91 protein-coding genes (2 of these 91 cut by a window edge) are annotated in these 115,343 nt (G+C 36.3%); 37 read left to right on the forward strand and 54 right to left on the reverse strand.

Translation table 11 applies throughout. From position 1 onward, the window contains the following. The 11 genes from VUJ46_RS22020 to tsaE all read right to left on the reverse strand — a co-directional run. Window positions 1-982, reverse strand: the 5' portion of a protein-coding gene (locus VUJ46_RS22020; RefSeq protein WP_326982799.1) for a serine hydrolase domain-containing protein. Its footprint begins 662 nt before the window's first position; the window shows 982 of its 1,644 coding nt (coding positions 1-982); the start codon lies at window positions 980-982; the stop codon falls past the left edge of the window. A 14-nt stretch (window positions 983-996) separates the two neighbouring features. Continuing rightward, window positions 997-1,569 carry a YIP1 family protein gene (locus tag VUJ46_RS22025; RefSeq protein WP_326982800.1) on the reverse strand — a complete coding sequence of 191 codons (573 nt, stop codon included), beginning with the start codon at window positions 1,567-1,569 and terminating at the stop codon, window positions 997-999. A 4-nt stretch (window positions 1,570-1,573) separates the two neighbouring features. After that, entirely contained in the window at window positions 1,574-1,840 is a 267-nt protein-coding gene (locus VUJ46_RS22030) for a DUF2089 family protein (protein WP_326982801.1), read from the reverse strand. Window positions 1,841-1,969: 129 nt separating this feature from the next. Next, the gene (locus VUJ46_RS22035) at window positions 1,970-2,815 is read right to left on the reverse strand and encodes a prephenate dehydrogenase (RefSeq protein ID WP_326982802.1); all 846 of its coding nucleotides are present in this window, start codon (window positions 2,813-2,815) and stop codon (window positions 1,970-1,972) included. A 252-nt stretch (window positions 2,816-3,067) separates the two neighbouring features. Further along, window positions 3,068-5,359, reverse strand: a complete 2,292-nt coding sequence (locus VUJ46_RS22040; protein WP_326982803.1) for a cation:proton antiporter — start codon at window positions 5,357-5,359, stop codon at window positions 3,068-3,070. A gap of 100 nt (window positions 5,360-5,459) precedes the next feature. Further along, complete coding sequence (locus VUJ46_RS22045; RefSeq protein WP_326982804.1) at window positions 5,460-5,849, reverse strand: hypothetical protein; 390 nt, start codon at window positions 5,847-5,849, stop codon at window positions 5,460-5,462. A 109-nt stretch (window positions 5,850-5,958) separates the two neighbouring features. Continuing rightward, entirely contained in the window at window positions 5,959-6,669 is a 711-nt protein-coding gene (locus tag VUJ46_RS22050; RefSeq protein ID WP_326982805.1) for a LytR/AlgR family response regulator transcription factor, read from the reverse strand. After that, window positions 6,647-7,417, reverse strand: a complete 771-nt coding sequence (locus VUJ46_RS22055) for a sensor histidine kinase (RefSeq protein WP_326982806.1) — start codon at window positions 7,415-7,417, stop codon at window positions 6,647-6,649. Before VUJ46_RS22055 ends, VUJ46_RS22050 begins: the two co-directional genes overlap by 23 nt. A gap of 91 nt (window positions 7,418-7,508) precedes the next feature. Continuing rightward, a complete protein-coding gene (locus VUJ46_RS22060; protein WP_326982807.1) occupies window positions 7,509-7,880 on the reverse strand; it encodes a hypothetical protein in 372 nt (123 codons plus the stop codon). After that, window positions 7,880-9,073: an alanine dehydrogenase gene (locus VUJ46_RS22065; protein ID WP_326982808.1), complete on the reverse strand. Its 1,194-nt coding sequence runs from the start codon at window positions 9,071-9,073 to the stop codon at window positions 7,880-7,882. The genes VUJ46_RS22060 and VUJ46_RS22065 overlap by 1 nt, the downstream gene beginning before the upstream one ends. Before the next feature lie 70 nt (window positions 9,074-9,143). Then, window positions 9,144-9,551: a tRNA (adenosine(37)-N6)-threonylcarbamoyltransferase complex ATPase subunit type 1 TsaE gene (gene tsaE, locus VUJ46_RS22070; RefSeq protein WP_326982809.1), complete on the reverse strand. Its 408-nt coding sequence runs from the start codon at window positions 9,549-9,551 to the stop codon at window positions 9,144-9,146. A 100-nt stretch (window positions 9,552-9,651) separates the two neighbouring features. Here tsaE and dnaG point away from each other — a divergent pair, with 100 nt between their 5' ends. The 7 genes from dnaG (at window position 9,652) to VUJ46_RS22105 (ending at window position 18,910) form a co-directional block, all read left to right on the forward strand. Next, window positions 9,652-11,631 carry a DNA primase gene (dnaG, locus tag VUJ46_RS22075; protein ID WP_326982810.1) on the forward strand — a complete coding sequence of 660 codons (1,980 nt, stop codon included), beginning with the start codon at window positions 9,652-9,654 and terminating at the stop codon, window positions 11,629-11,631. 120 nt (window positions 11,632-11,751) lie between these two features. Further along, a complete protein-coding gene (gene clpP / locus VUJ46_RS22080) occupies window positions 11,752-12,435 on the forward strand; it encodes an ATP-dependent Clp endopeptidase proteolytic subunit ClpP (RefSeq protein ID WP_267406381.1) in 684 nt (227 codons plus the stop codon). 312 nt (window positions 12,436-12,747) lie between these two features. After that, the gene (locus tag VUJ46_RS22085) at window positions 12,748-14,007 is read left to right on the forward strand and encodes an esterase-like activity of phytase family protein (RefSeq protein ID WP_326982811.1); all 1,260 of its coding nucleotides are present in this window, start codon (window positions 12,748-12,750) and stop codon (window positions 14,005-14,007) included. 256 nt (window positions 14,008-14,263) lie between these two features. Continuing rightward, complete coding sequence (gene egtD, locus VUJ46_RS22090) at window positions 14,264-15,232, forward strand: L-histidine N(alpha)-methyltransferase (RefSeq protein ID WP_326982812.1); 969 nt, start codon at window positions 14,264-14,266, stop codon at window positions 15,230-15,232. Window positions 15,233-15,248: 16 nt separating this feature from the next. After that, window positions 15,249-16,424 (forward strand): ergothioneine biosynthesis protein EgtB, encoded by a 1,176-nt coding sequence (egtB, locus tag VUJ46_RS22095; protein WP_326982813.1) that lies wholly within the window; start codon window positions 15,249-15,251, stop codon window positions 16,422-16,424. A gap of 6 nt (window positions 16,425-16,430) precedes the next feature. Then, on the forward strand, window positions 16,431-17,348 hold the full coding sequence (locus VUJ46_RS22100; protein ID WP_326982814.1) for an ATP-binding cassette domain-containing protein: 918 nt from the start codon (window positions 16,431-16,433) through the stop codon (window positions 17,346-17,348). Next, window positions 17,345-18,910 (forward strand): ABC transporter permease/substrate-binding protein, encoded by a 1,566-nt coding sequence (locus tag VUJ46_RS22105; protein WP_326982815.1) that lies wholly within the window; start codon window positions 17,345-17,347, stop codon window positions 18,908-18,910. Before VUJ46_RS22100 ends, VUJ46_RS22105 begins: the two co-directional genes overlap by 4 nt. A gap of 189 nt (window positions 18,911-19,099) precedes the next feature. Here VUJ46_RS22105 and tpiA read toward each other — a convergent pair whose 3' ends face one another. The 6 genes from tpiA to VUJ46_RS22135 form a co-directional block, all read right to left on the reverse strand. Continuing rightward, window positions 19,100-19,858: a triose-phosphate isomerase gene (tpiA, locus tag VUJ46_RS22110; protein WP_326982816.1), complete on the reverse strand. Its 759-nt coding sequence runs from the start codon at window positions 19,856-19,858 to the stop codon at window positions 19,100-19,102. Between the two features lie 71 nt (window positions 19,859-19,929). After that, window positions 19,930-20,307 (reverse strand): GxxExxY protein, encoded by a 378-nt coding sequence (locus VUJ46_RS22115; protein WP_326982817.1) that lies wholly within the window; start codon window positions 20,305-20,307, stop codon window positions 19,930-19,932. A 39-nt stretch (window positions 20,308-20,346) separates the two neighbouring features. Next, window positions 20,347-22,473 (reverse strand): S9 family peptidase, encoded by a 2,127-nt coding sequence (locus VUJ46_RS22120; protein ID WP_326982818.1) that lies wholly within the window; start codon window positions 22,471-22,473, stop codon window positions 20,347-20,349. A gap of 18 nt (window positions 22,474-22,491) precedes the next feature. Further along, window positions 22,492-22,842, reverse strand: coding sequence for a tellurite resistance TerB family protein (locus tag VUJ46_RS22125; protein ID WP_267406372.1), 351 nt, complete (start codon window positions 22,840-22,842; stop codon window positions 22,492-22,494). 83 nt (window positions 22,843-22,925) lie between these two features. Beyond that, a complete protein-coding gene (locus VUJ46_RS22130; protein WP_326982819.1) occupies window positions 22,926-24,038 on the reverse strand; it encodes a BT_3928 family protein in 1,113 nt (370 codons plus the stop codon). Between the two features lies 1 nt (window position 24,039). Beyond that, on the reverse strand, window positions 24,040-24,606 hold the full coding sequence (locus VUJ46_RS22135) for a DUF1599 domain-containing protein (protein ID WP_326982820.1): 567 nt from the start codon (window positions 24,604-24,606) through the stop codon (window positions 24,040-24,042). A 365-nt stretch (window positions 24,607-24,971) separates the two neighbouring features. On the opposite strand from VUJ46_RS22135, the gene folP reads away from it, so the two are divergent. Continuing rightward, window positions 24,972-25,742 carry a dihydropteroate synthase gene (gene folP / locus VUJ46_RS22140; RefSeq protein ID WP_326985119.1) on the forward strand — a complete coding sequence of 257 codons (771 nt, stop codon included), beginning with the start codon at window positions 24,972-24,974 and terminating at the stop codon, window positions 25,740-25,742. Between the two features lie 10 nt (window positions 25,743-25,752). After that, a complete protein-coding gene (locus VUJ46_RS22145; RefSeq protein WP_326982821.1) occupies window positions 25,753-26,154 on the forward strand; it encodes an ACT domain-containing protein in 402 nt (133 codons plus the stop codon). Window positions 26,155-26,362: 208 nt separating this feature from the next. Here VUJ46_RS22145 and VUJ46_RS22150 read toward each other — a convergent pair whose 3' ends face one another. The 6 genes from VUJ46_RS22150 to alaS form a co-directional block, all read right to left on the reverse strand. After that, entirely contained in the window at window positions 26,363-27,832 is a 1,470-nt protein-coding gene (locus VUJ46_RS22150) for a M20/M25/M40 family metallo-hydrolase (RefSeq protein WP_326982822.1), read from the reverse strand. A gap of 11 nt (window positions 27,833-27,843) precedes the next feature. After that, a complete protein-coding gene (locus tag VUJ46_RS22155) occupies window positions 27,844-28,080 on the reverse strand; it encodes a hypothetical protein (protein ID WP_326982823.1) in 237 nt (78 codons plus the stop codon). 2 nt (window positions 28,081-28,082) lie between these two features. Then, entirely contained in the window at window positions 28,083-30,278 is a 2,196-nt protein-coding gene (locus VUJ46_RS22160; protein WP_326982824.1) for a hypothetical protein, read from the reverse strand. 247 nt (window positions 30,279-30,525) lie between these two features. Next, window positions 30,526-33,006, reverse strand: coding sequence for a DUF5686 family protein (locus VUJ46_RS22165; protein ID WP_326982825.1), 2,481 nt, complete (start codon window positions 33,004-33,006; stop codon window positions 30,526-30,528). Window positions 33,007-33,174: 168 nt separating this feature from the next. Beyond that, the gene (locus tag VUJ46_RS22170; RefSeq protein WP_326982826.1) at window positions 33,175-34,212 is read right to left on the reverse strand and encodes an outer membrane protein assembly factor BamB family protein; all 1,038 of its coding nucleotides are present in this window, start codon (window positions 34,210-34,212) and stop codon (window positions 33,175-33,177) included. A gap of 100 nt (window positions 34,213-34,312) precedes the next feature. After that, window positions 34,313-36,916 (reverse strand): alanine--tRNA ligase, encoded by a 2,604-nt coding sequence (gene alaS, locus VUJ46_RS22175; RefSeq protein ID WP_326982827.1) that lies wholly within the window; start codon window positions 36,914-36,916, stop codon window positions 34,313-34,315. Window positions 36,917-37,553: 637 nt separating this feature from the next. On the opposite strand from alaS, the gene VUJ46_RS22180 reads away from it, so the two are divergent. The 4 genes from VUJ46_RS22180 (at window position 37,554) to msrB (ending at window position 40,048) form a co-directional block, all read left to right on the forward strand. After that, on the forward strand, window positions 37,554-38,108 hold the full coding sequence (locus VUJ46_RS22180) for a sigma-70 family RNA polymerase sigma factor (RefSeq protein ID WP_326982828.1): 555 nt from the start codon (window positions 37,554-37,556) through the stop codon (window positions 38,106-38,108). 12 nt (window positions 38,109-38,120) lie between these two features. Then, entirely contained in the window at window positions 38,121-38,393 is a 273-nt protein-coding gene (locus VUJ46_RS22185; protein ID WP_326982829.1) for a hypothetical protein, read from the forward strand. Window positions 38,394-38,472: 79 nt separating this feature from the next. Next, window positions 38,473-38,931, forward strand: coding sequence for a DUF417 family protein (locus VUJ46_RS22190; RefSeq protein WP_326982830.1), 459 nt, complete (start codon window positions 38,473-38,475; stop codon window positions 38,929-38,931). A 13-nt stretch (window positions 38,932-38,944) separates the two neighbouring features. Next, entirely contained in the window at window positions 38,945-40,048 is a 1,104-nt protein-coding gene (msrB, locus tag VUJ46_RS22195; RefSeq protein ID WP_326982831.1) for a peptide-methionine (R)-S-oxide reductase MsrB, read from the forward strand. Between the two features lie 94 nt (window positions 40,049-40,142). On the opposite strand, the gene VUJ46_RS22200 is transcribed toward msrB, so the two are convergent. The 3 genes from VUJ46_RS22200 to VUJ46_RS22210 all read right to left on the reverse strand — a co-directional run bounded on the left by VUJ46_RS22200 (window position 40,143) and on the right by VUJ46_RS22210 (window position 42,747). Then, entirely contained in the window at window positions 40,143-40,829 is a 687-nt protein-coding gene (locus tag VUJ46_RS22200) for a hypothetical protein (protein WP_326982832.1), read from the reverse strand. Between the two features lie 167 nt (window positions 40,830-40,996). Then, on the reverse strand, window positions 40,997-41,842 hold the full coding sequence (locus VUJ46_RS22205) for an ABC transporter permease (protein ID WP_326982833.1): 846 nt from the start codon (window positions 41,840-41,842) through the stop codon (window positions 40,997-40,999). Window positions 41,843-41,844: 2 nt separating this feature from the next. Beyond that, window positions 41,845-42,747 (reverse strand): ABC transporter ATP-binding protein, encoded by a 903-nt coding sequence (locus VUJ46_RS22210; RefSeq protein ID WP_326982834.1) that lies wholly within the window; start codon window positions 42,745-42,747, stop codon window positions 41,845-41,847. A 172-nt stretch (window positions 42,748-42,919) separates the two neighbouring features. On the opposite strand from VUJ46_RS22210, the gene VUJ46_RS22215 reads away from it, so the two are divergent. From VUJ46_RS22215 to VUJ46_RS22240, 6 genes are all read left to right on the forward strand, one after another. Beyond that, complete coding sequence (locus VUJ46_RS22215) at window positions 42,920-44,275, forward strand: AAA family ATPase (protein ID WP_326982835.1); 1,356 nt, start codon at window positions 42,920-42,922, stop codon at window positions 44,273-44,275. A 69-nt stretch (window positions 44,276-44,344) separates the two neighbouring features. Continuing rightward, on the forward strand, window positions 44,345-46,705 hold the full coding sequence (locus tag VUJ46_RS22220) for a fibronectin type III domain-containing protein (protein ID WP_326982836.1): 2,361 nt from the start codon (window positions 44,345-44,347) through the stop codon (window positions 46,703-46,705). Window positions 46,706-47,016: 311 nt separating this feature from the next. Further along, window positions 47,017-47,160, forward strand: coding sequence for a hypothetical protein (locus VUJ46_RS22225; protein WP_326982837.1), 144 nt, complete (start codon window positions 47,017-47,019; stop codon window positions 47,158-47,160). After that, window positions 47,157-47,975, forward strand: coding sequence for a T9SS type A sorting domain-containing protein (locus VUJ46_RS22230; RefSeq protein WP_326982838.1), 819 nt, complete (start codon window positions 47,157-47,159; stop codon window positions 47,973-47,975). Before VUJ46_RS22225 ends, VUJ46_RS22230 begins: the two co-directional genes overlap by 4 nt. 315 nt (window positions 47,976-48,290) lie before the next feature. Continuing rightward, the gene (gene prfB, locus VUJ46_RS22235; protein WP_326982839.1) at window positions 48,291-49,403 is read left to right on the forward strand and encodes a peptide chain release factor 2; all 1,113 of its coding nucleotides are present in this window, start codon (window positions 48,291-48,293) and stop codon (window positions 49,401-49,403) included. Between the two features lie 85 nt (window positions 49,404-49,488). Beyond that, window positions 49,489-50,199, forward strand: a complete 711-nt coding sequence (locus VUJ46_RS22240) for a DedA family protein (RefSeq protein ID WP_326982840.1) — start codon at window positions 49,489-49,491, stop codon at window positions 50,197-50,199. A gap of 585 nt (window positions 50,200-50,784) precedes the next feature. Here the strand turns inward: VUJ46_RS22240 and VUJ46_RS22245 are convergent. Beyond that, on the reverse strand, window positions 50,785-51,657 hold the full coding sequence (locus VUJ46_RS22245; RefSeq protein ID WP_326982841.1) for an alpha/beta hydrolase: 873 nt from the start codon (window positions 51,655-51,657) through the stop codon (window positions 50,785-50,787). A 157-nt stretch (window positions 51,658-51,814) separates the two neighbouring features. On the opposite strand from VUJ46_RS22245, the gene VUJ46_RS22250 reads away from it, so the two are divergent. Both VUJ46_RS22250 and VUJ46_RS22255 read left to right on the forward strand, forming a co-directional pair. After that, the gene (locus tag VUJ46_RS22250; RefSeq protein WP_326982842.1) at window positions 51,815-52,699 is read left to right on the forward strand and encodes a DUF808 family protein; all 885 of its coding nucleotides are present in this window, start codon (window positions 51,815-51,817) and stop codon (window positions 52,697-52,699) included. 68 nt (window positions 52,700-52,767) lie between these two features. Further along, window positions 52,768-53,697 carry an acyltransferase family protein gene (locus tag VUJ46_RS22255; RefSeq protein ID WP_326982843.1) on the forward strand — a complete coding sequence of 310 codons (930 nt, stop codon included), beginning with the start codon at window positions 52,768-52,770 and terminating at the stop codon, window positions 53,695-53,697. 117 nt (window positions 53,698-53,814) lie between these two features. Here VUJ46_RS22255 and VUJ46_RS22260 read toward each other — a convergent pair whose 3' ends face one another. The 8 genes from VUJ46_RS22260 to proS all read right to left on the reverse strand — a co-directional run bounded on the left by VUJ46_RS22260 (window position 53,815) and on the right by proS (window position 64,801). Then, the gene (locus VUJ46_RS22260) at window positions 53,815-54,825 is read right to left on the reverse strand and encodes a YncE family protein (RefSeq protein ID WP_326982844.1); all 1,011 of its coding nucleotides are present in this window, start codon (window positions 54,823-54,825) and stop codon (window positions 53,815-53,817) included. A gap of 1,420 nt (window positions 54,826-56,245) precedes the next feature. Beyond that, on the reverse strand, window positions 56,246-57,262 hold the full coding sequence (locus VUJ46_RS22265) for a glycoside hydrolase family 43 protein (protein WP_326982845.1): 1,017 nt from the start codon (window positions 57,260-57,262) through the stop codon (window positions 56,246-56,248). 30 nt (window positions 57,263-57,292) lie between these two features. Then, window positions 57,293-57,976 carry a hypothetical protein gene (locus VUJ46_RS22270; RefSeq protein ID WP_326982846.1) on the reverse strand — a complete coding sequence of 228 codons (684 nt, stop codon included), beginning with the start codon at window positions 57,974-57,976 and terminating at the stop codon, window positions 57,293-57,295. A 272-nt stretch (window positions 57,977-58,248) separates the two neighbouring features. Next, window positions 58,249-59,367: a molecular chaperone DnaJ gene (dnaJ, locus tag VUJ46_RS22275; RefSeq protein ID WP_326982847.1), complete on the reverse strand. Its 1,119-nt coding sequence runs from the start codon at window positions 59,365-59,367 to the stop codon at window positions 58,249-58,251. Between the two features lie 77 nt (window positions 59,368-59,444). Beyond that, a complete protein-coding gene (locus VUJ46_RS22280; RefSeq protein WP_442784937.1) occupies window positions 59,445-59,981 on the reverse strand; it encodes a nucleotide exchange factor GrpE in 537 nt (178 codons plus the stop codon). 460 nt (window positions 59,982-60,441) lie between these two features. Further along, window positions 60,442-61,776, reverse strand: coding sequence for an Nramp family divalent metal transporter (locus tag VUJ46_RS22285; RefSeq protein WP_326982848.1), 1,335 nt, complete (start codon window positions 61,774-61,776; stop codon window positions 60,442-60,444). A gap of 117 nt (window positions 61,777-61,893) precedes the next feature. Then, window positions 61,894-63,198, reverse strand: coding sequence for an OmpA family protein (locus tag VUJ46_RS22290; RefSeq protein WP_326982849.1), 1,305 nt, complete (start codon window positions 63,196-63,198; stop codon window positions 61,894-61,896). Between the two features lie 127 nt (window positions 63,199-63,325). Further along, window positions 63,326-64,801 carry a proline--tRNA ligase gene (gene proS, locus VUJ46_RS22295; RefSeq protein ID WP_326982850.1) on the reverse strand — a complete coding sequence of 492 codons (1,476 nt, stop codon included), beginning with the start codon at window positions 64,799-64,801 and terminating at the stop codon, window positions 63,326-63,328. Window positions 64,802-64,945: 144 nt separating this feature from the next. Between proS and VUJ46_RS22300 the strand changes: the two genes are divergently transcribed. Next, window positions 64,946-66,043 (forward strand): prolyl-tRNA synthetase, encoded by a 1,098-nt coding sequence (locus tag VUJ46_RS22300; protein ID WP_326982851.1) that lies wholly within the window; start codon window positions 64,946-64,948, stop codon window positions 66,041-66,043. A 40-nt stretch (window positions 66,044-66,083) separates the two neighbouring features. Then, on the forward strand, window positions 66,084-67,496 hold the full coding sequence (locus VUJ46_RS22305; RefSeq protein ID WP_326982852.1) for an OmpP1/FadL family transporter: 1,413 nt from the start codon (window positions 66,084-66,086) through the stop codon (window positions 67,494-67,496). Between the two features lie 58 nt (window positions 67,497-67,554). Here the strand turns inward: VUJ46_RS22305 and VUJ46_RS22310 are convergent, their stop codons facing one another. The 4 genes from VUJ46_RS22310 to VUJ46_RS22325 form a co-directional block, all read right to left on the reverse strand. Next, on the reverse strand, window positions 67,555-69,207 hold the full coding sequence (locus VUJ46_RS22310; protein ID WP_326982853.1) for a RagB/SusD family nutrient uptake outer membrane protein: 1,653 nt from the start codon (window positions 69,205-69,207) through the stop codon (window positions 67,555-67,557). A gap of 12 nt (window positions 69,208-69,219) precedes the next feature. Beyond that, window positions 69,220-71,955 (reverse strand): SusC/RagA family TonB-linked outer membrane protein, encoded by a 2,736-nt coding sequence (locus VUJ46_RS22315; RefSeq protein WP_326982854.1) that lies wholly within the window; start codon window positions 71,953-71,955, stop codon window positions 69,220-69,222. A 313-nt stretch (window positions 71,956-72,268) separates the two neighbouring features. Further along, the gene (locus tag VUJ46_RS22320; protein ID WP_326985121.1) at window positions 72,269-72,991 is read right to left on the reverse strand and encodes a ZIP family metal transporter; all 723 of its coding nucleotides are present in this window, start codon (window positions 72,989-72,991) and stop codon (window positions 72,269-72,271) included. A 2-nt stretch (window positions 72,992-72,993) separates the two neighbouring features. Then, a complete protein-coding gene (locus VUJ46_RS22325; protein ID WP_326982855.1) occupies window positions 72,994-73,719 on the reverse strand; it encodes a class I SAM-dependent DNA methyltransferase in 726 nt (241 codons plus the stop codon). 124 nt (window positions 73,720-73,843) lie between these two features. On the opposite strand from VUJ46_RS22325, the gene VUJ46_RS22330 reads away from it, so the two are divergent. Beyond that, window positions 73,844-75,004: a THUMP domain-containing class I SAM-dependent RNA methyltransferase gene (locus VUJ46_RS22330; RefSeq protein WP_326982856.1), complete on the forward strand. Its 1,161-nt coding sequence runs from the start codon at window positions 73,844-73,846 to the stop codon at window positions 75,002-75,004. Window positions 75,005-75,571: 567 nt separating this feature from the next. On the opposite strand, the gene VUJ46_RS22335 is transcribed toward VUJ46_RS22330, so the two are convergent. Together VUJ46_RS22335 and VUJ46_RS22340 are read right to left on the reverse strand one after the other, a co-directional pair. Further along, window positions 75,572-75,895 (reverse strand): hypothetical protein, encoded by a 324-nt coding sequence (locus VUJ46_RS22335; RefSeq protein ID WP_326982857.1) that lies wholly within the window; start codon window positions 75,893-75,895, stop codon window positions 75,572-75,574. Then, a complete protein-coding gene (locus tag VUJ46_RS22340) occupies window positions 75,864-76,358 on the reverse strand; it encodes a hypothetical protein (RefSeq protein ID WP_326982858.1) in 495 nt (164 codons plus the stop codon). Before VUJ46_RS22340 ends, VUJ46_RS22335 begins: the two co-directional genes overlap by 32 nt. 487 nt (window positions 76,359-76,845) lie before the next feature. On the opposite strand from VUJ46_RS22340, the gene VUJ46_RS22345 reads away from it, so the two are divergent. Further along, window positions 76,846-77,850, forward strand: a complete 1,005-nt coding sequence (locus VUJ46_RS22345) for a glycosyltransferase (RefSeq protein WP_326982859.1) — start codon at window positions 76,846-76,848, stop codon at window positions 77,848-77,850. Between the two features lie 45 nt (window positions 77,851-77,895). Here VUJ46_RS22345 and VUJ46_RS22350 read toward each other — a convergent pair whose 3' ends face one another. Further along, window positions 77,896-79,122, reverse strand: a complete 1,227-nt coding sequence (locus VUJ46_RS22350; RefSeq protein ID WP_326982860.1) for an aminotransferase class I/II-fold pyridoxal phosphate-dependent enzyme — start codon at window positions 79,120-79,122, stop codon at window positions 77,896-77,898. 147 nt (window positions 79,123-79,269) lie between these two features. On the opposite strand from VUJ46_RS22350, the gene VUJ46_RS22355 reads away from it, so the two are divergent. Further along, entirely contained in the window at window positions 79,270-79,728 is a 459-nt protein-coding gene (locus tag VUJ46_RS22355) for an Lrp/AsnC family transcriptional regulator (protein WP_326982861.1), read from the forward strand. 6 nt (window positions 79,729-79,734) lie between these two features. On the opposite strand, the gene VUJ46_RS22360 is transcribed toward VUJ46_RS22355, so the two are convergent. The 4 genes from VUJ46_RS22360 to VUJ46_RS22375 all read right to left on the reverse strand — a co-directional run bounded on the left by VUJ46_RS22360 (window position 79,735) and on the right by VUJ46_RS22375 (window position 85,889). Then, window positions 79,735-80,766 (reverse strand): bestrophin family protein, encoded by a 1,032-nt coding sequence (locus VUJ46_RS22360; RefSeq protein ID WP_326982862.1) that lies wholly within the window; start codon window positions 80,764-80,766, stop codon window positions 79,735-79,737. A 190-nt stretch (window positions 80,767-80,956) separates the two neighbouring features. After that, window positions 80,957-81,355 (reverse strand): hypothetical protein, encoded by a 399-nt coding sequence (locus VUJ46_RS22365; RefSeq protein ID WP_326982863.1) that lies wholly within the window; start codon window positions 81,353-81,355, stop codon window positions 80,957-80,959. A gap of 241 nt (window positions 81,356-81,596) precedes the next feature. Beyond that, complete coding sequence (locus VUJ46_RS22370) at window positions 81,597-83,669, reverse strand: alpha-ketoacid dehydrogenase subunit alpha/beta (protein ID WP_326982864.1); 2,073 nt, start codon at window positions 83,667-83,669, stop codon at window positions 81,597-81,599. A gap of 84 nt (window positions 83,670-83,753) precedes the next feature. Then, window positions 83,754-85,889 (reverse strand): S8 family peptidase, encoded by a 2,136-nt coding sequence (locus VUJ46_RS22375; protein ID WP_326982865.1) that lies wholly within the window; start codon window positions 85,887-85,889, stop codon window positions 83,754-83,756. A gap of 265 nt (window positions 85,890-86,154) precedes the next feature. Here VUJ46_RS22375 and dnaE point away from each other — a divergent pair, with 265 nt between their 5' ends. From dnaE to VUJ46_RS22395, 4 genes are all read left to right on the forward strand, one after another. Further along, entirely contained in the window at window positions 86,155-90,828 is a 4,674-nt protein-coding gene (gene dnaE, locus VUJ46_RS22380; RefSeq protein WP_326982866.1) for a DNA polymerase III subunit alpha, read from the forward strand. Between the two features lie 172 nt (window positions 90,829-91,000). Next, window positions 91,001-92,488, forward strand: a complete 1,488-nt coding sequence (locus VUJ46_RS22385) for a T9SS-dependent choice-of-anchor J family protein (RefSeq protein WP_326982867.1) — start codon at window positions 91,001-91,003, stop codon at window positions 92,486-92,488. A 525-nt stretch (window positions 92,489-93,013) separates the two neighbouring features. Beyond that, window positions 93,014-95,449 (forward strand): hypothetical protein, encoded by a 2,436-nt coding sequence (locus VUJ46_RS22390; RefSeq protein WP_326982868.1) that lies wholly within the window; start codon window positions 93,014-93,016, stop codon window positions 95,447-95,449. Between the two features lie 500 nt (window positions 95,450-95,949). Continuing rightward, a complete protein-coding gene (locus VUJ46_RS22395) occupies window positions 95,950-97,398 on the forward strand; it encodes an IS1182 family transposase (RefSeq protein WP_326980898.1) in 1,449 nt (482 codons plus the stop codon). A gap of 409 nt (window positions 97,399-97,807) precedes the next feature. Here VUJ46_RS22395 and VUJ46_RS22400 read toward each other — a convergent pair whose 3' ends face one another. Further along, on the reverse strand, window positions 97,808-98,635 hold the full coding sequence (locus VUJ46_RS22400; RefSeq protein WP_326982869.1) for an ion transporter: 828 nt from the start codon (window positions 98,633-98,635) through the stop codon (window positions 97,808-97,810). 61 nt (window positions 98,636-98,696) lie between these two features. Between VUJ46_RS22400 and VUJ46_RS22405 the strand changes: the two genes are divergently transcribed. After that, window positions 98,697-99,794, forward strand: coding sequence for a Nif3-like dinuclear metal center hexameric protein (locus VUJ46_RS22405; protein ID WP_326985122.1), 1,098 nt, complete (start codon window positions 98,697-98,699; stop codon window positions 99,792-99,794). 2 nt (window positions 99,795-99,796) lie between these two features. Beyond that, the gene (locus VUJ46_RS22410) at window positions 99,797-100,573 is read left to right on the forward strand and encodes a zinc ribbon domain-containing protein (protein ID WP_326982870.1); all 777 of its coding nucleotides are present in this window, start codon (window positions 99,797-99,799) and stop codon (window positions 100,571-100,573) included. Window positions 100,574-100,742: 169 nt separating this feature from the next. On the opposite strand, the gene VUJ46_RS22415 is transcribed toward VUJ46_RS22410, so the two are convergent. Next, a complete protein-coding gene (locus tag VUJ46_RS22415; RefSeq protein WP_326982871.1) occupies window positions 100,743-102,521 on the reverse strand; it encodes an AMP-dependent synthetase/ligase in 1,779 nt (592 codons plus the stop codon). Window positions 102,522-102,800: 279 nt separating this feature from the next. On the opposite strand from VUJ46_RS22415, the gene VUJ46_RS22420 reads away from it, so the two are divergent. Then, on the forward strand, window positions 102,801-103,940 hold the full coding sequence (locus tag VUJ46_RS22420) for an acyl-CoA dehydrogenase family protein (RefSeq protein WP_326982872.1): 1,140 nt from the start codon (window positions 102,801-102,803) through the stop codon (window positions 103,938-103,940). Window positions 103,941-103,970: 30 nt separating this feature from the next. Further along, entirely contained in the window at window positions 103,971-104,339 is a 369-nt protein-coding gene (locus tag VUJ46_RS22425) for a hypothetical protein (RefSeq protein WP_326982873.1), read from the forward strand. 214 nt (window positions 104,340-104,553) lie between these two features. Here VUJ46_RS22425 and VUJ46_RS22430 read toward each other — a convergent pair whose 3' ends face one another. Then, window positions 104,554-105,510, reverse strand: a complete 957-nt coding sequence (locus VUJ46_RS22430; protein ID WP_326982874.1) for a DUF4349 domain-containing protein — start codon at window positions 105,508-105,510, stop codon at window positions 104,554-104,556. Window positions 105,511-106,075: 565 nt separating this feature from the next. Here VUJ46_RS22430 and VUJ46_RS22435 point away from each other — a divergent pair. Both VUJ46_RS22435 and VUJ46_RS22440 read left to right on the forward strand, forming a co-directional pair. Next, window positions 106,076-106,438, forward strand: a complete 363-nt coding sequence (locus VUJ46_RS22435) for a hypothetical protein (RefSeq protein ID WP_326982875.1) — start codon at window positions 106,076-106,078, stop codon at window positions 106,436-106,438. 3 nt (window positions 106,439-106,441) lie between these two features. Continuing rightward, the gene (locus VUJ46_RS22440) at window positions 106,442-108,706 is read left to right on the forward strand and encodes a reprolysin-like metallopeptidase (RefSeq protein WP_326982876.1); all 2,265 of its coding nucleotides are present in this window, start codon (window positions 106,442-106,444) and stop codon (window positions 108,704-108,706) included. A 55-nt stretch (window positions 108,707-108,761) separates the two neighbouring features. Here VUJ46_RS22440 and VUJ46_RS22445 read toward each other — a convergent pair whose 3' ends face one another. The 5 genes from VUJ46_RS22445 to VUJ46_RS22465 form a co-directional block, all read right to left on the reverse strand. Continuing rightward, on the reverse strand, window positions 108,762-109,580 hold the full coding sequence (locus VUJ46_RS22445) for a methyltransferase domain-containing protein (protein ID WP_326982877.1): 819 nt from the start codon (window positions 109,578-109,580) through the stop codon (window positions 108,762-108,764). A gap of 169 nt (window positions 109,581-109,749) precedes the next feature. Continuing rightward, entirely contained in the window at window positions 109,750-111,345 is a 1,596-nt protein-coding gene (locus VUJ46_RS22450; protein ID WP_326982878.1) for a peptide chain release factor 3, read from the reverse strand. 317 nt (window positions 111,346-111,662) lie between these two features. Continuing rightward, window positions 111,663-112,850, reverse strand: coding sequence for an MFS transporter (locus tag VUJ46_RS22455; RefSeq protein ID WP_326982879.1), 1,188 nt, complete (start codon window positions 112,848-112,850; stop codon window positions 111,663-111,665). A 367-nt stretch (window positions 112,851-113,217) separates the two neighbouring features. Next, the gene (locus VUJ46_RS22460; protein ID WP_326982880.1) at window positions 113,218-113,958 is read right to left on the reverse strand and encodes a hypothetical protein; all 741 of its coding nucleotides are present in this window, start codon (window positions 113,956-113,958) and stop codon (window positions 113,218-113,220) included. Between the two features lie 3 nt (window positions 113,959-113,961). Further along, window positions 113,962-114,648, reverse strand: coding sequence for a hypothetical protein (locus VUJ46_RS22465; protein ID WP_326982881.1), 687 nt, complete (start codon window positions 114,646-114,648; stop codon window positions 113,962-113,964). 113 nt (window positions 114,649-114,761) lie between these two features. Here VUJ46_RS22465 and VUJ46_RS22470 point away from each other — a divergent pair, with 113 nt between their 5' ends. Continuing rightward, window positions 114,762-115,343 carry the 5' portion of a CPBP family intramembrane glutamic endopeptidase gene (locus tag VUJ46_RS22470; protein WP_326982882.1) on the forward strand. Its footprint extends 249 nt past the window's final position, so 582 of the gene's 831 nt are visible here — the first part of the coding sequence; it begins with the start codon at window positions 114,762-114,764; its stop codon lies off the right edge, out of view.

A 115,343-nucleotide genomic window follows, 5' to 3' on the forward strand; every position in this document is an offset into this window, starting at 1 on the left:
CTGCAACCTGTTTAGGTTTTTCACCGGCTGTATAAAAGTCCTTTAACTGTAAAGGATTAATGATTCTTTCCCTAAGGTTTTCCTGATAAGTTTTTTTAGTAATTTTCTCTAAAATTTTTGTCAGAAGGTAATAGGCGGAATTAGAATATTGTACTTTTTCGCCGGGTTTAAATAAACTTCCCTGTTCTTTAATTTTGTCTAAAATTTGTTTTTCTGTCTTTGGTTCTTGCAGCCATCTTTCATCACCTTGTGGCCCCATAGCATAATCGCCAAGTCCTGAAGTATGATTCAGCATTTGTGAAATAGTGATAATTTGTGCATTGGGAATTTCAGGAAAATACTGAGCTAGCTTGTCATTCAGACTCAGTTGCTTTTTCTCGATCAATTGAAAAAGCATAATGGCAGTCATTGTTTTTGTAATCGAGCCTATTTGTAAAATTTGAGGATTCTGATCTTTTTGAGGAAGATTTTCTTGTCCAAATTTTCTTTGATACACCTCCCTGCCATTTTTAAAAATAGAAATAGCCCCACCTTCATAATTTTTATTTTCTAAGTAATCCAGAAATAGATTTATTTTCTTTACACTTTCATCGAGATTTTGAGAAAATTTATAATTCTCGATGTTAGTATTTTGGCTATCTTCTGAAGTTAGAGCTAAAGGTAATTCTAATCCGTTTTGAGTAAATTTTCCGGAAATTTTTTCATCCTTCAGTGTTCCTTGATATTTTGCATTAAGAGCTTTTATCTCTAAACTAAGATTATTGTTCCCAAAAGTAGTAATGTCTACAGGTATTCCAATCGATTTTTGTAACGGACTGTCTAGAGTAGATTGGTACCCGTCTTTTGCTTTTGTTATATGGAAAATTAAAGGAAGTTTATTTCCCTGAATATTTAATTCGCCTTTCCAAGAACCTGAAATTTCCTGTCCGAAAATAAATTGGAAAATACTAAATAGTAGAAGGAAGGTGAGTTTTGTTTTCATAGTGTAAGAAATATTTAATTAGTGAGTTGGCTGATAATACAAAGGGTGAGAACTACGAAGGCAAAAATTACAATTTGTTTCCAGTTCTTCATGTTGGTAGAGGTCCTAAAACCATTGTAAATAAGTGTTATGCCGTAAGCGATAAGCAGTAAAACAACGAAGCTGAAAATACACATAATAGCCAATGGAAAAGCTGGGAGGTTTTGAGGATCCTTATCAACGATTTCACGAATGGTATTCACACTGGTTTTTACAATTGGCAATTCGCTTAATAAAATAGTAATGATTCCAGGAGTTTGAGAAATAATAACAGTATTGATGATATCAACTATTCTGGTCTTTTTATTGTAAATTTTTCCTAAAATAAGCAATACAATCATTCCTGCAGAATAGCTTATAATACTTTTACCAATGCCTAACAGAGCAGAATCATTTTCTTTAAGATAAGAATAATGGAATATCGCATCCATATACATTCCGAAGAATTGGCATAAGGCTACTGTTACAATAAGGGAGATTAATCCAATGATTAAAAGCTGCCTCTCATTGTATCTTAAAAATGGATTAAAGATCGTTTTCCAAACCATCGTTTTAGTTTTTTAATTGATTGATTTTCTGAATAAGATCATCCATTTTATTACGCATGGTAGGATAGGACAGCTCTGCCTGTTTAGCCATTTCCTTAATGCTTCCACTGGACAGAAAAAAGTTGAGGATAAAATCCTGCTCGTCACGGTTCAGCTTCAAAATGACTGGCAGTTCGTAATCTCCGGAAACTTCAGTGCTGCAATGAGGACATTTCATTTGGCTGACATGTAACGTGTGGTCACAGCTGGGACAAATTATAGGTAGTTTCATTGGTTTTGTTTTTACAAAAGTAATTTAAATTTTAATAAAGTTAAAGTATTTTTTAATAAAATTAAATTTATTTAGTTTTTAAGATGAAAAAAGCTTTCTCACCGGAGAAAGCCTTGTGGTTAAAACTCTTTATTTGTCGAGGATTCCGCGTATCTTATTCGCATTCGAAATCAATTCTCCCAAATATTCAAAATTTTCTTTTTCTAAAGCAGATTTGAATTTTCTTAATTGTGAAATATGCTCATTTAAAACATCCAACACATTTTCTTTATTCTGTTTAAAAATGGGAACCCACATTTCGGGATGAGATTTTGCCAGACGAACCGTGCTTGAAAAACCGGAACTTGCCAACTGGAAAATGGTTTCTTCTTCTCGCTCTTTTTCAAGGACGGTATTCGCCAAAGCGTAAGAGGTAATATGTGAAATATGTGAGATATAAGCGGTGTGCACATCGTGATCGTCGGCATTCATGTAAATTAAATGCATATCAAGACTTTCTACAATTCTTTCTACCAATTCCAAGGCATCTTCTGCTGATTCTTCTTTATTGCAAATGACTCCAGCCTTTCCTGAAAAACTCTCTGAAACTGCAGATTTAGGACCATTATTTTCCGTTCCCCACATCGGATGAAAAGCCACAAATCGAGAACGTTTCGGATGATCTTTTACACCATTTACAATTCCTGCTTTGGTGGAGCCGGCATCCATCACGGTTTGATTTTCGGAAATCAGATCTAAAACATTAGGTAATAATTTCCTTGCAGAATCTACCGGAATTGCTAAAATAATAAGGTCTGAATTCTTTACGCCATATTCCAGATCCACTTTCGCATCAATTATTTTTAATTCTAAAGCTTCGTTCAGATGTTCGTTGCTGTTATCGATCCCGTAAATGAAATCGCTAATGCCTTTTTCTCTTAATTTTAATGCGATCGAGCCGCCGATCAATCCTACACCGATAATACTTATTTTCATCTCTTTAATTTATTAAAACAAAAAACCCCGTCCGTGGACGAGGTTTTAATTTATATACATAAGAATCCTTATCCCAAATTTGAGTTAGAAATTCCGTAATAATATGTTCTGTTGTTTAAAATCACAAAGCGAAGGTATAAAATATTTTTCAATTGAGAATAATTGAGGTCGTAAAATTTAATAAAATAAAAAGGTCAACATTGCTGCTGACCTCTTATACCCAAATAATAGGTATCTATACGATAAACAAATTTATGGATTGCTGATGATCAAAGTTGACGGAATATCAGATAACCAAATGCTTTTCGTGTCAATAAGGCCTTTCCAGCTTTTTTTACTGATCAACATCAGGTCCTGTGAATTCAGAAATTCCTTTTCAATCTTTTTCTCATTATATAAAGTGATATGATTGGGTGCTACCTGCTCTATGCTTCGGATTAATTCTTTCACCTCAATATTGCTTCTAATCTGTCCTGCGACATCCAGAATAATAATTTGAGAATTGTTGTTGTTTATTAATCGTTTAGCATATTCTAATAAATAAAAATCGCTTAAATTGAATATCGGAACAAAAACTTTATCCGCAGATGTAAATTCTTTTTCCACTAAAATTCCCACCGGAATTGTCGCTTTATCCAATACCTGAAGCGTAAGATCGTCAAAAGGAGAGGTGTTGAAAATATTTCCTTTTCCTTTTACGGTATTTAATAATTTTTCAGGATTAATGATTTTTGTAGTAAATCCTAAAAGTCTTCCCAATAAACTTCCTTCATACATTGATTTTCCAAGCATGATTAAAAGAAGGTCATAATTTCCTTTATTGGTAATATTGGTGAGATCATTTTCAACATCGGTTGATGCTTTGAAAAGGGTAGTAACTTCTAACTTCAAATCGTGTGAAGCCTCAATTACATTTTTAAACTGATCTTTTTCAAAATCATTAATATCAAAAGCGTGAAGTTCATCTACCGGAGCAATATTCATTGCGGTGATGCTTTTATTTCCATTCATTTTATGAGTGAAATTATCAGCAAGTTTTAGCAATGTGCTTCCTGATTCCGGAGTTTCAAAAGATAAGAGAACTCTGTATTTAGGATCATTTTCGCCTTCATCAAATTCCTCTTCCAAAGATGATTTTTTTCCTTTAAATAAATAATTGATAAGGTCAAGGCAAGGTCCCGTCATGAAAGTGGTAAACAACGCCATGATCACCAACATCGCGAACAATTCAGGTCCTAAAACTCCAAGATCATAACCGATATTCAGCACGATAAGTTCAGTTAAACCTCTGGTATTCATTAGAGCACCAATCGTGAGACTGTCTTTCCAGTTGATGTTGAGGAATTTTGCCGTTAATGCACTTCCTACGAATTTTCCGATAACAGCTGTTAAGATGATAAACCCACCGATTTTCCAAAGATGCGGATCATTCAATAACCCGATTTGCGTTCTTAAACCTGTAAATACAAAGAATAACGGAAGTAATAAAACTAAAGCTACATCTTCTACTTTTTCTACAAACAGACTTCTGAATTTCACGTTTTCAGGCATAATTGCTCCGGCCATAAATGCTCCGAAAAGTGCGTGAATTCCGATAACTTCTGTGGCGTATGATGAGATAATCAATATCAAAAAGAAAACGGCTACCAACGCTTTGCTGATGAAACCTTTTCCTTTTTGAGATTCTGCAATTCTGTTTAGGAACGGTCTTACCGCTTTGATCATGATGAAAACATACAAAATGGCCATCAAAATCACGAAAACCGAACCTGAGAAAGAACCCGCTTTTACAATCGCGATTACGGCTGCCAAAATACACCACGCGGTAATATCATCAGCGGCGGCGCAGGTAATAACAACGGTTCCTATTTTTGTTTTATGTAAATTTCTTTCCTGAACAATTCTTGCCAATACCGGAAACGCGGTAATACTCATCGCAATGGCTATAAACAAAGCAAATGAACTGAACTGAATTCCATCCGGCGCAAACTCTTTATATAAAAAATAAGAAAGCCCAACCCCCAAAGCAAAAGGAATAATAATACTTGCGTGACTGATAACAACGGCATCGTGTGCTTTTTTTCTTAAAACGCTCAAATCAAGCTCCATTCCGACGATATACATGAAAAGGATCAAACCGATCTGGCTTAAAAACTGTAAATTTCCTAATGATTCTTTCGGAAAGATAAATGCTGAAAGTTCAGGGAAATACAATCCGAAAAGTGATGGTCCTAATACGATACCGGCAATCATTTCACCGATTACGGAAGGTTGTTTCAGTTTAATGCAAATCCATCCGAATAGCTTGGCAACCATAATAATCGTCACGATCTGAGCCAGTAAAAGTGCTAATGGATGATGAAGATTAGTTAAAAATGAATCTGTGAAATTCTCCCACATCGTAGATCCCGTCGCTTTGCTTGGAGGAATATTTTCTCCAATTTCCAGCGTTTTTCCTTCTACGAAAAACCAATACATCAGACATGAAAAAAATGCGATGGTACAGACGTAAAAAATAATATTTTTATATTTCCCCAAATTCATAACTCCTATATTTTAGTGTGCAAATTTCTTTATAATAAATGGTTAATAAGTGTTAATATTCTTAAAATGTAATCAATCCCATGAATAATGTAATGAAACTCTATTTGAAAGAATATCCCAATCCGACTCCTATTTTCCAGGCTCCGTTTTGGGTTGAAGTTTTAGTATTGTAATACACTGGAACCTGAAGTGCAATTTTCTTATAAACTGCGGTTAATCCGGCTCCCAAAGTTGGCATAATCGGGCTGTTTTTCGTGCCTTCAGATTGGTCTTCTTTGATTCTGAGTGAAGGCAGCATTCCTAAAATCAGTTTTAAATCTTTGTTTTTGTAACTTACATTGGGTCCTGTAAAATTGAGGAAAGCCCCATGATCTACATATCCGGCAACTGCGATTCCGTCGAAGAAAGATGCTTTAATTTTAGAATCTGTTTCCTGAGAAAAGCAAAGACCGGATATGAGAATTCCGCCAGCATAGAAAAGTTTTTTCATTGATATAATTATTTAATCAGACGCAAAATTACGTTGACTAAACTGCTTAAAATGGCAGATGTAATGAAAGGTTTAAATTATGCAGTAAAAAGTAAATTATATGAAAAATCTACTTTCCAAACATTTCCATTAATGAATTTTTATAAGCTTCTCCGATTTGTAGCTTTAAAAAATTTTCTCCTTCAGCAGAAATGGTGGTAATAATTTCGTTGGTTGAAAATACTTTAATGGAAGACAGAGCGATAATTTCTTTCTTGTTCACCTGTGCAAAATCTTTTGAAGGAAGCATTTCCAGAAGGCTTTTAAAGCTGAGATTTTTTAAGACAATTGCAGTGCCGTCATTCAGGATAATATCTTTGTCGCGGCTGTCGATCTCAGACGTTTTAATATAAGCGATCTGCTCCGTGAAAATCACGGTTTTGCCAATGTTGGTATTCCACTCGATGAATTCTTTTTTATTTGATTTCTGAAGAAGTTCCGTTGCTTTTTCGAAAGCTTGTGTTAATCTTTCTTTCTTGATCGGCTTTCGTACATAATCCACAACATTAAGGTCAAATGCTTCGGCTGCATATTCTTTATAAGCGGTTGTGAAAATGATTTTTTTAGAACCAGAAATTAATTCTGCTACCTGCAAACCATTCATTCCCGGCATTTCGATATCTAAAATACAAACGTTACAATCAATATTTTCGATTTCGTTTAAAAAAACTTTAGGATCATTGAATGCTTTTACGGCTTCTACATTATCGATTTGCTCGCAAAGAAGTTTTAAATAGCTGATAGCCAGTAATTCATCGTCAAGAATAACGCATTTTATCATAGAATTCTCCTAAATTGATTGTTAATTCTGCTGTGAAGATACCGTTTTTTGAATTTTTATGAAGTGAATAATAGTCGTTGTAGATCATTTTCAGTCGTTGATCCAGCGATTGGCTTCCAAAACCGCTTTTTTCTTTTTCCAGCATATTTTTTAACGAAGCTTTGTTGCTGACTTTCATGGTGAAAATGCCACCTTCAAGCTCCATATGAATAGATATGAATGAATCCTGCGCCAGAAAATCGGTATGTTTAAAAGCGTTTTCGATAAGATCCACCGAAATCAAAGGAGCAAAAACCTTTTCTTCATACACTTCATCGGATTTATTGATTCTTGATTTGATTCTAAAATCAAATAACGGATTTACCTTTATTTTATTAATTTCAATAAGACTTAAAGCAAAATTTAATTCTTCTTTTGGGCTTACAAATTTATTGTTGCTCTCGTATAAAATATAATCTAAAACATTTGCCAGCTTATCCAACGACATATACGTCTGATAGGCATGCGACTGAACAGAATTCAGAATGTTTTTGAATAAATGAGGATTCAGTTTGGTGCCGATATGCTCAAGCTGAACTTCATTCAGGCGTTGTTGAATGATTTTATTCGCTTCAGAAATTTTGGCATTTCTGATTTTTAATTTCTGATTTTGACTGAACAAATAGATACCAATAGTTAAAAAAAAGAAAATAGCAAATACTCCGATGAATATCAGATAATCATGAATCATGTAGTAGTTGCCATCCATTAATTTAAATCAGTTTTTGACTTTTTTCAATTTGGTATTAACGCTGTCATGCTGAGCCTGTCGAAGCATTTCAATAAGCTTTAAAACAAAATTATTTCAATTTTTTCAAAGAATTCAACGTCACATTTTCCTCACACTTCTCAAACGTAATTTCATACGTCGGATTGTTCTCAGGATACATTAAAACATAATCAGGACAAGGTTTTTTCTGAGCGTGGCTTCTGTCGAAATCTACTTTTCCTTTCGTAATAATGCTGTCTTTCAGGAATTTTTCATTCACTTTCAAAGTATTCATTTCTGTTGTGAAGGCTTCAGAATATTTAAAATCTTTAGACAATGTTTCTGCAATAACACGGCTGTTTGGAAGATAACCGCTGCAGCTTGCGCCTTTTTTGTTCAATATAAAAAATACAATAATAAGTCCCGGAATAAGACCAATTGCGTAGAATTTGAGTTTTTTCATTAGAAAATTAAAAGATTGATATCGTGATAAGTAAGTCCGAAACGGTCGCAAATGATTTTTTTCGTGTGTCTGCCTTTGTACATATAAAGGCTTTGTTTCATTTCATTTTTACGAACCAGCATGTTTTCGAAACCGCCTTCTTCGTCGTAATTTAAAATATAAGAAAGGAAGAAATTAGAGATGGCTTTCGTAGTCGTTCTCGGCATTCTTGAAGTAAGATTCGGAAGTCCGCAGTGGATAACGCCATGTTTGATGATGTAAGGATCTTCCATTGTCGTCAGTTCAGACGTTTCGATTACTTTTCCGTTATCGATGGTAATATCTATGATTACGCTGCCTTTTTTCATTTTTGCAACCATCTCTTCGGTTACAATCGGGGTCATATTTAATCTTGGAAGGGCCCCGATCACTACATCGGCTCTTCGAAGGGCTTTGCTTAATTCTTTAGGATCGATAATGGACGTCGGAACTCGGCTGTCTACCAACGTATGAAGCCTTCTTAGTTTTGAAAGTGAATTATCAAAAACTCTTACGCTTGCTCCTAAACCAATGGCTGCTTTTGTGGCAAATTCTCCAACAATTCCTGCGCCTAAAATTACCACTTCTGAAGGTCTTACACCCGTGATTCCACCCAGCATTAAACCATTTGATAATGCTAATAATTCGGAGGCATAAAGAATGGAAACCGTTCCTGCAATTTCACCCACTAACCTTACTAAAGCCAGTTGTTTATATTCATCAACGATAAATTCAAAAGCAATGGCATTTACTTTTTTCTCTGCCAGTTTTAAGAAATAATCCTTATCTCTCAAATTGATCTGAAGTGCTGAAACCAAATACGTGTTCGGCTTCATATAATCAATTTCTTCTTCCGTTGGAGGGTTGACTTTTAAAATGAGATCCTGCCCGAATGCTTCTTTAGGGTCTTTGGTAATTCTCGCTCCGGATTCGGAGTATTGTAAATCTGTAAAAAATGAACCCTGTCCGGCTCCGGATTCGATGATAATTTCGTGGCCGTGTTCTACCAAAACCTGTACGGCATCGGGGGTGATGCATGTTCTTCTCTCGTTCAGGCAGGTTTCTTTAGGAATCCCGATACTGAATTGTTTGCCTTTTTTGATTACATCCAGCTTTTCAGCCTTAGGAATCAGCTCCTCTTCAGTAAAAGGAGTAAAAATATTAGTAGTACTCATCCTTTAAAATTGCATTAAGTTCTTACAGATCGTATTTTTAATCAAATTCAACAGCAAAGATACGTAATATTTAGCCGAAAGTGATTTCTCTGCTTTCTCCGTTATTAATAATGCTCATTTCATGGTAGGGAAGACCGTAGAGTTCTTCTTCGTAAACTTCAGGCCATTCAATAATGCACAGAAAAGCGTTATCCAGATATTCTTCAATTCCGATGTCATACACTTCTTCAATATTTTTTAATCGGTATAAATCGAAGTGATAAATTTTTCCTTTTGGGCTATTGTATTCATTTATAATAGAATAAGTGGGAGAGTTTACTTCATCTTTACTTCCTAGATTTTTAAGTAAAAATTGGGTGAAAGTTGTTTTACCAGCTCCTAAATTTCCTTTTAGCAAAAGAATATTATGTTGTAATTGGGGAATGATACGGTCGACAATTTCCTGCCAGTCTCCGATACTTTTTATGTTGAACTGCATAAGAGTAATTTACTGCAAAAATAATCATATTCCAGTTGAATTAAACATTGAAAAGAACATAAATGAAAACTAAAACTGGTAATTTGCTTACTTTTGCAATATGATTTCCAAACAGACCATTGATAAGATATTCTCAACAATCCGTGTAGAGGAGATTGTGGGTGAATATGTGCAGTTGAAAAGGGCAGGGTCTAATTATAAAGGGCTCAGTCCGTTTCATGATGAAAAAACACCGAGTTTTGTAGTTTCTGCAGCGAAACAGATTTGGAAAGATTTCTCAACCGGAAAAGGAGGAACCGCGATTTCTTTTTTAATGGAAATCGAAAATTTCACTTATCCTGAAGCACTTCGCCACGCTGCCAAAAAATACGGAATCGAGATCGAAGAAGATCAGCGTGAATTTTCTGAAGAAGCCAAAAATGCTCAGTCGGAAAGAGATATTCTGTATAAAATTCACGAAGTTGCCAATGATTATTACCAAAATTTTCTTTGGGAAGTTGAAGAAGGAAAAGCAATCGGGTTATCTTACTTTAAAGAGCGTGAATTAAGAGATGATATCATTAAGAAATTCCAGCTGGGATATTCTCCAGAGAAAAAGAATGCCTTTACGGAATTTGCGATCGATAAAGGGTATTCCAAAGAAATTCTTGAAAAATCGGGACTTTCTATTTTTCCTGAAAATGCTCCAAACGGAATTGACCGATTTCGTGAAAGAGTAATTTTCCCGATTCACAGTTTTTCAGGAAGAGTTCTCGGTTTTGGTGCCAGAATTCTGAAGAATAATGTAAAAACAGCCAAATATCTTAACTCTCCCGAAACGGAAATTTATCACAAATCTAATGTTCTTTATGGTTTAAATCAAAGCAAACAGGCGATTTCAAGAAAGAATGTCTGTCTTTTGGTGGAAGGATATATGGATGTGATCTCGCTTCATATGTCGGGAATCGAAAATGTGGTGGCGAGTTCCGGAACTTCTTTAACGACAGAGCAAATCAAGCTTATTAAAAGACTTACGGAAAATGTAACCATTCTTTTTGATGGTGATAATGCCGGTATAAAAGCCAGTTTCCGAAGTATTGATATGTTGCTGACGGAAGGAATGAATATTCGTGTTCTTCTCTTTCCTGATGGCGATGATCCCGATTCTTTTGCCCGAAAACATCCGCAGGAATATGTGGAGAAATTCATCGAAAATGAGGCACTAGATTTTATTGATTTTAAAGCGGAGATCCTTTTAAAAGAAGTTGGCAACGATCCGATAAAAAAAGCCGAAGCCATCCGTGATATTGTAAAATCGGTAGGTTTCGTACAAAATGCTTTAAAAAGAGAAGTTTATTTAAAAGAAGTTTCGAATAAATTTGGATTATCTGAGCAAAGTTTGTTCAATGAACTTGATGTTCAAAGACAGGTTACTCAAAATCATAATCAGCATGTTCAGCAACAGAAAGAACAGGTTGCGGCTCCTCCGAAGATGGAAATTGTTCCGTTGGATGAAGAAAAAAGCGATCCTTTTCTGTTTGAAGTTTTATTTATGGAAAATAAGTTGGTGGATCATATGTTGATGTTTGGTGATATTGTTTTGAAACGAAAAGACGATCAAAACGGAGAATATCAGATTACGGTGATTGAAGAAATTTTGCATCATTTTGAGGAAGAGCAGTATCAGTTTTTAATAAAAGGAAATGAAATTATTGTCAATCAGGTTCGTGAAGGAATTCAGAATGATGAACTTCGAAGCGGGAATTTTTTCTTAACTTTTATGGAAGAAGAAATTACGACGAAAGTGGTGGATGCTTTAATTCCTTTGGATGACCTTGAAAACTGGGCTTCTAGAAATATTTATCCGCCAAATTATGGAGATAAAATCGGGGAACAGGTAAAAGGAGATGTGTTGCTGCATAAATATCGTTATATTGATTATCTGATTACCGTTACAGCAAAGGAACTGGATGGAGCTGATGAAACAAAATATTATGAATTAATCAAAAAGATCACGTTGCTGAAACAGGCTTCGATTCAATTGAGTAATATTATCGAATATTCTCCGATTAAAGGAATTTATGTCAACAGAAAACGGTAGATTTAATCATAGAAATGTTTATATTTATCGTATTAATCTGACAAAAAGTCCTATAAAATTTTAGGAATAAAAGTTGTAATTTAAACAGCAGTAAAAATTTAAAATAATACCAATAGAAATATGGACATTAAAAAAGAATTTAGAGATTTCTCTACAAAACATTTAGGAAACAGCGGTTTGGCAACCGATCAGTATATGGGAATGTATGGCCCGACGAATCTTACCCCTTACATCATGGAAGAAAGAAGAATGAACGTTGCTCAGATGGACGTTTTCTCTCGTTTGATGATGGACAGAATTATTTTCTTGGGAACAGGAATCGATGATCAGGTAGCTAATATCGTAACGGCTCAGCTTTTATTCTTAGAAAGTGCAGATCCTTCAAAAGATATTCAAATTTATATCAACTCTCCTGGCGGAAGCGTTTACGCTGGATTAGGAATCTACGATACGATGCAGATCATCAAGCCTGATGTAGCGACAATCTGTACAGGTATTGCAGCTTCGATGGGTGCTGTTTTATTAGTAGCCGGAGAAAAAGGTAAGCGTTCAGCATTGAAGCATTCAAGAGTGATGATTCACCAGCCTTCAGGAGGTGCACAAGGGGTGGCTTCTGATATGGAGATCAACCTGAGAGAGATGTTGAAACTTAAAAAAGAATTGTATGACATTATTTCTGACCATTCAGGACAAACTTACGAATGGGTAGAAAAAGCGTCTGACAGAGATTATTGGATGACATCTACAGAAGCAAAAGACTTCGGAATGGTAGATGAGGTTTTACAGAGATCAAAAGAGAAATAATTTTTTTTCTTTTAAAGAAAATATTTTAGGAACGCATCAATTGATATTGGTGCGTTGCTTTTTTTATAACGACATCGGAAGCAAAAACGTTAAGAAAATTCTACTGTCCGAAGCACGACACAAATTTTTTATTGAAAACGAACTTATAATTCGCGCAAGTTTTAGAATTTTTAGAGAATAGAATTTATTTTTAGCTTTTTGATTCCAAGTCTTGAATTTTTGTTCTTTTGTTTCAAGACAAAAGAAAATTAATATTCTATTTAAGATTAATTTACAATCAATATTTATTTTCGCTGCCAATAAAAGTAAATAATGAAAAAAATCTTATTGCCACTTGTTCTTTTGCTGGCTGTGGTCTCATGCAAAGACGATGATAGCGCAAGCCAGGATATTAATTATTCTAAACTTCCCCAGCAGTTTCCTTTCACCACTTTGGCTACCCAAAACGGCGTGAATGTCATCAATGGTGGCTTCGGATCAGGAGCCGCAGCACATCCTACGAGAAAAGGTGAATTTTATGTAATCACCGATCGTGGTCCGAATACCGCTTATTTAAACGGAATAAAATTCCTTGTTCCTGACTTTACCCCTACCATTATGCATTTTAAAATTAATGCGGAAGGAAATATTGAAGTCATTAAATATATTAAACTTAAAAATCCGTCCGGACAGCCGATTACAGGACTTCCAAATCCTGTAGGAATGGGAAGTACAGGAGAAATTGCCTATGGAGCCAACGGAAATCTGTTGGGAACTGATAATTACGGATTAGACAGTGAAAGTATTGTAGCCGCGGCAGACGGAACATTTTGGGTTTCTGATGAGTATGGTCCGCACATCGTTCATTACAGTGCAGAAGGGGTGGAAATGGAAAGAATCAGCCCAATTGGGGTCAATACCGGAACAAGAAAACTTCCTGCTGTTTTCGCTAAAAGAAGACCCAACCGTGGAATGGAAGGAATGTGTATGACACCAGACGGAAAAATGCTGGTGGGAACGATGCAATCAACAATGTATGTGCCAACAAAGGCCTTGGCAACAAATACAACGCTGACGAGAATCGTTACTTTTGATTTAACAACCGGACAAACCAAACAATATTTATATAAGCAGGATGGTGGCGCTTCAGATTCTGTTTGTGATATCACACCCATTAGCAATACTGAATTTTTAGTGATCGAAAGAGACGGAAATTTCGGTTCGGTAGGCGGTGTGAAGAAAGTGTATAGAATCAGTTTAAACGGAGCATCCGATGTTACCGGAACTGATTTAACAGCTGTTGACGGAATGAAGATCAATGGTAAAACACTGGAGCAATCATCTTGGGATGAAATTAATGCTGCCGGATTGAAGCCTGTTTCTAAAACGTTAGCTGTTGATTTAGTTGCTAAATTAGGGTATGAGCATGATAAATTTGAAGGAATTGTGTATTTAGGAAATAATAAACTGGCTGTTTTTAATGATGATGATTTTGGAGTGGTAGATGACGGAAACGGAAATCCTAAAACCAAAATTCTTCCTAAAACAGGAAAACAGGATAAAGGAACAATGTATATAGTCGATATTCAGTAATTTAGAGAGTGCTTTTTTATTAGATTTAAAAGCCTGTAGTCAGATATGATCTCTATCATGTAATTGATCTCCTGAGTGTTTCATCGCTCAGGAGATTTTTTTGAATAAAAATTGAGTAGTGATAATTTAGATATTTTGTTTCTTGATGAATGGTTTTTTTTAATTTTTTCATTCAATTAGATAAGTTTATTATTTAAAATTTTAATAGGCGGCAAGATAGTTGTACTTACATCAGAACCAAATCAAAAAATAGACTATGAATCTACAATTAGAAGAAAAAATATCCACCAATACATTTAAAAAGGATATTTTAGAGGGGTTGCATTTTAACCCCAAAAAGTTATCTTCAAAATACTTTTATGATAAAACGGGCGATCGACTTTTCCAATCAATTATGGAAATGCCTGAATATTATCTTACCAAATGCGAATTGGACATTTTTAAAAATAAAACGGCTGATCTGGCAAAATTGCTTCTGCAGGATTCAGAACCGTTTGATCTTATTGAATTGGGTGCTGGTGATGCTTCGAAATCCAGCTATTTACTGAAATTTTTAGTGAAAAATAATAAAGATTTTACTTATATGCCCATTGATATTTCGGGAAATATCTTGGATGTGCTGAAAGAACATCTGGAACAAAAAATACCTGATTTGAATATCGAATGCCTGGAAGGTGAATACTTCGAAATGCTTAATAAAGCCACAGCATTGTCGTCCAGAAAAAAGATAGTTCTGTTTTTAGGTAGCAATATCGGAAATATGGAAATGGATGAAGCACAGGATTTCTGTATTGCTTTAAGAAAAAATCTATCGGAAAACGATATTGTTTTGATGGGTTTTGATCTAAAGAAAAATCCCCAAATAATTTTAGATGCTTATAACGATAAAGAAGGATTAACAGCGGCATTCAACTTAAATCTTTTAACAAGAATTAATCGAGAACTTAATGCTGATTTTAGGCTTGATAATTTTCAGCATTATCAGAATTATAACCCTGAAACGGGTGCTTGCCGAAGTTATCTTATCAGTTTATGTGATCAAAATGTGAGCATAGAAGGCGAAATGTTTACTTTTAAAGAAAATGAATGGATTGATATGGAAATTTCTCAAAAATTTTCTGAGGATGATATTCAGCATCTTATTCAGGCAGCTGGGTTTAGCTTCATCGGTGAAATTAAAGATAGCAAAAACTGGTTTGTAGATTCTGTGTTTCAAGTACAATAAAATTAAACTTTCTATTATGACACCCAATACGACTGTTTTAGAATTGCTGGAAACTTTTAAGAAAGTTCGTCAGCATTCGATAGAAATATGTGCGCCTTTACAGATTGAAGATTTTGTTGTTCAGCCTGTGGTTGATGTGAGTCCGCCCAAATGGCATCTGGGACATACGACCTGGTTTTTCGAAACCTTTATTTTAATTCCAAACCTTCCCGGCTATCAAGTGTTTGATGAACAATATAATTTTGTTTTCAATAGTTATTATGAAACCATTGGTAACAGGGTTATCAGAACGGATCGCGGTAATCTGAGCCGACCTTCGGTATCCGATGTTTATGAATACAGAAAATATGTCGACGAAAAAATGGAAACGTTTTTATCTGGCGATTTTTTAACAGATCAAATTGAGTCTTTAATCGAGCTAGGACTCAATCACGAGCAGCAACATCAGGAACTTTTATTGACTGATATTAAATATATTTTAGGACATAATCCGCTTTTTCCCCCTTATCAGAAGGTAGATTTTAACAACGAAATAAATGAGGTTAATTCATCAGAAATGATTAATTTTCAGGAAGGAATCTATGAAATAGGGTATGATGGCGATGGTTTTTGCTTTGATAATGAATTGGGAAGACATAAAGTATATCTTAATGATTTTCAGATTTCCAAAGATATGGTGACCAACGGAGAATATCTGGAATTTATGAATGCCGGAGGTTATAAAAATTTTCGTTTTTGGCATGCTGAAGGTTGGGATTGGGTAAAAAGTAATAAAGCACAATCACCTTTGTACTGGCATTTTATAGATGATGAATGGATGAACTATACGTTGGAAGGATTAAAGCAAATTGATGTTAATGAACCTGTTTGTCATATCAATTTTTTTGAAGCGTCGGCTTTTGCTTCGTGGAGAGAAATGCGTCTGCCAACAGAAGCGGAATGGGAAGTTGCTTCCTCGAAAATCAATTGGGGAAAGCGATGGGAATGGACGAATTCTGCCTATCTGCCTTATCCTGGTTTTAAAAAAGAACCTGGCGCGGTGGGAGAATATAATGGTAAATTTATGGTTAATCAAATGGTGTTGCGTGGAGCGTCTGAAGCGACTCCAAAAGGGCATCGCCGGGCAACGTACCGTAATTTTTTCCCGACTCATCTTCAGTGGCAGTTCATGGGAATAAGACTTGTAAAATAATGATATATGATCGAATTTCAATCGGTTACAAAAACTTTTAACGAAAAAACTGCGGTTGATAATATCTCCTTTACAGCAAATGAAAAGGAGATTCTGGTGTTGTTGGGTAAGAGTGGATGCGGAAAAACAACCACGCTTAAAATGGCAAACAGGCTGATTGAAAGCGATTCAGGAATGATTAAAATTAATGGCGAAAATATAGAGAACCAAAATCCTGAAAAGCTCAGAATGAATATTGGTTTTGTGATGCAGAATTCAGGTTTGTTTCCTCATTATACAATTGCTCAGAATATTGCTGTAGTACCTCAATTATTAAAATGGGAGAAGAAAAAAACAGAAACCAAGACGCTGGAATTACTCGAAAAACTTCATCTTCCGGTGGATATTTTAAAGCGTTACCCGAGTGAACTCAGCGGCGGGCAGCAGCAGAGAGTAGGAATAGCACGAGCTCTCATAGGAAACAGTCCGATTCTTTTGCTCGATGAGCCTTTTGGGGCTTTGGACAATATCACAAAAGCAGATATTCATTCGGAATTTAAATCTTTAGACGAATTAAAAAATAAAACTATCCTTTTGGTGACCCACGACGTTCAGGAAGCTTTTGAGCTTGGACATCGCATTTGTCTGATGGACCAGGGAAAAATTGTTCAGGTCGGTACTCCCACGGAGATCCTTTATCGTCCGGTTAATGAATTTGCAGAGAGTTTTTTTGATGAAAACCGACTGCTTTTAGAATATAAAGTCGCTACCTTACAAGACATCCGTACTTTTTTATCATCGGAAATCAATGATCGTATTTTATTGGATAATAAAATGAATATCTGGTCTGTATTGCAGAGAATTATTTCAGAATATAAAGATAACGAAGCTTATGAAAGCGTCGTAAGCGCCTTCACCGAATACAGAAAATTACATATTGCATGACGGAACAGAATTTTTGGCAGTTCATTGTCGAGCAGCAGGATAAATTATGGACTCAGGTTGTACAGCATCTTGGACTTACCTTTTTGTCTTTATTCCTGGCAATTTTGGTGGGTGTTCCGCTGGGAATCGTAATAGCGAGAGTTAAAAAATTATCCAATCCCGTTCTTGGGATTGCGGGTATTCTGCAAACCATTCCAAGTATTGCCTTGCTGGGATTTATGATTCCTGCTTTTGGAATTGGCACAACACCAGCCATTATCGCATTGCTTATTTATGCGCTTTTGCCCATTATCAGAAATACTTTTACCGGAATCACCGAAGTAGATCCATCGGTAAGAGAAGCGGCAAAAGCTTTAGGAATGAACAATATGCAAATCCTTTTTAAGATAGAACTGCCACTGGCAACACCGGTGATCGTGGCAGGAATAAGAACTGCTGCGGTAATTAATGTAGGCGTTGCCACATTGGCCTCATTTGTTGCCGCGGGCGGATTGGGTGAATTTATTTTTGGCGGAATTTCTCTTAACAATACCAATATGATTCTGGCAGGTGCTCTACCGGCGGCAATTCTCGCGGTGATTATTGATCAATTCATTGCATTATTACAGCATTTAGGTTCAAAATCATTAAAAATATTTAAATTTATTCTTCCGTTAATTATAATAGGTGCGGGTTATTTCTATTTTTCAAATAGTTCTTCCACGGCAAAGCTTAAAGCAGGATTTACACCTGAATTTATGGGCAGAAAGGATGGTGATATCGGATTACGATCGGTTTATGGCTTGAATGTAAAACCTCTTATCGTAAATGATGCCGTTATGTACAAAGCAGCTTATGATAAAGAGCTTGATTTGATCAGCGGATATTCTACTGATGGAAGAATTAAAGCCTACGACCTTCTGGTGCTGGATGATGATAAACGAATTTTTCCGCCTTATTTTGCGGCTCCGATTGTTAAAAATAAAACGCTGGAAAAATTTCCTGAGCTCGAAAATACCCTGAATATATTGGCAGGGAAATTTAATGATTCCCTCATGACGGATCTTAATTACAAAGCAGATCAACTCAAGCAAACTCCCGAGAAGATTGCCAAAGATTTTTTAATGGCGAATCATCTTTATAAAACTTCCGGAAAAGAAAATCGCGGAACTATAAAAATTGGGTCAAAAATATTTGGAGAGCAATATATTCTTACAGAAATTTATAAACTTTTAATTGAAGGCTATACCGATTATAAAGTTGAAACAAAAACAGGTCTTGGCGGTACCAAAATATGCTTTGATGCGCTCATGAATGATGGAATAGATTTTTATATAGAATATACGGGTACCGGTCTTCTGGTCCTTTTACATCCCACCGAAAAGGTGATTGATGAGGTTAGTAAAAGCCCTGAGCAAACTTATCAGTATGTGAATTCAGAATTTGAGAAAAAGTACGGCATTCGCTGGCTGAAACCTTTAGGATTTAATAATGCGTATGCTTTAATGATGAGGAGAACGCAAGCCGAAGAACTTCATATAAAATCTATATCAGATCTTAGTATTTTTATTAAGAAAGAATAGGCGGATTAATATAAATAGGTTAATTTTAAAAAAATATTTTCTGTGATTATTACAGAAAAATTTATAAAGAATCAGCGGCATCTTTTATGCCGCTGATTCTTTTCTATCAATAGGAACGGGCTTTAGCCCGTTTTATAAGAAAATAATTTCCAATATTGGCTTTAGCCAAAACTTATCAAGGTTTCAATATTAGTTGAATCCTTCAATAATTTTAGAAAAATCTTCCACTTTCAAAGCAGCTCCACCAATCAGGCCACCGTCGATGTCCGGCTGAGAGAAAATTTCTTTAGCATTATCCGGTTTTACAGAACCTCCGTAAAGGATAGAAACCTCATCAGCAACTTCCTGACCATATTTTTCAGCGATAATACCTCTGATATGAGCGTGAATTTCCTGAGCCTGCTCCGGAGTTGCCGTTTCACCCGTTCCGATCGCCCAAACCGGTTCGTAAGCGATTACTACTTTTTTAATTTCTTCTGCAGAAAGTGTGAAAAGGGCAACCTCAGTCTGGTTTTTCACCACTTCAAAATGTTGTCCTGCTTTTCTTTGCTCTAAAGTTTCACCGTTACAATATACCGGAATTAAACCTTTATCTAAAGCCAATTTCACCTTTCTGTTGCAGTGAGAATCTGTTTCTCCGTGGTATTGTCTTCTTTCAGAATGTCCGATCAAAGAACCTGTTGCGTCAATAGATTCCAGCATATCTACAGAAATTTCTCCTGTGTAAGCTCCGCTTTCATGTTCGCTGATATCCTGAGCAAAAACTCCGATTTCGTCTTTTTCGAAAACATCTTTTGCCATCATTAAATATAAAGCAGGAGGCGCGATCCAAACTTCGCAGTTGGTTGCATTATTGTTTTTATAATCCTGTAACTGAGTCATTAATTGTTGAGCATCAATCACATTTTTGTTCATTTTCCAGTTTCCTGCAACGATCTTTCTTCTCATAATCTTACTTATTTTCTATTTTATTTTTAATTATTTTTTTATTTCTCGCAGATTTTTTTGATATAGCAGATTTAAAGGTTGTTGACCACTCTTTTTATACTATCCATAATATTTGTTGTGTTAAAATTAATAAGCAGTCCCAATTTTTTATTAGACAATTTTAAATAAGAATACAGTTGTTTATAATGAATTGATTCTAATTCTTTAATGGATTTTAGTTCTAAAACAACCTTGTCTTCAACTAAAATGTCAATTTTAAAATTTAAATCAAATTTCTTGTTGTCATAATAAACAGGAAGTAGAACTTCCGATTTAACAGTCAATCCATTTTGTTCTAGCTCGTAAATTAAAATTCTATGATAAATAGACTCTAACAAACCTGGACCTAATTGATTATAAACATTAAAGATGCATTTTCTAACTATATAGGAAATTTCATTTTCTGTCATCTGTAAATCTGCAAAATTTGCAAAATCTGCGTGAGTTTTTTATTTCGTAATCCCTTCCAATTTAAACATAAAAGCATACACTAAAGCAGTATCTTTCAGATAATCAAATCTTCCTGAAGCACCACCATGACCATAAGCCATATCTGTTTTTAGTAATAATACGTTGTTGTCGGTTTTCATATCTCTCAGTTTAGCCACCCATTTTGCGGGTTCAAAATACTGTACCTGAGAATCGTGTAAACCTGTTGTTACTAATATATTCGGGTAGTTTTTCTTCTCAATATTTTCGTAAGGAGAATAGGATTTCATGTAGAGATAAGCGTCTTTATTATTCGGATTTCCCCATTCGTCGTATTCGTTGGTCGTTAAAGGGATGGTTTCATCAAGCATCGTATTTACCACATCTACAAACGGAACCTGAGCAATCGCCCCGTTCCATAAATTAGGGCTCATGTTGACAATCGCTCCCATTAAAAGACCTCCGGCGCTGCCTCCCTGAGCATAAAGATGTTTGGGTGAAGTATATTTTTCTTTAATTAAATATTCTCCGGCATCGATGAAATCGGTAAAAGTATTTTTCTTTTTCATCATTTTACCGTCTTCATACCATTGTCTTCCCATTTCCTGACCTCCGCGGATGTGTGCAATGGCAAACGCAAAACCTCTGTCTAAAAGACTCAGTCTAGTACTGCTGAATGATGCATCCATCGAACTTCCGTACGAACCGTACGCGTAGAGTAGAAGCGGATTGTTACCATCCTTTTTAAATCCTTTTTTATAAACAATGGAAATCGGAATTTTGGTTCCGTCTTTTGCGGTGGCGAAAAGTCTTTCTGTTACATAATTTTCCTTATTGTAGCCACCTAAAACTTCCTGTTGCTTTAATAAAGTTCTTTTTCCTGTTTTTAAATCCTGCTCGAATTGTGAACTCGGTGTGATCATCGAAGTGTATCCAAAACGGAAATTATCCGTGTTGTATTCCGGATTTCCTGATGGATAAACGGTATAAGTAGGTTCATCAAATTTCAGAAATTCTTTTTTACCCGTTTTTCGGTCATAGATCACCAATTGTGACAGTCCGTTTTGCCTTTCACTGAATACCAGATAATTTTTAAACTCACTGATTCCCTCCATTAAAACCTCTTTTCTGTGCGGAATAAAATCTTTCCAGTTTTCAACACCGGTTTTATCCAAAGGCGTTTCCATCACTTTGAAATTAAGCGCATCTTTATTGGTGGTGATTAAAAATTTATCTTCAAGGGGCGTTACATCATACAAAACATCTTTCATTCTCGGCTGGAAAACTTCAAATGTTCCATTCGGTTCATCGGCTTTCAGATATCTTGTTTCGGATGAAGTCGTGGCTCCGGAATAGATCATAATGAATTTTTCATTCTTATATTTTCCTACGCCAATATAATTCGATTTGTCTTTTTCTTCATACACCATCACATCTTTAGAAGCGTCAGTTCCTAAAGTATGTCTGAAAATTTTCTCCGTAAGAAGCGTTTCAGGATTTTTCCCGGTGTAGAAAATAGTTTTATTGTCATTCGCCCAAGTTGCAGAACCTGTGGTGTTTTTAATACCCAACTCCATAGTTTTTCCGGTCGAAAGATCTTTTAAAAATAGTCGATATTGTCTTCTCGAAACATCATCAACCCCATAAATCATCTTCATATTATCCGGACTGATACTGAATCCCGAAGCAGAATAATAAGCATGACCTTCCGCCAACTGATCAACATCCAGAAGAATTTCTTCCGGCGCGGTATGGCTGGCCTTTTTTCGGCAATATTTAAAATACTGTTTGCCAGTTTCTGTTCTGGTGTAATAATAATACCCGTTTTTGAATAGCGGAACCGACTCATCTTTCTCCTTAATCCTTGCTTTCATTTCCTGGAAAAGCTTTTCTCTGAAAGGTTCTGTATCTTTCATCATGCCTTCCCAATAGGTATTTTCAGCCTTAAGATAATCAACAACTTTGGTTGAATCTTTTGCTTTTTTAAAATAATCGATCATCCAGTAGTAGGGATCGTTTACTTTATCACCATGAATATCTCGGATATGTTCCTGCTTTTCGGCAATCGGAGCTTTTAAATCAGGAAATTTTTGAGACTGAAATGTTGCTGCACTCATTACTAATAGGGTTAAATAAAGTTTTTTCATGGTTTTTATGTTTTTAGCTTAGTTCAAATGCCAAAGATTCTTCAGAAGCGTATAGAAAGTATGCTCTTCGTCCGTCACTTTATTGTCTGCTTTAATCAGTGATTTTGCGAACTGAACAAATTTCACTCTTTCATCCTCTGTAGAATCATCCTGGAAACAACGGGCATGGAATTCAAAATGATCTTTCCATTCTTCAGGCTGAAGTAAAGCAAGCGTTTCCAATTCGTTATCGAGATTCATTCTGAACGGAAATTCATCTGCCAGATATTGCTGGATAAGCATTCCTTCTTCCGGTGCAAAATCACCGTCTACAGATGAAAGGATCATTAATAAGTGATAACCGGCAATGGATTTATTTGATTTTTGCATTGTATAATTTTATTTTAATTGTTTGGGGTTGATAGTTTTTGGTTAATAGTTGAAAAAATTCACTATTGACCATTCACCATTCGTTATTTCACATAGTCTTTCGCAGGCGTTTTCTCTACGATTTTTCCGTTTTCTAAAATCAGAACAAAAGGATTGCTTCTTGCGATGGTTTTAATGGCAGTTCCGTCCATCATTGCATTTTTGATGGTTTTGAAAGTATTCGGATCTGTTGAAACTCCGTACACAACATTCGCTTTTTGCCCTTTTACTTTCGCTTCAATTTTTGCTAAAAGTTCAGGAGAAACCTCTTTTGGATGATAAGAAAAAACAAGGATGGCTTTTGGAGCTTTGATGATCTCGTCCGTTAATTCCATTCCTGAAGGATCTTCGATCTTAAATTTCACGATCTCCGATTTATAACCTTCTTTTATCAAAACAGATTCGTTTTTTCCATCTTCAATTTTCCATGGTGAACCTTCTGCCCAATATTTTGTTTCTTTGATATAATCATCCTGATTTACCTTTAAAACTTCTCCCGTCTTTGTATTTTTAAGAGAGTAAAAAGTTTTGTATTCTGAAGGATTTTTAGCAATTTTTTCTTTTTCCGTTTTCAAATTGGTCCCCAGTTTATAATCACGGAAATCAATGATCGGTTCCTGAATAATTCCATGTGCCATAATATAGATCATCGCTAAAGAAAATATTCCCAATAAGATATATTTTGGTTTATTCGAAGCTTCTTTTTTGCTGCTGAATGTATATTTATCCTGCTTTTTAAAGTCTTTTCTGTAAAGAATAAAAACGAAGATCAATCCCACCAAAAGCACAACATCTTTAATGAAACTCTGCCAAGGCGTGAATTTAATGGCATCTCCAAAACATCCACAATCGGTTACGACATTGAAATAGGCTGAATAAAAGGTAAGAAAACCAAAGAAAATACACAGGGCAATTAATGCAGAAAGGGTGAATTTCAGTTTTAATTTTAACAAAAGCATAAAGCCTAAAAGCAGTTCCAGAACCACTACGATAATGGAGAACAGCAGGGCAAATTTCTCAAGAAACGGCATGTTGAAAACAGCAGGAGAGAAGTATTCCTCCATTTTAAATGAAAAACCTACCAGATCCACCGCTTTTACAAAGCCCGAAAGGATGAATATAACAGCAATAATGAAACGTAATAAACCTTTGATCATGTTAAATTGTTTTTGGTTCGTAATTTTTTTCTTGTTCAGAGAATTTTATCAGGCAGAAAACCGCATAGTTTAGCATATCGAAATAATTGGCATCCAGACCTTCCGAAACGATGGTTACGCCTTGATTATCTTCAATTTGTTTTGTTCTTAAAACTTTCTGATAGATCAGATCGGTGATCGAAGAAATTCTCATATCTCGCCACGCTTCGCCATAATCATGATTTTTTCTTTCCATCAAAGCTTTTGCCTCGCCGGAATATTGATCGTAAAGCTTTAAAATTTCTTCTGTATTTTCATTGAAATCGTTGGAAAAACCTTTTTCCAGCTGAATAAGCCCGATGATAGAGTAGTTCACAACAGCAACGAATTCGTCTTCTTCACTTTCATCCACCATTTTTTTATCGGTCATTTGTAAGGTGCGGATTCTGTTCACTTTAATGTAAATCTGATCCGTAATAGAACTCGGTCTTAAAACCCGCCAGGCGGCTCCGTAATCTTTCAGTTTTTTACTGAATAAATCGCGACACTGACCTATAATTTCCCCAAACTGTACTGATGTTTTTAGCATAAATTCTCTTAATCTTTCAAATATACAAAATAGGTTTTAGGTAGCAGGAATTAGGGCTTAGTTTTTTGGAGTAATCGATGTTAGTGTGGGAGGATTTTGTGTTGGAGAGTCGGAGTGTTTGAGAGTTTTAGAGTAAGAGTGTTTTTGATTGTTACATATTTTCATTTGTTTTAATTTTGTATCATAAATTTTAACCCATCATGTCTAACAATAAATTCTCTAATGCCTCCAACCAAGAACCTTCAAACCTCACTCACTCTCCAACCCTAAAACTCTCCAACCCTAAAACCCTCTCAAACTCTCAAACTCAAAACCACTCGATCAATTGCAACGGAAGGCTCGTCGATTTATCAACGCCAAAAATCATGGGAATTCTGAATCTGACTCCCGATTCTTTTTCTGATGGCGGAAAATTTAATAATGAAAAAGCCGCGTTAGAACAAAGCGAGAAAATGTTGAAAGGTGGTGCGGAGATTATTGACATCGGCCCGCAGTCGACACGCCCGAATGCTGAATTTTTAAGTGCGAAAGAAGAAATCAGAAGAATTGGGAATATGATTTCTACAATTAAAAAAGAATTTCCGGAAGCCTTAATTTCCCTTGATACTTTTTATGCGGAGACGGTAAAATTCGGTTTTAATGAAGGAATGGATATTATCAACGATATTTCTGGCGGTCATTATGATGAGCAGATGTTTGACGCAGCTGCAGAAACCAAACTTCCTTATATTTTGATGCACGTAAATCCTTCTTACGAAACAATGCATGAAAAAGTGAAATTTGATGATATTACATTGGCTGTGAATCAGTATTTTTCAAAAAAAACGACAGAATTATTAGCAAAGGGAGTGAATGATATTATTCTTGATCCCGGTTTTGGGTTTGGAAAGACCGTAGAAGATCAAATGAAAATGATCGATGAAGTTGAATATTTAGGTTTTGGAAAATTTCCTTTGTTAATTGGGATTTCGCGAAAATCTTTCATTTATAAACCTTTGGGAAAATCTCCTTTGGATATTAATGAAGAAACGCAGAAACTTCATTTAAAAGTCTTGCAACAAGGCGCGAAAATCTTACGTGTACATGAGGTGGAGGAAGCAGCTGCTACGCTGAAAATTTTTAATAATCTTAAATAAAATAAATCAAATGACAGGAGAAAAAGACCTCAGCATATTATTACAATCTATGAAACCGGAGCTCAACGAAGGTGAATATGTATTCTGTACGGTAGAAAAATTACCCGAACTTGAGATGAAAGACATTGTTTGCTTTTTCAAGGAAAAGGAAGGTGTCACTTTGATTATTAGAAGAGAAATGGCAGATCAGCTACATCTTTCTTACGGATTTATCGCTTCATGGATTACCCTTAAGATTCATTCTTCTCTCGAAGCGGTGGGGCTTACTGCTGCTTTCTCAAAGGCGCTGACTTCAAAAAATATAAGCTGTAACGTGGTTGCAGGATATTTTCATGATCATATTTTTGTTTCTGCGAATGATGCAGATGCTGCGATGAAAGAACTCGACAGATTGTCTGAACAAGGTTGTTAAAACATTTTTTAAGGATAATAAGTTTAGACAGATTTCATGCTTATTATCCATAAAAAAACTTCGGTAAATTCAACAGTCTATTAATCTGTTAAACTTACCGAAGTAATATATGATGTATGAAAAGTCAGTTTATGGTTATAAAACTAAAACACTAAAAAGCATCTACTCTCAAACCCTCAAACTCTCCAACTCAAAAATCCAACCCAAATTACCTTTCCAGTGTAAAATTAGAGATTACTTTCGGGCGTTCTGTTTTATTAGCCACTTTCCACGACGTGCGGTACATCCATTCCGTCATTTTGTAAAGCTTTTTATAATTGATGTTTTCAGACTCGTCTTGCGGAGTGTGATACTGGTCGTGCAAAACGCTCGTGAAAAATACTGCAGGAATTCCTGCTTTTGCATACGGAAGGTGGTCACTTCGGAAATAGAAATATTCTGCATGTTTCGGAGAATCCCAATCTTTCAAATAGGTGAACTTCGTACTTTCATTGTTTGCTTCCTCTGCCATTTTTACCAGTTCCTCAGAATTTTTATGCGGAGCATTTCCTCCTAATAAAGCGGCTTCGTTGTTATCATTTCTCCCTATCATATCGCCATTCAGAACGGCAACAATGCTTTCTTTAGGAACTACAGGATGTGCTGCATGCCATCTCGAACCTAGCAGACCTCTTTCCTCAGCGCCGTGAAACACAAACAAAACGCTTCGTTTTCCCGGTTGCTTCTTATAAGCTCTTGCCATTGCCAACATCGCTACGCAGGTACTTGCGTTATCGTCTGCTCCGTTGTAGATGGTATCGTTTTTCACAGGATGTCTGATGCCGTCGTGATCCTGGTGACCGCTTAATAGTACATATTCGTTTTTCAGTTTTGGATCTGAACCGTCAATTTTCCCGATCACGTTTACCGATGGATATTTATAGGTTTCCGTGATAAGATTTAATGAAACTTTAGGATTGTTTTTTACCCAGTTTGCATTTTCTCTCTTAATCCATAATACCGGAATATTATTCGTTACTTTTTCTCTTAAACCTTCTCCGCCGTAAGTTCCTCTCGTCATTTGTGGTAGCACTTCAACCCAGCTTTTATCAGAAGTATCATCGGTAATGAAAATAATCCCTTTCGCTCCCAATTCGAAAGCTTTGCTGTAATATTTAGTTCTTACAAATAGGGGGTACCTTCTTATGAAAAGCGTCATCTCCTTTTCGATATTTTTATCAGAAGCATTTACGGCAAGTATTTTTCCTTTGATGTTTAATTTTGAAAGATCATCCGGTTCAGCATTTCCTGCGTATACAATTTCTGTATCGATATTCGCGTTTACAGGTTCTGCCACCAAGAAGTCTTTCCATAATTTCAACTGATTATCTCCTAATTTCAATGTACTTTGCGGCACCACCTGATGTCTGTACATATCAAAAAACTGGAAGAAAGTTCCGTTGTCTCCCGCAGGCTTCATTCCTGCTTCTTTCGCTTTGTCGGCGAGCCACATGGATACCTTTAATTCATCTAAAGTTCCTGCTTCACGCCCCCAAAACTGGTCGGCAGCCATTTCGTACATATCTTTTCTGAGATCTGTTTCTTTGATTGCTGAAACTAATGGTTTCTTGTAGTTTTGTGCGTTTCCGACACTGAAAATCAATACACTGAGTATTGATAATAAATAGTTTCTGTTCATAGCCTCTTCATTTAATTTAAATTCGTCAGTTTTTCAGAGAATTGTTTTGAAAATTCTGCGCGGTCTTCTTCAAGCTTTTCCTTTGTAGATGGTAAAACGTAGTTGAACAAAATCTTGTTTTCATGATCCAGAAAGATGATCTCCTTTTCATTTCCGTCCATCATTTGGGCAAAAATTTCCCACATCGAGGTGTCTTTTAATTTTAATAATTCAAAAAACTGATCTGCTTTTATCTCTATTCTCTGCATGATTAAAAATCTAATAATTTTAATTTAAACTGAATGGCAAAATTTTGCTTAAAATTCGGTGTAGTATAATATCCAACTCTATAAAATAATCCTAAATTGAAATAGCTTGAAAGGAAATTATTCCATTCCAAACCAACTTCCTGATACAGATGATCGAGCTTTCGGAATCTGAAATCATGATATTCCGGATGCTTCATATCTCCGATGGTTCCTCGCAAAACAAAGTCGAACGTCGAAATATTCTGCCCGAAACTTTTGAAATATACAGGAAGTTTATGCGTAAGATAATACGCTACAAATTTATCATTATAATATTTACCACCTTCCAGGGTTGCAAAACCAAGGTAAGAGGTAAGGTTGAAGTTGAAATCTTTTCGAGGCGACGCCAGCCCGTTCATTGTGAAATTTTTCCAGATGGGTGCTTCACCCAAAACAATTCCGCCATAGAGTCTGAAACCTGTAGTTCCCAATCTTGTTTTGAAATTGTGAAGGAAAAGCATATCGAAACGCGTGTAATCGAAATCTCCACCGAACATTTTATAACTCTGCTCGTAATTCAGATAAATTTCAGGAAACTTTTGATCGATCAACGATTTTCCCTGAGGTGTCATGATATTGGTAGAATTCGGAGAGTATTTCAGCGTAACCAGCGTGTTGAAATTCTCAAAAGAAGCGCCGCTGTTTCTGAAACTGTAATCAAATCTTGCTTCTTCGCGGTTCCTTCTGGCGTTCAAAACAACGGTAAGCGCATTCGTTACATCATTATTGTATGATACAGAAACACCTCGAAAATGATAATATCTATCGTTATTGATGTTGTTCCCGTAATTGGAAGTTCGCATCTTAAAGCTCCATAATTTTCTGTAAAACTCACCGGAAGCGGTTACATCGTCGTAATGTTCAATTCTGAAATACGAATTTTTATCTAAAGTCGTTTTGATGTCAAGCCCGATTCCATATTTCCATTTATCATCTTTAAAACCATAGGCAAAATAATAATCAGGTGAAAAATAGGGGTTGAAATTTTCATTTAGCTTGGCTTTTAAACCCACTCTGAAACCTTCATACAGGTTGTAATTCACGATCTCATCCAGTGCAAAATCCAGACTTCCCACACGAATAGCTCCGTTCAGTAAACCTGATAAAACCTGAGCTTTACGATCGATATTATATTTCTTTCCAAGGCTGTCGATGGTTTTGTAGGTATTGCTTTCTCTTTCTGTCAGCGGGTCAGTACGGTAAAGATCCAGCGTTTTCCCGTCGGCATTTTTTACGGTGAAAGTATAGCCCTTAAAATCCTTTTTATCTTCATCAATCGGTGAAACATAATCGAAATATCGGGAGGTCAGAAAAGCATAGGCCCCAAAACTGGTCTTGCTTTTTTTCTGTTCAGGGTTTTCTTTATTGTCTTCCTGCATCGACATATTGCTCATCTTCAGTTTTACGGTTTCCTGTGTAAGGAACCATTTATTGCTGAAGAAAGTCCATGTACTGGTGATGATGCCGTCGTTTTTATTTTTGCTGAAATTCTCGATCTTTTTTACGCCATAAGTTTCCGTATCTACGTAAATAGCACCGTTGTATTTCCTTTGTTTATTAGATTTTTTGTAATTGACCTCCCTGAATCGAATGACGAATGTTTTTCTGCCGTCCATCTCAATAGAATCGGTAAGGTAGAATCTGTAAAGACCTCTGTTTTCCTGTTTTAATTGGTTCGGAACTTTATCTCTGTTGCTCTGCTGAAGCGCGATCATTTCATAAATAGGCTGTTTCAGTCCAGAAATTCGGTTGTCAAGAATATTGATCTTTTCACCGTATTTTTTAGAGTATAAAAACTCCTGCGCCCTTTCCCAGAGAAACAGTTTGCTCTTCTCGAAGATCTTTTTTGCGGAAATATTGTTCAAAGAATCTTTTTGTCTTTTCTTTTTTAAAAGATTGGTGTCATCAAAGAATCTGTTGAACTGCGAAATACTGTCTTCATCAATATCTAAAGAGATTTTCTCGTAAGATTTATAAGCGTAAGATTCTAAGCTTTTCGGGGAATTTTCTTTATAGTTTTTATTTACTTTTTTCAAAATTTCCAAAGCTCTCGGATCACTTTTATCCTCGATAACCACCGTTTCGATAGAGGTAATTTTTGATTGTGAAAAACCAAAAATAAAGGGGCATAAAAGTATAATCAGTAAAAACCTTTTCATTTTAAAAAACAACCTCAAAAGTACTAATATTTCTTTTGCTGGAAAAGTTTTGTTAATTGATATTAATGTGATTCGTAATTGGAATTATCTTTAATCTTAATTGGGAAATTTCCGTCAGTTCGAGTGTTTTTCGAAATGAAATGGAGAAAAATGTATCGAGAACAAGTGAGCCGAAGCTCAAAATTTGTCTTCCAAATAAAAAATTCTCGATACAATTTTTTTCAAAAATCACGAAGTGACGAACCATTTAAAGCACACTAAATCGTATTTTCAAACCAACATTATCTTTAAACTGCGAAGTTTGATAATATCCTAGTCGATAAGAAATTCCCACACCGAAACTTGTTCCTAAAAATCGGTTCCAGATCAGTCCGGCTTCCTGGTAATAATGATCCAGTACACGGTATTCAAACTGATGGTCGGTTCTGTCCTTCATATTTCCTATTCCCGCCTGATATTCAAGCTCGATATTGGAGTAATTTTTACCCAGCGTTTTAAATCGGAAAGGTAGATTTTGCGAAACTTTAAAAGCGACAAATTTATCAGCAAAGAAAGCTCCTGAAGGCATGGTTGCAAATGCTAAATTGTTTGGTGTATTAAGGCTGGAATACCATTTGTCGGGGTTGGCATCATTTTGTCCGGCAATTTCAAAATTTTTCCAGATGGGTGCGGTTCCCGAAGAAATACCTCCGAAAACTTTGATATTAGTATATCCCAATTTTGATCTGAATTGGTGAATAATCAACGCATCAGCTCTGAAATAATCTAAATTTCCACCCAGCGTTTCAAATCCTTTTTCAAAATTCATATACACTTGAGGAAAGCTTTTTTCATAGGTGTATTTTCCGCTTGGCGTCATGATATTTTTGTCATTCGGAGAGAATTTAAACGATAGGGTAGCGCTTGTATTATCGAATTGGTTACCCAGATTTTTATATTGATAATCGAAAAGAGCCTGTTGCTTTTCTTTATTCACCGCAATTTTCATGCTTAAAGAATTCGACAGATCATAGAGATAAGACGCTCCCCATTTCTGATTTTTATAGAAATTGGCATTGTGAAGATCAAGGTTAATATCATTCACTTTCATCATCATATCCCACATCGTATTGCTAAATCTTCCGGTCGCAAAAACGTCGTCTACATACTCAATTCTGAAAACAGAAGTTCTTTTAGAAGAAAGTTTTACATCTAAACCTAAACCGTATTTCCAGGTGTGATCTTTGAATCCGTACCCGAAATATCCGTCCGGAGAAAATGTTTTGTTGAATTTCTCATTCAGTTTGATGCCTGCACCTAAACGTACGCCTTGATATTTGTCATAACTGAACAACTTGGCTATGTCAAAATCAATCATTTTATAACGGACATTTCCCCGCATCAATTGGGTTAAAAATCCCAGCTTTTTCTCAAAATCATGTTTCTCTACAAAGCTGTCGATTTTCGTATAGGTTGCGCTTTCTCGTGCCGTCAGACTGTCTGTTCTGTATTGTTGAAGCAAGCTGCCGTCTGAGTTTTTCATTTCGAGAGAATATCCTTTGAAGTCGGCTGCTTTTTGCTCTTCATTAAAATCAAAATCGAAGAAGCGGTTTTTTACGTACAGATAATTTCCAAAGGTCTTGCGGTTGTATTTTTGTCTGTCGCTGAGATGCTGACCTTTCTTCAAAGTATCCGTTTTTACGCTGTCTTTTTTAGAAGTATTAAAAGTTTGGTCACCCATTTTCAGCTTAATATCTTCATAATCCAGAAACCATTTTCCATTAATGGGTTTCCAGACTGAAACGATGTCGCCTTCGTTTCGTTTTTTGTTGGCACTTTCAAACTTTTTTAAGGCATAAGTCTCAGAATCTACATAGATTTTCCCGTTGAATTTCCTAGGATTCTGCTTTTTCTTGTCTTTAATTTCTTTAAATTTAATCACATATGTTTTTCTGCCGTCAAGCTGTAAGGTATCGGAAAGATAAAAATTAAATAACTTCCTGTTCTCTGGTCTTAGCTGTCTCGGAACTCGGTCTAAATTGGAAATATTAATTGCCAAAGCTTCATAAATAGGATTTTTAAAACCAGACATTCGGTTATCAATGATATTGGTTTTTTCACCGAACTTCTGTGAGAATTTATATTCAGTTGCTTTTTCCCATAAAAACATCTGACTTTCTTCGGAAGCATTGATGAAATCTTCATTAATCAGCGAATCTTTCTTCTGACTTTCTTTCTGCTTAAAATCTTTTTGAGTCACCTTTGAAAGTGAATCTTTTCTAATAGCTAAAAAGCCTTTATAAGCATCAATAGAATCTTTATCTACATCAATCGAAAATTTAGTATACGATTTGAAATTGTACGAATCCAGAGATTTTGGCGAATTTTCTTTAGCTCTTTTGTTCACCTCATCTAAAATCCTCAACGCGCTCGGATCACTCTTATCCTGAATTACCACGCGGTCGATATTGTCCATTTTTTCAGATAAGGGCTGCATCTGAACTTCCATCGATTTTTTGACATCTGCCAAGGCATCTTCAAAATTACTGGCAAGGATCTCAACCTTTTTACATTTTGTTTTAAAGGATAAATGTCCGTTGAAATCTGTTTTTCCCAAAAGATCATCATCACAATACACCGCCGCATTATGAACGGGCTGTTTACTGACTTTATTGAAAACTTTTATTTCACTCTGACTGAAAACGAGTGCTGAAAAGAATAAAAATAGAGTAGATAATAGTTTTGTCATTAGTTTTTTATGAATGAAGCAAAACTATTGATAAGATTGTTAAGAAAGTAGAGGGGAAAGTATAATGTTTTGTTAAAAGTGAAATTGGTTGAATATTAAATAAGAAAATGAAAGTTGTATAGTTTTTTATTCTTTTGAATATTTAAACTTGAAAAGATGAGAATTAATTTAATAGACAAATTTAATTTTATCATTTACTTTATAAACTCCTAATAATCCTTTTCTACCTTTTTCTACAATCTCTGTTTGAAATGTATTTAAATCAGTTTTATTGATATTATACTTGAGATCCTGAAAATATAATGTATTATTTATCTTGAAAATTGTGTTGGAAATCAAATCATTATGGTCATTGAATTTAAGCACGGTTTTTAAAGTCTTCCGATTAATATCAAATTCATTTAATGATGATTCATACGTGTGAAAGAAAATTTTATTTTGATACAAAATAGGACTCGTAAATAGATCAAAAGATGATTTCTGTTTAAAAACTACTTTTCCTGTTTCAGCTTCTAATAATGAAATTTCACCATCTTTAGGATTTTCAATCGTAATATTACTTCCTACAAAAAGATATTTGCCAGCAACAATTAGGCTGGAGAAAGTTGTATTGTTTTCTTTTTTACTCCAAACCTCCTTTCCTGTGGTAATTTCATAAGCTGCAACTGAAGAGCAATTGAAGTTTGTGACGTAGAAATATTTTTCATCAAAATCAATTGGGCGGGGAGCAGAATCCACCTGACAATTTTTATCAGAATGTAGTAATAATTCATATATGATTTTACCTTTATTTGCATTGATAACAACTAGTCCGTACAAATTAACACTTGCAATAATAATGTCGTTTTTTACAATCTGAAACTCTCTTAATCGTCCTTTTGTTGGTAATTTCCAAATAGTTTTTTTTGTTTTGTAATCTACACAGGCAAACATATAATTGGATTCAGGAAAATATAATTTATCATTATTAATTCTCGGCACGGTAAAACTAGCGTTTTGAATTTTGGTTGAGTAAATGATTTTATTATTGTTTAAATCTTCTATTTTTATAGCATAATCATTGTTTTTCCAATAAGAATAAGCAAGTAAATTTTCCTTAGAATTGATATTAACGATAAGAGCATGACGTTTCTCAAAATCTGTTTTTTGAGATTCTTTACAAGAAAATAAAAGTAAAATAATCGTTAGAAGCCAAACTTTGCTCATTGTATTTTTATGATTTAAACCAAGATAAACAATATTCTTTTAAAAATAAAAAGGCAGTTGCTAAAAAACAACTGCCTTACTTTATATTTTATTGCAATAATTAAATATTCAAAGCTTTCTGATAAGCATTTTCCAACCCGTCAAGGTTTTTTCCTCCAGCTGTAGCGAAACCTGGGTTTCCGCCTCCGCCGCCTTGGATTTCTTTTGCTAACTCTTTAATCAATGCCCCTGCCTGATAAATTCCGGCCAAATCATCTGAAACTCCAACGGTAATCATTGGTTTTCCGTCTGCGTCTGATAAGATAATCGTGATCGAAGTTGGGATTTCCTTCTTCAACTGAAAAACGATATCTTTTACTGAACCAGCATCTAAAGAAGTTCTTTTCACTAAAAGTAATTTATCACCTTTTTGCTCATAAGCACCTTTCCAGTCGCCGATTTCGCCTTTTGCTTTCTCTTTTTTGAAGGCTTCAACTTCTGATTTTAGTGCTGAGTTTTCTGAGATTAATTTCTCGATAGATTTTACAACATCTTTAGATTTCAATAATTGAGAAAGCTCAGTAATTTGCTTTTCTAAATTTTTGAAATATTCAGCAGATTGATCTCCAGAGATAGCTTCAATTCTTCTGATTCCCGCTGCTGCAGAACTTTCAGAAACAATTTTGAAATGGCCGATTTCACTGGTATTTTTCACGTGAGTTCCACCGCAAAGTTCCATTGAACTTGCGAATTGGATCATTCTCACATAATCACCATATTTTTCACCGAAAAGTCCGGTTGCTCCTTTATCAAAAGCTTCCTGAATCGGGATATTTCTGAATTCCTGTAAAGCGATGCTTTCTTTGATCTTCTGGTTCACTTTATCTTCAACCAATGTCAATTCTTCCTCCGTCATTTTATTGAAATGAGAGAAGTCAAAACGCAGATAATCCGGACCAACATAAGAACCTTTTTGCTCAACGTGAGTTCCCAAAACTTCTCTTAATGCTTCATGCAACAAGTGGGTTACAGAGTGGTTTGCCTGAGAATTTTTTCTGTCGGTTACATTTACTTTAGCATAGAAAAGGGCACCCGCATCTTTCGGAAGTCCGCTGATTAAAGAAATAATCAAACCGTTTTCCTTTTTAGTATCTAATACTTCGAAGCTTTCCGCAGCATTTTCAATAACTCCTTTATCCCCGATTTGCCCACCACCTTCCGGATAGAAAGGTGATTCGCTCAATACGACCTGATAAAATTCTCCGTCTTTATTTTCTACTTTTCTGTATCTTGTAATATAAGTTTCAGATTCAAGTTGATCGTAACCAACGAAATTTTCGTCTCTTTCTTCCAGCGTTACCCAATCGTAAACTTTCTGAGCAGAATCATCCTGAGAACGTTTTCTTTGGATCTCTCTTTCAGCTTTAAAACCTTCTTCGTCGATTGTTAATCCTTTTTCTTCAGCGATAATTCTCGTTAAATCATCTGGAAAACCATAAGTATCATATAATTCGAAAACTTCTTTTGTTGGTAAAACTTTTTTGTTTTCAGAAATCGTTTGCTGAATTAATTTTTCAACTCGAATTAATCCGTTTTCAATAGTTTTTAAGAAAGATTCTTCTTCGCTTTTAATCACTTCCGTAACCAAAGTTCCCTGTTTCTCCAATTCCGGGAAGAATTTACCCATTTGCTCCTGAAGAACAGCCACCAATTGATAAAGGAATGGCTCTTTCATATCTAAGAATCTGTAAGCGTAAGAAATTCCTCTTCTTAAAATTCTTCTGATGACGTAACCCGCACCTCCGTTGGAAGGTAATTGTCCGTCTGCAATAGCGAAAGAAACCGCTCTGATGTGGTCTACCACTACACGGATGGCAATATCTTTTTCATCTTCTAAAACACCCGTATATTTTTTGCCAGAAAGTTCTTCAACTTTAGCAATTAATGGCGTGAAAACGTCTGTATCATAATTTGAAATTTTGCTTTGAAGTGCCATACAAAGACGCTCGAAGCCCATTCCTGTATCCACGTGTTGTGCAGGAAGTTTTTCCAACGATTTGTCCGCTTTTCTGTTGAATTCCATGAATACCAGGTTCCAGACTTCCACAACTTGTGGATCATCTTGATTTACTCTTGTAATTCCCGGAACTTTTGCTTTTTCTTCTTCAGATCTAAGATCGATGTGGATTTCTGAGCACGGTCCGCATGGTCCGCTTTCACCCATTTCCCAGAAATTATCTTTTTTGTTTCCGTTGATAATTCGGTCTTCAGAAATGTGAGATTTCCAGAAATCGTAAGCATCCTGATCTCTGTCTAAATTTTCAGAAGCATCACCTTCGAAAATCGTAACATATAAATTTTCTTTTGGAATTCCGTATACTTCCGTCAACAATTCCCAGGCAAAAGCAATAGCATCTTTTTTAAAATAATCACCAAAAGACCAGTTTCCCAACATTTCAAACATCGTATGGTGGTAAGTATCTCTACCCACATCATCCAAATCGTTATGTTTACCGGAAACTCTAAGACATTTCTGAGTATCGGCAATTCTTGGGGCGGTAGGCGTTTTGTAGCCCAGGAAAAAATCCTTGAACTGTGCCATTCCGGAGTTATTAAACATTAAGGTAGGGTCGTCTTTCAGCACAATTGGTGCCGAAGGAACGATCAAGTGACCTTTACTTTTAAAATAGTCTAAAAATTTCTGACGTATCTCTTGTGATGTCATAAGTATATATTGCTTTGCTTTTACAATTTTGATAAGATGCAAATTTAAGGTTTTTAAAGGAATATAAAACACATAGTTTTGTTTTAAACTATTTGTAAAATCATTGTTTGGATTTTGTTATTTCAACACAGCCTGAAGGGATGCGAACGTAGTTCAGGAAATCTATTGTTCTCAAGAAGATCAACTTTCATCACCCAGCTTCTGACTTCCTTACTTTTTAGGAGCTATTTCCCGCTTTCCGTTGCAATTCCTCATTACGCGGCTCCACTTCGTTCCGCCGCTTCACTGCGGGATTTTCTCTGCAATCGGGGCTGGGGTTGCAGTCTTTTATTATTACATTAGTATTAACACGACGAAAATTCCCCTTCTTTGAAGGGGTGGATTTTTGCGAAAGCAAAAAGACGGGGTAGTTTAAAATAATATAATTACAACTTTCTGAAACCACCCCGTCCAAAATTTCTTTGAAATTTTCGCCACCCCTCCGGAGGAGGGGAATTTTTTATAGTGGATAATTTTTTTTGCAGTTTATCATTTAACTTTTTATATTCGTTTTAATATTAAATAAAGCCACAAGTAATTTTTTGCAAGATCATTTATGTAAATCTGAGAAATCCGTGGCTAATAAATAATATTAGAGATGACAAAAAACGAAACAATCAAAAACTGGATCAATCAATATTCAGAAGGGTTGCTGAGACGGGCGGTGTATCTGCTTTCGGATAAAACTGAGGCAGAAGATGTGGTTCAGGAGGTTTTTATTGCTGCTTTTTCGTCATATGATTCTTTTGAAGGGAAAAGCGCGCCTCTTACCTGGCTGATGACGATTTTAAACAGAAAGGTTGCCGATTTTTATCGAAAGAAATATAAGTCTGAACCGAATATAAATCTTGATCACTTTTTTGACGAAAACGGTTCGTGGAGAAATGACGATGTTTTGAATAATTGGGACGCTTCCCATAAGGAAACCGAACTTTTAGACAATCAGGATTTTAATAAAACTTTAGAAGAGTGTATCGAAGATTTGCCGTCCAGATGGAAAATTCCCATGAAAATGTATTATCTTGAAGAAAAAAAAGCACCCGAAGTGAGTCAGGAACTGAATATTTCGACGACTAATCTTTGGAAGGTTTTGCAGCGGAGCCGGATGCAGTTGAGAGAATGCCTGGAGATTAACTGGTTTGCAAAGTCATAAATGATTTTAAAAATGTTAAAAAAACTCATCCATATTATATTTTTACCATGCAGTGAAGCTACTTTACTTATGGAAAAGCGCAATGCCGCAACCATTTCTTCTAAAGAGAACTGGAAACTTTCTGTGCACCTGAAAATCTGCAAATGGTGCAGAGCTTACAAAGAAAAACTCGAAATTCTGGATGATATTTTAAAAAGGAAACTTTCTCAGGAAGAAAAAGTTGAAATGAATGATTCTGAAATTGAAGGGTTTAAGGAAAAAGTTTTGAAAAATTTAGATATTTAATAAAAACTTTGTCAGGATTTTGAAATCGTTCCGACTATACTTTTGAAAATAATAAAGTATTAATTCAAAATCAAAAAAAATGGACGGAACTACATCAATCACAAGAAGTCAATTTTCGACGTACAGATTAGGATATTATGTCTCACTTGTCGGGACGGTAATTGTTTTGCTCTGGATCGGGATTTTCAAATTTACCCCTACGGAGGCGCAAGGAATAAAACCTCTTATCGAAAACCATTTTCTCACTTTTTTCGTATATAAATTTACAAGCGTTCAGGCAGTGTCAAATGCTATCGGAGCGATAGAAATTATCATTGCAGTGCTATTACTATTTAGTGTGAAATTTGCATTTCTCAGGAAGTGCACCGGAATCGGGATGATCGGCACTTTTCTCGTTACCCTAAGTTATTTATTTACAACGCCGGGCGTTTGGAAAGTGGTGGATGGAGTTCCCGTAACAGATTTTTTCATCTTGAAAGACCTGATGTTTTTGGGATTTGGTTTAATGATTTTAAATGGAAAAAATGAATACAGATAATAAAAAATTAAAAATGAAAAATATATTAATATTACTCGGAATGTTTCTGGGAATAGCAGTATTCGCAACGAGTTGCGGAGATGCGAAACAAAAATCTACAGATAGTAAAAAAGAAAATGAGACCATTATGGATACTAAAAATGTAAAAGAAGTTTATTTTGCAGGTGGATGTTTTTGGGGAACAGAGCACTTTTTTCAACAAATTCGTGGCGTGGTAGGAACGGAAGTAGGGTATGCCAACGGAAATAAAACCAATCCGACTTATGAAGAGGTAATCAGCCATACCACAGGTTTCGCGGAAACAGTAAAAGTGAAATACGACCCTGAGCAAGTGGATTTAAAACTTCTGGTCGATCTTTATTTTAAAACAATTGACCCAACAAGTTTAAACAAACAGGGAAATGACAGAGGAGATCAATATAGAACAGGAATTTATTCAACCGATAAAGCAACAGAAGCTATTATAAAAGAGGAAGTTCAGAAACTGGCAAAAAATTATAACAAACCGGTTTTAGTAGAAACCATTCCGTTGAAAAATTTCTATAAAGCGGAAGATTATCATCAGGATTATCTGGATAAAAATCCGGGAGGCTATTGCCACATCGAACCAGGATTATTTGAAATGGCAAAAAATGCTAATCCGCTTCCTAAAAAGCAAAATAAAGAAATGAAATATCAAAAACAGGATAAAACAGCGTTAAAAAAAGAATTGACTTCTGAGCAATACCGAGTAACTCAGGAAAATGGTACAGAAAGAGCGTTTCAAAATGAATATTGGGACGAAACAAGAGAAGGAATTTATGTGGATATTACTACAGGAGAACCTTTATTTATTTCAACCGATAAGTTTGAATCAGGTTGTGGATGGCCAAGTTTTTCAAAACCAATCACAAAGAAATTGATTGAAGAAAAACTAGATCGATCTGCCGGAATGACAAGAGTGGAGGTAAGAAGTAAAACAGGAGATGCCCATTTGGGACACGTTTTCAACGACGGACCTGAAGACAAAGGCGGACTTCGTTATTGTATCAATTCCGCATCATTGAAATTTATCCCAAAAGCTGAAATGGAACAGAAAGGGTACGGAGAATATATTTCTCTTTTAGCCAAGAAATAAAGTGTTAAGTGAAAGTGATTGAAGGGCTGCCGAAAGGCAGTCTTTTTCGTTTTCTAAGGTTTTGATATCATTCTAAATGAAGTGTAAAAGCTGTTTATGAATGATGAAATTTCTGCAACTGAAGTTTTTCTTTTATGCTCAACATTGAAATGTTTAAAAGCAATAAAAATCCAAAAATGATATAATATGCTCCTGGAGGAAGTTTAGAAATATTTTCAAAAAATGTTTCGGTATATTTTTTATTAATGAAATCTGAAATTCTACCCATGAAAGTTGGTTCTACTTCAGTATAAATGACATCATAACATAAAAGGCATTCAACTTTTTCTTGAGGAGAATTCTGATTTGGATAATTTATAATGGCAAAAATATGTCCAGTTTTTCCAATGTCAACACCGTAAGTATCTTGTTTGGCAATGTGCATATCATTTAATAAAGAAACAAAATCTCCATAGGTATTATTTTCATCTAGAATAAATTCAATACCGGAGATTTTTTTATTTCCTTTCTGGAACTGCTTTATCTTTGAAACATATACTGCCGAGTTTTCTTTTGCTGTATTAGGTTGAACTTTTATTTGTTCATATTTCCAACTCCTGAATGGTTCTAAAGTCGAGTTTATATTACTTTTATCTTTTTCTAATCTTGCAGGAAGTCCCAAATCAATAACATTATAAATTGTTTGGTCAATAGGTGGATGTACATAATACCAAAACAGAAAAGGAATCAATAAAGCACTTATTAATCCGGGAACATAATATATTTTTTTAAGAGAAATCATTGGATAAAAGTAATGAATAACCTATCCTTTGAATTAAAAATATCCTGTAAATTATAATTTTACCCAATAAATTTAAAAATTTAGTTGTTTATAGTCAATAAAAAAGTGATTCAAAATGAATCACTTACTATTTAAATGTGTTAAATTTTTTAATCTTTCAATTAATGCTACCAATCTCTTTTTTTCAAGATCCAGTAAGAAGCAAAAATAAAGATTCCACACCAAACTAAACAGGCGATTAAACTTTCTGTAGGGTAGTGGAATTCATACTTTGCGCCCAACAATTGTGCTGCTTTCAGTCGCATAATAGGATTGGGAATTAAGCTCGACATACTTTCTAAAGGTAAAATATGACTGAAGAAAAAATCATTTTGAAGAATTTCGTTTCTTTCTACACTTTGCGTTCCGCTAACTTTTGAGAAGACTTCTACCGCAGACAGTATGCTCTCCAAAATCCAGAAAACAAAAAATCCTAGGAATACAAAGACCGATTTTCTCAGTAAAATAGATAAAAACATTAAGAAGCAAAAGAAAGTAAACAGTTTTACAAAATAGTTTCCGATGAAAAACAGCTCTTCCGTTACTTTTGCCGACTCTGTGGTGTTGGAATACTGATATCCTAGAAACATGGTGATCACAAATACAATTAACGTGGAAATGGTCGTGAAAACCCCTATGGTTAAAAGCTTTGAGGTGATAAATTCTTTTCTGCTTAATCCGTCGATAGTATTCTGTTTAAACATTCGGTTGCTAAACTCCTGTGAAATAGAGAAAACAATAATCAATCCCAGGAAAATTTTAAGCAAGGCAACAATCCATGTCGTGAAATTCCAGATTTGTGGGAAATTATAAATTCCTTCTTCTTTCAGATTAACGGTTCCTCCGAAAAGATCAAAATCAACCAATCCAACGAAAAGCAAGGCAATTAAAATGAGGAAATACAGGATTGTGAAAATCTTGAATGGTTTGTAATTCAGATTTTTATAATATTCTAGTTTTAATAGTTTTATCATGATTAGTTTGTGTTTTTTACAAGTTCAAGGAATTGAGATTCTAAAGACAGTTTTTTCTTCGTTAAATGCGATAAATAAATGCCTTTTTCTGCCAGTTTCTGATTTAATGCTGAAGCTGAAATCGAAGCATCGTCACGAATTTGTGCTTTGATCATTTCACCCTCCTGATTGATGGCCGTAAACCATTGCAAGTCTGACAAAGCGTTTAAAAGGGCAGTATTATTATCTGCTTTTAACTCAAAATAACCATTGTTTGAAGTCATTTCGTCCACTCTTCCGCAATAGATAGAATTTCCTTCTTTTAACACAATTACGTGGCTGCATATCTTTTCAATTTCATCCAGTAAATGGCTGGCGATAATTATGGTAATCCCCTTTTTGGCAATATCATTAATGATATCTCGAATTTGTATAATCCCTTCAGGATCAAGACCATTGGTTGGTTCGTCCAAAATAAGAACTTCAGGATTATTCAACAGGGCAGAAGCAATCGCCAAACGTTGTTTCATTCCTAAAGAAAAAGTTTTGAAGGTATCTTTTTTTCTTTCTATAAGCCCAACTGTTGTTAAAACTTCGTCGATTCTTTGGTAAGGAGTTCCCTTTATTTCAGCAACAATTTTAAGGTTGGTTTCGGCACTTAAATAAGGATAGAAATTAGGTTGCTCGATAATAGCTCCGATTTTTTTCAGTGTGTCAGAATCCGTTCCCTTTTTCCCAAACCAGTACCAATCACCGCTTGTCGGGTTAATCGTTGAAAGGAGCATTCCGAAAGTGGTAGATTTTCCGCTTCCGTTCGGGCCCAAAAGTCCGTAGACATTTCCCTTTTCTACATCAAAAGAAATATTGTTGACAACAACTCTCTTGAATTTTTTGGTCAGATTCTTTACTGATAATATTTTTTCCATGTAATTTGTTTTACATAGTAGTAGTCTATATAATTTATAAAATGTTACAAGGGAAAAGTAAAATATAAAAAGTAAGAAGAGCCAAGGAAGATATTGGGATTTTAAATAACGTGAAATTCAAAATATTCCTCTTTAGAAAAACAGTATATTTGATAGAATTAATCGGTCGTTTATGAAGTTAATTGATTTAGCAAAAGAATTAAATGTTTCGGCAGAAGCAATTAAACAATTTATACAGGATTTCGATATTGAACTGGTAGAATGCATCAGTACCAATTTCGAAGTAAAACAGGATTTCGAAAAATTTGCGCGCGAAAATATCGACTTTTTAAGACTTTACGAAAAAGATCTTGATAAGAATAAAACGCTGGAGCAAATCGCGGAAACCATTAATAAACCTAAAGAAAAAGTTGAAGAAGCTATTAAGGAAACCCAACCCAATATCTTTGATAACGGCTATTTCCGTTCATCGATTTCAAGTTATGGAATTGATAATAAATTAGGCGGAAACTACCAATTTGTCTATGATTATTTCGGACATAAAACCAGTTTGAAACATCGTGATTTCATTGGTTACAGAGATTTATTTTTCTATATTTCAAGCGTTTTAGAACCGTTTCTAAATCCTCAGCAGATTAAAGATTGGGGCATTCACAAACCAGCTGGAATTATTTTGTACGGACCTCCGGGAAGCGGCAAAATCTTTTGGGCAAATAAAATTGCGGAGATTATTGGGTATCAATTTAAAGAAGTGAAAAAACATTACCTCGGAACTTCTTTTGTGGATGGAAATAAAACCAATTTCAATGATTTTCTGGTGACCATGATGCAGGACGACAAAGTTTTGCTTTTCCTTGATGATTTTGATGAAGTGATGATGGAAAGAAAAGCGGAAAATAATGTCGCTTCGTGTAATCTTGAAACGCAGGAAATTATTCTTCATTATATCAGTAAATTTGAAAAAGAAGACTTGCTGATGGTGGGTTCTGCGAATTCAGTTTCAGAAATTGATGAAGAGATTTTGGCTCCCGGAAGATTTGATGTGATGATTCCGGTATTTCCACCGAATGCAGCAGAGCGCTCGGAGATCATTCTATATGCAATGACTAAAAATTTGGAGAAAGATTCTTTGCTATTTAAGATTCTGAAAAATAATAAAGCGGATAAAATTCCTTTCTGGAGCGAAATATCTTCACAAATGAAGGTTTTCAGCAATACCATGGTGATTGATTTTACGCAGAGCCTGAAAAAGAGAATTAAAAATCTCTATCAAAAAACAAGAAATGAAAATTTAATTATTGATCAGCAGATTTTAAGCAAAGCCCTAAGAGATGCAGCCGGAAAGCTTACAGAAGAATATCTGGATCAGATTGCCAGATTTTTAAGTGATGCCATTGTAAATAATTTTGATGAATTTCAATATAGAATTCAGGCACTTAAAAAGGAACTGGACAGTTACCGAATTGTTGAAGAACCTCAGCGAAGTATTGGTTTTCAACATAATGGAGAAGATAATAATATCGAGTAATAAAAATATAAAATGAATTTTGATAAGGTTTTAGAAATTAAAAAGTAATTTTGTGAAAAATTAATTTCTATGAAACAAAAATTATTAATCTTATTAATTACATTTCTCAATATTACTGTTTTTTCTCAGATTGCAGTAAATGAAGGTTTTGAAAATAATTCTGTACCTAACGGGTGGGTTTATTCTAGATTTGAGCAATTGAATTCTGCAGGAATAGCCTGTACAGGTACAGGAGCAATTAGTGGGAATGTTTATGGGGTTTCCCTTCCGACATCTGCATCATCTGTAGAGTTTAATTCTAATAATTCTAACGGACAAATTATAAATATTTCATTTAAATATAAGGCAGAAGCTACAAATCCCTCTAATTCAATAGTTACAGGGAATGTTAAGGTTGAATATTCTTTTGATAATGGTTCTACATATTATTTAGTAGGCTCAACAATTAACTTAACCAGCCCTATTAATACATGCACAAATTTTACAGGTACAATCCCTGCTAATACATCTTCATTAAATTCTAATTTAAAATTTAGAATAACAGCTAGGAATGAGAATGCAGGAGATTGGAAATTGATTATTGACGATGTTGTTTTAAGTCAAACTCTATCTTGTGTTGATCCTACTAATACTTCTGTGAGTAATATTCAGACTAATTCAGCAAAAATAAATTGGAGTTCTACATCTATCCCTTCCAATGGATTTGATATATACTATTCTACATCATCTACGTCTCCAACATCTGCAACGGTTCCTTTATTAATAGGAGTACAAGGTACATCTGTTATTCTTAATTCTTTACAACAAGCAACTTATTATTATGTTTGGATTAGATCAAATTGTAGTTCACAGGTAAATCAATGGGTATTAGTTAGTGGTACTGCTTTTAGAACTCTTTGCGGATCATGGGATTTACCATATTTTGAGAACTTCAATTCTATAATACCCGGAGATATGCCAGCCTGTCACTTACGAGAAAATTTAGCAGGTGGAGCTTGGTGGGTATCTGCTATTAAATCCCAAAATTATGGCTCTGGTAATGCAATTGGCATAGGTGATTATGGACGTTGGTTTTTTACTAAAGCATTAAATTTACACGCAGGAGTTACCTATATATTAAAATATAATCGCCCTACAAATAGAATAAACTCTAAAATGAGATTAAAAATTGCTTATGGCTTATCTCAAAATTGGTCTGCAATGACAAATATCCTTAAGCAAGAAACTGTTCCCTATAATGCAGATTCGGGACAGGAAATTTTGTACTTTACGCCTACTCAATCAGCAGTATATTATTTAGGATTTTATGGCTCAAAATCGTCAGATGGCTCTACAACCGGTTTTTCAGATGTACTTTTTCTTGATGACATTAGCTTAAATGTAGCTACAAATTGTAGAACAGTTGAAAATCTATCAGTAAGTTCAATAACGTCGACTTCTGCTACTATAGAATGGGTTGCACCCTCTATCATTCCTTCTCTTGGATATGATGTATATTATAGTACTGATAATGCTTACCCTTCAAATTCTATAGTTCCAAATTACCAAGGAGTAACAAATTTATCTCAAGATTTAAATGCTTTAGAGCCAGGTGAAAAATATTTTGTTTGGGTGAGAAGCAGATGTTCATCTACGGAATTTAGTGATTGGAAAAGAGTGCCTTTTTCGACTGCTTGTTCACCATATGTTGCAACTCCTTATTTAGAAAATTTTGAAAATAGTTTTATTGGTGAACTTCCGAATTGTACGTCTATGGAGTATATTTTGCCACAAGTAGGGTATGAACAAGCGGAAGTTAATTATATTAATAAGGTAGAATGGCCATCAAAAGTTTTTGCTGGAAGTTCTAATTTTAATTTAAATTCTTGGTTTTTTACTAAAGGTATATACTTAGAATCAGGAAGACAATACAAAATGGCTTACTTATATGGGGCAAGCTACTCTTCATCATATACTAATCTTCGACTAAAAGTTGCATTTGGAAATCTTCCAAATTCTGCTTCTATGACAAATATTATTAATGATTATCCAAATAATCTTCCCGCACTTAGTAATTCTGCAGAGCATTTATTCAGTGTATCGACCACAGGGATTTATTATTTTGGTTTTAATGCTATAAAAAATAATTCAAGTGATAACCGCCTTATATTGGATAATATTAGTATCATAGATAATGGTGTATTGGCTGTGAATGATATTGATAGGAAAAATGATATTAGTGTATTTCCTAACCCATTTGATAATAACCTATTTATATCTAATATTACTGATGTTAAATCAATTGAAATAAAAGATGTTTCAGGAAGATTAATAAAAATTTTATCGGTAACTAAAGAAATTCATCTGGATACATTAAACTCAGGAATTTATTTTATATCTCTAAAATATAAAGATGGTTCAACCAAGACATTCAAAACTGTAAAAAAATAATTAAACAACTTTTCGGCTTATCATAAATTAAAAAATCCGTTAAGTAGTTTTAAATAGTAATTACTGTAATTAATCATACAACTTATCATAAAAGATGGACTAGCAAGTAGTTCATCTTTTTTGTAAATATTTCTTATAAGTGAGAAAAATTAGCTTGATATTTGTTTTTTAGTAGTGTTTTTAATAAATTCGTAACGATATTTTTAATTTTGGTTGTAAAATTTATATTATAATTAAATTTTAATGATTTTTATCATGAAAGTAAGAATGTCAATTATTCAAAAACTAATCAACATTAACATATTCAATTTATGAAAAGAAAACTCTTCTCTTTAGGGATTATTCTGACGTTAGCTCAGGTAAATGCGCAAACGTATCAGACATTAACGGTTTCGGGGTTTAATGCAGATGTCATTGCCAATGGCTTAGGGGGGCTTCCAGCTCCACGACAATGAGCCTTGATAAGGATACAGATAATTTTGCCTATTTGTCACGCGATTTTAAAGTAAATTCTTCAGATGCGGATTTAACCTATGGTTTACCGATTGACGGAATTATTACGACTGCCGTGGCAGCCACAAGTGGTTTAACGTTTCAATTGGCTTCGTATTCTACGGACAATTCACTCAGGCTTCCTAATGCGAATGATACAGGAACTTTAACTTTAGCATCGCCTCTCGCTGCAACCAATCTTTATGTGCTTGCTGTAAGCGGAAGCGGGGCGTCTACTGGTGAAATTACTGTGAATTTCCAGGATGGAACGACTCAGGTTTTTGCCAATACAAACTTTCAGGATTGGTACGGAGGAACCAATTTTGCGATTCAGGGAATTGGCAGAATTCATCGTGGAACCAATGCTTTAGACGCAGCCGGCGGAACAAATCCAAGAATTTATCAGATTGCCCTGGCAATTGATACAGCAAATCAAGGGAAGCAGATAACATCTGTTACTTTCAGAAAAACGTCTACGGCAGCTACGGTTATTAATATTTTTGGTATTTCGGCACAGGCTGCACAGCTTTCTGTTTCAGATGTAAAGCAGTCTAAAAATAAATCAATTTATCCAAATCCGTTTTCTGAGCAATTGAATTTTGCTGATATTTCAGAGGTTACATCTATTGATATTTTAGATTTTTCAGGAAAAGTAATTAAAAATAATTTACAGCCAACTTCCAAACTAGATCTTTCCGATTTAGACAAAGGAAATTATATTCTTGTTCTTAAAAACAAAAACGGAACAGTTTCTTCTCAAAAGGTTGTTAAAAAATAAAACAATTCTAAACTTGATTGTTATAATCCTCAAGCCGGCTTCAAGAGCTGGCTTTTTTATTTCCGTCAGTTCGAGTGTTTTTCGAAGAAAAATGAAGAAAAATGTATAGAGAATCCTTGAATCGAGATACAAAATTTCTCTCCTGAAGTGCACTTTTAAGTATTATTCTTTCAAAATTTATTTAAAGCGACAATATTTCTTTAAAAAACATTTAATGTAAAATGAATTGATTGCATGTCCCTGATGAGATTCCTCTAAAATCAACTATTCCTCACTCATAATTTTATCCGTATTTTTGCTGAAAATTAAATATTCGTGATCAACAACGACCAGATAAAAGAAATTCAATCAAGAATTGAAGATCTGTATAAATACCTTCAGATTGAAAAAAAGAAAATAGAAATTGCCAATGACGATGAGAAAACGGCAGCACCTGAGTTTTGGGATAACCCTAAAACGGCTGAGGCATTTTTAAAACTGCTTCGTTCCAAGAAAAAATGGGTGGAGGCGTATGATGAAATCAATACTCAGTTTGAGGATCTGCAGGTGTTGGTGGATTTTGCTAAAGAAGATCCGGATTCTGAAAAAGAATTGGATGAAACTTTTCCTGAATTGGTTGAGAAAATAGAAGACCTTGAGTTTAAAAATATGCTTTCCAATGAAGGTGACGAACTTTCTGCGGTACTTCAAATTACTGCAGGAGCAGGCGGAACCGAAAGTTGCGACTGGGCATCTATGCTGATGAGAATGTATACCATGTGGGCTGAAAAGCAGGGGTATAAAATTCGTGAGCTGAATTTCCAGGAAGGTGATGTTGCCGGAGTAAAGACCGTAACGCTTGAAATAGAGGGTGAATTTGCTTTCGGTTATCTGAGAGGTGAAAATGGGGTTCACCGATTGGTAAGAATTTCTCCTTTCGATTCCAATGCGAAGCGTCATACAAGCTTCGTATCCGTCTATGTCTATCCGTTGGTAGATGATACCATTGAAATTAATATCAATCCTGCCGATATTTCATTTGAAACAATGAGGTCTTCAGGAGCAGGGGGGCAGAATGTGAACAAGGTGGAAACGGCTGTTCGTCTTCGTCACGCACCAACAGGAATTATCATTGAAAACTCAGAATCCCGTTCACAGCTTCAGAATAAGGAAAAAGCGATGCAGTTGCTTCGTTCAAGATTATATGAAATGGAGCTGGAAGAGCGTTTAAAAGCCCGTAACGAGATCGAAGCCAATAAAATGAAGATCGAGTGGGGAAGTCAGATCCGAAACTACGTGATGCATCCTTACAAATTGGTAAAAGATGTACGATCGGGGCATGAAACTTCGGACGTGGATTCGGTAATGAACGGAAATCTTACACCTTTCCTGAAAGCGTTTCTAATGGCGGACGGAACGGCAGTTTCGGACGATGATTTAGACCTGTAAAAATCATGTTTAAATTTCGTTAAATTGTTAGAATTAATTTCGTTTTGACATTTATTAATCCTATTTTTGTCCCATATCAAATTGTATGGAAGATTTCAATAGCTGGAAAGATTTACTAAATCCAGAGTTTTATATAAAATTAGGTGGGTTTTGGCTTATTCTATTTATTATTTTCGCTGAGACAGGCCTCTTCGTAGGATTTTTTTTACCGGGAGACTCACTGCTTTTTGTTTCAGGAATTTATGCTGTTGATATCATCAAAGAAACTTTCGGATCTACAGGAAGTGACTTTTTAGATACATTTATTCTGGCTTCTGCTGTCGCTCTTGCTGCTATTATCGGGAATGAAGTAGGGTACTATTTCGGAAGAAAAACGGGTTCTGCATTATATAAGAAGCAGGATACCATGCTTTTTAAGAAGAAATATCTATATCAGGCACATGATTTTTTTGAGAAAAACGGGGCATTGGCCATTATTATGGCGAGATTTTTACCTGTGGTAAGAACATTTACCCCGATTGTTGCCGGAATTGTAAAGATGGATAAAAAGGCATTCCTTAGAGACAATATTATCGGTGCCATCTTATGGTCGTTCCTATTGATTTTCGCAGGGCATTATCTGGATAAGTTATTCATGGAGCAATTCGGAATCGATCTTAAGAAAAAACTCGAATTGATCATCATCGTTATCGTTTTGGTGACTACCTTGCCGGTGATTCTTAAATTCCTATTCGGAAAAAAACAGGATTTCTCAAAATATGAAAATCATAATTTTGATGAAGAAGAAAATAAATAACATTAATTTATAAACTATACAGTAACCTGCTTTTCGGAGCAGGTTATTTTTTTAGGTAATAGGTTGCGCTTCAATTTTAGCGATGTCATGCTGAGCGCGAAGCAGTCGAATTATCTTTTAAACTGAGTTCGATCGATAAAATATTCTACCAGATCAATAGGGACGGGCTTCAGCACGTCTAAAAGAGATGAAACTCCTAGAGGCTTTAGCCGAAATTTATAATCAATTTGTACGAAAGACCCCTATTTGATTTGGGATTTTATCATTGGGCTGAAGTCATGCTATTGATGTAAGTGTTAACGGTATTAAAATCAGTATTTTAAATTATTTATTTTAATAGAACTCTGGTTTTTAGAATGTAGTCTGGCAGATTTTTTAGATAACGCAGATTGAGTTTCTGAAAGTTTTAGAACATAAAGTTCATCAAGTTTTTTTATAACTAATCGTTTGAAGGTTCACCAAGCTGTGCTACTTATAGAAGAACCAAAAGAAATTTCGAAAGCTGAAGCAAAAATCAACAGCAGCATCTGTGAAAATCGGAGCGATCCTCGGGAAAAAAAATATTCGCGAATTCGTGGCGGTAAATTACTTATTTCTAATCCAATCCAAAATATTAGGATAAATAACAGAATCTCTTTTCTTTTTATTAAAAAATCTGGGAACATGTCCCGTCTTATCCATAAAAATTAATTGATGAGGAATATTTTGGGCTGTCAGTACAGAATCTAAAGCCAAACCCTGATGCTGGTTGACCAAAAAATCCTGATTTCCCTGAAAAAGCAGGGTAGGAACGTTTGAAATATTGGCAACCGGACTTGCTTTTCTAAATTCTTCAGAAATATTTTTTCGGTTAAATTTGGTACCCACCACTTTTTGAAAAACTGGAGACGTGTATTTTGAATAAAAAGAATGCAGGTATTCTTGAGAGTAAAAATCGGTAGGGCCGCTTAGAGAGATGATTTTTTTTATCTGATCCGGATGTCGGTAACCGTACAGTAAAGCAAGATGCGCGCCTGCACTTTCACCCAGAATAATATAATTATCGGGTTCCAATTCGGCCTTTTCAGCTAAGGAATTAAATTTTGAAATGGCGAGAGCAATATCTTCCAGCTGTTCTCTATAAGTGATTTTTTTAGAGGTGGAAACCAGCCGGTAATTCATATTAATGCTTGGAATATTATTCTTAAAAAGCATCTTCTGAACCTGGATCATATGTTCTTTTTTTCCCAATACCCATGCACCGCCATGAACAATTAAAACAACAGGAGAATTCTGAGGGTAATCCGACGGAAGAAAAATATCCATCTTTTGTCTTTTGTGCTCACCGTATTTTAAATTATAGATTTTCTGATCGTTATTTGTTCCCACCCAGACTCTGAATTTGGTATTGCATGAATTCAATAAAAAGCCAATTATTCCTAGAACGAAGAAATGGTATTTGATAATCAGCTTTTTCATACCTTAAAAATACTGAAAATTACGGAATTTGGAAAGAGATACTTTACTGTGGGATAATAGAATTATTTATGTAATAAAAATGCATAAAACAGTCTGAAAGAGAAATTAAATAATTATTTTTGTTCCTTAACAATTATTAAAAAAATATTAAAATTCTATGGCATCTGGTTTTTTTGCGATTTTAGATGATATTGCTGCTTTGATGGACGATGTAGCAGTTACCAGTAAAATAGCTACCCAAAAAACAGCTGGAATCTTGGGCGACGATTTGGCGGTAAATGCCGAAAAGGCAACCGGATTTCTTTCATCCCGTGAACTACCTGTTTTATGGGCGATTACGAAAGGCTCATTTATCAATAAACTGATTATTTTACCGATTGTTTTTCTGCTTAACTGGATCTACGCTCCGGCTATCAATTATGTACTGATCCTCGGAGGTCTCTATTTGTCATTCGAAGGCATGGAAAAAATTATTGAATTTCTTTTTCATCGTGATAAAAAAGGACATGAAGTGGTAGAAGAGGTGGAGAAAGAAAAGAAAAGCCCGGAGGAGGTTGAAAAGACAAAAGTAAAATCTGCCATCACAACTGATTTTATTTTATCGATCGAAATTGTAATCATTGCCCTGGGAACCGTATTGGAAGAAAGCCATCCTTTTATTACCCAGATTCTGGTTACCAGCTTAGTCGCTTTTCTCGCAACGGTAGGAGTATATGGAATTGTGGCTTTAATTGTTAGGATGGATGATGCCGGATTTAAGCTCATTAAAAAAAGTAACGATAAGGGCTTCTTCGGAAAGTTAGGACATATTTTAGTGAAAGCTTTACCGATCGTTATTAAAGCGTTAGGGGTAATCGGTACCATCGCCCTGATCATGGTGGCGGGAGGTATTTTTGCCCACAGAGTAGAATTTCTTCACCATTTATTCCCGAGCTGGCCCGCGACGTTGAAAGAAGTAGTTTTCGGTCTGATCGGAGGTTTAGCGACCGTACTTCTTTTCACTCTTGGAAAAAGTGCGTTATCTTTGGTTAAAAGTAAATAATTAACTTACATTTGAAAATAAATATAGCTTATGAATACTCAATGGTTTCATAAGCTTTTTTAATTGTTATGAGAAGCCTATCCATTGATGTTTTAAAGATCATTCTTGCGTTTTTTGTCGTTTTTCTGCACATGCACGTTTTGCGGGATACCTATCCGTCGCTGAGTTATGTTTTGGTCAACGGGCTTTTCAGAATGGCGGTTCCTGTTTTCCTTATTATTTCGGGATATTATTTTTTTTATATTGATGAGGTAAAAAGATTAAAAAAATGGTCCTTACGGATACTCTTGCTGTATATCATCTGGTCTGTTGTCTATTTTCAGTTCTGGAAAGAAAAAGATAGTCGGGTTCTGAATATTCTGTTTGGTTATCATCATTTATGGTATCTGATCGGAACTTTTTTCGCGGGACTTGTTTTATTTACTTTAAGAAAATCTTCAGTAAAAGTTGTAATAACTCTGATTGTATTATTTTTCTGTTGCGGCTACACAATTCAACTGTTAGGTAATATTCACTATTTTAAAGGTAGTTTTGATAAAACCATTAATTTATATCCCACCTACAGAAATTTTCTTTTCGTCTGTTTTCCTTTTTTAGCGATCGGATTTTTAATTAAAAAATTAGAGATCGATATGAGAAGAAAACCTTCACTTTTTATGGTTCTTTTCTCGGTTGGGCTAGTTATTTTCGAAGCCTTTTTTAATTATTCGGTTTTACATCTGAACCAAAAAGAAAGTATTGACCTTTTATTTTCTTTATTATTAGCCTGTCCGGTGTTGTTTTTATATTGTAAAAATTTACCTGCAAAAACAGATTCTAAAATCCTGGCAAGCATTTCCACAGCCATTTACCTGATTCATCCGCTGTGGATGGAGTTAATTCTTAAATCTCCGTACCCATCTATTCAGCAGTATCAGAATATCCTTTTTGCTATAGGTCTGCTTACTTCGAGTTTATTATTGGTTTTAATTAATCGAAAACTGAAATATTTACTGTAGAAAATAGAGATAAATTTTCTGATGAAAGGCTTCGGTAAGCTCAGCCTGACAACGGTCGTCATAAAAATTTAGTGTTAGAGATGTCACATTGAGCCCGACGAAGTGCTTTTAAAATCATTACTGAACCTTCGCAATCGTCAGCCCATCAGGTCTCCCGCCAATATCCAGCTTCTGAACCATTTCCATTGTATTTAAGTCAATCACTGAAACCAAATTATTCGGTGTACATGACATGAAAAGTCTGTTTTTTTCTTTATCCATCAACATTGCAGCTCCCTGTCCTGTTTTGATTTTTTTTACTTCCTTTCTGGTTCTGCTGTCGTAGAAAAGTAATTCTCCGGTTTTTACACTCACAATACAAACGTATTTGCCATCAGGAGTGAATTTTAAACGGTGCAACCCTACTATTTTAGTATCAATATCCGACTTCACTTCTCTCTTTTCCAGATCAACAATAGCGATATGTCCATCGGGTTTTGCAGTCCACAATTCTTTTCCGTCACCAGAAACATCAAAACCTTCAGCGCCTTTTCCTACTGGAACCAAAGTTTGAATCCAATCCCAACGAGGTTTTGCATTCGGAGGTAAAACACCTGTTGGCGGAACAGTTGGCTGCAGCAGAACATGATCAAAAATACTTACCGTTCCCGATTCCACATTGGTGGTGTAAAAATGCTCAGAATCTGGGGTAACATAAAGAAGATGCGTTACATTCTGCCCGGTTCCCATAGCCCAATCGAGGCGATCCTCTTTTATATCATATCTTCCGACCGCTTTTGAACCCTGCGCGGTGAACCATAATTTATCATTCAAATAAGCTAAACCGTGAGAGCCGTAAAGCGGTCTCGTATCAATATTTTTGATGGGTTTAAATGTTTTTAAATTGATTACATTAATTTCATGAGCTGTTCCGTTTACCGTATTCGCAACATACGCCACAGAACCATCCGATGAGGTCACGACTTCATGAGGATCTTCGCCAACAGGAATTTTAGTAATAATGTTTAAAGTATTATAATCTAAAACTACCATTTTTTGATCTGCTTTTGATAAGGCTAAAATATATTTTTGTTGAGCAGATAGCTGTCCGGAAATAACGATCGTAAGAAGAAAAGCAAGAAATTTCATGTAAAGAATTTTGTACTCTTTGGATGAAAAATCACTGACTTTGTTAAATGTTGTTAGTTGTTGCTCGTGATAAAGGATCAGTTTCAAAATTTGGGTAGAAATTGTTTAGATGTATTTTTGCCACGAATGCATTAATATTTTTATTTCCCACAGATCGCTAGGATTTTCATGGGAGAGGCTTTTTCTGTTGGTTTTTCGCAAAGTCGCAAAGATATTTTTTAATGCTTTATGTTTTTAAGTCGCAAGGATTTTATCAAAGATAAAATTGAGGGCCGCATATTGTGGCCAGGAATGCACGAATTTTATTTCCCATAGATTGCTGGGATTTTCATGGGTGAGGCTTTTCCTGTTGGTTTTTCGCAATGTCGCAAAGATATTTTTTAATGCTTTATGTTTTTAAGTCGCAAGGATTTTATCAAAGATAAAATTGAGGGCCGCATATTGTGGCCAGGAATGCACGAATTTTATTTCCCACAGATTGCTGGGATTTTCATGGGTGAGGCTTTTCCTGTTGGTTTTTCGCAATGTCGCAAAGATATTTTTTAATGCTTTATGTTTTTAAGTCGCAAGGATTTTATCAAAGATAAAATTGAGGGCCGCATATTGTGGCCAGGAATGCACGAATTTTATTTCCCACAGATTGCTGGGATTTTCATGGGTGAGGCTTTTCCTGTTGGTTTTTCGCAATGTCGCAAAGATATTTTTTAATGCTTTATGTTTTTAAGTCGCAAGGATTTTATCAAAGATAAAATTGAGGGCCGCATATTGTGGCCAGGAATGCACGAATTTTATTTCCCACAGATTGCTGGGATTTTCATGGGTGAGGCTTTTCCTGTTGGTTTTTCGCAATGTCGCAAAGATATTTTTTAATGCTTTATGTTTTTAAGTCGCAAGGATTTTATCAAAGATAAAATTGAGGGCCGCATATTGTGGCCAGGAATGCACGAATTTTATTTCCCACAGATTGCTGGGATTTTCATGGGTGAGGCTTTTCCTGTTGGTTTTTCGCAATGTCGCAAAGATATTTTTTAATGCTTTATGTTTTTAAGTCGCAAGGATTTTATCAAAGATAAAATTGAGGGCCGCATATTGTGGCCAGGAATGCACGAATTTTATTTTCCCACAGATCGCAAAGATTTTCACGGATGATATCGTGGATTTTTTTGCTTAACCTTTCAGGTCTTATGTAAGTAGAACGGTTTGGTGAGACTTAAAACGGGAGTTGTCAAAAAACTTGGGATGGCTTTGTGTTCAATATTTAAAGTGTAAGGAAAAGAATCTGCATCATTCGCAAAATCTGCGAGAGCAAAAAATTTCATCTTACATTATCTAAATTTTTTTGCCTGGTCCTCAACTTTTGTACGTGATTCGTAATAAATACAATTTTAAAGACTCAGTTATTTCCAGCTTCCATCCCAAATTAATCTTTTCCCTCCATGGTTTTAATCCTTCCATTTTCATCATAGAAAAGTTCTCGCATTTTCAGGCTTCTCAGATAATTTTTTCCACCAGAAGGTTGACTGTCATGGTAAAATAAATACCATTTTTTATCGATCTCCACAATGCTGTGATGGGTTGTCCATCCAACGACAGGCGTTAAAATTTCGCCCTGATAAATAAATGGACCATAAGGAGTGTTACTGATTGCATAAACGAGCTTGTGCGTATCTCCGGTAGAGTAAGAAAGGTAGTACGTATTGTTGTATTTGTGCATCCAAACGCCTTCAAAAAATCTTCGATCGTGATCTCCCGATTTTAGGGGAGTTCCATTTTCATCAAGAATCAGAATATCTTTGGGCTCTTCAGCAAATTCCAGCATATTTTTGCTGAGTAGTGCCATTTTCGGAGACAGGGCATTTTCATTGTTTTCAGGTTGCGTCCCGGGACCAAAAGGTTTATTATTTCGGTATTTCTGCAATTGCCCACCATCAAGCCCGCCAAAATAAACGTAATAATTTTTGCCGTCTTTAAAAACGGCTGGATCAATACTGTAACTCCCTTTGATCGGGTTTTTCTCAGCTTTGAAAAGACCTTCCGGTTTATTCGAAATCGCGACTCCCAATTTAAAATTTCCCTCTTTATCTTTTGCGGGAAAATAAAGGTAATATTTGCCGTCTTTCTCTGTCACATCCGGTGCCCACAATTGTTTTTCAGCCCAAGGAATATCCTCAAGCTTTAAAACAATGCCCAGATCTTCTGCCTTTTCTTGCTGAATATTCTTCATGCTAAGCACATGATAATCTTTCATATTGTAATGACCGCCATTGGTGGGATCTTTAACTTCGGTTTCAATATCGTGAGAAGGGTAGATGTAGATGGTATTGTTGAAAATATGAATCGAAGGATCTGCAAAATACAATTCATCAAATAAATATCTTGGCGCTTCCTGAGAATAGGCAAGCGAAGAAAATAAGACAAAAGCGAGGATTTTTTTCATGGTAAAGTTTTTTTTTTGTTGGTTATTGCTTTATATTTTAATAGAGAGTCCGTTTAGAAAAGCGAGTTTTATTTTACCGGCATCTGCAAATTCTGAGTGATTCAAATCAATTTCCTTTTCAGTTTTAAGCTTATCAAAAAAGCTGATGATTTTTCCTTTATAGCTGCAGTTTTCAATATAATGATTAAAAAATTGGTTAGCGGTTTCTTGGTCGGAATGGCATAAAAGAAAATCCAGTGGACCTAAAGAATCTTCACAATACGGATTGAATTTTGTTCCGTTGTTTTTCAGAAAATCAATAGCCGTTTCTTTAGAATCAAAAATATCAAAAATAGGAAGTACATATTTTTGAATATATCTTGCAATTTCATCAACTGATTTTTCAAAAGACAAACCCGCAAGATTCCATTTTTTCCAAGTGTTGAGCGGTGTTATATAACCGATATGATTAGCATAAATCAATCCGGTACAGAATTCATTTCTGATATTATCAACCTGCCACTTTTTTAAACTTTTAGAATAAACAGCCATACTGGGATTGATCATGATGTGCGAAGAATGATTCACAAAATAGCTCTGGAACGTGATCTCAAAGAAAATGTCTTTATCGGAAGCAACCTTTTTCAGCCGTTGTCCTTTTTCATAAATCTTAAAACCTTCAAGTTGATTGGCTATGGCGTGACAAGTGTTTAAAAATACTGTTTTGGAATCCATTAATTTCTGTAAATGTTTCGGTGTTTACACAAATATAGATGAAAATTGATGGATAAAAAATATCTAGATATTATTTGAAGCTTTTTGGATGATTTTAATTTCTGATTTGAAAATTAAGGATTCACCGCAGAATTTGTCATCCTGAAAGGATCTAAGCAAAAAATTTAAATATTATTTTCCTAATACGAAGCCTAGATCCCTACAGGATGACAAACTTGATGGATAATGCAAAATAAAAAGAGACTTAAAAAATAAGCCTCTTTTTAATATGATTAGTTGAATAAATCTTTCACTTTATCAAAGAAAGTTTTTTCTTTACCGGATGGTTCTGCCACCATTTCTCCGCTGTTCATTTGCTTTTCGAAGAAATCTTTCTGCTCTTTCGTAAGCTTTTGCGGCGTCCATACATTGATGTGGATGAACATATCACCTTTTCCGTAACTGTCGATACTTGGAAGACCTTTTCCTGCCAATCGTAGGATTTTTCCGGATTGAGTTCCTGCATCAACGGTAATTTTTACTTTTCCGCCAACGGTTGGAACTTCTTTTTTTGTTCCCAAGGCTGCTTCAGCAAAAGAAACATACAATTCCTGGTGAAGATTATCACCTTCTCTTTTAATTACTTTGTCAACTTCCTCCTCAATGATCACCAATAGATCTCCCGGAATACCTCCAAAAGGAGCATCGTTTCCTTTTCCTCTTACATTAAGCTGGATGCCGTCTCTGGCTCCTGCAGGAATGTTGATTGAGATTTCCTCTTCATCTTTAATCAGACCCTGAGCATTCGCTCCAGCCGGAATTTTATCGGCAACTTTTCCGATTCCCTGACAGGTTCCACAAGTTGTCTGCGTCTGCATCTGACCGAACATGGTGTTCATTACTTTCAGCTGAACCCCGGAACCGTTACAGGTAGGACAAGTTTTTGATGTGGCACCTTCCGCCATCTTCATTTTCTTAACCTTAATGGTTTTTTGCGTTCCGTTTACCATTTCTTCAAGATTCAGCTTGATTCTGATTCTTAAATTAGAACCTTTCACCTGCTGACGACCACCGCCGCCACCGAATCCTCCGAAACCGCCACCACCGAAAATATCTCCAAACTGACTGAAAATATCTTCCATGTTCATTCCGCCGCCGAAACCGCCGCCACCAAAGCCGCCGTTTCCGCCAACTCCTGCATGACCGTACTGGTCGTATCTTGCGCGTTTTTGCTCGTCGCTCAAAACTTCGTAAGCTTCTGCTGCTTCTTTGAATTTTTCTTCAGCCTCTTTATCACCCGGATTTTTATCAGGGTGAAATTTGATGGCCATTTTACGGTATGCTTTCTTTATTTCGTCGGCCGATGCAGATTTGCTGATCTCAAGAACCTCGTAATAATCTCTTTTTGACATCTTTTATATGAGTAATTAGTAATGAGAAATGGGTAATACTCAAGATTGCTTATTACCCATTACTTATTGCTTATGTTTTAATTTCCTGTAACTACTTTTGCAAAACGAATCACTTTATCACCTAAAGTATATCCTGTTTCGATTACGTCTACGATTTTCCCTTTCAAATCTTCTGATGGAGCAGGAATCTGAGTGATTGCCTCGTGGAAGTCTACGTTAAAAGCGTCTCCTGCCTTCACTTCCATTGCTTTTAAACCTTTCTCCGTTAATTTATTTTTGAATTTATTGTAAATTAATTCAACACCTTGTAGGTCAGCAGGATTTCCGTTTTTAGAAATTTCTTTTAAAGCTCTTTCAAAATCATCCAAAACGCCAAGCATAGAGATCATCATGTCTTGGTTTGCATATTGGAAGAACTCCATTTTTTCTTTAGAAGTTCTTTTTTTATAATTTTCAAACTCTGCATATAATCTTATGTAACGGTCTTTTTCTTCTGCCAAAAGTTCCTCTGCAGTGGGTTGAGCTGTCACATTTTCTTCTGTTGCTGCCTCGTTCTGAATATTCGTATCTTGTTGATTATTGATGCTTTCTTCGTTAATATCCTGATTTTCCATAATTCAATCTTTATTTTCCATAGTATTCGCAAACACTTTGCCAAAGGAAAAAACAGGACATTTAGGCAGGATTTGGTTTATAGTTTATAGTTTATAGTTTATAGTTGCGCGAACAATATTTTTTTTTGACTTATTTTAATTTCGGAGCATTAATTCCCCTCCTTTAGAGGGGTGGCGAAAATTCGTAAGAATTTTTGACGGGGTGGTTTTACTTAATTATTTTCAATTTGTTTAAACCACTCTGTCTTTTTGCTTTTGCAAAAATTCAACCTTTCAGAGAAGGGAAGTCCTTGTTGCAATATTCCAAATTTTATGATGAAAGGCAACAGCCTAGCCCCATTGCAGCTTTGTTTGAGCTCATTTCTTTGGGTTTCGGCTCGGGCGGCGAAGCCGCCCGAGCCGAAACCCAAAGAAATAGCGAGTGCGAAAAGCGGGAAAAAGCTTCTAAAGAAATTCTAAATTATTCTCCAAAAAACGTCTGATACAGAAGATAAAGATTCAGAACAATAATAATAAATGAAATAATCCAGACGCACGTTTTCATGAAAGGTTTGTTCACAAATTCGCCCATTTTGGCTTTATCACTGGTAAACATCACCAAAGGAACTACGGCAAAACTTAGCTGCATCGATAAAATAACCTGACTTAAAACCAATAATTCTGTCGTTCCTTCTTCACCATAAAGTATCGCGACAATTAATGCTGGAATTACCGCAATTAATCTTGTAATTAAACGTCTTAGCCAAGGTTTTAATCTGATATTTAAGAAACCTTCCATTACGATTTGTCCGGCAAGAGTTCCTGTTAAGGTGGAGTTTTGTCCGGAAGCTAATAGTGCAATTGCAAAAGCAATACTTGCCATAGAAGCTCCTAAAATTGGGGTCAACATTTTATATGCGTCATGAATATCCGCGACGTGTTTATTGCCTGTTGTATGAAAAGTAGCAGCGGCTAAAATCAGGATGGCAGCATTAATAAAAAAGGCTAACATCAAAGAAACGGTGCTATCTAAAGTGGCAAATTTTATGGCTTCTTTTTTACCTTCTCTAGTTCGTTCATAATCTCTCGTCTGAACGATACTGCTGTGCAGATATAAATTATGAGGCATCACGGTTGCACCCAGAATTCCAATTGCAATGTAGAGCATGGCGGGATTGGTAATGATTTCTTTTTGTGGAACTAATCCTCCTAAAAGCTCATTAATAGCAGGCTTTGAAATCACCAATTCATAAACAAAACAGGCCAAAATGATAAAAATCAATCCTCCAACAATACTTTCGATCCAACGGAAACCTTTGGCTTGTAAAAGAAGGATGATTAAAACATCAACTGTGGTAATTACAATTCCCCAAGTTAACGGAATATGGAATAATAAGTTTAAAGCAATGGCAGAGCCGATGACCTCGGCGAGATCACAGGCGGCAATAGCAATTTCACAAAATACCCAAAGAATAAAATTAGTGGTCGGACTGAAATGATCTCTACAAGCCTGCGCCAAATCTCTTTCTGCAACAACGCCTAACTTCACGGATAAGTGCTGCAAAACCATTGCAAAAATATTTGAGATCAGAATTACGGAAAGTAGAGTGTATCCAAATTGGGCACCTCCTGCGATATCAGTTGCCCAGTTTCCGGGATCCATATATCCTACGGCAATCATTAATCCGGGGCCTGCAAAGGCTAGATATTTTCTCCAAAAACCTGCATTTTTAGGGATTTTAACCGAAGAGTAAACTTCCGGTAATGAATGTAATGTTTTATCTTTTCGCCAGGCGTCTTTTATATTGAAATTCATAAATTGTTAGAAATGACTAACAAATTTAATTAAATAAATGTAAATGGAGAAATGATTTGAATAAAAAAATTCCGAAAACTACTTTCCGGAATTTAATTTTTATGTATTCTAAAGAATTTATTTTGCGAATCTTACAGACATTTTTCTGTCGATTGCTCTTTCTGCATCAGTCGCTTTAGCGTCTACTTTAGCAAACTTACTTCCATAGCCTTCTGCATCCAAAACCTGGCTTCCAACGCCCTGTTTTCCTAGCCAGTCTTTGATGAAAGTCGCTCTGTCTTTAGAGATTTTAAGATTGGTTGCTTCATTTCCTGTTTTATCAGTATATCCGCCAATTTTAATTTTAGCATCAGGATAAGCTTTCAAAATAGCTACTAAGTTCTGTAACTGTCCTTCAGATCCAGCTTCCAATTGATTAGAGCTTCCTGTTTTAAAGTTAACATGGTCGAAGTCGTACCAGGTATCTTTTAAGACACTGTCATCAGCAGCTTTTTTATATGCATCAGACTTTAGGAACATAATCATTTTATCTTCCATTCCGCCTTTATATCCTTTTAAAGCGGTTCCGTTCAAATCAATATTTTCATCCACTCTGGTCACTGTGGTTGTTCCCGTGGTGTCGGAAGTCACGGTTGTTGTTTCTGTAACCGTTCCTGTGGAGTCATTAACAGTAGTCGTTGTAGTTGTTTCTTTTTTCTCACACTGCTTCCAGAGAAAATACCCTGCTGCGATTAAAAGTAAAAGTGGAAGAAGCCATTTCCAGACAGAACCGCCTTCGTTTGTATTTCTTTCAGGGAAAGTACCTGTAGGGGTTGTGCTTCTTGTTACCTGTATTTTCGGCTGTTCCACGGGAGATTCCTGAGGAGGTAGGTTTATCGCATCTTTATCATTATCGAATGCATATCCTTTTGCCCAGTCGCCAACATTTAAAGTAGCCAAAGAAAGCCCTGCAGGCAGTAAAGAGGAAACAATTCCTTTTTGATCATTCAGTAAATTTGAAATTCCTGATTGGTCTAAATTATTATCTGAAGCATATTTACCGATCGAACCAACTGTCGCTCCCGTCACTAAATTTAATAATGAATTGGAAGTGCTGTGGCTGATGCCGGCATACGTAGCAATGGAATTTACCAGACCACTCAGTTTATCACCAAAAATTGAAGATAACAAACCTGTGATCCATGGGCTGGTAGAAGAATCTCCCATTAAATTTCCTAAAATTCCGTTTGATGAGGCATTTTTTATAGAATCTAAAACATTCGGGTTGTCCGAATTGTTTGCCAATCCGCCCACAACGGCAGGTAATAGTCCGCCAATGGCTTTTGAAATACCAGATTCACTTTCTCCAAACTGCGATGCAGCCTGAGATACTAAAGCAGGACCCAGTTGTCCTTTAATTAGATCAATGACGTTTAAAGACATAATAAATTATTTTGAGATTAATGTTGTATAAATTTAATCAAAAAATCGTCCAAATGCTTAATTCAAAAAAAAATCTTTAAAAATTACGTGAATTTTTAAAGATTTCTTAATTGTATTATGTTGACTTTTAATATGCTTTAGCAAATAAAACTCTTCTTGCTGATGGTTTTCCGGAAATTAAAGAAACGCCTTCTTCAATATCGTCATCCAAAGGAATACATCTGATCGTTGCCTTGGTTTCGTCTTTAATCTGCTCCTCTTCTTCAGCAGTTCCGTCCCAATGAGCATAGATAAATCCTCCTTTTTCCTCCAAAACTTGTTTGAACTCTTCGTAGTTGTCTACTTTGGTGATATTATCTTTTCTGAAGTCAGCCGCTTTTGTATAAAGATCTTGCTGAATCGTTTTTAATAGGTCCTCAATATAATTATCTAAACCGTCGATAGAGCGAACTTCTTTTGTCAGGTTATCTCTTCTTGCAATCTCCACAGATTTATTTTCCAGATCTCTTGGTCCCATCGCAATTCTTACAGGGACTCCTTTCAACTCATATTCTGCAAATTTCCAGCCCGGTTTGTTATGCGTATCATCATCAAATTTTACAGAAATACCTTTCGCTTTTAGTTTAGCCTGAATATCTAAAGCCACTTCACTGATTTGCGCTAATTGCTCTTCTCCTTTGAAGATAGGAACAATTACCACCTGAATCGGAGCCAGTGTCGGAGGCAATACCAATCCAAAATCATCTGAGTGGGTCATGATTAAAGCTCCCATCAAACGGGTAGATGTTCCCCAAGATGTAGCCCATGCGTGCTCAATTTTCCCTTCTTTATTGGTGAATTTTACATCAAATGCTTTCGCGAAATTCTGACCTAAGAAGTGAGAGGTTCCTGCCTGAAGCGCTTTTCCGTCCTGCATTAAAGCTTCGATACAATACGTTTCATCTGCTCCAGCAAATCTTTCAGAAGGTGTTTTTATTCCCTGAACGACTGGCATTGCCATAAAGTTTTCTGCAAAATCTGCGTATACTTTATTCATTTTTTCAGCTTCTTCCACCGCTTCGTCTTTGGTTGCGTGAGCCGTGTGACCTTCCTGCCATAAGAATTCGGCCGTTCTTAAGAAAAGACGGGTTCTCATTTCCCAACGCACAACGTTTGCCCATTGGTTGATGAGTATTGGTAAATCTCTGTAAGATTGAATCCAGCTTTTATATGTATTCCAAATAATTGCTTCTGAAGTAGGACGAACGATTAATTCTTCTTCCAGTTTTGCATCCGGATCTACAATTAATTTTGATGGATTGTCAGGATCAGTTTTTAATCTATAGTGAGTTACTACAGCACATTCTTTTGCAAAACCTTCTGCATTTTTTTCTTCAGCCTCAAACAAGCTTTTGGGCACGAAAAGGGGGAAATAAGCATTTACGTGTCCGGTTTCTTTGAACTTTTTGTCCATTTCATCACGCATTTTTTCCCAGATTGCATAGCCATATGGTTTGATAACCATGCATCCTCTTACTCCTGAGTTTTCAGCTAAGTCAGCTTTTACGACCAACTCATTATACCATTTGCTGTAATCTTCGCTTCTTGAGGTTAATTTTGCCATTATTATTTAAAATTTTTTTTAACTTTTCCTTATTATTGTTATCTAAAAAATAAAATCTATTTTTGATAGATTTTTTACCAGTGTTTTGGTACATTTTTGGTACAGATTGCAAATATAATTTAAATTAAAAATCTTTACGTTATCATGAAAAGAAATATACATAAAAATTTACTCGGTATGCTAAAATCCAAAGGGGTATTAGCCATATCCGGTGGATTACTATTGGTTTCTTGTGGTGCTCAGATGGGTGGGTACAGCGAGACAGACGGGGTATATTACGACCCTAATAAAGATACCCTACCTGAAGGAGTGATCATTAATGATGGCGGTAACAGAGTAGGTGAATACTATGATTATTATCAGAATGATTCTAACTTAATTCAAAATGCAGAGGCTAATGCCAGAGAAGGCAGATACGATTCATGGAATGACTACAATGTGGGTGGTAATGCTACCGATTCAGATTGGGGTGCTTTTGCAGGTTCTCAAACCAACTACTACGACAATTCCTGGGGATGGGGATCTCCATGGGGTTGGGGTGGCATGTACGGCGGCTATAACCCTTATTGGGGTTGGGGCGGTATGAATGGCGGTTGGGGCCTTGGTCTTTCATGGGGTGGCTCATGGGGCTGGGGAGGCGGCTGGAACATGGGCTGGGGATACTCACCTTACTGGGGTTGGGGAGGTATGTATGGCTATAATCCTTACTGGGGCGGATACGGCTACGGAAATCCTTATTGGGGATGGGGTGGCGGTGGCTACTGGGGGAACAACTACTACAGACCCGTTTACAGAAGAAGTGGTATGAATGGAAATACCTACACTGGAGGTTTCGGTAATTCCAACAGCAACAGAAATTCAATCATCAGAAATAGTGGAGGTTTCAGAAACAGTAATGCGTATAACGGAGGATTCAGAAATTCAGGAAATACTGGAAATACGGGAGGATTCAGAAACTCTAATAATGGTTCAGGTTTCAGACAGCCAGGAAATATGAATGGAGGAACGAGAAATCAGTCAGGTTTCCGTCAGCCAAGATCTAACTATAATTATCAGCAGCCACAACAATCTCAACCGAGATACAGAAATGATAGTGGTTTCAGAAATGACAGCGGGTTCAGAAATAGCGGAGGTTACAATAATTCTAACAGTGGAGGCGGCTTCAGATCAGGAGGCGGAAGCAGCGGCGGCGGTGGTTTTAGATCATCCGGCGGTGGTGGAGGCGGCGGCTTCAGAAGATAAACTGTTCTCAAATCTCAAACGTAATAACTATTAAAAAATAATGTTAAAAAAATCTTTAGTCTTAATGGGTGTTGCTGCTGCATTTTATGCGCAGGCTCAGGATGTATCTATAATCAGGAATTCTATTGATGCTTATTCAAGCACCCCAATGGTGGGTTCAGCTAAATTTAACGCAATGGGCGGAGCGAATGGAGCTTTAGGAGGTGATGCTAATTCCCTTTTAACAAACCCTGCAGGTTTAGGGGTTGCCATTTCCGGAGAAGTAAACGGAACATTGTCTATATCTAATTATAAAAATACCTCTTCTTTCGGAGGTTCAGCCATAGATTATAATAAAACGAAGGGTGATCTTGGAAATGTGGGAGCTGTCATGACTTTCCAGTTGATGTCTGAAAGTGCGTGGAAGTTTATCAATGTTGGGGTGAACTTCTCCAGTCAGTCAATTGACAATTATATTGAAACTCCCGGAAACAGTAATATCATCTATGATTTTGATACAGCTAATAATATCAGTTCTTCATTTGGAGGGCATGCGTACAGCAGATCCGGATATTTGACAAGAACGAGCTTAGGGGTTGGAGCTAATTATAATCATGCTTTCTATATCGGAGCGGGTTTAAATTTCTTTAATACAAGTATTGATCAGTATGATACCGCAAGATTCAATTCTTTGAATAATGGTGCAGCAGAATATTTTAACAAGAATGAAACGCCTTTCTTTGAAAGAGGAAACGGTTTCTCTGCTTCATTAGGGGTAATTGGGAAAGTGGGGCCTATGTTCAGATTAGGAGCTTCCATTGAAACACCTACTTTCTGGGAAATCGACAGAAGCTATGACTTTTATAATGATGCGGTGTATGGAGATGATACGGCTATTGAAAACAGAAGATTCACTTCTCCGCTTAAAGCGAGTGTAAGTGCGGCTTTTGTTCCTAATAAGAATTTCTCTTTGGACGTAGATTATACTTTAGGTTTAACAAAACCTAAGTACAAAGAGTATAGCGGAGCTGATGTGGAGATCAACAATTTCTTTAAAGATAATTACAAAAACTTATCTGAACTAAGAATTGGTGCAGAATATAGATTGAAACAGGTAAGATTAAGAGGAGGTTACTCTTATGCTTCAAGTCCTATTGATGCTCTAACGGTAAGCAGATTTACTAGCGATGGAGGGATTTCAGATGCTTCATATGGCAATCTAATCCTAAGCGATAGAAATGCGCTTTCTTTCGGTATCGGGTATGATTTCGGTTCGTTCTACATTGATGGTTCTTATCAGAATATTTCATCAAAGTATACCAATCCTTTTATGTTTGGAATTTTGGATACTGCTAATGGAATCAACTCGGCTTATTATTCTCAGACAAGAACTGTTGAAAGTGATGCCTATATTGTTTCAGACGTAAAAAGTATCAGAAACAATTTTTTCCTTACTTTAGGTTGGAAATTCTAAAATTTGAATTAAATCAAAAATATAAAAGCTCCGAATTTTACGTTCGGAGCTTTATTTTTTAATCAGGATTCTGAACCAGGTTCGTTTGAATCTGAATCTGCTGTTCCGGAATATATTCTATAATTCTATTATGAGTATGAGGAACTGTATAGAAAGGATTGGTCCCATTTAAATGAGTTCCCGGATAATTTCTGTTGAGATCCTGCTTATTTCTGAAGACATCATATTTTCTGTGTGCTTCAAAAGCCAGCTCGAGTCTTCTTTCTTTAAGAACAATATCTAAGGCGGTTTGTCCGGGAGGAAGGGAAGTGTAAATTGGAATTCCCGCTCTTGTTCTGATGGTATTGACATCGGCCAAAGCAGATGTTGAATTTCCTTTTTTAGCATAAGCTTCAGCTCTGTTGAGATACATTTCAGCAAGTCGTAAAATGACTGGAGACCACAGTTGCGGAATGCTTTCCTGCATGGAACATTTCAGTACGTAAAATTTTGGATATCCGTTTCTCTTCTCCATGTCATTATCAAGGTAAACATACGTTTTCGTACCTCCTGAATTGATAAAGTAATAGTTGGTTTTATAAGGTGTGACCTCTGTCTGAACCTGATAGCTTACCCCATTCCATGTAAAAAATGTATTTCCGCTTTGTTGGAAAATCGGCTGGTATTTATAATTGTAAGTTACAGCTCCTGAAGTATTATTTTCTTTTTGTACCCAATACACTGACGGAATCGCGGGATTTGTGTATTTGGGAGATATAAATTTCAACCGTGCATCTTCGGGATGCTCATTAATGAGGTCAAGATAGGTAGAGGAGGGATACATTTCTCCCCACCCTACGTTTTGTATATTCACATACATAGACCCTATGGTATTCCATCCGTCAGTGTAATCTCCATCCAGATTGTATTTAAAAGCAAAAATTGTCTCTGTATTGTTTTCAGGTTTTTTTGTTGCATAGGTGGGAAGTTCCGCTGTGGAAAGCAGTATATATTTTCCCGAACTGATTACTTTATCCGCATACTGTATGGCACTGTCATTATTTTCCATATAGAGATATACCCGGGATAGTAATGCCTGCGCGGCTTCCCGGGATGCATATATATTTTTTTTGTCTAATGACATCAATTGTTCCGCCTTTTTGAGATCACTTATAACCTGCTCGTATATGGCACCTACTGTGGCTCTGGGAGGAAGCTCATGAACGTTGTCAGATGTTTTTAAAGGAACTCCGGGGTTACCCACCCCCTGATTGTATGGTCTGCCAAAAACATTGACAAGAGAAAAATAGATGTAAGCCCGAAGAAAATAGTTTTCGCCTATCAAATGATCTGTTTCCGGATTCTGCCCTTCTGTTGTTTTTGAAATCACTCTGTTGCATCCTACAATTGCTTTGTAACCAGTGCTCCAGATTGTATTACTTCGGGTGTTGGTTTTAATACTTCGGTAGTTGTAATAATAGAAAAACTGATCTGAGGTTGTACCACTGATATCAATATTGTCACCGGCATATTCACCGACTCTGTAAAGGTTATTAAAAAAGCCTCTACCTTCTGCATTACCTTTGAGCAGTGCATAATTTCCAAGGGTAATGGTTTGTATTCCTGAAGCATCAGTCAAAATGTCATCAGACTCCTTAGAGTCGTAAGGTGAGCGGTCTATGTTACAGGAAGTAAGCGATAGAAAGGCTATGAAGACGATTAATTTTTTCATAATGATTAATATTTAAAAAGAGAAGTTAAAGCCTAAAGAAAATCTTCTGGGAACAGGGTAGATGGCACCCGCAAGTCCTGAATGTGTATTCTGGCTGTCTGCGGCACCTATTTCCGGATCTACTCCTGAAAAGCGGGTAATTGTAAAAAGGTTTTCTCCCATAATATAAATTCCTGCAGATTTTACATGGAGTTTGTCAGTTAATGAGACGGGAAAATTATAACCGATTCGTAATGATCTTAATTTGACATAGCTGGCATCCTCAAGATAGCGGGAGGACGGGCGGTTGCTGAGGCTGTTGCTGTCATAAAGAGCCACGGGATGGGTTGCGATATCTCCAGGCTTTTCCCATCTGCTCCAGCCATTTTTGAAAACCATCTGATTATAGTAGGGATAGGCACCGTCCGAATCAAAGAATTCTCTGTAGTAATTATAGATCTGTCCCCCCTGAGAAAAATAGATATTGGCATTGAGGTAGAAATTTTTAACAGCCAGATTAGTTGTCACGGAACCGTAATAGTCAGGTGTTGTCGTACCTACTACCTGTACGGATGCCTGGTTGTAGCTTGTTGTTAAAGATTTGCTGCCATCGGGATGAATGACTTCCCATTGGGCTGAACCGGTAGCAGGATCTACTCCCATCCACTTTCTCATATAAAACGAGTTAACATCCTGCCCAGGAATTGCGACATGATAGTTGTCTAAGATCTGAATGTTGTTATTTCCGGTAGAAGTAACCCTGTTTCTGTAGGTGCTTAAATTAAAACCGAGATCCCAGCTGATCTCATTTTTACGGATGATATTATAGTTGAAATTAAATTCCCATCCTTTATTGGTAACATCTCCCACATTAAGGTATTGCTTGTCGACTCCTGACAATGCCGGAAGGGTTACCAGCATCAGGAGATTTTTGGTCTGGTTGCTGAAATAGTCAATGTTCAGGGTTAGCCTGTTGTTGAATGCTTTTAGATCTGTGCCGATATTATTTTGATGAATAGATTCCCACGTGAGATTCGGGTTCCCCAGCTGGCTCCAGGTTCCCCCGATCTGCCCGTCATATTTTTCCGTTAATGCATAGAGATCCTGCCATCCGTAATCAGGACTTGGAGTATTTCCTACAAGCCCCCGGCTGGCTCGGAGCTTCCACTCATTAACCGTTTTTATATGAAAGAAATTTTCTTTATGGATATTCCATCCGGCACTGTAAGAGTAGAATTTTCCGTTTCTCTGGCTGGTGCCGAATGCTGAAGATGACTCACTCCTCAATGAGGCTTGCGCAAAATATTTTTTATCATAAATATATTCTGTATTAAAAAGGAAGGCATTATAGGCTCTGTCGTATTTAGTACCTTTAGGCACAGCCCCCGATGTGGCTCCGGTATCAAAGAGTTCAGTGCCGGGAACAATCCCGTAGACTCCGGCATTAGATGTCCTGTAGAACCTGTCATTATATTCGTAGGCTGCCAGTGCATTAATATTATGGTTTCCGAAATCTTTATCAAATCTCAGCATCTGGTTAAAGAACTTGCTGATGTCCCGTTGATAGATCTCTCTCAGTGCTCCTTTATTACTTTCTCCCGCCACGGATCTTGGATCGGTGTAGTGTATTTCATTGTAATTTCTGTAGGTTACGTTGTTGGTACTGATGAATTTCAGGTCACTTGTAATTTTGATTTCGGCATCAAAATTTCCGATCAGATCCAGTTGATTACTTTTTCTGTAATTCCACTGAAGATCATACAGATAATTTCGTTTATCTCTTCCGTACCAGTTTGGAGTATTGCTGGGATTGATGAGTTTTCCGTTGTCGTCTCTTGGGTTATCCCATGGGTTGTTGAGATACATTTCAAAAAGGGGACCTTGGGTGTTCTCAGTGGAGGTGTAAGACAGGTTTATCTTGGGTTTTATAATAAGCCACGGTTTTACGGTTTGGTCATGATTGATTCTGAAAGACAGTCTGTTGTAATCGATACCCCGTACGGTTCCGCTTTCATTATAGTAATTTCCTGAAATATAGGTTTTTGAAGTAGGTGAACCTCCTCTGAAATCTACAGTGTAATTTTTGACTACACCGGTCTGAGTTCCGTTTTTCAGCCAATTATAACCTGGATTTCTCAGCTCCTTCGGAATTTCGGGAGCATTTTTCAGTGAGGTAAAATAGTCATATAACTGTACACCGTCCATCAGTTGGAAGCGCCCATTGGTGAAGGTGTTGAACGAATTGTTTACAGAGACATTCAGTATCCCTTTTCCTGAAGATCCCGATTTCGTAAATACCTGAACGATCCCATTGGCTCCTCTTGAGCCGTATAGTGCGGTGGATGCTGCATCCTTCAGGATATTAATATTTTCAATCTGATTGGGATCCAGATTGGGTATTCCGGGCATCATAACGCCATCCACTACCCATAGAGCCTGGCTGGGTCCGTTAATGGTGGCAGTGCCCCGGACTCTTACGGTTGCCGGAGCACCCGGGCTTCCGCCACCCTGCATAATCTGTGCTCCGGGTGCTTTTCCCTGAAGGAGACCTGATACATCTGCTGTATTGGCATCTTTTAGTCTTTTGTCCGAGATTATGGATACTGAGGCCGTAAGACTGGATTTCTTCTGTGTTTTATATCCTACAATAACCACATCTTCTATATTGTGTTCCTTAAGACTGTCCTTCGGGGAAGTTTGACCCGATGATATACCGTAAAACAGGAAAAATAAGACCCCCGTGGTTAGGTTTAATGTTTTTCTTTTCATACATAAGCGATTTTATGAAAGCCAATGTACAAAAAACAATAAATGCTTTGTTTTTAATTTGTTAATTACAGTTAATTATTTGTGTATTTGTATGTTGTAATTGATTTTTTGTATAAAAATATTTGTTTTTAATTTAAAATTTTTTATTATTAATAAATAATCATTTTTTATGTAAAGTAAACAGACGATAGTTTTTAAAATAAGAAAAAAATTAGTTATGGTAGTGCAAAATCATGATATTATTCAATAAAAAAAAAGACTTAATAATTTTTTTAAGTCTTTTTTTTTATTGAATAATATAAATTTTACTTACCTAATGATGGTGTAGTGAACCATGATCATGAAAAAGATGCATGGTAAGCGCCAGAGAAACGCCCAAAATGACCAAACCGATCTTCAGCCAGTCGATATTATGGTTTTTATTACTCTCAAAAATGATAACAGAAGAGATATGTAAAAAGATACCGCCTACAATGGCTAAAAAATAAGGTTGCAGATTAGGATTGAAGTAATTACCCAATAGCATTCCCATAGGAGAAGCCAGGGCAAACAGTGCGACAATCAGCATTGAAGGATAAGATGGCGATTTAGATTCTCCGTTTCGGTTGAATAAGAATGCTCCCAGAATAAATGAAATAGGAAGATTGTGAAACACAATTCCTAAAAGATACGGGGATAGGGAATGTTCTTCATTGGCTAAAGGAATTCCTTCAATAAATGCATGAATGAATAATCCCACCATTAGAGCCAGGGGCAGGATATTATTCTCACTGTGATGATGGAAATGCCCATGTTCGAAGCCTTTGGTCAGTGCTTCGAGGATCATTTGTAAAAGAACGCCTCCGATCACAAAAATTCCGAGGCTGCTGCCTGCTTCTGCCGTATATACCTGTGGGAAAACCTCATTGAGACAGATGGTAATTAAAAATCCGGCACTCAAAATCAGTAAATTTTTGGCCAGTTTTTCTTTCTTACCAAAATGTTTTCCCAGAAATACGCCCGCAATGACACTGAAAATCAGTAAAAGTACTGTTATCATTAGTTTTTCTTAAATAAATTGATGCAACGGGGTGAGGTTTCTTTGTCAAATTCATTCAGCTGATAATCACCCCAAACTTTTATTCTTTCAAAACCGAATTCTGATGCATAAGAATGAATGGTTTCCAAGGAATGCAGCTTTACTTTTTCAAAATAATGAAAAGGTTTTCCTTTATCTTCAAACTGAATATCTTTAATAATATGCCGTCCTTCGATCTTTTTTAAAATTTTAAAATCAATTTCGTCACGCTTAATAGTAGATTCAGGAACGATACCCTGTCTTACGAAATCTTCATTCAGATAATCCAGCACGAAAAAACCACCTGGTTTTAAAGAATGATAAACCGATTCGAATACTTTTTTATCATCGTCTTCATTATCAAAATAGCCAAAACTGGTAAAAAGATTGAAAACAGCATCTTTCGGCTCTGCGTTGATAGGATTTCTCATATCATGTACCTGAAATTTCAATGTTTCATTTTCAAACTGCTTATCAAAATCGATGCTTTGCTGCGAAAGATCCAATCCCAACACATCATAACCCAGTTTGTTTAGAAAAACCGAATGTCTTCCTTTTCCGCAGGCAAGGTCGATGATTTTAGAATTTGGCGGCAACCCAAGGTCCGCAGTAAGCTTTGTGATGAAGTTTTCTGCTTCCGTGTAGTCTCTGTTACTGTAAAGCAAATGATAATAAGGGGTATCAAACCAAGATTCAAACCATTCCATAGTGCAAAAATAGTCTTTTTTGGTCGACAGTTCATAGTGCTTGGTTAATGGTTTTTATCATTTGCGATGATTTCTATTAACTATAAACTGATAACGAACCACTAAAAATGATTATTTTTGCAACATGGATACAGATAATCTACAGATTCAGATAAAAACATTTTTCGGGCTGGAGAAAATTTTAGCAGAAGAAATTAAGAAATTAGGAGGGAGAAAAGTTGAGGTGAAAAACCGCGCAGTAAACTGTGAGGGAGATTTGGGCTTTCTTTATAAAATTAATTATTCAGCAAGAACGGCTTTGAAAGTTTTGGTTCCGATTCATGAATTTAAAGCGTTTAATCAGCATCAGTTTTACGACAGACTTTTCAAATTCAATTGGGAAGATTTTATGGATGTTGATCAGTCTTTTGCGATTGATGCAACAGTATATTCTGAAACTTTCAAGCATTCACAATTTGTGACGTTGAAGATGAAAGATGCGATTGTGGATTATTTTCAGGATAAATTTAAAAGACGTCCGAATGTAGAAACCAGCCGTCCGGATATCAAGTTTCACCTTCATATCGACAGAGAATTGGTAACTATTTCTATGGATTCTTCGGGTGATGCTTTGTTTAAGAGAGGATATAGAAGAGAACAGGGTGAAGCGCCGATTAATGAAGTATTGGCAAGTGGAATGCTGCAACTGGCAGGTTGGGACGGAAAAGGTAATTTCCTTGATCCGATGTGTGGTTCGGGAACGCTTTTAATTGAAGCGGCGATGATTGCGATGGATCTTCCGGCTCAGATTTTCAGAAAAAGATTTGCTTTCCAAAACTGGAAAAATTATGATAACGAATTGTTTACGAAAATTAAAGAATTCAGAATCAACAGGGTTAGAGAATTTACGGGGAAAATTGTAGGTTACGATATTGATGCAAGAATGCTGAATGCGGCAAGAATGAATATTGAAGCGGCTGAAATGGAAGATGTGATTGAAGTGAGAAAACAAAACTTCTTCGATTCTAAAAAAGAACTTTTCCCGTTGTTGATGGTTTTCAACCCGCCTTATGACGAGAGAATTTCTATTAATGATGATGATTTCTACAAGAAAATAGGAGATACTTTTAAAGCAAATTATCCGAATACGTTGGCTTGGCTGATTTCTTCTGATTTGGAAGCGATGAAGAAAATTGGTCTTCGCCCTTCGAGAAAAATCAAGCTTTTCAACGGAAAACTGGAAACCAGATTTTTGCAATACGAAATGTATGAAGGAACGAAAAGAGTTCATAAATTAGAAAAATAATAAGTAAAACCTTTCTTTATGGAAGGTTTTATTTTTTTATGAATGCTACTATTTCCTATTTTTGCTTACAACTCAAATTAAAACTATGCCTTTTGATTTTCTTGAAGCTGTTGGAAAAACTTTAGATATTTTAGATCTCGCCATTGATGCCGGAACTTTTTTTGCCTTCAGGTGATTCTAAAAATGATAAATGCAAAAAGAATAAGACGAAATATCTTGCTGAAAAGACAGGTGTTGTATTTTTAATTTTAGCTACTGTTTTATTATTTATTGTTTTGAAAGATCCTTTGCCATCGGAAAATTCAACCCAAACGATGATTGTTATTTCTTTGATTGGTGTGGCAATTTCTTTTATTTTCTTCTTTATTTTGTATGTTTTAGAGCTTTTTTACTTCAAAAGTATATTGAAATTGCTGTTTTTTAGCTGTTCTTCTATTATTTTAAGTATTTCGGTCGTGAGGATCGTTTATTTTAAAATTATTGTTTAAAATAGAAAAATGCAGAAGTAATACTCCTGCCTAAATACACAAAAAAAATGGTTGGTTATATTTTTGTTATGAAATTGTTCTAGTTAATACCTACCGCGATAATATTATTTTCTCCCCAGGCACTACCTCCAAATTTATTCGCCTTTGTTCCAGCGGGTATATTAGTGCTGGTTGCAACTCTTGCTCTGTAGTAATATGTTTTTGGGGATGAAGATTTGTTTTCGATAACCATAGCTCCGGTTAGCATATTATAAACACCTTGGCTAGGCATAACAGCACCGCTCGCGTACCAAGATCCCTTTATATCAGGTGAATGGGTATTGCTGGTTGGTGACTCTGTAAATGTGGTTTGTAACCAAGCGTATCCGTTACTAGGGATTACAGAAGATGTCCCTATAACCATATACACCAATAACAATATACTTACTATTTGCGGGAAGTGTTAGTGTTGTTCCTGTATCTACTCCATTTGTATTACCTGAAGAAACGTCTAGTGTAACACCAGCTCCTAATGTAGGTATGATAGTAGGTAAAGCTGTATTATCCTGTACCCAAGAAGCATTTCCACTATCGTCAGATTTTAAAACTTTTCCGACGCCTTGTGTACCGTCTACTAATCTGAAGGCTGGGCTTGTTGCTGAGTTTACATGTAATTTTGTTGTAGGAGATGTGTTTCCAATCCCAACATTACCTGACGCGTTTACGACAAAGTCATTGGCTGTTTGAGTGGTTGTTGGAGAAGCTGTGTTATCTTTCGCTCCGTCTACGTGAAATATTCCAAGGGGATTACTTGTATTGATGCCAACTTGAGCGCTAAGGGTTATTGTAAGCAAAAGGCTGCTTATTAGAAATAATTTTTTTTTCATCTTTTTAATTTTTAGAATGGTGTGTCACCTGTTGTTTGTGTTGCAAATGTATGCCCAAATTTGAAAAAATAGCAAACCTGATTATATATCATTGTTTTAATGTATTGATAATTAATTCATTATGTGTTTTAATGGTATGCTGATGGTAGGGTGTTGTACAGGATTTTATTGAATTTTTAAAGGTTTTGATAGTGAAAATTCAATTATTTTACTTAAAATGTTATGATTTATTAACAAAATAGTATACAATTGGTATGCTTTGATTTTCGATTTAGATTAAAAAAAGCATGCATTAGCTAAAATGTAAATATTTAATTATTGTTTTTTATGATTTGTGTTAAAAAACAAGTTTAAACTTTAGGCTTTTTTTAAAATTAAGATAAATTATGAGTGTGTTGTTGCCAAATATTTTTTTAATTCATAAAATATAGTAGAGTCTCAATTTGTACATTCCTGAATGAATAAGTAATTTTGAAAAATTTTAAATTTGAAACCTACAATTTCCATCATCGTTGCCATTTTTAACCGAAAAGATGAACTTTTCGAACTGTTGAATTCTCTTACTGCCCAAACAGATAAAGAATTTGAGGTCATTATCGTTGACGATGGATCTTTATTAGACCTGAAACCGACAGTTTCGAAGTTTGATACGGTTCTGAATATCAATTATGTTAAAAAAGAGAATTCCGGACCCGGGTTGTCACGTAATTACGGTGCGAAACTCGCTGGAAACGAGTGGCTTGTGTTTGTGGATAGTGATGTGATTGTAGAGAAAGATTATGTGGAGAATATTAAAAATGATATTCTTGCCATTTCGTGTGATGCTTTTGGAGGTGCTGATAAGGCGCATAAAGGGTTTAATTTGATGCAAAAAGCAATTTCCTATTCCATGACCTCTGTTTTTACAACAGGCGGAATCAGAGGGAATAAAAAAGCAGTCTCAAAATTTCAGCCCCGAAGTTTCAATATGGGTGTGAAAAAAGAAGTTTTTGAAAAAGTAGGCGGTTTTTCTGAAATGAGAATAGGGGAGGATCCGGATCTTTCCATGACGCTTTGGGAAAACGGATTTACAACTGCATTTTTTGATACTATTGCGGTGTATCATAAACGAAGAGTGGATTTTGGTAAATTTTCAAAACAGGTATATCAGTTTGGCTGCGCAAGACCAATTTTAAATCAGAGACATCCGGATTACGTGAAAATTTCATTTGCTTTCCCTACATTATTTATGTTAGGTTATATTATGGGATTTTTAGAGTACTTTATCATGGGAAGAGGAGTTATCCTTTCCTTCTACGGATTGTATACTTTTATGGTTCTCTTACACGCCTTAGTAGTCACTAAAAATATCAGCATTGCTGCAATGGCAGTGATTTCAACCTATATTCAAATGTTCTCTTACGGATATGGTTTCTTAAAATCCTGGTTTTTATTGAATGTTGTAAGAATGAAACCTGAAGATGCTTTCCCAAAACATTTTCATAAAAATTAAAAAAATAAAAGCTGTCGAAAATCAACAGCTTTTATAACAATAAAATTAGAATATGGTGAGGGTTTCATGGTTAAGAACGCCTACTTTCAGCATGCATTCTTTCATCTTTTCGTATGTTCGTTCGATGTCGTGATCCAATCCTATTGAGAATCTGATCAACCCATCGGAAATGCCCATCGTCGCGCGTTCTTCTTCCGGAATTTCAGATGAAGTTGAGCTTCCTGAGCAAGAGAATAAAGTTTTGTAGAATCCTAAACTTACCGCTAAATAACCCAGGTTTTCCTGCTGCATGAGTTCCATCAGTTCATTGGCTTTATCGGTAGTTCCGGCATCCAAAGTTAATAATCCTCCAAATCCGTACTCTTCATGCATCATACCTTTCATTAATTCATGATTTTTGTGGGATTTTAATCCGGGATAAGAAACTTTTAAGCCATCATTCTCAAATTTTTCAGCTAAAAACATCGCATTGTGACTGTGTTGTTTTATTCTGATGTGAAGCGTTCGTAAATTTTTTAGAATACTTGCCGATCTGAAACTATCCATTGTTGGACCCAAAAGCATACAAGCTCCTGTGTTTACATTTTTAGTATCATTAATAAATTCCTGACTTGCGCAATAAACACCACCTACGGTGTCGCTGCTTCCGTTGATGAATTTCGTTAAAGAATGAATCACAATATCGGCTCCCAGCAAAGTAGGAGAAATAGAAAGTGGCGAGAAAGTATTGTCTACAATCAGTTTTAAGTTGTACTTTTTACAGATTTCAGATAACTTTCTCAGATTAGCAACCTCCAAAAGCGGATTGCTTACACTTTCACAATATATAATTTTTGTGTTCACCTGTATTGAATTTTCGATAGCTTCAAAATTGTTGATGTCAACAAAAGTGGTTTCAATTTGATATCCGGGAAGAAAATTTTTCAAAAAGGCATAGGTTCCGCCGTAAATCGTTCTGCTCGAAATAATGTGGTCTCCGCTTTTACAAACCTGCATCAACACGGAAGTAATGGCTCCCATTCCTGATGCGGTAACGTTGGCAGCTTCTGTATTTTCCATCTTGGCTAAAGCTTGGGAAAGATAAAGATTCATCGGGGATGAGTGCCGTGAATATAAGTAACAACCCTCCGCGTTGCCCTCAAATGTATCGAACATGGTCTTTGCTGAAAGAAAAGTGTACGTTGAACTGTCTGAAATGGAGGGGTTGACTCCCCCAAATTCACCAAAATACTGCAAATCCTGAATTTCATTGGCTGCATTAAAATCTTCCATGATATTTTTTGTTTTAAAAATGAAATTAATTCTTATTAAACACAATGAAAAATTAAATATTTAGAATTTAAATCTAGTAAATTACCTTTATGTAGAAAAAAAGTTTATTATATTTGGTTTTATTAAACTTTTACCAAAAAATGATCTATGAACCTTGACAAAACTGATAAAAAACTGCTCCTTTTTTTACAGGAAGATTCCAAACAAACGACCAAAGAGCTCTCTTACAAGCTTGGTCTTTCAGTAACCGCTGTTTATGAGCGTATCCGGAAACTTGAAAATACAGGAGTGATTTCCAAATATGTTGTGTTGTTGGATAAAAATAAAATAGAGAAAAATTTTGTGGTTTTATGCCACGTCAAACTTAGTCAGCATAAAAAAGAATATGTGTTGCGGTTTGAAAGGGAGGTTATAGATCTGCAGGAGGTGACCGAGTGTTTCCATGTAAGCGGCGACTATGATTATATTCTTAAAATATGTGTAAAAGACATGGCAGATTACCGAAATTTTATGCTGACAAAACTCACAACTTTACAGCATGTTGTAAGCACCCATAGCTCGTTTATGATCTATGAGGTGAAAAATACAACATCCATTTCTTTATAGATTAAATTAGACGAGAACTCCATTTTTAGAGGGTATAGCTTCCGGAATTTCGGTTTCACCTGCCATCTGAAGCAAATCTATTTCAATGGTGCGGCAAATGGAAAGCATAGGTACGTCGAACATTAATCCCGCAAACGGATTTTCTGAATAATCACCAACCAGCTCCATAATGATATAGATCCATCCTATGATGATACAGAATGGAATAGACGTCCAGATTCCCCAATCACCTAATTTTTCAAATTCATTCACCAAACCCAACGGGAGCAACATGATGAACAGAACATTGAAAATAAAGGCGGTACTGGCAAACTGTCTAGGGGAAGGAAACTTTTTAATTCTCTCTGCCTGCCCCTGGAAACCGTAAAATTCATTAAGGGCGGTCTGTAGTTGCATTTGATTGAAATCGGTAATGGAATCAATGTTTTTAAGATCATTAATGTCCTTGGCCTGTTGGGAAATAAGATAGGTTGCAAAATTCTTATAATGGGACTTCAGCTGTACTTCCTCTTCGGAAAGATATTTATTTAAAAATAAAGAAGTTCTGCTGTAATCAGGAAAACCCGCCTTGATTAATCGGTTTCTTCTTTGATTAATCGTGTGCTGGTGTTCTTCTTCCGCGCTGATATGTTCCCATTCCGTCGGAATCAGCAGTTGCTCGCGGAACGCGTACAGCCAAGCAATATGACGGTAAACAATCTTCTTCTTTCTGTCTTCAAGATCAAATGTTCCTATGTTTTCATTGTGTGTATTAAAAGCATAGATCATAGAGGCAAAAGACCGGCTTGAATTTACAATTCCACCCCAGATTTTTCTGGCTTCCCAGAGCCTGTCATAGGCCTGATTGTTTTTAAAACCGACAAGAAAGGCTTCGGCAGTACCAATTAAAGCTACAGGAACCCAAGGGATGGTCATCCATTGCCAGTGAAAGAAGTGAAATAAAATAACGATCAGGGTACACCATAACGAGATCCAGATTAAATGAACTCCGGATAAGTTAAGAACCTGTCTGTAATTGAAGTATTTTGTTGTGATCATAATTTGTGTAACTATTAGGGGAAAACATCATAGGTTAGCAAAATAAATACCAATTATTTGCGGCTATTAAATGTACGTGTAATTTCATAAAAAAAATAATCAAACCTATTAAAAATTAAGGGTTGATTATTTTAAGGTTATTATTGATAAAATATATTTCTAGATCATAATTTATCTTTTCATTGTATATTTAGGTATTTGTAGTCTTCGCCGGATGAAACTGATTGGAAGTATAGTAAAGATCTCTGAAATCATAATCCGTATCGTAGGATTTTTTTTCAGTCTGCAGTTGAGCTTCAGTGTCAAAATATTCATAGCTAAAATGTCTTCTTTTTGCACGTCTCTTACTGCAATGACAGTACAAATGATCGTGTTGAGCATGCTCGGTAAGACTCATTATTTTTACTTCTGTATTTTCCAGTTTCAGCGCTTTTTCAAAAGTCTCCGGATCAAGGGTAAACCAGGGTTCGCCATGATAAAAAAAATGATCTGTAATATCATCATGGTCTCTGTATTTTTCTTCAGCGGGAGTTGCAGAATGATAGCCCTTACATTCTGTGCAGAATGCTACTTTGATTTTTATCGACATAATATTATGATTTAAAAGTGTGCTTAGTGTATATCAGAAGTTATGCCACAATGATCTTTTATCACCTTATTTTTGGATTTTTAAAGATCGGGTTCCTAATGACAGTTTCTGTAAAATGCTGTTTTTATGAAAAATAAAAATGGGATCATCTGAAAAAAAAAATCAGAATAGAAAATTTCCTATTCTGATTAAATTATATTTGAACCTATCGATTTTGATTCGTTGTATGTTTTGTCTTGAATTAATAGTTCAGCATTTCTTCAATTTTGGCACTCAGTTTTTCTGCGTTTGGAAGCATTTCCTTTTCCAAAACCAAGTTGATCGGGACAGCGGGAGTGTCTAAAGACCCCATGGTTTCAACCGGAGCGTCTAAATATTGAAAGCAATTTCTAGAAATACGGTGTGCAAAAGCTTCTGCGAAGGAATTGTTAAGCTGCTCTTCTGTTAAAACAATACATTTTCCGTGTGCTTTTACTCTTTCGAAAACCAATGCTTCATCCAACGGAATTAATGTTCTCAGATCAATGACCTCAATTCTCCCGTTAAATTTTTTTGCTGCTTCTTTAGCCCAATATACACCCATTCCGTAAGTAACAACCAATAGTGTTCTGCCTTTTTCGGTCTCATTTTGATCTGCTTCAATAATCACTTTTCCTTTTCCGAAAGGTAAAATGTAGTTTTCTGCCGGTTCAATGGTTTTTGCATCTTCGGTTCCCGGAACCTTACTCCAGTAAAGACCTTTGTGCTCCAGCATAACTACTGGATTCGGATCGTAATAAGCAGCTTTCAGTAAGCCTTTGAAATCTGCGGCATTGCTTGGGTAAGCAATTTTTATTCCTTTAATATTCGCCAAAATACTTTCCACACTCCCGCTGTGGTAAGGTCCACCCCCTCCGTAAGCTCCAATCGGAACACGGATAATATTACTCACAGGGAATTTTCCCTGACTTAAATAATTTGATTTCGAAATCTCGGTAATCAGCTGATTGATGCCCGGATAAATATAGTCGGCAAACTGAACTTCAACAATAGGTTTTAACCCCACGGCGCTCATTCCTGCTGTGGAACCAATAATATAAGCTTCCTGAATCGCTGTATTGAAAACCCTTTTGCTTCCGAATTTTTTACCTAATGTTACTGTTTCACGGAATACACCTCCAATTCGTTCTCCGACATCCTGTCCGTATAATAGGGCTTCGGGATGCTTCCACATCAGTTCCTGAATCGCATGAATGGCAGCGTCCACCATCACGATTTTTTCTCCGCCTTCAGGCTCACGGTCTCCGGTTTCTTCTGTAATTGGAGTGGCCGCAAAAACGTGATTCATGACCGTTTCAGGTTTAGGGTCCTCCGCATTTTGGGCTCTTTCGAAGGCTTCTTCGGCTTCAAGTCTCGCTTTTTTGGTAATCTGCTTTAGCAACTCTTCATCAGCACCGGTTTCAAGTAATTGTTTTCTGAGGATTTCCCCCGGATCTTTCGCTCTGTGTTTATTTAAATCTTCCTCATCTCTGTAGAACTCTCTTCTTACTCCCGAAGTGTGATGACCGATGAGAACCGTTTTCGCACAAACCACTAAAGGTTTTCTTTCGGATCTAACAAAGTCAAAAGCCTTTTTCATTGCTTCGTAGCTTTCGGTAAAATCAGTTCCGTCTACTCTCATTCTGCCTAATCCGGTAAATCCGGCAACAAAATCATAAGCGTCACAAGTTCTGGCTTCTTCTTTGGTTACAGAGATTCCCCATTCATTGTCCTGAACAAGAAAAATAATGGGAAGCTGATGGAGAGCGGCGAATTGTAAGGCTTCACTCACTTCACCTTCAGTGACTGAATTATCTCCTAAACTACAAACAACGACCGGGTTGTTTTCAAATTGCTGTAATTCAAAATCCTGAATGTATTTGATTCCCTGTGCAACTCCTGTTGTAGGAATGGTTTGCATTCCTGTTGCAGAACTCTGGTGAATGATCTTTGGTTTATTTTCATCCCTGCTTGAAGGGTGGGAATAATACGACCTGCCTCCAGAAAAAGGATCTTCGGCTTTTGCCAGTAACTGCAGCATTAATTGATAAGGCTCGAAACCCATTCCCAAAAGAATACTTTCATCTCTGTAATATGGGGAAATCCAGTCTTCCTTTTTTAATTGGTAAGCGGTAGCCAGCTGTATCGCCTCATGACCTCGTGACGTGCTATGAACATATTTACAAACATTTCTGTTTTCTTCATAAATATCTGCCATCGCTTTGGCAAGCATCATGTGATTATAAGCCTTTATTAATAGATCCTGAGAAACTTTTTCGTGCAGTGTATTTTCCATAGAAGACAAATATACATAAAAAAACAAAACACTAACGAGTGTTAGTGTTTTGTGTTGATTCATTTATTAATCAAGCATTTAAACTTATTCCTTGATTACTTTTTTAGTGATCACATTATTCCCGGATTTCACCTCGATGATATAGATTCCTTTAACGTAAGTTGATAAATCTACGCTGGTATCACCATTAATTACTCCGCTCTGTAATTTTTTACCTGTTAAATCATACACATTAAATGTAGATTTTGCAGGTGCTTTTAATACTTTTACAAGATCTTTGGTAATGGTTGGAGCTACAATAATACCGCTATCTTTTACCGTTTCACCCGTTGCCAAAACCTCCTGAGTATAGCCTGTCGCAATAATTGAATAGTTTTGAGGGGCATTGGCCCCAGAACTATTTTTCAAAGTACCTTTGTTGCTAATTTCAATTCTGTATGATCTTCCTGCTACCGGTGTATCTATGACAACCTGCTCAATATTATCTACTGTATTGTCGCCTTTTGTAGCGGCAGCAGTAGGGTTAAGTGGATTAAGCTTCCATGGTTGGTAAACAACGTTAGTTTCCGTGTCAACTATTCTTAAATCTAAGTCATTTATTAATCTGGATGATCTGTTATTGTAAACATCATCATAGGTTAGGTTGTCTGGAATTACATATGCCGGATCAATCCAGGAAATAGTAACTTTTAATGGTTCTGTTCCGGAAGCGATTAAGGTTTTTTGGTTTGAGGTTCCACTTGTCAAAGTTTCATCATTAAATAAGATTGTATTATTCGATTTTCCAACCAAAAGCTCTGCCCCTTTTTTAGCGTTGATAAACCCCCAGCCGTACCATGCATCAGGACCTACAGTTCCTGCCTCTGAAGCTGAATGCGCCATCAATGTCTTAGCTGCAGCAGCGTTCATATCTGCGTTATTAAACATTGATTTGTATATTTGCATCCAGAGTCCGATAATACCTGTTACCTGCGGTGCTGACATAGAAGTTCCGCTGTCAATTTGCCAGTCTGTACTTCCTATAGTGTCTTCTTCGGTTGATGCCATCCAGATATCTGTACCTGGAGCCGAGATATCCGGTTTAATACCTCCATCGTCTCTTGGACCTGCGCTACTGTAACCAGATCTTACAACATCCGTTGAAGCTGTATATCTGTGACTATTGGTTGTGATGATATTTGTTGCACCTACAACAATAATGTTTTTAGCTAAAGAACCAGGTCCGATACAATCTCCACCATTACCACAGTTTGTTGTAGGAAGGACATCTGTTGTAGTAAATTGAACTAGGGCTCCATTTTCATTTTGGTAATATTTAGGGAAATTTTCAGTGCCAGGATAAGTAGGGCCAAAACCAAAATAATTACCTGCAGATTTTACAATAACATTCGTTGGATTACTGTATACAATATTATCATAGTTTTGATCATTCGGGAAATAAGTACCTTGAAAATCAAAAGATTCACTCGGTTCTGTAGCAGTAGCAGGATAATAGTCTCCATTCCAAACCCAAGCATTTTCTCCAGATACAGTAGCTACATCCCATCCTGCATTATTTCCGTAAGAGTGATTAGATATTTTTGGCTGAGCTATAAGGATTTTTTGATATACATTGCTAACAGCTGTATTTCCTGGTAATATTGTGTTGGCAAATCGATAAGAATCCATTGTGGAATTTAATGCAATTCCCATTGCATTTCCACTAATAGTTGTTCCTCCACCTGTCGCGGTTAAAGGGGATGATTTGGCCCCTATAATACTTGCAACACCGGTAGCATGTCCGCTGTAAACATTGGTTGCTGTCTCTTTATTTGAAATCCTGCCTGAAGTATTATTAAATGCTTCGTGTGCAGCATAAATTCTTCCTCCGTCAAATATGGTATAAAGTATTCCTTCTCCGTTGAAAGCTCCAGTTAGTCCACTAACTCCGCCTGCTGTTGTTAAGGCATCTACATTATTATTTGAGATCTGATTCTGGTCATCCGCTTTGTAGAAATAAGGCTTATTGCGGAAAAAGCCGGCAAGATTTTCTCTTTTTTCTGCGATCTCTTTTAATACTTCCGGAGATCTGTTGCTTCCGTAATGCTTTGCAACATAGGAATCAAACTTCTTACTGTTTTCAGTGTTTTGTTTTTCAAACTCTCTCTTTAACGCATCATTATTTTGTGCACTTAATAGCGTAATGGCTAAAGTGCTAACCAAAAGTAAACATTTCTTCATGATATATAAATAATTTAAAATAAAATTCACGTCAAATATATGTAAAGAAAATAATTTATAATGTATTAAACTGTTAAAATAATCTAAAAGAGGAAATTTAATTCTTGATCTTCTGTTAAAAATAGAAAATTGTAAATGATGTTAAAAAAAGTAGTTAAATTATGAAGTTGGAAAAAGTGAATTATCACTGTAGCAGATATACAGATTAATATAAAAAATTAAGTAACTTTACATTCTCTTTTTTAATAAAAGCTAGAAAAAATACATGTATTTAGTTTTTGACACAGAAACCACGGGTTTACCAAAGAATTTCAATGCTCCGCTTTCAGACTCAGACAACTGGCCAAGAATGGTTCAGATTGCATGGCAATTGCATGATGATGATGGAACTTTAATTGAAAATCAGGATTATATTATAAAACCGGAAGGATACGATATTCCTTTCAATGCTGCGAGAATTCACGGGATTACAACGAAGATTGCGAATGAAGAAGGTCGCGATCTTGAGGAAATTTTACATGAATTTGCTAAAGTTCTAGATAGAGTAAGGGTTGTTTCCGGTCACAATGTTGAGTTTGATTACAATATCGTCGGTGCCGAATTTTACAGAAAAAATATCACAGACAATCTTCAGGAAAAGCCAAGAGCCGATACAATGATTCTGGGAACAGATTACTGTAAGCTTGGTGGTGGAAGAGGAGGTAGGTACAAGTCTCCGAAATTGGAAGAGTTGTACGAAAAATTATACGGTCATAAGTTTGATGAAGCTCATAACGCGGCGGCGGACGTAAATGCAACGGCTCAGGTTTTTTTCGAAATGATGAGAATCGGTATTATTCCTGCGGAAGTTCTAAAAACTTCGGAAGATCAGCTGGCGTACTTTAAAACGCTTCATCCGGATCCGATAAAGCCTTTCAATATTGTTATCAGAAGGCAGGTTGCAGATTTCAATAATAAGAAAAAGCAAGCCGATGTTGGAAGTATTGATGATATTGATCTTGGAAGATATTTCAATTTTGATAATAAAAGTGTTTTTTCAACTTTAACGGCAACTTCAAGCATTAATGATTTAATTAAAAAAGCTTCAGACGATAATTTTCCAGCTGTCGGAATGGTAGATTTGGGAAATATGATGGGAGCTTTCAAATTTGTTTCTGCAGTTGAAGGGGCGAACGGAGATCGTGCCAAAAAACATAAAGAATATTTAGCAAAAAAGCAGGAAGCGGAAGAAAACGGAGAAAAATTTAATGAAGAAGAACCCGTTTCAGATCCATTAATTCCTGTTGTTGGTTGTGAATTTTATATTTCAGATCGATACGAACAAAAACAGTTTACCAAAGATGATCCGGACAGAAGAACGCAGGTTGTTTTGTTGGCTAAAGATTTTGAAGGCTATAAAAATTTAGCAAAACTTTCAAGTATTGGTTTTCTGAAAGGCTTTTACTTTGGAGTTCCAAGGATCAGCCGTGAGGTGATTGCAGAATATAAAGAGGGTTTAATTGCTTTGACGTCAGGGATTCATGGAGATATTCCCGATGCGATTTTAAATACGGGTGAGCAAAAAGGGGAGGAACTTTTCAAATGGTGGAAAGATACTTTTGAAGATGATTTTTATGTTCAGATTCAAAATCATAAGCTACCGGAAGAAGAGCATTTAAATGATGTTTTGTTGCATTTTGCAGATAAATATAATGTGAAAATTTTAGCACAAAATCAAACTTTTTATACAAGTAAAGATGATTCAAATATTCAGGATATTGTAAGCTGTATCAAAGACGGTGAGAAGCTGACAACCCCTGTAGGAAAAGGCTTTGGAAAGAGAAGGGGATTGGCAACGGGAGAATATTACATTAAAAATTCTCACGAAATTAAAGAAGCATTTTTGGCGTATCCAGATGCATTTGATGCGTATGAAGAATTTACTGCAAAGTTTAAACCTTATACTTTAAAGAGAGACGTTTTACTTCCAAAATTTGATATTCCAGAGGAATTTATTCACGCTGAAGATGAAGTTGATGGAGGAAAACGAGGTGAAATGGCTTACTTAACTCATTTGACTTACGAAGGTGCCAAAAAAAGATATGAAGCCACAGGAATTACTCCCGAAATTAAAGAACGTCTTGATTTTGAACTGGAAGTTGTTGCCAATACAGGTTATCCTGGCTATTTCTTGATTGTACAGGATTTCTGTAATGAGGCACGGAAAATGGGAGTTTGGGTTGGTCCGGGTCGTGGTTCTGCAGCGGGTTCTGCAGTTGCGTATTGCACGGGAATTACCAATGTTGACCCTATTAAATATGATCTCCTTTTTGAGAGATTTCTTAATCCGGAAAGGATTTCCATGCCCGATATTGATATTGACTTCGATGATGAAGGTCGAGATAAGATTATCAAATGGGTGGTTGAGAAATACGGAAAAACTCAGGTGGCACAGATTATTACGTACTCGGTTTTGGGTGGAAAATCTGCGATTAAAGATGCCGGAAGGGTATTGGATCTTCCCATTCCTGATACAAATAATATTGCCAAGCTGATTCCTCCAAGTCCAGGGATGAATATCGCGAAAGCTTTAGCAAAATATGATAAATTAAAACCGGAAGAACAGATGCTTGTTGATGAGATGAGATACGTTCTTAACAGTCCTGATGATGCCCGTCACGGTGTTTTGGCAAGTGCTAAAAAAATGGAAGGCTGTATCCGAAATACCGGTATTCACGCCTGTGGGGTCATCATTACGCCTGAAGATGTGAGTAATCTGGTTCCGGTGACAATTGCTGCGAAAGATGCTGATATTCTGGTTTCTCAGTTTGATAACTCGGTGGCGGAAAGTGCAGGATTGCTGAAAATGGACTTCTTGGGTCTTAGAACGCTGACGATTATCAAGGATGCTTTAAAATTGGTTAAAGCACGTTATGGTTTAGATATCGATCCGGATTTAATTCCTCTTGATGATACCAAAACGTATCAGCTGTTTAAGGAAGGAAGGACGGTTGGGATTTTCCAGTATGAAAGTCCGGGGATGCAAAAGTACATGAGAGAACTGAAACCGACGGTTTTTGCCGATCTTATTGCAATGAATGCTCTTTACCGTCCGGGTCCGATTAAGTATATTCCAAATTTCATTAACAGGAAGCACGGAATTGAAGAAATTGTCTATGACTTACCGGAAACCGAGGAGTATTTAAAGGAAACCTACGGAATTACCGTTTATCAGGAGCAGGTAATGCTGTTGTCTCAGAAATTGGCCAATTTTACGAAAGGTGAAGCTGATACGTTGAGAAAAGCGATGGGTAAAAAACAGATTGAAGTTCTGAATAAAATGTACCCGAAATTTATAGAAGGCGGAAGAAAAAACAATCTTGATGAAGGTCCTTTAGAAAAAATCTGGAATGACTGGAAAGCGTTTGCAGAATATGCTTTCAACAAGTCTCACTCTACTTGTTATGCTTTTATTGCGTATCAAACCGCTTATTTAAAGGCGAATTATCCTGCCGAATATATGGCGAGTGTGATGAGTAATAACATTAACAATACGGAATCGATCACCATGTTCATGGAAGATTGTAAAAGTATGGGGGTTGATGTTTTGGGTCCTGACGTAAATGAATCTCAGTATAAATTCTCTGTAAACGAAAAGGGGCAGATTCGTTTTGGTTTAGGGGCGATTAAAGGGATTGGTGAGGGACCGAGTGAGGCGATTACAAGAGAAAGAGCTGCGAATGGCAGATTTAAAAATATTTATGATTTCTTTGAAAGAATTCTGCCTTCTCAGATGAATAAAAGAGTGGCGGAAAGTTTGGTTTTAGCCGGAGGTTTCGATGAGCTCGATTCCTTCCATCGGGGTCAGTATTTCGATATTGATATGGCGGGAAGAACAAATCTGGAAAGATTAATTCGATATGGCCAGAGCTTTCAGGAAAGTAAAAACGAGATGGAATTTTCGCTTTTTGCTGACTTTGCTGATGAAGTGCAGATTGAGCAACCTAAGTTGCTGCCTTGCCCGGAATGGCCAAATATGCATAAGCTGAATAAAGAAAAGGAAACCATTGGATTTTATCTCTCGGCGCATCCGTTGGATGAGTTTAAATATCAGTTTCAGTTCATAGCGGGTAATCTTTCTAAAAAGGCAGTGCTGGAAAAGGAGGAAGAAGGGAAAAATGTATTGGATGAAGCACCTGTTTTAGAGCAGGATGCCATAGATGAAACAGCAGACTTAACAGAAATTGTTTCTGATGATGTAATTGCGGGTGAAGGAGAGGGAGTGATTGAGGAGATCACAAAAAAAGCAGAGCCTAAAGGGAATTTTCTGTTTTTAAATCTGGATGAAGTGGATGCTTATAAGGAACTGGCATTCGCGAATAAACAGGAAGAGCTATTTGAAGAAAAAAAGAAGGACTGGAAAACGCTTCAGAAAGAAAGAGAAAATGGTGGCGGTGGAAAAGAATATACAGTTGCCGGTTTGATTACGGAATATGTTGTGAAAGATGGTTTCAGAAGTGGTGAAAAAGTGGCTTTCGTAACACTGGAAGATTATTCTGGATCTTATTCTTTCCGGTTAGGAGATCGGGACTATATGAAATTGAAGGAAAAACTTGAAGTACAGCGATTCGTTATTTTTAAGATCAAATTTGCTCAGGTAAAAGACGGGCGTGTTTTTGTAAATGTAAATGATGTAATTGAGCTTCAGGAGGCTTTTGAACGATATGCCAAAAGTATTTCTTTAGTCATGGATGTTATGGATTTCAGGCCTGAGGATCTGGCCTTTTTCAAAAGTATTCTTCAGCAAAATCAAGGAAATCAGAAACTTAAATTTTTTATCAAGAATATTGAGGACGATACACAGCTTGAAGTTCAGTCGATGAAACATTCAGTGAACCTCAGCGGAGAGCTTATAAAAAATATTCAATTGTTAAATAAATATGAATTTTATTTGAATTAAATAACTTTATTTTTCAATATTAACAAAAAGACGATAATTTTTATCGTCTTTTTTAATTGTCATATTTATGTGATTTAATATGCTGGGATGGAGAATTTTCAAAAATTTATTTAATTTTATAAAATGTATTCATAAAATACATACATTTGATTTGAATTTTAAATTTTATACAATGAAGAAAATTTTACTTCTTTTACTTTTTCCGATCCTAGGTTATAGTCAATGGACGGAAGACTTTGATTCGGGATCCACACTGCCTGCGGGCTGGGCGGTTATTGATGGGGATGGTGGAAATTCCTGGGGCATAGAGGATTTATTTGGAGATGCGCAGTCGGGCGATAATGCGGCTGCTATTTTTTATGATTACAATGCTCATGATGATTATTTGGTAACAAAAGCAATTAATGTGCAGGCCGGAATTAGTGATAAGATTTCATTTTATGTGAAATCAGATAGTGATTATTATCTGGAAGATTACGAGGTGCTCCTGTCTACAACGACCCAGGATCAGTCTGCTTTTACAACAGTTCTTCAGGCGAATTCAAAAGCTCCTAATTTCTGGTTGAAAAAAACATTTGACTTATCGGCTTATGTCGGGCAAACGGTTTATGTGGCAGTGCATGCAACGGATACCAATCAGTATATACTGTATGCAGATTCTTTTGTAGTAGAAGGGGTCGCGTCCATTGCGCCGGCATGTGCGGTTCCTTCGTCTCCTTTGAATGGAGCTGTTGGAGTGAATATAGAAGGCATATTAAGTTGGGATGCTGTTGCGGAGGCAGATGGCTACAAGCTAAAAGTGGGTACTACCAGTGGAGGTACAGATATTTTGGATAATGAAGATGTTGGCGATTTGACAACTTACGATATTCCGGGAACTTTGAATTTAAGTACGGTATATTATGTGACAGTTATTCCGTATAATACGGCAGGTAGTGCCACAGGCTGTACAGAAATTTCTTTTACAACAATGGATCCTCCGGCTAATGATGATTGTTCGGGTGCAGTGACGCTTACGGTAGGAGGTGATTTTGCACAAAATGCTGTTACAGGGACCACCCTTGGGGCGTCAGATGCTTCAGGTTTAGGGGCTTCATGTCTGTTTGATCCTGCTGAAGCTACTAATAATGTCTGGTTTAAAGTTGAGGTTCCGGCTTCCGGAAACATTACCATTGAAACAGATGAGGTGTCAGGGTCTGATCTGGGAGATACGGTGATGTCGGTATTTGAAGACTGCTCGTCAACGAATTCTATAGCTTGTAACGATGATGATGGAAATGGTAATTTCTCAAAGATTGAATTATCAGGCCAGGTTCCAGGGACCATTCTTTATATAAGTGTTTGGAAATATTATAGCAATACGGATGGCGAATTCAGTATTTCTGCTTATGACAGCTCCCTCCTGGCAGCTTCGGAAGTTTCTGCCGTAAAAAAGAATCTGGTTAAGGTTTATCCTAATCCTTTCGTGGATACGCTTACAATTTCAGATGTTTCCAATGTAAAATCCGTTGCAGTGTATGAAGCCACAGGAAGATTGGTTAAGGTCTTTGACCGGCCTTCTTCATCGCTTGGTTTAGGTGATTTGAAGCAGGGATTATACATGGTTTCATTGGAACTGAAAGATGGCTCTAAACAAACAGTAAAGGTGATTAAGAAATAGTTTCAGTAATGTTTTGCGAAATAAGCAGTGGGTTTTAATCCACTGCTTTTTTTTTACTTTGGTCCCCTCTTTTTTTACTATGAGGAGATAGGGAAGTGACGTATTTTCTTATGTGGGTTTTTCGGAGATTCTTGGTTGGTTGATTTAGTTAATATTTGACGCATTTTACAGACAATTCCTGAATTGGCTTCATTGAAAATAAAATTAGATAAAAACCGTAAACGACATGAACTTTAATATGGAGGTGGTTTTGATATTTTTGGGTGGGGCTAACTTTCTGTTCACCCCTCCATTTATTTCTAATATCCTGTTTGGTGGGAAATTTTCTGATCCTGAATTTCCGCTGAATACACGAAAACTATGTGTTCTGAATTCTATTTGTTTTGTTGATTAAAATTATTTTATTTGTATTTTTGTTTAAAATTTATGTTAAATAATTGTTATATTATTAAATATTTAGCATAAATAGTTTTTTATAATTAATATTTTTCATTGATTTAATTAAAATAATTTAATTTTTACTGTATGAATAGAATTTTACTGGCCTTTATGCTGGCGTTTGGGATCCCTGCAGCGGCTCAGCTACAACTGGGAAGCGGAACTTCAATGTCTCCTGTCTCTACACCGGCTCCCTGGAGTAATTATTATCAATTTTCCTATACTCAGCAAATCATAAAAAAATCTGAGCTGAATACAAGTGCAGGTAATATAACAGGGCTGAGGTTTTATCTGGCACCTTCAAAAACATTATTGAATGCGGATCAGGTTGTGGTATATATGGGGCATACCTCAAACAATGAATTTGCCTCTACCTCCTCGTGGGTACCAATTTCTGCATTAACTCAGATGTTTTCGGGGGTAGTTACCAATAACGGTGGTGTCGTTGAGATCAATTTTACAACACCGTTCGCGTATAATAATGCGGACAACCTGATTATAGCAATTGATGAAAATAAAAGTGGCTATGATAATGTAGGAAGCTCATCAAGTGAATATTTCTATAAATATGATACCGGTTCAAATACCACTCTTTCGTATAGAAATGATTCAACAAATCCTGATCCTGCCAGCCCACCTACAACAGGCAGTGCATCTCATCTCAGCAGAAGTCAGGCCAGATCCGTTATGCAGATTCTGGGTCTCACACCTTCCGTGGTACCGGCTTGCAGTACGGTTACAGAGCCGGCTGCTTCGGCAGTTAATGTGCCTGTAACTCCTACTTTTACATGGGCAGCGGCATCAGGGGCAACATCCTATGCGCTGAGCCTTGGGACTTCACCAGGGGGTAGGGAAATCATGAATAATGTAAATGTCGGACTCGTGACGGGGTATACTGTACCTGCAGTATCTCCATTGGCTTATTTTACCGATTATTACTTTACCGTTTCAGCGGTTAATCAAGCGGGGACCGCAACAGGATGTACTGAAACTGTGTTCAAAACGATAAATATTCCCTGCCCATCGGTTTCTGCTCCTTCATCGTCTGCCGCGGGGGTTGGTCTTTCGCCAACATTCTCCTGGTCAGCATCTCCCGCAGCCACAGGATATAGAATTTCCATAGGCACGACAGCAGGAGGTACTGATGTTTTAGATAATGTGGATGTGGGAAATGTCACTTCTTACACCCTGAACAGTATTTTGAATTATGGTACAAAGTATTACTACACCATTAATTCTTATAACGCGACACTGTCTTCTTCCGGATGTACAGAGAGAAGTTTTACAACCGTGACACTATGTCCGCAACTTACTGCCCCTTTATCTGCTTCCAATAATGTGTCGATTACACCTACATTCGGTTGGACGCCCGTACAGGGGGCGACAGGCTATACACTTTCTGTTGGTACTGTGCCAGGGGGAGTAGATGTTCTTAATAATGTGAATGTAGGCAATGTTACCGGTTATACCCTGCCGGTACCTTTAGCATTCAGTACAAAATATTATTTTACAGTCAGTGGCCATAATGCAACTCAATCTTCGTCAGGGTGCTCAGAGAGATCATTCACGACCCAGGGGCCATGTCCCTTCATTACCTATCCTGCTGATGGGGCAAACCTTCAGCCTGTACAACCCGTTATCAAATGGAATGCAATCGCTACGGCTTCCTATTATACCCTTACGGTCGGAACGACGGCGGGAGCCTCTGATATTATGAATAATGTAAATGTGGGAAATAGTACGTCTTATACATTCCCGACTCCTTTGTCATTAGGGGTAAAGTACTATTATAAAGTAAATTCAAATACATCTGTTGCCTGTACAGAGCGGACATTTAGGGTGAATTCTGCTGCTGCCCCGGCAAATGATGATTGTTCAGGAGCTCTGGAAGCCACTTCTTTTCCTTACCATTATTCTCAGACAAACGGAGCGGGCTCTACCAATGGGGCGGGGTTTGTTACGGCTTGCAGCACAGGCTCTAATGATGGACTGTGGTTTAAATTTTTAGGCGACGGAACTTCTGTTACGGTAAAGGCAACCAGCACTTCTGCGTGGGATCATAAAGTTTCCGTATACTCGGGGACTTGCGGTTCCCTTACTTGCGTAGGGACTGCGGATGAGGGATCGGGTTCTGTCGGAACAGTGGAGGCGTATACTTTTAATTCTGTACCGGGAGCTCCATATTTTGTTAACGTTGCGTATTTTAGTGAGTCAACGGATGGCAGCGAAGGAAATTTTGATTTGAGTATTAGCTCGATGGGAGTACTGGAAACAGTGGATCTTCCGAGAGCGAAAACAAAAGAGATTACCCTGTACCCGATTCCTTTTAAAGATGAACTGAATATTACTGAGGCAGCTTATATAAGATCTGTAGCGGTGATCGATGGGGCAGGTAGAGTGGTTAAAATCGTTAAAAACCCTTCCCAAATACTCCGTTTGGGAGACCTGAAGCAAGGGGGATATCTCATTCAGATTGACCTTAAAGACGGGACACGGCAAACTATTAAGGCTATTAAGAAGTAACACATCTTAATTTCTTGTAAATCTGAGTTTGATTAAAAGTAATGATTTAAAATATTGATTTTATAGTTGTTAATTTCCGTTTCAATAATTTTGGTTTTCAGTCTGTTAATTAAGTTTGTAATCAATTTTGGCTAAAGCCGCTAGGAGTCTCATTTTTTTCTTAGACGGGATGAAGCCTGTCTCTGCTTATCTAGTAGAATATTTTATTGATCGAATTCAGGTTATAAAAAATTGTGGCTCAGTTTTTTTAGTCGCTTTTCTACCGATGAGTGATGCTGGTTTGTTAAAATCTTAAATAAATAATTAGAAATTGTAGAAAATTAATAAGGTGGCTTTTGAAAGCCGCCTTTTTTAATGAAATTAATAATTTTCGTACGAAAAAAAAGAAGAATGAATGGATGAGGGCACTGAAAAAGTAAACTTCATTAAAAAAAATAAGCAAAACTTTAAAAGTTTTGGTTATTTTTTTATCTTCAATGTAAATTTCAATAGCAAAGCAAATGTTAATACAGCAAGAAAAACTTCCGTTGAGTGCCTATTCCGGTTTGTATGATTTAATTGTACCGAAGGAAAACCTTCTTAGAAAAATTAATGAGCTGATTGATTTTTCTTTCATCTATGATGAGCTTTTGAGCAAATACTGCTTAAACAATGGTCGCAATGCTGAAAGTCCGGTACGGATGTTTAAATACCTGCTTTTAAAAAGTATTTATACAGTTTCTGATGTAGATGTGGTAGAGCGTTCCCGGTATGATATGTCCTTTAAATATTTCTTGGATATGACTCCGGAAGAAGATGTAATCAATCCCAGTTCCCTTACAAAATTCAGAAAACTGCGTTTGAAAGATAGTGATCTTTTAAGCTTGCTCATTGGTAAAACCGTGAGTATTGCGATTGAAAAAGGCATCATCAAATCCAGATCCATCATTGTAGATGCCACTCACACCTTGTCGATGAGCAATCCTTTTTCAACGATAGAAGTATTGCGGGAGCGCTCAAAACTGCTTCGCAAGACCGTTTATCAGTTTGATGAAGAATTTAAAACTAAAATGCCCTCAAAAAATATTGAAAATGATTTAAACAAAGAATTGGATTATTGCAGAGAACTCGAAAAACGCATTGAAAACGAAGCTTCTATCAGGGAGATTCCTGCTGTAAAGGAGAAGCTGAATCTTTTGAAGGAAACAGTGAGAGACACCGGGGAGCAGATGGTTTTTTCAAAAGATGCCGACGCTAAAACGGGTCACAAATCGGCTGACAGTTCTTTTTTCGGATACAAAACGCACTTGGCGATGAGCGAAGAGCGGATTATTACGGCGGCCGTGGTAACTTCGGGAGAAAAAGGCGACGGCCCGGAACTGCCAAAATTACTGCAGATGAGCCAGGACAACGGGATGGAGGTAGATGCCATCATTGGTGACGCTGCTTACAGCGGAAAAGAAAATCTGAAAATTGCGGGCGAACAAAATATTAAAATAGTAGCCAGACTTAATCCTTCCATCACCCAGGGTTTTCGAAAAGATGAAGACCGTTTTGATTACAATAAAGATGCCGACCGTTTTGTGTGTCCTGCAGGGCATTTGGCGATTCGCAAAGCTCGTGGCGGGAAGAAACACGTAGGCGGAAATCAAGTGGATACCTATTATTTTGATATTGAAAAATGCAAGGTTTGCCCATTAAAAGAAGGATGTTATAAAGAAGGAGCAAAATCTAAAACTTATTCGGTTTCCATAAAATCAGACTTACATAAGGAGCAAATGATTTTTCAGGAAAGCGATTATTACAAAGAAAAATCGAAACACCGCTATAAAATCGAAGCCAAAAACAGCGAGCTTAAAAACGTACACGGCTACGACAGGGCGATTGCAAATGGTATTGAAAATATGCAAATGCAGGGTGCAATGGCTATTTTCACTGTCAATTTGAAGAGAATCCTGAAATTAATATAGAGAAATCGATCTATACTCCGTCTTTTATAAACATCGCAGGCGTGGCGCAATATCAATCCCGTTAAACCTCAAAAATTTGATACTGAAAAAAAGAAAAAAAGCTTATTACGAAGGTTTAATTTTCGTAATAAACTCTTAATTCTAAATCCAAATCAATTGGTAATTCTATATGAACGGGGTTTTTCAGTGCCCTCGATCAACAGTCACCTCTATTTTTTTTATTTACCCACAGGAACTGGTTGTATTTCTCCGGTGCTCATCATATCAAACACAGCCGGAAAAAATGTGACAAGGATAAAATAGATAATGATCATTAATATAACAAGGGCAAATAGAATAATTACCAAGCTATTGGGTCTGTTTTTCTTTTTAGGTTCCATGATTTTGTGATATGGGGTTATAGGATAGGTTAAGCTAATTTCTTGCCACACTGTTTACAGTATCTTGCATCATCATCAATATCCTCATTTCCGCAACGGTCACAGATTTTTTCCAGGTTCTGCCTCTTGTTTCTCATTTCTGCGGTGACAATTCCTGTAGGAACGGCAATAATTGAATAACCTGCTAACATTAAGACAACGGCGAAAAATTTACCCATGGGCGTAATGGGTGAAACGTCGCCGTATCCGACAGTGGTTACAGTAACTACTGCCCAGTAAATAGATTGAGGTATAGTTTCAAAGCCCGGTCTGCCTCCTTCTACCATAAACATAAGAGAGCCTACGATGACTGAGAAAATGATTAAGAATAAAAGAAAAATATAGATCTTTCGTGAACTGTTTTTTAATGCCCTCACAATTACTTTTCCGTCATTCATAAAATCCAGAAGATTGAAAACCCGGAATACACGGAGCATTCTTAACATTCTGAAAATTAGGAAGTATTTTGTAACGGGAAAAATAAAGCTCAGATAAAAGGGAACAAGGGCAAAAAAATCGATAATTCCGAAAAAACTGAATATATAGTGTTTTTTATTCTTCACAACTGCAATTCTCGACCAGTATTCCGCGGTGAAAAATAGTGAAATTATCCATTCGAGAATGATGAAAGTATAATGAAATCTCCTATCCAGTTTGGGAACACTTTCCATCATGATGATAAAAGTGCTTATCAGAATCAGTGACAATAAAATAATGTCGAATAATTTTCCGAGTCTGGTATCGGAGCGGTAAATAATTCGGTAAACATGCCTTTTCCAAAGCGAATCTTCAGGAACAAGACTGTGTTCTTTTTCCATTTTCACTGTTTTTTTTAATTAACAAATTATGCCTATTTTCGTAACAAACATACAGAATAAAATGAGAATAAGCGAAGTAATTTCAAAAATAGAAAAACGTATTCCGCTGCAACAGGCAGAAGATTTTGATAATGTGGGGCTATTGTGTGGGGTACCTGATCGCAATGTAAGCGGGATTTTGGTTTGCCATGATGCGTTAGAACAAGTTGTGGATGAGGCTATTCAGAAAAATTGTAATTTAATAGTATGTTTTCATCCGATTATTTTCTCAGGATTAAAATCATTAACAGGTAAAAATTATGTTGAAAGAGCTGTTTTAAAGGCAATTGAAAATAAGGTCGCAATTTACGCTATTCATACTGCCTGGGATAACGATTTTTTTGGAGTAAACGCCGGAATCTGTAACCATTTAGGATTAAAAGACCTGAAAATCCTTCAGCCAAAAAAAAATAATTTAAAACAATTAACAGTTTTCGTTCCTAAAGAGCATTCTGAAAATCTAAAAGAGGCATTATTCTCAGCAGGAGCCGGAAATATCGGGTTTTATGATGAGTGCAGTTTTACCGTTAACGGAAATGGAACTTTCAGACCTGTTGAAGGTTCAAACCCTTTTTCAGGACAGCAAAATATCAGAGAAAATGCAGACGAAGATATGATCTCAGTGATTTTTGAAAGTTATAAACAGGGGCCGATTATTGCCGCGATGAAGTCGGCGCATCCTTATGAAGAAGTGGCTCATCAGATTTATACTTTAGATAATGACAATCATCATACAGGTTTAGGAATGTATGGCGAATTTGAAGAGGCGATGGATGAGGTAGAATTCTTAAAATTAGTGAAGAATAAATTTAATCTGGAGATCATCAGACATTCAGATTGTACCGGAAAAAAGATAAAAAGAGTAGGGGTTTTAGGTGGTTCCGGGGCGAGTGCCATAAAATCTGCTCTCTCCAGAAAATGTGATGCTTACCTGACAGGAGATATCAAATATCATGATTTTTTCCTTGCAGAATCTAAGATGCTGATTTGTGATATTGGTCACTATGAATCTGAACAATTTGTAACACAACAATTATTTGAAATTTTGTCACAAAAATTTAGTACATTTGCAATTTCAAAATCTATTGAGAAAACCAACCCCGTAAATTATTTCATTTAAATATGGCAAAAACCAACGATATTTCAGTTGAAGAGAAATTAAGAGCTTTATACGATTTACAAATCATTGATTCTAGATTGGATGAAATCCGAAATACAAGAGGAGAATTGCCAATCGAAGTGGAAGACCTTGAAATCGAAATTGAAGGTCTTGAGAAAAGAGCTGAAAAATTTCATACAGATATTAAAGAGCAGGACGATCAAATTAAAACGAAGCATGAAGTCATTAACCATGCAAAATCTTTGATTGAAAAATATAAGTCTCAACAGGATAACGTAAGAAACAATAAAGAGTTCGAAGCCTTAGGGAAAGAAACTGAATATCAGGAGCTTGAAATTCAACTTGCTGAAAAAAGAATCAAAGAATTCGGAGCTAAAATTGCTCACAAAAACGAAACTTTAAGCGAACTTAATACCAAGATCTCTGAACTTAAAAATCATTTAAAGTTCAAAAAAGAAGAATTGGATGGTCTTATTTCTGAAACTCAGAAAGAAGAGGAATATCTGATTGAGCAGTCCAAAGAATTTGCGGGTAAGATCGATGAGAGGTTACTGGCTTCTTACAACAGAATCAGAACAAACTCTCCAAATGGTCTGGCTGTAGTAGGTTTGGAAAGAGGAGCACCAAAAGGTTCATTCTTTACAATTCCGCCTCAAAAGCAAATGGAAATCGCTCAGAGAAAGAAAATCATTATCGATGAGCATTCAGGAAAAATCCTTGTTGACGACGAGTTGGTAATGGAAGAAAACGAAAGAATGAAATCTGTAATTAAATTCTAATTACTTATTTTTAAAATATAAAAGCTGTTTCAATTTTGAGACAGCTTTTTTGTTTTTACTCTCTCGCGGATTTTGCAGATAATGCAGATTTTAAATAATTGTGTTATTTGTGCAAAAATTTGTGCATTTGTGTTTAAATAAAAAACCGCCTCCAAAGAAGCGGTTGATGTTATTCATGATGTTCGTACATTTTATTATACAGATCCATAAATTTCTCTTTTATAGCTTTTCTTTTTAACTTCAACGTTGGGGTTAAAAGTCCCGTCTCTATGCTCCATACTTCAGGGGTAAGCTCTATTTTTTTGATCTTTTCCCAATTGCCGAGATGTTCGTTGATGTTGTCCATTTCTTTTTCAATTCTTTCTTTCAATTCAGGACTTTTAGCGATTTCCTGTGGAGTGGAGCCTATATTCAGGTTATTTCTCATTGCCCAGCTCTTGGCAAATTCAAAATCCGGTTGCACAAAGGCGCAAGGCATTTTCTCGCCATCACCGACTACCATGATCTGCTCGATAAATTTGGAGGCTTTCGCTAAGTTTTCGATGGTCTGAGGGGCAATATATTTGCCTCCTGAAGTTTTAAACATCTCTTTTTTACGGTCGGTAATTTGTAAAAAACCTTCGCTATCAACCAGCCCTATGTCTCCTGTTTTAAAGTATCCGTCTTCAGTAAATACCTCTTTCGTCATTTCTTCATTTTTAAAGTACGCTTTAAAAACAGAAGGTCCTTTTACTGTAATTTCTCCGTCAGCCTGGATTTTTACTGTTAAATTATCTAATGGTGGACCCACAGTTCCGATCTTCATTTTACCAAAACTGTTGACTGAAATCACAGGGGATGTTTCTGTTAAACCATAGCCTTCCAAAATAGGGATACCCGCATTCTGAAACAGTAAATTTAATCTCGTGGACAAAGCAGCGGAACCGGATACCAAAGTGATGATCTCTCCTCCCAGGCCTTCTCGCCATTTTTTAAAAACTAATTTGTCAGCGATAATTTCAAGAAGCCCGGATGGTTTGGAAACTGTTTTCTTTTTGCTTAAAAGGTTAAGCGCCCAGAAAAATATCTTTTGCTTAAGACCTCCCGCAGAGGAACCGGTGGCATAGATTTTATCATACACTTTCTCTACAAGCCTTGGTACAACACTCATATAGTGAGGTTTCACTTCTTTTACATTTTCACCCATTTTATCGATACTTTCGGCGAAATAAATCGAAAAACCATTGTACTGGAAAAGGTAGAAAAGCATTCTTTCGAAAATATGACAGATGGGTAAGAAGCTTAATACACGAGTATCTTTATAATCTAAACTTTTTTTCTTAGGAATTCTGGGAATAGAGCCTAAAACATTGGATACAATATTCTCATGACTCAGCATAACGCCTTTGGGTCTTCCTGTGGTTCCGGAAGTATAGATAATGGTAGCCAGATCATCAGAATTAATGGCCTTAGAAAGATCCTCCACTTCAATCTGAGTAGAGTCGTCTTCTCCAAGATCCATAATTTCTTTCCAGTTGGCCGCACCGGTGACGTTGTCAAATGTGAAGATGCCCTGTAATGACGGGATGTTATGTTTCACTTTTGTTACTTTATTAAAAAGCTCTTTGTCAGAAACAAAGCAATAATGAATTTCGGCATTATTGAATATAAATTCATAATCTTCAGGTGAAATACTGGGATATACAGGCACAGAAACCACTCCGATCTGAGAAAGTCCCAAATCCATCACGGCCCATTCGGTACGGGAGTTGGTCGTTATTAACGCTATTTTATCTCCCGGCTTTATGCCCAGTTTTAGGAGCCCTCGGGATATTTTATTACCTTGATTGATAAATTCCTGAGTAGAGGTCTTTTTCCATTCACCGTGATACTTGGTCACAAACATATCCGATTTTGGATATGTTTCTAATGCGTGATAGGGTATATCGAATAATCTTTTGATGGCCATGATTGTTGTTCTCTAATTTTAATAAATTTAAATATAAGCATTTTTTTTAATTAGAGAAATTTGATGGTGAGATTTAGGAATCAATGCAATTATCGTCATCATTAAGCAATAAAATACGGGGGGCGAGCAATAGGTATTGTTCATTTTTTAACGGATATCAGGTCTTTGGCTGATCGCTCTCTAATCGCTTTCTGTCTGAGGATAAACAGGAAGTTTTAATTCTATTTTCAGATTTGCTCAAAAAGTGTAAATTAGCGACTATCTAATTATTAAATTTTTATGGACTTTAATTTATCAGAAGAGCAGCTGCTGATTCAGCAGGCGGCTAGAGATTTTGCACAGACAGAACTTTTACCTGAAGTAATCGAAAGAGACAGAGATCAGAAGTTTCCTGTGGAGCAGGTAAAGAAAATGGGCGAGATGGGGCTTTTAGGAATGATGGTTGATCCAAAGTACGGAGGTGCGGGGATGGACAGTGTTTCTTACGTTTTGGCAATGGAGGAGATTGCAAAAATTGACGCTTCTGCCGCTGTGGTGATGTCTGTAAACAATTCACTGGTTTGCGCTGGTCTTGAAAAATTTGCTTCTGAGGAGCAAAAAGTGAAATACCTTACCCCTCTTGCAAGCGGGCAGGTGATCGGAGCTTTTGCTCTGTCTGAACCTGAAGCGGGCTCTGATGCCACTTCTCAGAAAACAACAGCAGAGGATAAAGGAGATTATTATCTTTTAAACGGAATTAAAAACTGGATCACCAATGGTGGAACAGCCACTTACTATATTGTGATTGCACAGACTGATCCTGAGAAAAAACATAAAGGAATCAATGCATTTATCGTTGAAAGAGGCTGGGAAGGCTTCGAGATCGGTACTAAAGAAGACAAGCTGGGAATTCGGGGAAGTGATACGCATTCTTTGATTTTCAACAATGTAAAAGTACCGAAAGAGAACAGAATCGGGGAAGACGGTTTTGGATTTAATTTTGCGATGGCAGTTTTGAATGGAGGGAGAATTGGTATTGCTTCCCAGGCATTAGGTATTGCTTCAGGAGCGTATGAACTCGCGTTGAAATATGCTAAAACAAGAAAAGCGTTTAAAACTGAAATCATCAATCACCAGGCGATTGCTTTTAAACTGGCAGATATGGCAACACAGATCACGGCAGCAAGAATGCTGTGCTTCAAGGCGGCTTGTGAAAAAGATGCGGGAAAGGATATCTCTGAAAGTGGGGCAATGGCTAAATTATATGCTTCTCAGGTAGCGATGGATACCACCATTGAAGCGGTACAGATCCATGGTGGATACGGATATGTGAAAGAATATCATGTGGAAAGACTGATGAGAGATGCCAAAATCACTCAGATATATGAAGGAACTTCCGAGATCCAGAAAATCGTGATCTCAAGAAGTATTGCTAAATAAATTGAGTATATAACATACAACCAACACACTATGAAAAAAAAGACTTTGTGGATTTCAATCGGAGTTATTGTATTGTTACTGGGAATATTTTTCTGGTACAGATTTTTGTTCGTTTTTGGAGAAGGAGTAAAATCAGGTTATCTGAATTATGCCATCAAAAAAGGATATGTTTTCAAAACCTATGAAGGCAAGCTTATTCAGGAGGGTTTTGGAAGAGGAAAAGCAGGAACTGTTACAAGTTATGAATTTGAGTTTTCCGTAAAAGATCCTGAGGTTTTCAAGAAACTTCAGATGAACAGCGGTAAAATATTCGATCTTCATTACAAAGAGTACAAAGGAACTCTTCCGTGGAGAGGAAATACAAAGTATATCGTAGATGAGGTAGTTAATATGAAATAGATAAACATCAATAAGGCTCTCAGTTGAGAGCCTTATTTTTACACCAAATCATAACTTTAATATAAAATATAATAGAAAAATTATTTCTTTATTGATTCTAAAACAAATTTTTCTTTGTTTTATGATAATATAAATTTAGGAAGAAGAATTTTCATAGGATTATAAAAATCATTAAAAAAAAATTAAAAAATAGGGTATTCAAAAAACATACTTTTTATGAGTCTGAATGTTCCTCGGATGTTGACTTATTTTTCTTTTTATAAAAGTAATATCCTATTCCGCCTGCTAAAAGCAGTGGCCACAATGGTAGGATAAACAGGAAAATCGACGTAATCACTTCCCAGCCGGATCCAATGGCTGCAAAAGATTTTTCACCAAAAGTTTTGGGTTCTTTTACAAGCTTTGATTTATCGGTTAATGTAATAGATATACTACAGATTGCATTATCAACATATTTTTCACCTAAAACCTCCACATTTTTGCTCTCAACATCGCCAAGATTGTAATTGAGTTCACGCATCAGGTCATCAAAATTCTGAATAGGAATTTTTACTTTTAAAGTGTATGATTTTCGCTCATCATCGATGTTGTATGAATTGCTTACCGAAGCTGATTCTACATAAGACATTTCCTCGCTTGCAATAAAACCTTTATTTTTCTTTATCTCCTCACGTATGATTTCTTTTACTGTTTCAGCATTATCTACATGAATGGAAATAAAACCGGATTTTACCATTCTGTTCTTCGAAACAGCGAGTTCAGAATTTTCTTTTTGGGGCTGGTTTTTGTAAATGATTTTGGTTTGCTTAATAACCTTCGGTGCCGGAACGTTCACGACGATTTTTTCTTCCTTGTTATGGATTGAATCTTTCTTGCCTGTTTCCAATTTCACAGATGAAATTTGATCGGAAAGAGAATCCACGATTTTTGAGGTACTTTCAATTTTTTCCTGCACATCATTTTTAGCATGTTCAAAATCTTTGATCTTAACATTGGAGGAATCCAGTGCTGCGCCTACCTGATCGTTTGCTTCATTTATTTTATCTGAAGCTGCAGAAATTGCACTATCCGCTGAGCTCACAGCTTTTTCAACGCGGAAATTGGTTGCTTCACTTTTTTTACACATGATAAATGTGCTTGATACTGCAACGAGTAATATGAACTTTTTCATAAGATTATTTTTTTCGATGAAGTAAAATTAAGAGTGAATTTTTTGTAAAGATTGTAAATGGAATGTATTTTAGTGGCAAAATTTAATATTTTGATAATCATTGTTTTATGTTTGTTTTACAAAGGTTTTACAAAAGGAATACACCCGGTTTTATCCTTATTAAATCATCTTGAAGCATATATCTGGCAGGACTGTATCTCATGAAACCGAAAATAACTCCCCGGTTTTAAACAGTTTATACGAATGAAAAGCAAAAGAAAAAAAGAGAAAGCTCTGATTCTGAATATAGCTTCCTTATTCAAGATTGTCCCCATCACTTTTTTCATTGAATGTGTATTGAAGCGCAGTTAAAATTTAAATATGCTTTGAATGGATTTAAAATCACAATAAAGAGAAATGATAAGAGGTATTGGCTCTTCGTATGTAAATAATTTTTATATTTGTGATTATGGGTTTTGTAATAAAGAAATTGTTTTGTATTTACATATTGTCTGTTCTGGTGTTTAGTTGTGCCAATTCAGAAAAGAATAAGGCTTTAAATAATCAAAATGAAAATTTTAAAAATGTGAAATTTTCGGAAATCAGAAGGCTTAATGATAGTAAAGTTAAACTAAAAGAAATTACGGTTATTAATTCTACCAAAGATCTACTGGATTTGTATGAGAAATTGAATGATAAGCAATTTGCCAGATCAGCTCCCATTCCTGTGCTTGAAGATCATGAATCCTTTATCGTCATCAAACCTCAGCTAAAATTAAAGTTCGGAGATATTGAAGTTGATAAAATGGAGCAGGAGAGATCATTGTTAAAAGTATATTATAAGGAAACAGAAAATCAGGAATATCTGGAAAATAGACAAAATGATCCTATTGTGATTTTTAAAGTTTTAAGTCAACCAACAATCGTGAAATTAATTCCAACTAAATAACGTATGAAAAGAAAATTATTACTTCTGGCATCTATAGCGATGATGTCGGGAACAGGGTTTGCTCAGCAAAACCAATGGGGAAGGGCTTCTGAACAGAGTGTAAAGGACACCCGAGAAAGATCTGTAAGAACGTCTGATTATAGATTGATGAGTCTGAATGCAGATGAGATTAAGCATCAGTTAAGCTTCGCAACGGATAGAAGCCGCGCAGCTTCTGTAAAAGGTATTATGATTAAATTCCCTAATGAAAGGGGAACTTTTGATACTTTCGAAGTATACGAGGCTCCGACGATGCATCAGGATTTACAGGCGAAGTATGCAGATGTAAAATCTTACGTGGGGCATAAGGTAGGTGATCCTTCGACAGATATCCGATTTACTTTTGATCCTTATTTCGGATTAAATGCGGTGGTAAAAAAATCGACGGGAGGGATGTATTATATAGATTCTTATTCTAAGGATAATAAAATCTATATGGTGTATGACAGAAAAAATGCCACGGCCTCCAGCAGATTCGAATGTTTGTTTAAAGAAGATCCTGCATTACATACATTGTTGCAGAACACACAAGGAAAGACGGTGGTTGACGGTTTGATGCGTAAATACAGGCTTGCTATCAGTACCACCACAGAATATACCTCTTATATTGCCACACAGGCGGGTGTTGCTAATGGAACAGATGCACAGAAGAAAGCTGCAGTTCTAGCTGCTGTCAATTTGGCTGTTGCCAGGTTAAATCAGGTTTTTGAGAATGAAGTTTCCTTAACGCTGCAACTGATCCCAAATACAGATTTACTATTCTTTATTGATACCGATACTTACAATGCGCTGAATGCTAATCAGATGCTTAATGAAAATATTACCGTGACCAATAATGTGATCGGTGCCGCCAACTATGATATAGGACATGTATTCTTCAGAGCAACCCAAGGTAATGATAACGGAGTGGCTTACACTCCTTCTATATGCGAAAATAATTATAAAGCGGGCGGGGTTACCGGTTCCGCAAGTCCTGTCGGAGATCCTTTTGTGATCGACTATGTAGCTCATGAGATGGGGCATCAGTTTGGAGCCAACCATACACAAAATAATAACTGTAACCGAAATACGGCAACCTCTGTAGAACCGGGAAGTGCAAGCTCTATCATGGGATATGCAGGGATCTGTGCGCCCAATGTTCAGGGTAATAGTGATGCGTACTTCCACAGTGTAAGCATTCGGGAAATGTATACCAGAATTACAGGAGCCGGAAATTGCGGGGTGAATACTTCTACCGGAAACAATGAACCTGTGGCGAATGCAGGACCTGACAAAACAATTCCTATTGGAACCCCATTCGTACTTACGGGAACGGGATCGGATCCTGATGGGGATGCTATTACTTTCAATTGGGAACAAATAGATACCGGAGCTGCAACAATGCCACCAAGACCTACGAATACCGTGGGGCCAATGTTCAGATCTATGTGGGCTACAAGTTCTCCAACAAGATATTTTCCAAGATTGTCAACAATTATTGAAGGGTATGATCAAACCATCATTACTGCTTCAAACTACAGAGCGTGGGAAAAGCTGCCAACAGTTGCCAGAAATCTTACTTTCTCTTTACTGGTGAGAGATAATAATCCAGTTGGCGGACAGACAGGTCGTGATGATATTCAGCTTGCGGTGACGGCAGCAGCGGGGCCGTTTACGGTAAGCTCTCAGAATACAGCGGGTATTACCTGGGATATCGGCCAGCAGCAGACCATCACCTGGAATGTCGCCAATACCAATGCAGCTCCTGTCAATACGGCCAATGTTTCTATTTTATTGTCAACAGACGGAGGTCTTAGCTTCCCTCATGTCCTTGTAGCAAGTACTCCTAATAACGGCTCGTATACCTTTACGGTTCCGTCTGGTTTTGGAACAACTTCAACAGCAAGAATTATGATCAAAGCGGTAGATAACGTATTTTTAAATGTAAACAGTACGAATTTTAGCATTAATTCTACTTTAGCTACAGGAGAAGTAGAGAAAGCGGATGATGGTATTAAAATCTATCCGAATCCTTCAAACGGAATTTTCACCATAGAAGCAGATTCAAGAAGCGGAATTTCTTACACTGTTTTTACGATGGAAGGAAGGCTGATTCATCCTAAAAAAGAGATGCAGAGCGGAAAAGTTACTGAAAAAGTAAATTTATCGTCTGTTCCAACAGGTGTTTATATTATTCAGGTGGATAAAGACGGGCAGAAAATTTCTAAAAAATTAATTATCAGTAAATAAATTTTTAAACATAAAGTAAAGAAAACCGTTCTCCGAAAGGAGAACGGTTTTTATGTTAATCTTTAGTCCCGAATCCGATCATACCGGGAAGAGATACGAAAAATTTTCCGGCTTCCATATCTTCGTCTACTGATTTCCACCATTCACTGATCTCTGTTTCTGTAAATTTACCTTCCGAGACGGCTCCTTCCAAAATTCCTTTATAGGCTTTTTTAACGATGTTCAGAAGGGTCTCGTCACCGCCAAAGTAAGAGTAGGGCGTCACAGATACGTTGTTGAAGCCTGCATCTTTTAAATGATAATAAAGGTCTCCTCCAAAATGACCATTGGGAAAGGCATCCGTAATATAATGAACGATTCTTCTGGTGAAGGTTTTGTCTCTGTGGGAAAGTAAAACTCCGTCCCAGTGAAGATCAAATATTACCAATTTTCCTCCTGGCTTTAGAAGTCTTTTAAACTCATTAAGTGCTTCTTTAGTATTCTTAAGGTAAAGCATCACCCGCTCTGTTCTTACCGCATCAAAAGATTGATCCGGAAAAGGTTGAGATTCGGCCTTCGCCACATGGAAATCGAGTGGTAAACCGGACTCTGCACTTTTTGTTTTGGCAAATTGTATCATTACTGAGCTGATATCGGTACCTGTAACCCTACCAGAAGGGGCTACCCGTTTTGCCATATCCTCTGCCTGGATGCCGGCACCGCAACCTACATCAAGAACATGATCTCCGGGCTTTAAATCAAGTAAATTCATTTGAAACTCCAGGCTTTCCCGGATAACGGGATACGCTGCAGCTTTTTCAAGAAATTGAATAAGGTATTCGTATTCAGAGTGGTCGACTTTTTGAAAATCGGCGATAAGACTTTGCTCTTTCATGGTTGTATATTTGATGTTGAAAAAATAACCGATCGTTAAATTATTGATTAAATATACAATGTTTTTGAAGTGTTCATACCTTTTATTTCAATATTTGTTGATTTATTAAAATGAAAAAATCCGCAGAAGAACATCCACGGATTATTATATTTAAAAGGAACTACTTTATTTAAGCATTTTGGAATTCACTGATGAAGTGAAGCTTCACATTCGGAAACTTCTCCTGTGTCATGTGAATCGTGAACGAAGAATCTGCCAGGAAAACCAATTGATTGTATTTATCTCTGGCAAGGAATCTCTGCTTCAATCTTGCAAATTCCGTGAATTCATCTGATTTCTCATCTGCCTCTACCCAACACGCTTTGTGCATAGAAAGAGGTTCATAAGTACATTTTGCACCATATTCGTGCTCCAGACGATACTGGATCACTTCGTACTGAAGCGCACCTACCGTTCCAATGATCTTTCTGTTGTTCATTTCGAGGGTAAACAACTGTGCAACACCTTCATCCATCAACTGATCGATACCTTTTGCCAATTGTTTTGCCTTCAATGGATCATTATTATTAATATATCTGAAATGCTCCGGAGAGAAACTCGGAATTCCTTTGAAGCTTAATTTTTCACCGCCAGTCAATGTATCACCGATTCTGAAACTTCCTGTATCATGAAGCCCTACGATATCTCCCGGGAAACTTTCGTCTACCACTTCTTTTTTATCTGCAAAGAATGCATTCGGGGAAGAGAATTTCATTTTCTTACCTTCTCTTACCAATAAATAGTTTTCGTTTCTTTTAAATGTTCCCGAAACAATTTTCACAAACGCTAGTCTGTCTCTGTGCTTCGGATCCATATTCGCATGAATCTTGAAAACGAATCCTGTGAAAGTGCTTTCTTCAGGTTTTACCAAACGGGTATCACTTTCTTTTGGCTGTGGCATCGGAGCGATGTCGATGAAAGCATTTAACAACTCACGAACTCCAAAATTATTTAATGCAGAACCAAAGAAAACTGGCTGTAATTCACCATTCATATAATCCTCACGATTAAATTCAGGATAAACAGACTGGATTAAATCTAATTCTTCACGAAGGTTTTTCGCTGCTTTTTCACCAATTACCTCGTCAATTTTAGAATCATTAATGTCATCAAACTTAATAGAATCCCCAACTTTTTGCTTTTTCTCTTCTAAGAACAACTGAATATTGTTTTCCCAGATATTGTAAATTCCCTGAAAGTCACTACCCATACCAATCGGGAGAGAAAGCGGACAAACTGTTAATCCTAATTTCTGTTCAACTTCATCCAAGAGATCAAACGCATCTTTACCCTCACGGTCAAGTTTATTGATAAAAACCAACATCGGGATATTTCTCATTCTGCAAACTTTCACCAGTTTTTCAGTTTGTTCCTCAACCCCTTTTGCAACGTCGATCACAACAATTACAGAGTCAACCGCTGTTAAAGTTCTGTACGTATCTTCTGCAAAATCCTTGTGACCGGGAGTATCCAGAATATTGATCTTATGATCTCTGTACTCAAAAGCCAATACGGAAGTTGCCACGGAGATCCCTCTCTGTCTTTCAATTTCCATGAAATCGGAGGTGGCTCCTTTTTTTATTTTGTTGGATTTTACCGCTCCCGCTTCCTGAATTGCCCCTCCGAAAAGAAGTAACTTTTCAGTCAGTGTGGTTTTTCCGGCATCGGGGTGAGAGATGATTCCGAAGGTTTTTCTTTTTTGTATTTCTTTGATTAAGTCTGACATATCGTATATTGAAGTTGCAAAAATCGGGAATTTTGTCGAATCCTGAAAATTGATTTTATCTAAACACAAATAACACTAATTTTTACACGAATAAATACGATTTAAAATTTAAAAATTAACCACAAAAGAAACAAAAGATGTGTGAGTAGATATTATTAGATAATCAAAGCTCTTAAAGAAAAAAATCTTTGATTTTTTAACTAATGTGTTCTTTATATGCGCAATAATTTAACCTTAAAAAACTAATGTATTAAGTCTTTGGTGGTTAAAAACGTTTTTATAAAATTTGTGATATTCGTGCAGAAATATCCGTGCAATTAGTGTTTAAGCCTTGATTTTATTTTAAGCAAATAAGCCAGTCCCAATCCCACGAAAACCATTCCTGCGCTGAAAGGGAAAATATAGCTCATTCCATAGATATCGGCTACGCCACCAATTAATGGTCCTGCAACACCTAATGAAAGATCAATGAAAAGTCCGTAACCTGCCAATGCAGAACCCTGACTTGATGGTGAAACGCTTTTAATCGCAACAACACCCAAAGCAGGAAATATTAACGAAAATCCTAAGCCGGTAACACCCGCCCCTAACAATGCCATTTGAGAAGTCGTTGCGAAGGCAATAATTAAAAGTCCGATGGTTTCTACAATAAGACAGGCAATAGCGACTTTAATACCTCCATAATTGTTGATGACATTACTGAAAACCAATCTTCCTGCTACAAACAATCCGCCAAAAATACTAAGGCATAAGGCGCCATTATTCCAATGAAAATAGTTATAATATAAGGTGATAAAAGTTGAAATACTTGCAAAACCAATTCCGCCTAAAGCCAGACAAACCCCAAAAGGGGCTACTTTACCCAAAACTTTCCAGAAAGACTGGGCTTCCTGAGGATTGGTATTGGTTTTATTTTCTTTAGTTCTGGCAAAGAGAAATCCTAAAATTCCTAGAATAATAGAAAGAATCCCGATTCCGTATAAGCTGAATTCATGTTCAATCATAACTCCCAAAGACGCACCGATGGCCAAAGCTCCGTAACAGGCAACACCATTGTAAGAAATAATTTTTGCGGTATGTTTTTCTCCGACTGCCATAATCGCCCAGTTGATCGGACTTGCACCGATCATTCCCTCGGCACAGCCCGTGAGTAAACGTGTAACCACTAAAAACGAAAGACTGATGAAGGGAGAGAATTTGAAATAATACGCAATGATTAGAAAGAGTCCTGTCATAGAAAAACTGACCATACTAAATAATACAGCAGGTTTCGGACCTTTACCATCAATAATTTTACCCGAATATGCCCTCAGAAAAAATGTGGAAACATATTGCAAACTGATGACCAATCCGGCCACTACTAAACTAAATCCTAAACTTTTATTAATAAAAATCGGAAGAACAGACAGAGACAATCCTATGATAAAGTAGCCTACAAACGTAAAACATACATAAGTAATCAAGGATAAGTTAACATTCTCTGACCGATTTACTAAACTATCCATGTGAAAAAAAATTACGGTGCAAAGTTACTCCATAAAAATAGCTTAGAAGAGAAATTTTCCTTAAAATAATATGAAATTTTCACCTGTTTTCTTAAAGATAATGATGAAAAGGATATACCTCTTCTTATTTTAGCTAAAATAATACAAGGATTATTTGCAGGAGATGTACTTTATATTAAATCCTTGTCAGGATTTATTATCATTAGATTTATTTGAAATGAAATCTAATAAGTATTTAATTAAAATGAGTTCATTTATAACAAATCCTAAAGTGGTTTTATTACAAATGGGTTGGTTTTAATAATTATAAATCAAAAATAATTAAATCAATGAGCTTTAATAGAATTAAAAAAATAAGTGAATGGTTTTACTTGTAAAAAAAGATCTTGATGAACATCCATATAACATAAATAATGAATATCAGGATGATAATCCCAAAGATATAAAAGGCGATATTGAATATTTTATCATATTTCTTTTGAGATTCCGTTAATTCAGGCGGAGGCATCAGTTTAAAGTATACCAAAGTATTAGGTTGAATTTTTATATCAGGACGGAAAATCTGTACTCCTTTTAGAAAATGACTGTAAAGCTGGAATTTGTTTTTCAATGGATGATATTCCCACTGAAAACTCAGAATTTGTTCGTGAACTCTGTTAGATTCGTCTTTTTTATAGACGAGTAATTTTGTGCTTACACGCTTAAAGTTGAGCAGAACGCTTATGTCAGATTTATAATTTTCCTTTGCAGCACATAAGTCTGAGTAGAAAAATTCTTCTGAAATTTTACCATCCGGCGAAAAGATAAAAGCGCCTTGGTCATTCACCAATACACTGTATTTATTTCGTTTTCTGTTTCGGGTAAAATGGATAGCAATGACAAAACTACCAAGCCCACAAACAACCGCCAGTAAGATTAATAGTAATAAAGTTGAGGTATCTTTCATCAGATTATCTATCAAATCGTGACTAAATAATTCATAAATCGTGAAAATCGAAAGTCCTGCGAATACTACAATAATGAACCAGATTAATATGGCTCCAAAAATCCTGGATGAGTAACTGATTTGGGATTCCATTGCCGGAAATTTTTCTTTGATGTCTGTCATAATTTAAGTGAATGAGAATACAAGCCAAAAGATAAGTGCACAAATGATGATCGCCAATGAAAATATGATAAAAAGGGATTTATTCTTTACTTTTTTATTGACTGTCCACGTTTCTTTTTCAATATAATAATCAGAAAAAACAGTAGGACTTATTTTGAGATCAGGACGAAAAGTGTGAATGCCTCGCAAAAAGTGTGCATATAAAACGGGTTTGTTATTTACGGCTAATAAAGGTAAATTCATGTCTAAACGTTTTATTTGTTTATCCGTTTTTTCAGACTTGACATAAATTTCCAGAAGCGGATATATACCTGATGAGCGAGAGTTGAAAGTATTGATGTCAAATAATCGATCAGAATGACAAAGGTCTGAATACAAGATTTTTTCGGTGATTTTTTGATCTGAATTGTAATGGAAAATTCCGTCTTTATTGATGATGATTTCTTTCGCCAGTTTCTTTCTTTTGATGAAATAATAATGAATGGCCGGAATTAAAATTAAAAATAAAAAGCCAAAACAAATGACAGAAGGCCAGAACATTACCTTAAATCCTCTTTTGTAAATACCGTAAATCGGAAGAATAAAAAATATTGCGAAACTGAAAATTAGAAGAATAAAAAAAGTAGCTTTTAAGAGGAATGTCAAAAAAGGACTTGTTTCGGATTTTATACTTGGAAATGATGTTTCCATATTAATGTTTTGCTGAAAAGATGATGTACTGGCGAAAATAAGTATTTCTTTTTTTAGTTGCCAAAGGCATTCAAAAAAATTATCTTTGTTTCAATAAAAATTAGCAGGAAAACATGGAAAACAGCAAATATCCTCAATTTACGTTTACATGGCTTGGAGGAGTGATCCTTTTGGTTGGAATGTTTGCAGGAACAACGGTCACTTCTTTTTTTAATGTCTTCTGGATGTTTGTATTTAAAGAGAACCTTCAGTATAAAGATTGGTTCTTTATGCTGGCTAATGCCACCGGATTTATTGCTGCCATTGCTTTTTTTGATTTTTTTATTGTGAGAAGAACCACGGGGAAGAAACTTAATTTCAATTTTTCGCCTACTAACTTTTACACGTATGTGCTTATTTTCCCGATGATGATTGGGATGATGTTTATTGGGGAATTCATTACTTCACAAATTCCGACTACAGGACCTTTTTTCGGAAAATACTATGAATTTTTCACCCAGCTGATGGATCAGTTAACGGATGATCCTGTGGTGATGGTAATCACAGCGGTAATCTGCGCTCCGATCTTTGAAGAGATTATTTTCAGAGGTATTATCCAGAAAGGGCTGATCAATAAAGGGGTGGAACCCCGGAAAGCCATTCTGTATGCTTCACTAATCTTTGGTGTTGTTCACGGGAATCCGTGGCAGCTGGTA

The organism is Chryseobacterium sp. MYb264 (assembly GCF_035974275.1).
Lineage (GTDB): Bacteria > Bacteroidota > Bacteroidia > Flavobacteriales > Weeksellaceae > Chryseobacterium.

Coding starts and splice junctions, on each gene's coding strand:
- VUJ46_RS22325 (WP_326982855.1), bottom strand. CDS start 73,719: ATGGAATGGTTTGAATCTTGGTTTGATACCCCTTATTATCATTTGCTT.
- VUJ46_RS22350 (WP_326982860.1), bottom strand. CDS start 79,122: ATGGAAGATTTTAATGCAGCCAATGAAATTCAGGATTTGCAGTATTTT.
- VUJ46_RS22085 (WP_326982811.1), top strand. CDS start 12,748: ATGAAAAAAATCTTATTGCCACTTGTTCTTTTGCTGGCTGTGGTCTCA.
- VUJ46_RS22145 (WP_326982821.1), top strand. CDS start 25,753: ATGACAGGAGAAAAAGACCTCAGCATATTATTACAATCTATGAAACCG.
- VUJ46_RS22180 (WP_326982828.1), top strand. CDS start 37,554: ATGACAAAAAACGAAACAATCAAAAACTGGATCAATCAATATTCAGAA.
- VUJ46_RS22330 (WP_326982856.1), top strand. CDS start 73,844: ATGGATACAGATAATCTACAGATTCAGATAAAAACATTTTTCGGGCTG.
- VUJ46_RS22205 (WP_326982833.1), bottom strand. CDS start 41,842: ATGATAAAACTATTAAAACTAGAATATTATAAAAATCTGAATTACAAA.
- VUJ46_RS22410 (WP_326982870.1), top strand. CDS start 99,797: ATGGCAAAAACCAACGATATTTCAGTTGAAGAGAAATTAAGAGCTTTA.
- VUJ46_RS22230 (WP_326982838.1), top strand. CDS start 47,157: ATGAGCCTTGATAAGGATACAGATAATTTTGCCTATTTGTCACGCGAT.
- VUJ46_RS22225 (WP_326982837.1), top strand. CDS start 47,017: ATGAAAAGAAAACTCTTCTCTTTAGGGATTATTCTGACGTTAGCTCAG.
- VUJ46_RS22190 (WP_326982830.1), top strand. CDS start 38,473: ATGGACGGAACTACATCAATCACAAGAAGTCAATTTTCGACGTACAGA.
- egtD (WP_326982812.1), top strand. CDS start 14,264: ATGAATCTACAATTAGAAGAAAAAATATCCACCAATACATTTAAAAAG.
- VUJ46_RS22355 (WP_326982861.1), top strand. CDS start 79,270: ATGAACCTTGACAAAACTGATAAAAAACTGCTCCTTTTTTTACAGGAA.
- VUJ46_RS22460 (WP_326982880.1), bottom strand. CDS start 113,958: ATGACAGACATCAAAGAAAAATTTCCGGCAATGGAATCCCAAATCAGT.
- VUJ46_RS22450 (WP_326982878.1), bottom strand. CDS start 111,345: ATGTCAGACTTAATCAAAGAAATACAAAAAAGAAAAACCTTCGGAATC.
- VUJ46_RS22040 (WP_326982803.1), bottom strand. CDS start 5,359: ATGAATTTGGGGAAATATAAAAATATTATTTTTTACGTCTGTACCATC.
- VUJ46_RS22290 (WP_326982849.1), bottom strand. CDS start 63,198: ATGTCTTTAAACGTCATTGATCTAATTAAAGGACAACTGGGTCCTGCT.
- VUJ46_RS22360 (WP_326982862.1), bottom strand. CDS start 80,766: ATGATCACAACAAAATACTTCAATTACAGACAGGTTCTTAACTTATCC.
- VUJ46_RS22300 (WP_326982851.1), top strand. CDS start 64,946: ATGAAAAGAAATATACATAAAAATTTACTCGGTATGCTAAAATCCAAA.
- VUJ46_RS22025 (WP_326982800.1), bottom strand. CDS start 1,569: ATGGTTTGGAAAACGATCTTTAATCCATTTTTAAGATACAATGAGAGG.
- VUJ46_RS22255 (WP_326982843.1), top strand. CDS start 52,768: ATGAGAAGCCTATCCATTGATGTTTTAAAGATCATTCTTGCGTTTTTT.
- VUJ46_RS22065 (WP_326982808.1), bottom strand. CDS start 9,073: ATGAGTACTACTAATATTTTTACTCCTTTTACTGAAGAGGAGCTGATT.
- VUJ46_RS22465 (WP_326982881.1), bottom strand. CDS start 114,648: ATGGAAACATCATTTCCAAGTATAAAATCCGAAACAAGTCCTTTTTTG.
- VUJ46_RS22340 (WP_326982858.1), bottom strand. CDS start 76,358: ATGAAAAAAAAATTATTTCTAATAAGCAGCCTTTTGCTTACAATAACC.
- proS (WP_326982850.1), bottom strand. CDS start 64,801: ATGGCAAAATTAACCTCAAGAAGCGAAGATTACAGCAAATGGTATAAT.
- VUJ46_RS22135 (WP_326982820.1), bottom strand. CDS start 24,606: ATGCTAAAAACATCAGTACAGTTTGGGGAAATTATAGGTCAGTGTCGC.
- tsaE (WP_326982809.1), bottom strand. CDS start 9,551: ATGCAGTTCAACATAAAAAGTATCGGAGACTGGCAGGAAATTGTCGAC.
- VUJ46_RS22335 (WP_326982857.1), bottom strand. CDS start 75,895: ATGGTTATAGGGACATCTTCTGTAATCCCTAGTAACGGATACGCTTGG.
- VUJ46_RS22395 (WP_326980898.1), top strand. CDS start 95,950: ATGTTAATACAGCAAGAAAAACTTCCGTTGAGTGCCTATTCCGGTTTG.
- VUJ46_RS22455 (WP_326982879.1), bottom strand. CDS start 112,850: ATGGATAGTTTAGTAAATCGGTCAGAGAATGTTAACTTATCCTTGATT.
- VUJ46_RS22055 (WP_326982806.1), bottom strand. CDS start 7,417: ATGGATGGCAACTACTACATGATTCATGATTATCTGATATTCATCGGA.
- VUJ46_RS22280 (WP_442784937.1), bottom strand. CDS start 59,981: ATGGAAAATCAGGATATTAACGAAGAAAGCATCAATAATCAACAAGAT.
- VUJ46_RS22370 (WP_326982864.1), bottom strand. CDS start 83,669: ATGGAAAATACACTGCACGAAAAAGTTTCTCAGGATCTATTAATAAAG.
- tpiA (WP_326982816.1), bottom strand. CDS start 19,858: ATGAGAAGAAAGATCGTTGCAGGAAACTGGAAAATGAACAAAAATGTG.
- VUJ46_RS22440 (WP_326982876.1), top strand. CDS start 106,442: ATGAAAAGAAAATTATTACTTCTGGCATCTATAGCGATGATGTCGGGA.
- VUJ46_RS22150 (WP_326982822.1), bottom strand. CDS start 27,832: ATGAACAGAAACTATTTATTATCAATACTCAGTGTATTGATTTTCAGT.
- VUJ46_RS22405 (WP_326985122.1), top strand. CDS start 98,697: ATGAGAATAAGCGAAGTAATTTCAAAAATAGAAAAACGTATTCCGCTG.
- VUJ46_RS22215 (WP_326982835.1), top strand. CDS start 42,920: ATGAAGTTAATTGATTTAGCAAAAGAATTAAATGTTTCGGCAGAAGCA.
- VUJ46_RS22315 (WP_326982854.1), bottom strand. CDS start 71,955: ATGAAAAGAAAAACATTAAACCTAACCACGGGGGTCTTATTTTTCCTG.
- VUJ46_RS22425 (WP_326982873.1), top strand. CDS start 103,971: ATGAAAAAAAAGACTTTGTGGATTTCAATCGGAGTTATTGTATTGTTA.
- VUJ46_RS22030 (WP_326982801.1), bottom strand. CDS start 1,840: ATGAAACTACCTATAATTTGTCCCAGCTGTGACCACACGTTACATGTC.
- VUJ46_RS22115 (WP_326982817.1), bottom strand. CDS start 20,307: ATGACAGAAAATGAAATTTCCTATATAGTTAGAAAATGCATCTTTAAT.
- clpP (WP_267406381.1), top strand. CDS start 11,752: ATGGACATTAAAAAAGAATTTAGAGATTTCTCTACAAAACATTTAGGA.
- VUJ46_RS22170 (WP_326982826.1), bottom strand. CDS start 34,212: ATGAGCAAAGTTTGGCTTCTAACGATTATTTTACTTTTATTTTCTTGT.
- VUJ46_RS22250 (WP_326982842.1), top strand. CDS start 51,815: ATGGCATCTGGTTTTTTTGCGATTTTAGATGATATTGCTGCTTTGATG.
- VUJ46_RS22415 (WP_326982871.1), bottom strand. CDS start 102,521: ATGGCCATCAAAAGATTATTCGATATACCCTATCACGCATTAGAAACA.
- VUJ46_RS22130 (WP_326982819.1), bottom strand. CDS start 24,038: ATGATCAAAGGTTTATTACGTTTCATTATTGCTGTTATATTCATCCTT.
- dnaJ (WP_326982847.1), bottom strand. CDS start 59,367: ATGTCAAAAAGAGATTATTACGAGGTTCTTGAGATCAGCAAATCTGCA.
- dnaE (WP_326982866.1), top strand. CDS start 86,155: ATGTATTTAGTTTTTGACACAGAAACCACGGGTTTACCAAAGAATTTC.
- VUJ46_RS22270 (WP_326982846.1), bottom strand. CDS start 57,976: ATGGATTCCAAAACAGTATTTTTAAACACTTGTCACGCCATAGCCAAT.
- VUJ46_RS22160 (WP_326982824.1), bottom strand. CDS start 30,278: ATGAAAAGGTTTTTACTGATTATACTTTTATGCCCCTTTATTTTTGGT.
- VUJ46_RS22100 (WP_326982814.1), top strand. CDS start 16,431: ATGATCGAATTTCAATCGGTTACAAAAACTTTTAACGAAAAAACTGCG.
- VUJ46_RS22375 (WP_326982865.1), bottom strand. CDS start 85,889: ATGAAGAAATGTTTACTTTTGGTTAGCACTTTAGCCATTACGCTATTA.
- VUJ46_RS22390 (WP_326982868.1), top strand. CDS start 93,014: ATGAATAGAATTTTACTGGCCTTTATGCTGGCGTTTGGGATCCCTGCA.
- VUJ46_RS22035 (WP_326982802.1), bottom strand. CDS start 2,815: ATGAAAATAAGTATTATCGGTGTAGGATTGATCGGCGGCTCGATCGCA.
- msrB (WP_326982831.1), top strand. CDS start 38,945: ATGAAAAATATATTAATATTACTCGGAATGTTTCTGGGAATAGCAGTA.
- VUJ46_RS22120 (WP_326982818.1), bottom strand. CDS start 22,473: ATGAAAAAACTTTATTTAACCCTATTAGTAATGAGTGCAGCAACATTT.
- VUJ46_RS22105 (WP_326982815.1), top strand. CDS start 17,345: ATGACGGAACAGAATTTTTGGCAGTTCATTGTCGAGCAGCAGGATAAA.
- VUJ46_RS22045 (WP_326982804.1), bottom strand. CDS start 5,849: ATGAAAAAACTTTTCTATGCTGGCGGAATTCTCATATCCGGTCTTTGC.
- VUJ46_RS22385 (WP_326982867.1), top strand. CDS start 91,001: ATGAAGAAAATTTTACTTCTTTTACTTTTTCCGATCCTAGGTTATAGT.
- VUJ46_RS22365 (WP_326982863.1), bottom strand. CDS start 81,355: ATGTCGATAAAAATCAAAGTAGCATTCTGCACAGAATGTAAGGGCTAT.
- VUJ46_RS22420 (WP_326982872.1), top strand. CDS start 102,801: ATGGACTTTAATTTATCAGAAGAGCAGCTGCTGATTCAGCAGGCGGCT.
- VUJ46_RS22050 (WP_326982805.1), bottom strand. CDS start 6,669: ATGATAAAATGCGTTATTCTTGACGATGAATTACTGGCTATCAGCTAT.
- folP (WP_326985119.1), top strand. CDS start 24,972: ATGGGAATTCTGAATCTGACTCCCGATTCTTTTTCTGATGGCGGAAAA.
- VUJ46_RS22445 (WP_326982877.1), bottom strand. CDS start 109,580: ATGAAAGAGCAAAGTCTTATCGCCGATTTTCAAAAAGTCGACCACTCT.
- VUJ46_RS22285 (WP_326982848.1), bottom strand. CDS start 61,776: ATGAATTTCAATATAAAAGACGCCTGGCGAAAAGATAAAACATTACAT.
- VUJ46_RS22165 (WP_326982825.1), bottom strand. CDS start 33,006: ATGACAAAACTATTATCTACTCTATTTTTATTCTTTTCAGCACTCGTT.
- VUJ46_RS22200 (WP_326982832.1), bottom strand. CDS start 40,829: ATGATTTCTCTTAAAAAAATATATTATGTTCCCGGATTAATAAGTGCT.
- VUJ46_RS22125 (WP_267406372.1), bottom strand. CDS start 22,842: ATGCAAAAATCAAATAAATCCATTGCCGGTTATCACTTATTAATGATC.
- VUJ46_RS22260 (WP_326982844.1), bottom strand. CDS start 54,825: ATGAAATTTCTTGCTTTTCTTCTTACGATCGTTATTTCCGGACAGCTA.
- dnaG (WP_326982810.1), top strand. CDS start 9,652: ATGATTTCCAAACAGACCATTGATAAGATATTCTCAACAATCCGTGTA.
- VUJ46_RS22155 (WP_326982823.1), bottom strand. CDS start 28,080: ATGCAGAGAATAGAGATAAAAGCAGATCAGTTTTTTGAATTATTAAAA.
- VUJ46_RS22185 (WP_326982829.1), top strand. CDS start 38,121: ATGTTAAAAAAACTCATCCATATTATATTTTTACCATGCAGTGAAGCT.
- VUJ46_RS22245 (WP_326982841.1), bottom strand. CDS start 51,657: ATGAAAAAGCTGATTATCAAATACCATTTCTTCGTTCTAGGAATAATT.
- VUJ46_RS22305 (WP_326982852.1), top strand. CDS start 66,084: ATGTTAAAAAAATCTTTAGTCTTAATGGGTGTTGCTGCTGCATTTTAT.
- VUJ46_RS22240 (WP_326982840.1), top strand. CDS start 49,489: ATGGAAGATTTCAATAGCTGGAAAGATTTACTAAATCCAGAGTTTTAT.
- VUJ46_RS22265 (WP_326982845.1), bottom strand. CDS start 57,262: ATGAAAAAAATCCTCGCTTTTGTCTTATTTTCTTCGCTTGCCTATTCT.
- VUJ46_RS22210 (WP_326982834.1), bottom strand. CDS start 42,747: ATGGAAAAAATATTATCAGTAAAGAATCTGACCAAAAAATTCAAGAGA.
- VUJ46_RS22400 (WP_326982869.1), bottom strand. CDS start 98,635: ATGGAAAAAGAACACAGTCTTGTTCCTGAAGATTCGCTTTGGAAAAGG.
- alaS (WP_326982827.1), bottom strand. CDS start 36,916: ATGACATCACAAGAGATACGTCAGAAATTTTTAGACTATTTTAAAAGT.
- VUJ46_RS22060 (WP_326982807.1), bottom strand. CDS start 7,880: ATGAAAAAACTCAAATTCTACGCAATTGGTCTTATTCCGGGACTTATT.
- egtB (WP_326982813.1), top strand. CDS start 15,249: ATGACACCCAATACGACTGTTTTAGAATTGCTGGAAACTTTTAAGAAA.
- VUJ46_RS22310 (WP_326982853.1), bottom strand. CDS start 69,207: ATGAAAAAATTAATCGTCTTCATAGCCTTTCTATCGCTTACTTCCTGT.
- VUJ46_RS22220 (WP_326982836.1), top strand. CDS start 44,345: ATGAAACAAAAATTATTAATCTTATTAATTACATTTCTCAATATTACT.
- VUJ46_RS22430 (WP_326982874.1), bottom strand. CDS start 105,510: ATGAAAAAGTTCATATTACTCGTTGCAGTATCAAGCACATTTATCATG.